Raw genomic sequence first — 113,852 nt, 5'->3', positions numbered from 1 at the left:
GACGAAGCGCTGCTCCTTTTCTTCGATCTGCTTTTGCAGCGCTTCCAGGGACGCCAGCTTCTCCTTGAGAATGACGTCCTGCGCCTTGCGCTCCACGATCTCCTGCCGCAAGCGCTTGGCGTCCTGCGCCATCTGCACGTCCTCCGGTGTGCGCCCCTCTGTCTGCTGGGTCTGCGACACGCAGAGCACCACGATGATGAGGATCAGCACCCCGATCAGCGAGCACAGAATGTCCAGAAACGGGACCAGCAGGATCTCGTCTTTGGCGGCATGTCGGCGCTTTGCCATGATCTAGATGAGTGAGAGGAGGTTGAAGAGGCTACTTGCTGCTGAACCAGCCCTTTTTCTTCACCTGATGAATCATGATCTGCTTGCCGCCCAGTTCGGACAGCAGGGTGTTCAAGGACTGGATGCCGCTGGCCAGAGCGCGCGTGTAGTCCGTGGTGGTCTTGACGCTGTCCTTCACCGCATTGGTCATGTCTTCACGCATGCGGTTCAGCGTCATGGCAAACTCGGCGTCCACCCGCTGCTGATGCGCTGCGGCGCGTTTGTCGAGGTTGTCAGCCTGCTCCTTGATCTGCTTGGAGAGGGCGTTGAGATCCACGAGGAAATCCTTCTGCGCATTGGCCACCGCCTTCACCAGCGTGTCCATCACCCCTGCGGTGTCTCCGCCGGCGATGCTGCCGCCGTCGTTAAGGCGGGGAAGCAGCACTTCATTGCAGAAGGCGTCGATGTCATTGAGGCAGTCGTCCTCCGCTTTCATCATGCCGTTGAGCGGGAAGTTCAATGTCATGGCCAGCACGAGGCCGAGCAGCGTGGCATCGAATGCGGTGCCGAGACCGCCGGTCACGGCGCCCAGTGTCGCGGTCACCTGCTTGAGATCCGTCATGTTGCCGAAGTTCATGCCGCCGATGGCGTGTGAAAGACCGATGACGGTGCCGATGAACCCCAGAATCGGGATGGCCCAAAGGAACGCCTTCAGCAGCGAGTAACTGCCGCCAATGCGCATGCTGTCGATGTCGGACTGGCTGGAGAGCATGTTCGTCACATCTCCCACATTTTGCTTCACCTCAAAGAGCTCCAGGGCCTTGCGGATGCGGTTCACCATCATGCTGTCACGCAGGCGATGCGGCAGCTTGTAAACGTGATCGATGAACTGGCCCACGTTGTCGCGGTTGATTTCAGCCCCCAGCTCCCAGGGCAGCACATCCAGCAGCAGCGCCTTGCGCTGATGGCTGAGCTTCTGCATCTTTAAGTACAGGATCGACATGGACCACGTGAAAAACAGCGTGTTCATGAAGCTCACCAGCATGTGCTTGAAGAACAGCGACGCGATGAACTGCATGGTCGTGTACGTCGCCGGCGAGACGCTGTCAGGCGCCTTGAACGGGAACAGAATGCCGACCCATGCGAGGAAGAGGACGAAGCCGATGCCGAAACTCAGAAACCCATTGGGGTTCGTGGGATCAATTTCCTCCCAGCCGCCGCGCTCTCCACGCTCCGGCGTGCCGGTGGCGGGCGGCTGATCAGGAGCGGTGGCCCCATGCTCATACTCAGCACCGAAAGCGTCGTTTTCAGCAGGTGCCAGATCTGGTGATGGGGCCGGTGCCGTCACGCTGCTCGGAGCAGGCAGCCCTGAAGGAGCTGGCAGCGAAGATGGGGCCATGGCCGGAATGCTCAGCTTGGTATTGCAGCCAGGACAGCGGACAATTTTGCCTGCCATTTCCGGCTCGGCTTTGAGTTGCATGTCGCATGAGGGGCATTTGAACGTCACAGGTGATTTTCCTCCAAGGTGTGATTTAAAAAGTGGGCGCTGCTACTTAGCGAAAGAGATACCCATTCGACAATAGATTTCTTGGGATGAAAATTCACTTCAGCCACAAAGATACCAAAGTATCGGCCAAAGGTATCATTTTTGTCCACTCGACACTGCTCAGAGCAGCTCTTCCACGAAGCGCTTCGAATCAAACGCCTGGAAATCTTCGACGCTTTCGCCCAGTCCGATGAAACGGGTGGGCACGCCAAGTTCCTGCTGAATCGCCACAAGCACACCGCCTTTGCCGCTACCATCCAGCTTGGTGACGATGACACCGGTCAAAGGAATCACCTTATTGAATTCACGCGCCTGCTGCAAAGCATTGGAACCGGTGGTCGCATCACAAACGAGCAGCACCTCATGCGGAGACTCGGCATCCTTGCGCCCGAGGATGCGGTGAATCTTCTTCAGCTCCTCCATCAGGTTGTGCTTTGTGTGCAGCCGTCCGGCGGTGTCACAGATGAGGTAGTCAGCCTCTGTCTTGAGCGCCTTTTCATAACCTTCAAAACAGACGGATGCCGGATCGCCATTCGGCGGACCTTTGACGAGAGGGATCTTCAAACGCTCAGCCCAGACCGTGAGCTGCTCCACGGCAGCGGCGCGGAAGGTGTCTGCGGCAGCCAGCACCACCTTGTGCCCGCCCTTGTGAAGAAGGTGCGCCAGCTTGGCTGTGCTCGTGGTCTTGCCGGTGCCGTTGACACCGACAATGAGGAGGACCTTGGGCTTGCCGGGGATCGGCTCGATCGCAGGCACGGACTCGGGCAAGATTTTGCGCACATGCTCGCGCGCCACCTGGACGATGTCCGCCCCGTGCAGCGTGCGCTGGCGGGACTTCAGGTCTGCCACGATCTGCAGCGCCAGACGCGGCCCCAGATCTCCACCGATGAGGGAGGCCTCCAGGTCATCCCAGTCAATGTCGGGCTTGGTGAAGCGCTGGATGAGTGATTTGAAAAAACCGGCCATGGCGAAAAAAGGACGAAATCAGAAGGACGAATGTGGAATGCGCCCGGATGACGACGCATTCGTGTTGAAGATTTGAAGCCGCGCCCGCCTAGGCGCCAGAGGTGTCGGTGGTGGAACCAAGGGGATGCTCCACCTTTTTGGGCTCAGGTTTGCGCAGGGATTTGGCCAGCTTGTCGAGCACTCCATTGACGAAGGAGCCGGACTCACCGGCGCTGAGGGCTTTGGCGATGTCGATGGCCTCGTTCAAAATAACGGGCGTGGGCACCTCCGGGCAGTAGAGCAGCTCGTAGGAGGCCACGCGCAGCACGTTGCGGTCCACGGCGGCGAGTCGTTCGAAACTGAAATTTTCCAGCAGCCCGGTAATCCCTGAATCGATCTGGTCCTGATGGCCGATGACCCCCTTGATCAAGTTTTCAGCAAACGCACGGGTGGAAGCCCTCGCGCTATGAAGACTCCAGAAGTCCTCCGGTTCCCCGGGCTTTTCCGTCCCCTGGAGATCACGGGCAAAGAGAAATTGAATGGCGGCCTCGCGGCCTTCGCGGCGTCTTCCCATGATGTTAGGCGTGGTCAAGGGGTTCGCCGGCAAAGCTGGCCTTCATCTTGCCGAACAGATTGATCATTTTGACGCAGGTCTGCGCGGCTTCGGTGCCACGGTTGATGGTGGCCCCCAGGCAGCGCTCCTCCGCCTGCTCCTCCGTGCTGACCAGCAGCACCTCATGAATGACGGGGATGCAGTGCCTCACCGCCATCTGCTGCAGGGCATCGGTCACCGAAGCACCGACGAGATCGGCATGCTCCGTGGAGCCACGGATGATGACCCCCAAGGTGATCACGGCATCCGGCGAGCTGCCACGCAGCACGTGCTCCACGCAGACGGGAATCTCAAAGGCGCCGGGCACGCGATAGACATCGACGGTGGCATTGGGCGCGATGACTTCGATCTCTTCCTTGGCGGCATTGAGCAGGCCCTGGACGAACTGGTTGTTGTACAAAGAGGCGACGATCGCGATGTTGACCGGATCCTGGGTGGGGCGTGGACGACTGGAGGCGTAATTGGACATGTGACTAAAGCTTGTGGCCCATCTTCTTCTTCTTCGTTTCGAGATAGCGGGCGTTCTCGGGTTTGGGCGTGGATTTAACGGGGACTTGTTCGACGATTTCGAGCTTGTGGCCTTCAAGGCCCACGACTTTGCGCGGGTTGTTGGTCATGAGCAGAAGCTTGCGCACCCCCAGGTCGGAGATGATCTGGGCACCGATGCCGTAGTCGCGCAGGTCCATGGGGAAGCCGAGTTTCAGATTGGCCTCCACGGTGTCAAAGCCCTGCTCCTGGAGCTTGTAGGCCATGATCTTGCCATGCAGACCGATGCCGCGTCCTTCGTGGCCGCGCATGTAAACGATGATCCCCTTCCCTGCGGTGGCGATGTGCTTCATCGCGGCATGCAGCTGGCTGCCGCAGTCGCAGCGGCGGGAGGAAAACACATCCCCGGTGAGGCATTCGCTGTGCACGCGCACGAGCACCGGCTCATCTGGCGTGACGTCTCCCATGACCAGAGCCACGTGGTGCACGCCATCCAGGCTGCTTTTGTAAAGGTGCAGCTTGAACGTGCCAAAGTCGGTGGGCATGTCCACGACCTCGATCTTTTCCACCAGCTTCTCACTGAGGCGGCGGTGCGCGATCAAGTCGGCAATGCTGCACATCTTGAGGGCGTGCTTCTTGGCAAATTTCTTCAGGTGCGGCAGACGTGCCATCGTGCCGTCTGGGTTCATGATCTCGATGAGCACCCCGGCCTCACGCAGTCCGGCGAGGCGGGCCAGATCCACGGCGGCCTCAGTATGCCCGGCGCGGCGCAGGACGCCACCCGGCTTGGCCACCAGCGGATTGATATGGCCGGGCTGCACCAGATCCTCCGGCTTGCTTTGGGCATCTGCCAGCAGGCGGATGGTGCGGCAGCGGTCAGCAGCGCTGATTCCTGTGCTGATGCCCTTGGCCGCATCCACGGTCACGGTAAAGTCGGTGCGGAAGGCTTCGCGGTTCTCCGGCACCATGCTGGGGAGGTTCAGCTTCTCGGCGATTTCAAGGGAGACCGGCACGCAGAGCATGCCACCGCCCTGCCTCACCATGAAGTTCACCATGTCAGCGGTGATCTTTTCGGCGGCACAGATCAGGTCCCCCTCATTTTCACGGTCTTCGTCATCGGTGACTATGACCATGCGGCCAGCGCGAATGTCTGCGAGGACAGACTCCACGGAGTCGAAAGCGGATTCCTTTTTGCGGGGCATGAGAGAGGTGTAAAAGAGCCAGTGCCGCGGGTTGCGGCGTCAGGGTCGGATGATTTAAACGGTTGGAGACTGTTTTCCAGTGCGAGTTGCTTTTTCGTTGCTGTGTTTGAGGAGCTTCGCGTAATGTCAAGTCATGCCTCCTCCAACCAAAGTCAAACGCCCGTCCTCGGTGACGGTGGGGGAGTTTTTCAGCCTGAATGAAAAATCGCTCAAGCTGAAGCTGATCGGCAGCGATGCGGGCTACACACGCAAAATCAGCGAGCCCTCGGTGAACCGCCCCGGTCTGGCGCTGTCCGGCTTCTTCACCTACTTTGCCTACAAGCGCGTGCAGGTCATCGGCAACTCGGAGTGCTCCTTCCTCGAAGGCCTGGATCCCAAGCTGCGTGCGGCGCGCTTCAGCCAGCTCTGCTCTTGGGACATCCCCTGCGTCGTCATCGCACGCGGGCACCGCATTGACGATGAATTGATCCAGATCGCCAATGAGGCGGGCATCTCCGTCTTCCAGACCAGCATGATGACCATGAAGTTCCTCAATGCGGCCACCATCAAGCTGGAGTGGGCCTTTGCCCCCACCCTGCTGGTGCATGGCTGCCTGGTGGACGTGCAGGGGCTCGGCGTGCTGATTCAGGGAGACAGCGGCTGCGGCAAGAGCGAAAGCGTCATCGGCCTGCTCCAGCGGGGTGCCAGCCTCGTGGCGGATGACGCCGTGCGGCTGCGCCTGATCGAAGACCGGGAGGTGATCGGCTCCGCCCCGGACATCACCCGGGGGATGATCGAAATCCGCGGTCTGGGCATTCTGAACGTGGCCGCACTCTTCGGCGTCAGCGCCGTTCGTCTCAGCAAACGGCTGGATTTGATCGTGGAACTCGTGCGCGGCGCCAAAACCGAAGACCTGGAGCGCGTGGGGGTGAACAACGACACCCGCGAGATCATGGGCCTCAAGATCGGCCGCGTGGCGCTGCCGGTGGAGCCGGGCCGCGACGTGGCCGGACTCATCGAACTGGCCGCCATCAATTTTAAATTACGCACCTTTGGCTACAACAGCGCCGTAGAGTTTGACCAAAGGTTGTTGAAAAAGATGACGGATGATCAATTAGGTTAACAGCAGCACCTTCCCTCACCACCATGAGCATTCAAAAAGAACTGACGATCCGCAATAAAATGGGCATGCACGCACGCCCGGCGGCGCAGTTCGTCAAGCGTGCCAGCAAGTATCAGTGTGACGTCTGGGTGGAGAAAGACGACGAACCCGTGAACGGCAAAAGCATCATGGGCCTCATGATGCTGGCTGCAGGCCGCGGCGAGACGATCAAAATCATCGCCGACGGCAACGACGCCGAGGCTGCCGTGGCCGATCTCGAAGAGCTGGTCACCTCCGGCTTTGGCGACGCGGAGTGACCCAATGCCCGCGGAGCGGTTGGGCAAGATGAAGGCGATTATGATTTCGCGGACGGCCCAGCCGCCTGTCGAACTCCGGTCTCCCAAATCATCAATCATCAATCGTAAATCATATAGCGATTCGCAAAACTTATTTCCGGGATGGCGAGCCTGGGGATGTTCGGTTTGCCGCAGAGGGGCAAAGGAGCAGAGGTGGCAGAGATTGAATCCCTTCTTTGCTCCCTCTGCCTCTCCGCCCCTCTGCGGCAGAGTCGAACGTTCCTCCGGCTTTCAAATGACAAAGTGGGGTGCTCATGCGCTTTCTGGAAATCAGTTCCGGAAAACGCTATTAATAGGCCTCTCCGTTACTTCTTCTTGTCACTCTCTGGCGGACGTGAATGCACCCGAATCTCGGTCTCATCATCCACCACGGGCGGTGGCGGCTCTTTCAGCATCTGCAGCATCATCACCCCGATGAGGTAAATCAGGCCGCCGCCGATGCCGGCACCGATGGCGATGAAACGCCGCTGCCAGGTATGCTCCCGATCAATGGCATACCAGAAGCGCATGCAGAACAAGATCCAGATGACGCTGGCGCCGAGAACGAGAAGATGACCTGAGGACATAAGGAGGATGATTCTGGCGCGAAATCCCGCCGCCAGCGACAGAAAAAACAAAACCCCGCACAGGGCGGGGTTTTGCACACATCGAGCTGAAAAAAGAGTCGATTAACGCTTGGAGAACTGGAAGCGTTTGCGGGCGCCTGGGCGACCTGGCTTCTTACGTTCCTTGGCGCGGGAGTCACGGGTCAGCAGACCGTTCTGCTTGAGGACGCCGCGAAGCTCAGGATTCACGCCGATCAAAGCGCGAGCAATGCCGAGACGAACGGCACCCACCTGGCCGGTGCAACCACCGCCGCTGGCGTTCACCTTGAAGTCATACGTCTGGCGGGAATTCGTGAGGGCCAGCGGGAACAGAATCTGGTTCTGCAGGGCGACCGTCGGGAAGTACTCTTCGAAGTCACGTCCGTTGACGGTGATGCTTCCGGCTCCTTCAGTGATGAAGACGCGGGCGATGGCGGTCTTGCGGCGGCCGGTGGTGGTTTTGAGAGGCTTGCTCATGCGATAGGTAACAGGGAAAAAATTAGGCGATGACGACAGGCTTTGGATTCTGCGCCTCATGCGGATGCGCGGCACCCTCATAGATCTTCAGCTTGCCCATGACAGCGCGGCCAAGACGATTGTGGGGGACCATGCCCTTCACAGCGCGCTCGACGAGAAGCTCTGGACGGCGGGCACGGACGCGCTCGACGTTTTCGATCTTCTGATTACCGACGTAGCCAGCTTTCGAGGTGTAGATCTTTTGGATCTCCTTTTTGCCGGTCAGGCGGACTTCGGCGGCGTTCAGGACGACCACGAAATCACCCGTATCAACGTGTGGGGTGAAAATAGGCTTGTTTTTACCGCGCAGGAGGTTGGCTGCGGTAACTGCGACGTCTCCAAGAATTTGGTTCTTGGCGTCGATGACCCACCATGTGGGGTTCTGCTCCTGGGCTTTTGCTGAAAACGTCTTCATTAGTGCTGTGTACGAAATATCTTCCGACTGGGAAAGAAGGGGCCGCGATGGTAAGAGGATTGGAGAATGTGTCAAGGTGGAAACCAAGTTATTCACAATGAAAATTGGCCTTGGCACGCATTTTGGGCCGATTGCCCGGTCCAAGCAGGCTGCTAACCCATGATTTTCACTTCCGCCACAGCCATTTCATCGCCTCCGGGAAGATGCTCGCGCCGTGTTTGCTGTTATGCGCGCCGTCCCCAAAGGTGAAGGTGTAATCGTACTGCTGGTAAGCCAGCGCCTTGGCCATCTGCTGGTTTGCCAGCGGCCAGTTGCCATAGGGATTGTCCAGATCGCTGCTGCCATCCTGCAGATAGACGCGCAGCGGTTTGCGCTCCGTCAGGCGGATGATGGAAGGATAGACATGCCCGCCCGCGAGATCGACATAGCTGCCGATGGTGGAGAAGACCTTGCGAAACTTGTCCGGACGCTCCCAAGCCACCGTGAAGGCGCAGATGGCCCCGCTGCTGGCTCCAGCGATGGCCCAGCCCTCGGGATTCTCCGTGAGCTTGTAATCCTTCTGCACCTGCGGGATGATTTCTTCCAGCAGGAAGCGCGCATACACATCTCCCAGCGTGTTGTACTCCTTGCCCCGGTTGTTGTTCTTCCACGCGCTCTGCGGCTTCGTTTCACCACTGTGCCCTGGATTGATGAAGATGGCGATGGTGGGCTGCATGTCCCCGCTGGCGATGAGGTTGTCGAACACGACAGGAACACGCCATGCGCCTTTCAGGCCCACATAGTCGTGGCCGTCTTGGAAAACCATGAGGTTCGCCGGTTGCTCAGGTTTGTACTGCGCCGGCACGTAGATCCACCAGTCACGGCTGGTGCCAGGGTAGATCTTGGATGCATGCGCCGGCATCGGGATCACCTTCCCTTTTGGCACGTCCGGGTTTTCTTGGGAGAGCGGACCGAGTTTGTAGTCATCCACCGCGAGGGCGGAGAGGGAGAGTGAGAGGAGGAGCGGGAGGAGAAGGCGCGAGGTCATGGCTGGTAGCCATGATGAGGATGAGCAGCGCGGGCGTCAAGAAAGACCGCCCTTATGTCTTTGCCTTCAAAGCAGCCAGCACAGCAGCAAAGTCGTCTTTCTCGATGTCCTTGATGCCACGTGGCATCAGCACATGCCAGCCACGACTCCAGGCAAAAAGAACGCGACAGCAGGCGGGGCTGCTGTCGCGTTGGGGAGATCTGGGATTAAGGCGGCGCTGAGGGAACGAACATGGATGTTCGTTCTACAGACTCCAGTTGCGGCGCAACTGGGCTACTTTAGGCCATTCGTCCGCAGCACTGCTTGTACTTCTTCCCGCTGCCGCAGGGGCATGGGTCGTTGCGGCCAACGGCGCTGGCGGCGGACTTGGGTCGGGCGACGTTGCTGCTCGGAAGAATGAGGCGGGGGCCGTCGCGGCCCGGATTGGGGGCGGCTTGGGGCTTCTCTTCTTCCTCTTCCTCACGGCGCTGCGGCGCTTCGTTTTCACCGCCCTGCAGGGCCATCTGGGCCAGGAACTGCTCAAACGCGGCGAGCTGCTGCGTGCTGCGGAAGAGGTTGCCGAGGACTTCGCCGTTGATGTTGTTCATCAGTTCCGCGAAGATCGTGAAGGCTTCCTGCTTGAACTCGATGAGCGGATCTTTCTGGCCGTAGGTGCGCAGACCAACGCCTTCCTTCAGCGCATCCAGTGCATACAGATGCTCCTGCCACAGGCGGTCGATGGCGTTGAGGAGGATCATCTTCTCGATCTCCTGCAAGGCGGTCGGATTGGCGGTGCCTACCTTCACTTCATAGGCGCCGAGGATCTTGTCCTTCAAGAAGGCGGACTTGGCTTCGAAATCGAGCTTCTTGAAGTCATCATCCAGCGTACGCAGTCCCACCGGGAAGGTCATGTTCACCCAGGCGAGCAGGCCCTCATAGTCGGCCACGTCATCGCCCTTGATGTCCTTCGGCACGAAGGCGCCGAGGCGTTCGGTGACGCCCTTTTCCACGGCCTCGTTGATGAGGATGCGGGTGTCGTTGCTGTTGAGCACATCGTTGCGCCATTCATAGACGACTTCGCGCTGCTGGTTCATCACGTCATCGTATTCGAGGACGCGCTTGCGCCAGACATAGTTGCGCTGTTCCACGCGCTTCTGCGCGGTTTCCACGCTGCGATTGAGCCAGGGGTGCTGGAGTTCTTCCCCCTCCTTCATGCCAAAGCGCTCCATCATCTTCGTCATGCGCTCGGCGGCACCGAAGTTGCGCATGAGGTCGTCTTCAAAGCTGAGGAAGAATTTGCTCTCGCCGGGGTCACCCTGACGGGCGGAACGTCCGCGCAGCTGGCGGTCCACACGACGGCTTTCATGGCGCTCCGTGGCCAGCACGAAGAGGCCGCCGAGTTCGGCGACGCCTTCACCCAGCTTGATGTCCGTACCACGACCAGCCATGTTGGTGGAGATGGTCACCGCGCCACGATGTCCGGCACGGGCGACGATTTCAGCCTCCTGGCGGTGATACTTCGCATTGAGCACGTTGTGCGTGATCTTCTTCAGCTTGAGCATGCGGGAGACCATTTCCGAGGCTTCGACGCTGGCGGTGCCGACGAGGATCGGCTGGCCCTTGGCGTTGAGTTCCTGGATCAGCTCGATCACGGCGGCGAATTTCTCGCGGCGTGTCTTGTAGATGCTGTCGTTGTGATCCTTGCGCTTCACCGGACGGTTCGTCGGGATGGTGAGCACATCGAGTGCGTAGATGTCATGGAACTCGGCGGCGTCGGTTTCAGCCGTGCCGGTCATGCCGCCCAGCTTTTGATAGAGGCGGAAGTAGTTCTGAATGGTGATGGTGGCGAGCGTCTGGGTCTCGGCGTCGATCTGCACGCCTTCCTTGGCTTCCACGGCCTGGTGCAGGCCATCGCTCCAGCGGCGTCCGGCCATCTTACGGCCCGTCTGCGCATCGACGATGACGACCTTGTTCTCCTCGACCACGTATTCGACGTCCTTCTCATAGAGACAGAAGGCACGCAGAAGCTGGCTGATCTGGTGAATGCGCTGACCCTGGTGGGAAAGGCGGTCCTGCATCTCCGTCTTCTTGCGGGTGCGGGCTTCTTCGGAGAGCGTCATGTCGCCGTCGATCTCGGAATACACCGTGGCGATGTCCGGCAGCACGAAGGCGTCGGGCTCATCAGGGCTGAGGAAGTTGCGCCCCATCTCGGTGAGATCGGCGTCGTGGGATTTCTCCTCGATGAAGTAGTACAGCTCTTCCTTGAGACGGAAGAATTCCACCTTCTGCGTGTCGGCGTAGAGCGAGAGCTCGGCCTTTTCCATGGCACGGCGGAGTTCGGGATCCTCCATGCAGCGTGTCAGCGCACGGTTCTTCGGCTGGCCCATCTGCACCTGGAAGAGCTTCAGTCCGGCCTGCTCCAAATGACCTGCGGCGGCGGCTTCCTTGGCCTCCGTGATCAGGCGGTTGCAAAGCGTGTTCTGACGGCGCACGAGCTGATCCACCAGGGGCTTGTAACGCTCATACTGGTGATTGCTCTCCGCAGCCATGACAGGACCGCTGATGATCAAAGGCGTGCGTGCTTCATCGATGAGGACGGAGTCCACTTCATCCACGATGGCGAAGTAGTGGCCGCGCTGCACCTGCTGCTCCTTGCTGGAGGCCATGCCGTTGTCGCGCAGATAATCGAAGCCGAACTCGCTGTTCGTTCCATACGTGATGTCCGCCTGATACTGCTCGCGGCGCAGGTGGCTTGGCTGGTCGTTTTGAATACAACCGACCGTGAGACCGAGGTACTTATAAAGGCTGCCCATCCACTCGCTGTCACGACGTGCGAGGTAATCATTCACCGTGATGACGTGCACGCCACGTCCGGTGAGCGCGTTCAAGTACACCGGCAGCGTACCGACCAGCGTCTTCCCTTCCCCGGTCGCCATTTCAGCGATCATCCCGCGGTGCAAGGCCACACCCCCGACAAGCTGCACATCAAAGTGCACCATGTTCCAGCCCAGCGGCTGGTCGCAGACGATGATCTCGCGTCCGCACATGCGGCGGGCCGCGTTTTTCACCACGGCATAGGCTTCCGGGAGAATGTCATTGAGCATCTTCGCCTCGATGGCGGCGAAGTCCGGCTGGATGGCGTTCCAGGCTTCACGTGCGCGGTCGATGCGCGCCTTCTTGTCATCCAGGGCGGCGCCGTTCCAGGCAGAGCTGGCGAGGTAATCATTTTCCAGCGCCGGGAAATGCGGCTTCAGCGCGGTGAAATATTTCTCCACCGCCTCCAGGCAGGCATCCACCTCAGCTTCGTTCGCGATGCGCAGGCTCACCCCGCCGAGGAATGGCGGCGTATGAAAGGCGCGGAACTGGGCCTGCCATTTCTGGGTGCGTTCCCGCAGCGCTTCCTCCGGCTCGTTTTGAAGCAGGGCTTCGATGCGGTTGATCTCGGCCACCGTAGGTTGAAGCTTGCGCACAGTGCGCTGGTTCTTGGTGCCGATGATTTTTTTGATGATCCAGTTGAACATGGGAAATGAGAATACGCCGCCCGGCTCACATTGGCCGGGTCGGGGGGGAGGCCGAATGTGGCGGATGTCAGCCAACGCGCAAGGACTCAAAAAGGCCTCTTACCGAAGCACCACATCCTTCACCCGGCGCGGAATCATGGCATTTCGCACCACTTCAGGCTGCACACTGCGCAGGAAATCGAGCAAAATCACCGGGGATTCCACGATCATACGCTCGATCTGGTCACGCCGGTGCGTCCAGCGCGAATTGCGGTGCAGATAGTCGAGGTCGGCGAGGATTTCATCGACATCGCCCTCGCTGAAGCCAGCGAGCTGAAACGCATAGGGATCGTATAAAGGCATGGCGGCTGCGGTCTTGGAACGGTCGCAGACCAAATCGAGAATGCATGATCCGACAAGTCCTTCCATGCTCATTTTTTTGGCAACGAGTGCCATTGACAGCGGTTGTGATGTAGCTTTTCGCCGCACTTCACGTTTAACTGGCACCTCATGCCCCGCATCCTTTGGCAAAACACGGACATCACCTGGCTCTCTGCCCTGGTGGTTCTTCTTGTCATCGGGCTGCTCTGGCTGGGCTACGGACGCTCTCCGCTGCGCGGCTGGCGAAAATTAGCGGCGATGTCCTGCAAGCTGGCCGCCCTCGCCCTGCTGGCGCTCTGCCTTCTCGATCCCCTCTGGACCCAGCAGCAGCCGAAGAAGGGTGAAAACGAAGTCATTGTGCTGGTGGACACCAGCGCCTCTTTAGAAACAGCGGAAAAACCGGGCGAGGCCACCCGCGCGGCCCAGGTCACCGCCGCGCTGAACTCCGGCACGGAGGATGCCGCGTGGATCAAGTCATTGAGCGAGGACTTCCGCCTGCGCCTCATGACCGTCGGATCACAGACCCAAAGCGTGCCGCACTTCCGCGCTTTGAAGTTTGACGGCTCCCGCTCGGATCTCTGCCGCACGCTGATGACTCTGCGCAGTGGCGGCTCGAATCTGGCTGCTGTGGTATTAATAAGCGATGGCAACGCGACTGATGCTTCCACTTGGAAGGCCGAAGCCAAGGGCGCTCCCATTTTCACCGTGGTGGCAGGCAAGAACGCCCCCACCCCGGATCTGGCGATCCTCGATGCCACCGTGGCGACGAGTCCCTTTGAAGACGCCCCCATCACCATCACCTCCCGTGTGTCTGCCCAGGGGCTGAATGGCAAACAGGCCACGCTTTCCGCGCTCGATGAACAGGGCAAAGCCATCGTCACCGAAAAAGTCACCTTCAATGGCAGTTCCCCCCAGACCGTGCGTCTGCGCATTCCGGTGGCCAAGCCCGGCGTGTCTTTTCACAAGCTCGAACTCAAGGGCGAAGGCGTCAGCGAAGCCACCCTGGCGAACAACACACGCTTATTAGAGGCGGATCGCGGCTCCGGCCCCTACCGCGTGCTCTACATCGCCGGCAGGCCGAACTGGGAGTACAAATTCCTGCGCCGCGCCATCGCAGCGGATGACGACATCCAGATGCCCAGCCTCGTGCGCATTGCCAAACGCGAGCCCAAGTTTGAATGGCGCGGCCATGCCGGTGAGAGCGCGAATCCGCTGTTTCGCGGCTTTGGTGCCAAAGAAGGCGAAGAAGCGCAGCGCTATGACCAGCCCGTGCTCATCCGCCTCGGCACGCGCGATGCCAAGGAACTCAGCGACGGCTTCCCCAAGGCGGCGGAAGATTTGTTCAGCGAATACCGCGCCATCATCATCGATGACCTTGAAGCCGGATTCTTCACGCAGGAGCAGATGCACCTGATCCAGCGCTTCGTCAGCGAGCGCGGCGGCGCGCTGCTCATGCTTGGCGGTCAGGAATGCTATCAGGCGGGCGGCTATGATCACACGCCCATCGGCAGCATGCTGCCCGTGTATCTCGACCGCACCACCACGGCAGGCCCGATGCTGGATGCGCGCTTCAATTTGACGCGTGAAGGCTGGCTGGAGTCCTGGATGCGGCTGCGCACAGATCGTGAGGAAGATGAGAAGCGGCTCTCAGCCATGCCTTCCTTTTATGCCATCAATCAAACGTTCGCCATCAAACCCGGTGCCAGCATTCTGGCCACGGTTTCCGATTCAGCGCAGACCACCATGCCCGCCATCGTCTCCCAGCGTTTCGGTGAAGGCCGCGTGGGCAGCGTGCTGGTGGCCGACTTGTGGCGCTGGGGTATGAACGATGCGGATTCGCGCAAGGACATGGATCGCGCCTGGCGGCAGCTCATGCGCTGGCTCGTGGTGGATGTGGCAGACAGCATCTCCTTCTCAGCCGAGACAGATCCCGCTGACCGCGAGCGCGTGAAGCTCTCCGTACGTGTGCGGGACCGCGCCTTCAAGCCGCATGGCGATGCGCTGGTGAAGATCGAAGTCACGCAGCCCGATGGCAAAAAATCCCAGCTCTTCGCCGAGCCCAGCCTTAAAGAAGCCGGGCTCTTTGAAACCGAGTTCTTCTCCTCCAGTTCCGGCAACTACCGCGCCACTGCGACCGTGGAGGACATGGAAAAACACACGCAGCTCGGCATCAAAACCACCGGCTGGACCTACGGCCCGCAGGCCGAGGAATTCAGCCGCCTCGCCCCGGACCGCGCCTTTCTCCAACGCATCGCCACCGAGACCAGCGGCCAGATGCTCGCGCTCGATGAAATCGCCAAGCTGCCGGAAATGCTGAAGAACATCCGCGTCCCGATTGAGGTCACGCTATCGACGCCGCTCTGGCATACGCCCTGGGTCTTCCTGGCCCTGCTGTTTTTCATCGGCACGGAGTGGTTTTTGCGCAGAAAGGGAGGCATGGCATGATGAAAGAGTTCAAGCTTCTGATCACATTGTTATTCGCCTTGTTCACCTCGCTGCTGCACGCCGCGCCGCGTGAACTCGACGTCCTCATCGTTCTCGGTGCATCCGGCACGGAGGAGTATGGCAAGAAATTCAAAACGCAGGTGGATGCCTGGACGAATGCCTGCACCAAGGCGGGAATCACCCCGTCAGTCGTACGTGGTGAGAAGACCACCGAAGAACTCGAAAAACGCCTCACCGCCTCCGATCCCACACGCTCCTTGTGGCTCGTCCTCATCGGCCACGGCACTTTTGACGGACGCGAAGCCAAGTTCAGCGCGGAAGGACCCGACTTTGACGCCAAGCAGCTCGCGGGCTGGCTCAAGCCACTCAAGCAGGAGGTCGCCGTGATTAACACCGCCTCCGCCAGCGGCGGCTTTTTGAAAGCGCTCTCCGGCAAGAACCGCGTCATCATCACTTCCACCAAAAGTCCGGATGAAGTCTTCTATGCGCGCTTCGGGGAATACTTTGCCGATGCCATCGGCGGACTGCCCGAGGCGGATCTCGATCAGGACAAGCAGGTTTCCCTGCTGGAGGCCTTCCGCCACGCCAGCAAAGCCACCACCACCTTCTATGAGAATGACGGACGCCTCGCCACCGAGCACGCAATTCTCGAAGACAACGGCGACGGCGTCGGCACCCGCAGTGAAGTTTTCGGCTCAGACGCACCTATCCCCGCAGGCATGGCCGTCGATGGCGCACGCGCCGCGCAGATGGTGCTCGTGTTAAGCGCGGAGGAGCAGCAACTCACCGATGCCCAGCGCAGCACACGGGATGCGCTGGAGCGCGAATTGAAGACCTTGAAGGAGCAGCGAGCGAAGCTCAAGGAAGAGGACTACTACACCAAGCTCGAATCGCTGCTGCGCAAGCTGGGTGAGGTTTATGGGACGAAGTCATGACCTGCAAAGTTCATCTTTCTCCATCAAATCCAGAGGAACACGAACCAGGGCACATGGCTCTGTCCTGGCATGATGACACCGATTCAACTTTTCGCGGTTTCGTTTTCCGAGTGGAAGACTTGCCGCCTGAGTTTCAAGATCCCGGCAAATGGAGGGACTATCTGTTTTCAAACACGGTTCCGGGACATGTGATCGAGGACATCACCATGCGGGACAAAGCCGAGCGAGACACTGCCGAACTGCTGGAGCAAAGCTGGCCTGCAAATGACTCGCAGGCGGCAGTGCTCCAGCGCATTTGCAAAGAAGGCCCGCACGGAATTTACAGCTTCAACCCGGACGACCATCCGGGAGCACACAATTGTGTGACCTGGGTGACCAGCAGAGCCAATGAAGCCTTGGGAGAGGTCTTGCCAAAAGTGCGGCAAGGACGTATTAAGTTGATGGCGGAAGTACTCCGCAGCCGTCAGAACAAGCGTATCACATCATGAGCAAAACAATCCAAGGCTTTCGCGAGAAGGACTACGGCATGTTCATCGACCTGACGGATGCCATGAGCAGCGTGAGTGTTGACCGGAAAACTGGCAGTCTGGTCTTGCAGGAAGGAGCAGGTGAGGACCGGTTTAACGGTGCTTTGATCACGTCTGATTTTTGTCATGGTTTCACGCTGAGCGCGACCCCTGAGGGAACCTGGGCGGTTGGCCTGAGATTTGGTGACCATAAATCTCATGTACTGGGAACCACTGATGATGAAGCCGGAGCGCTGCAATGGCTGAAAAAGGCATGGGACGTGATCCGGTCGAACCAAACCACCGAACAGTCCACTGAGATCATATTTGCTTCCTCGCCTGCGAGCACGGTTGGGGACCATCTTTTGCAGCCCCATTGAAAGACTCGTCTTCCGACAAGAAATTCACGGATCATCCCGCCCCGCCACAAAGTCCCGAAATGCCTGCGCCACGCGCTGGGTGACGGCACCCTCAACACCGGGCATCGCACGCTGATCAACGCGCGCCAGAGGATGCACATCACGCGTGCTTGAAGTAAGGAAGGCTTCCTCGCAGGTATGCAGTGCCTCGATGGGCAGCGTGACTTCTTCCACGGCAATGCCTGCTGCGGCGCAGGCCTCCAGCACCAGACCGCGCGTGATGCCTGCCAGACAGCCGGAGCTCAGGGGCGGTGTTTTCACCACGCCTGCGCTGACGATGAAGATGTTCGTACCGGTGCCTTCGCAGAGTTCATCGCGGGTGTTGGCAAAGAGCGCCTCCCCCGCCCCTTCCCCGTGCGCAAGCGCCAGGGCGCGCACGTTGTCGCCATAGGAGGTGGACTTGATGCCTGCCAGTGCGCTGCGCTCGTTGCGCGTCCACGGCACCGTCATCACGGTGTCGGTGGGCGGCCAGGGCTTGAGAGGTGTCGTCGCCACGATCATGGTGGCAGGCGCCTCTCCGCGGTCTGATCCCAACGGGCCGTCACCACTGGTGAGCGTGACACGGATGCGCGCATCGGTGAGTTCATTCGCCTGCATCGTTGCCAGAATCGCATTCAGATATGTTTCAAACTCGGGCGGCACGATGTTCATCGCCTGGCATGAAGCCACCAGCCGACGCCAGTGCCGCGTGGGTGTGAAGGGCTTGCCATGGCGTGCCACGAGTGTCTCGAACACACCATCACCTACCAGAAAGCCATGATCGAAGGGCGAGATGCGCGCTTCAGAAGTGCTGACGATGCGGCCGTTGATCCAAGTATGCGTGGGAAGATTCACATCCGCAGCATGGCTTTAAAAAAAACATTCTCAACATATGCACTTTGCACTTGCAGGATCTTTTTCATGCGCCAGAATCTCGCCCTCAAACTTTCCGGATCGAACCGAAAACGAACCGAAAAATTTGCGGGTGTAGCTCAGTGGTAGAGCACTTCCTTGCCAAGGAAGATGTCGCGCGTTCGAATCGCGTCACCCGCTCCATCAATCTCCGAAAGATTGATGGCATCAAGTAACCTTGGCCTTTTAAGGCTTTGATTGGTGCCCCAGAACCTCCCTCCTCACGATTGTACATTCATGTTTGTCTGGTCCAAACTTACTGCTTCACGTTCGGCTGATACCTGGGAGGAACGTTTCGCGCAGAGCACGGACGCCACTCTCGTCATCACCAGTTTCCCTGGTCGTAAAATGATCCGCCTGGAGGTTTATTGTGAGGCTCAGTCTCGCGCGAAGGCCATCCAGAAAGAATTCGGCGGCGAGGTGTCCAAGTTAAAATCGCAGAACTGGGCCGCACATTCATCCCAGACTCCGCCGCCGGTAAAGGTGCGAGACACCTTCGTCATCTGCGCCGCCAAAACAGAAGCGGAAATCAAGCAGGCCCGCGCCAAATTTCCCAACCGCGAAATCATCGCCGTGCCGGCCGACATGGCTTTCGGCACCGGCCACCATGCCACCACCGCCACCGTGCTGCGCCTGCTCGTGGATGAGGCTGAAAAGCGCCAGGCCGCCGGCAAGAAATGGACCATGGCAGATCTCGGCTGCGGCAGTGGCATCCTTGCCATCGCCGCTGATAAACTCGGCGCCTCCCGCGTCTGGGGCTGCGACTACGATCCCGCCGCTGTGAAAATTTCGCAGGAAAATGCGGTGCGCAACAACACCCCCAAAGTGCGTTTCACCAAAGTCGATGTGCTCAAGTGGGAGCCCAAGCAGACCTGGGACATCGTGGCCGCCAACATCTTCTTCGACATTCTGGAGTCGGCTTTTCCGCAGATGGTGCGCTCCGTGGCTCCGGGTGGCATCTTGATGCTCTCCGGCATTCTAAAGTCTCAGGCCAAGGCCTGCCTTGCCACCGGAAAGCGCGCGGGCTTTGTGGTGGAGAAGGTCGTCACCAAAGGCAAGTGGGTGACCGCGCTGGGCACGGTGAAAAACCGCTGATCTGGCGCAGGTCTTGCGAGGATTAGCCCGGATAGAGGCGTCATCCCTGCCGCTACAACATCCTGCACTTAATTCTTGTCTTTGAGGACCCGGACGATTTATTATCAATAGATTCAAGCAGCCAATCATGCTTTTCGATCCCGCTTCCTCACCCGACGGGGCTGGATCCTCCTCCAGCCCTCTCAAAAAGCGCGGCCTGCTCAAGAAAGCTCACACTCAGGGAAATCGCATCGGCCTGCTCCCCACGGAAGGCTGGCGCAAGCGCAACATCCAGTTCCTCAATGAGGTGCTCATCCCCACCCTGTTTGCCCCGCGTCGGCCGGGCGAGGATTTCGGCCTCCTGCCAGTGGCCACGAGCAATGAGATCGCCGTGACGTGGCTCGGGCATGCCGGCTTCTTTTGTCAGGTCGGCGGCGTGAACATCGCCATCGATCCCAACTGGGCGCTTTGGCACGGCCCGGTGAAGCGCGTCCGCCACCCCAGCGTCTGGGCGCATGACCTGCCGCACATCGATCTCGTGCTGGTCACGCACGCGCATTACGACCACCTGCACCTGCCCAGCCTGCGCAAGCTCGCCGCCGCCCAGCCCATCATCGTCCCGGAAGGTGTCGGCAAAGTGGTGCGGAACTGCGGCTTCGGGCGCATTGTGGAACTGAAGACCTGGCAGAGCGCCACCTTTCAGGATCTGCGCATCACCCTCACCCCCGCGCGCCACTGGGGTGCGCGGATGATTCATGACACGCACCGCCAATTTGGCGGCTACCTCATCAAGTCTCCCGACCGCTGCCTCTTTCACTGCGGCGACAGCGCCATGTTTGACGGCTTTCAGGAGATCGGCAAACGCGCCAGCATCGACCTCGCGCTCATGCCCATCGGCGCCTACGATGCCCCCAGCGGCCGTCAGGTGCACATGAATCCCGAGGAAGCCCTGGACGCCTTTCAAATGATGGGCGCACAGTCCATGATCCCCATGCATCATGACACCTTCCCCCTCGGTGGCGAGCCTCTGCATGAGCCTGCCGAGCGCCTCGTCAAAGCCGCCATCGAACGGCAGTTGGAAAACCGCGTGCGCCTCCTGCGCGAAGGCGAGTCCGCCATTTACTGAGTGAGCCCACGCCCGGCACTGACCCTCATCGCCGCCGTTTCAGCGGACGGCTTCATTTCCACCGGCACCGGTGTGCCCTGGCATCTGCCACGGGATAAAGAGCACTTCCGCCGCATCACCCGCGGCCAGTGGCTGCTCATTGGCCGCCGCACCTATGAGGAAATGAATGGCTGGTTTGAAGACCACCACCCCCTGGTGCTCACGCGCAGCCCTGTTTACGTCCCGACTGCGGGCGAGGTCGTGGCCAGCGTGGCCGAGGCCCTGCAAGTCGCCGCCGCAGGGGGGGCCACAGAACTGTTTGTCTGCGGAGGCGGAGAGGCCTATGCCGCCGCCATGCCCTGCGCTGATCGCCTGATCCTGACTCACGTGGACTCCCCCCTCGGCAGCGGTGTCCCCTTCCCTGCGGTGAATCCTGCCGAATGGCAGGAGACGGACCGGCAGGATTTTCTCGCCGACGCCACCCATGCCCACTCCCTCAGGTTTTCCACCTACGAGCGCCTCAGGCCGCCCGCTCAGGCTTCGGGCGGCACATTATAATAATTTCAAGATGAGCAAAATCACCTTTGGGTGTATCTAAGCCTTGCAGATGAACCTTTCCTCCTTGTTCAACCCCGGCTCCGCAGTCGCCCTGCTGGCGACCGCTGTGCTCTGCGTCGGCTGCTCCAGCCTCAACACCGCAGCCACTTCTGACAAGTCCGCGACGGCTGACAAAACCGGCAGCAAAGACATCTCGCTGGTGAAGTCTCCCACTGATTTGAGCTTCCTTCTCAGCATGAGTTTCGTGGAGGCCAAGAGCATCTCCACGCAGCAGCTGGAGTTCCCGCCTTACATCAAGATCGCCGCAGACTCGATCCAGGTCTTCAAGTACTCGCCCGATGGCAAGCCGCTCAAAGCACGCGCCCGTGGCAAGGTGTTCATTGAAATGAATTTCAACGAACCCGCCAAGGCGCTCTGCCAGGAAGCCTTCATCACCGGAGATGAAATCATCCTGCGCGGCAGCCCCATCCTGCAGCGCGGCGGCAGCATGGTCGAAGGTCTGGATGAAAGCACCATCTTCTACCTCTTTGGCACATCGCTGCGCGTCATCGGCCTGCACAAGGTGAACAACCAGAACGAAATCGCCTCGGTGATGCCCACGCTCGGCACCTGGGCCGCCGGCCCCAATCCGCTGCTGCCACCGCTCACCGAGAGCGCCGTGCCCTCCACCATCCGCGATTCCATGCAGCGCGCCGCCGAGGCTGAAATGCTGCACCAGAAAACACGCGAACTCTACGGCCCCGCCGACGCACCGCCAGCTACTCCAGCACCCGCGCAGCCCGAGAAAGCAACGGACAAACCCAAGTCTGCACCGCCCCCTGCGGTCACCAAAAAACCCACCGTGGAAATCCGCCGCGCCGTGCCCAGCAAGCCCTCCTTCTGGCACCGCTTCAAGACGGACAAGAGCCGGGCGTGAGTCAGCGACTGATGCTGGTGCCTGCAAGTGCGCGCCAGCGTCTTGGACTGCGGTGACAGAGATGCAAGGCGCAAGCCTGCATCGGCGCCACCGCTTTCGTGGGGTGATAAATTTTCTTTGGACCTAGCGCGCCGTCCGGCCTGCAAAAAGCGGCGTCGCGCCCAGGCTTGCCGCACGCATTGATATCATGAGCCATTGAAACCGGGTCTGCATGCGCGGCGCGTGCAGCAGGCTGGTAGGGCTCCGCTGTGTCGGGGCCGAAGTTTCGGGGCTGCGGCGTCGCAGGCGCTGAAAAAGGTACGCCGTCCTTGGAATGTCGAAAGGAGGGGCGGGCCTCGATGGATTTCAGGCGCATTTCTCCACAGCGCTCCCAGACTCCTTTTCAACGGTTGATGGTATGATTAGCTGCGCTCACCCTTCGGGCAGCCTGCGGCTGTCTTACCTCCGCTGCGCTCCGGTTCCAAGACGCTGCCGCGCCCGCGTGAGAACTGGTGCCTTCAGCGCGACCCAGCATCCAGCCCTCTCACCCCACGATCGCCTGCGGCACACGCCCATGCACATCCGTCAGGCGGTAATCACGTCCTGCGTAGCGATACGTCAGCTTCTCGTGGTCCATGCCCAGCAGGTGCAGGATCGTCGCATGCACGTCATGCACGTGCATCTTGTCCACCGCCGCTTTGAAGCCAAACTCATCGCTCTCGCCATAGGCCGTGCCGCCGCGAACCCCGCCACCGGCTAAGAACATGGAGAAGCCATGCGGATTGTGATCCCGCCCGTTGCCATTTTCACTCACCGGCGTGCGGCCAAACTCACCGCCCCAGATGATGAGCGTGTCCTCCAGCATGCCGCGCTGTTTGAGGTCACCGATCAGCGCCGCGATGGGCCGGTCGATGTCCGCGCCCAGCTTGCGTGTCTGCTCATCGTGCTTGGAGTGCGTGTCCCATGGCTGGCCATTGCCATAGTAGAGCTGCACGTAGCGCACACCACGTTCTACCAGTCTTCGCGCCATCAGGCAGCCGTTGGAGAAATGGCTCTTGCCATACATCTCGCGCACCTTCGGCGGCTCCAGATTCACATCAAAGGCATCCGTCGCGGCGGACTGCATGCGGTAGGCCGTTTCCATCGCCTGGATGCGACCGTTCAGCGCCACATCCGAACCGCCGCGTGCCGCCAGATGCTCCGCGTTCAGCGACTGCATCAGGTCGATCTGCCTGCGTTGATCGAGTTTGCCCAGCTTCTCATTCGTCAGCCATGGGATCATCTTCTGCGGCTCCAGGTTGGAGTGATTGATGTACACCCCCTGATGCTGCGCCGGCAGAAACGCGCTGGTCCACAGCACGGAAAACCGCACCGGCTTGCCGGGGCACAGGACCACGAAGGAAGGCAGGTTCGCATTCTCATTGCCCAGGCCGTAGCTGAGCCATGAGCCCATGCTCGGCACGCGCTCCGTCATGGTGCCGTTGTTCATCAGCAGCAACGCGGGGCCGTGATTTGGATTGTCCGTGTGGCAGGAGCGCAGCACGCACAGCTCATCCGCATGCTGCGCCAGATTCGGCAGCAGTTCGCTGATCTCCAGCCCGCTCTGCCCATGCTTGGAATACGCATACGGAGACGCCAGCAGCCCGCCCGTGGGCCGCTCCGTGCGCAGGTCCGCGCCTGCCGGCTTCTGCCCTGCATACTTCGTCAGGCCCGGCTTCGGATCAAAGAAGTCCGGCCCAAACGGCCCGCCGTTCATAAACAGCTGGATCACCCGCTTCGCCTTCGGCACAAAGTTCGTGCGCGGTGCGGCATTCAGCGTGGAAGCCAGCCCCAGCGCGCCCAGCCCGCCGCCCATGCGGGAGAGCAGTTCGCGGCGCGAGAGTGCGGAGAGATCAGACATAAAATCAGTACGCAGGCAAACTGCACCCGCTTACGCCCAAGTGGCACATTCAGAACATCCTCCCTTAGTTTTTCATGCAGCGAGCAATCTGAATGTTGACCACGGAATACACAGAATACACGGAACCCGGAATTAAGATCTGATTCCGTGTATTCAGTGTATTCCGTGGTTAATAAAAATCTGACGAATGGCGGCCTCCACTCAACCCACCATCTCAATCTGAAACGGCGACAGCATCTTCAGCGCCTCGCCCTGCGCGCTTTCAAAGGGATAAACCATGACATTCGGCACCACGCAGTTCAGATGAAACTCAAAGAACTCGCGCATGTAGTCCGCGGTGAAGTCCGCGTCCGGGTGCATCTGCCGCCACAGGATCGCCTTGATCACATAGGCATGGCAAAACACCGCGATGCGCTTCTCCTCGCGCTCTTGCAGCGCTTTGAGTGAGGCATCCACACGCTCGCAAAAATGGCGAAAGGTCTCCGCGCCCTCGCCATCGCAGTAGTCGGGATCGCAGCGCTCCCAGTACTGCCGCGCCGGCTCACGGCGCGTGGTCTCCGTCGTGCCGATGTAGCGGCCCGGCGCCAGGAAGGTGAGCTCATGCACGGGAAGCTCCACCACCTGCACCTGCGGGTGCAGCCGGCAGAGCGGCACCGCCGTGTAGGCCGTGCGCGAGTAGCGCGACACCACGATGAGATCCGGGTCCGTGCGCCACTGTGCGGCCACCGCCTCCGCCTGCGCCAGCCCCTTCTCGCTCAGCCCGATGGCGTGCGGCGTGTCCGTGGGAAACCCCGCGTTGCTCAGACTTTCGGCATGACGAATGAACCAGATCTTTTTCATATTTCACCTCCGCCATAGGCGCTCTCAGAGGCAGTAGCAAATGCAGGTGATACCAGACCGGCTTTCCTCACTCTTTTTTCTTCTTCAGCGGCCAACGGGATGCGAAATGAAACAGCGGGAATGTGGCGACGGCCATCATCGCGAAGACCAGGAAGGCACCTTCATCCACGCCAAGCCCAAAGGCCACCAGCCCCACCACGGCCCCGAAAGCGCTGAACCCCAGCAGCAGCTTCCATAGCCAGGTGTTTCGTTGGGAGTTCATCACAAATAATGAGGCGTTCAGCGCTCTGGTGCCACATCTCTTGGGGCTTTGATTCCAGGCTTCGTGCCTGCCTTCGCCTGCTCCTCCATCTTCCCGCGCTCCTGCAGCGCAAAACCCACCGGCAGGTACACGGCCAGCGCGTAGCCACACAGCCAGAAGCAGGTGCGCGCCCAGTACTTCACCGGCTGCCGGCTGCGATACGTCGGCCCCGCATTGTCATCGAGACACCCCGTTTTCAGCGCCTGGATCAAATGGCTCGACATCAGGAAGATCCACAGCGGCGGAAACACCGTCATGAAGCTGAACTCATGGATCACCGCCCCGCAAACCGCCGACACCACCGACACGCCGAACAGCACCCAAAACCACGGCGACCGAAACTGAAACCGAAACTTCCCCACCGGCACCTTAGGCCTCGGCCCGCAGGCCTCCTCCTTGTCCCGCACGATCTTCCACCCCAGCCACCCACCGCCACGGACCTCCCCGCACTTCGGGCACTCCATCTTCAGCCCTTCGGAGCGCTCCAAAGACGCCAGCCCGGGCCGGGAGCAAAACGGGCACAGCAGCGCCAGTTGCCGCCGCATGACCTTCACCCCCAGCACCAGTCCCACCAGCGTATAAAACACAAACAGCCCCATAAAAACCCACTCCACCGGCGACGTGTACCCACACGGCTTCCCCGAATAAATCAGCATGTTCAACAACCCGCCGCCCACCAGCACCCACGGCGCCGTGTGAATCGCATAAAAACAAAACCGGTAGCTCAGCATGCCCCCGAGTGAAACGGATGCGCCGAGTTTTGGCAATGACAGTCTGGGGCGGGGATTGGAACCATCGCCCGGCCTTTACCGTTCCTGTTCAGCGCTGCATTTCCATTCGAGGCCCCACATCGTCCTGCGCTTTAATCAGCTCCCAAAAGCGGCAGCGCAGCCCCCCAGCCTCCGCACCACAGCAGTTCCAATGAGCCACCTTCCTCACCCCCAGCCCACACTTAAACGGAGTGCCTCCATGCACGACCGAGCGGCATCCCAAACATAAATCCTTTCTGAACTCGCCGAAGTGCGCAAAAAAGCCGCCTAAACGCATGACAGCCAGGGCCATGACCTTTTGCTCAGTATACTCCATTCCAGCAGCTGAAACCATCACTCCCCGAGAGCCTGCGGCATCCATCAGCGCTTGGGCGGCTGGAAGCTTCTCCGTGATCCGGAGCTCTGCGGCCACCAGCGCAGCAGGCCTGGCGGCTTCCCCGGGTCCCTTCTTCGCCTCCGCCTCGTCAAACAAATGGAGAGGCCACGACTGCGAAGTCGGCGACCGGTGCGTGTACCACAGCACTGCCCTCGCATATCGGTCACCCTTTTCGAAATCCGGATGCGCCGTAAAACCCACCGCGCCCGGCACCTTGGCAGCAAACTTCGCCACATCATCGATCGTTCGCACCTCTTCGAATCCCTCAATCTCGCTCAGGTCCACCTCCTCATCGAGGCCGCGACCGTATCCGTGATTAGCCAGAAAGTATCTGGGAGGTTTCTCCTGCTTCGCTTCTTCTCCCTCAGATCGTGCCAGCCCCATCACACACACGATCATGAAAAGTAAGCCGAGTCGGTTCATTGGAATTGAGGTTGTTGGATGATTCGCCGCACGATCTGATGAAACACCATTCAGCCACGTCCGGCCATCGGTTGTCATCCTCTCAACTCACCAGCTCCGTCCAGCCTTAGAGTTGTGTTTTAAAATCGACGATTCGATCTTTGCCTCAAGTATCGCACCAGGACATTCAACCCGGCAAAAGCCAGCAGGGCTGTCGCGCCCATCCACGCAGAGCCCGGCATGGCTTTCATGAGGTTCGAAAGCATGGGATCATCCAGCCGCACATCCGGTGCCACCCAGCGCATCAGGGCATAAACCACACCTGCAAGGATGGTGCTCACCCACCACGGAATGCTATAAACCAGCATGTAAGGAATGGATTCTTTGTGGCGTGACATGCGGAAGTTTCCACATTGTCTTTGGTGCTGTCACGCGACATTCCATCACATATAGCGATTCGCAAAAACTCACTCCGTTTAGCGGGCCTTTTTTTGCCAGGTGATCGTGGGCTTCGACGGCGGCTGGCTGAGGACAGCCAGCCCCACCTGCGCTGGGCATGCGCGTGCCCAAAGCGAGGTAGGGCGCTTGGTCCTCCAAGCGCCCCCTAGCTCGCTTGCCTGAAATCCGTCATCAAACTGAAGCAGCCTTCTGCTTCTCGGCCTGCAGCGCGGCTTTATCCGCCGCTAACTGCGCGAGGGCGGCTGCTTGACGGGCTTTCTGTTTGGCTTCGTATTCGGCGAGGGATTTGGCACGGGCTTCGGCGCGGCGGGCTTTGGCTTCTTCTTCGGCGGCGGAGAGTTTTTGGCGCTCGGCGTCCTGGGCGGCTTTGGCGGCGGCGGCTTCGGCGGCGCGTTTTTCTTTTTCGAGGCGGATGGCTTCCTTCTCGGCGAGCTGCTTCGCTTTCAACTCAGCGGCGGCGGCGCGGAGGGCTTCTTTTTCGGCCTCGGCCTGGGCTTTGATGGCGGCTTTCTCGGCTTCGGCCTGCTCCTTGGCGAGGCGTGCGGCTTCCTTGGCGGCTTCTTTCTCGGCGAGTTCACGGGCTTTGGCAGCGGCCTTCTCGGCTTCGGCTTGCTCCTTGGCCAGACGGGCGGCTTCTTTGGCGGCGGCTTTTTCAGCTTCGGCCTGCTCCTTGGCTAAACGTGCGGCTTCTCTGGCCTCTGCAGCGGCGAGCATGGCGGCCAGTTTCTCGGCCTCGGCCTTTTCCTTGGCAGCGGCTTTCTCGGCGGCTTCCTGCTCTTTGGCCAGACGGGCGGCCTCCTTGGCGGCGGCTTTTTCAGCTTCGGCCTGCTCCTTGGCAAGACGTGCGGCTTCCTTCGCGGCCTCGCGCTCGGCCTGCTCTCGGGCCTTGGCCTCGGCCTTCTCAATGGCGGCCTGTTCTTTGGCCAGACGCTCGGCTTCCTTGGCCTCGGCAGCGGCCACGCGTGCGGCCTCCTTTTCAGCCAGTTCCTTCGCCTTGGCTTCCGCAGCGGCGAGCATGGCGGCCAGCTTCTCGGCCTGGGCGCGCTCCTTGGCGGCGATCTTTTCTGCGGCCTCGCGTTCCTTGGCGAGACGCGCCTCCTCCTTCTCGGCCAGCGCACGGGCTTTGGCGGCTTCCTTCTCGGCGAGTTCCTTGGCCTTCACGGCGGCGGCGGCGGCGCGCATGGCTTCGAGCTCCAGGAGGGCCTGCGCCTTGGCGGCAGCGGCGGCTTCTTCCTTGGCGATGCGTGCGGCTTCCTTGGCCTCGATGGCGGCCAGGCGTGCGGCTTCCTTCTCGGCCAGCGCCTGCGCCTTGGCGGCCTCCCGGGCCGCGATATCGGCGGCGACCTTCGACTCCATGGCGGCGGTGAGTGCGGTGGTGAAATCGATCATCTGCTGGCTGAGCTCCGCCGCAGTGGCGGTGAGCGCCGGGGCGGCGTCTTCGAGCACGCGAGGCTGGATTTCGAGCGCCTGAAGTTTCTGCGCGGTGTCAGCAAGAAGGGCGAGGAATTTGGGATCGAGCTTGGTGGTCAGAGTCATTGCGATAGGTCGGAAAAAGGGGCGTGAATCATGGTCAGAGATGGCCGGGTGTAAAGCACAGATGCGGAGCAGTGGGAGTAGGCTGGGGAGGGAGTTTGGAGGCGGTGGGTGGTGCCATGGCCTGGAGCACTCTCGGCAGCAGGACATTTCGAAGTTGAAGGGACGTTCGATTTTTGCCGCAAAGGGGCAGAGAGGCAGAGGGAGCAGAGGAAGGGCGTGCTCAGCCGGAAATGAGGTTTACGAACAACCAAGGCAGACGGGCGGGCTTTCGCCACACGCATCTTACGGGGCTGTTAAATGGGGGCGGAACTGCGTGTCATGGGTGCATGGCTTCTTGACCTCGGCGCTGGCTGCGCAAGCCTGCGGGCATGCGAAAACACCCCCAGCCCCTGCGCATCTCTTTTCTGGCCCTGCTTGCCTCCACCGTCACTGGCTTCGCGGCGGAATATGCCCCGCTTTTCCTGAGTGCGAATCAGCTGTCCATCGCCACGGGCAAGCCTTCGCTGGTGATGATGTCCAGCGGCTCCACGCACATCCCGGTGTGGTCGTTGTCGGGGGGGACGGACGGGCAGTCGGTCAGCGGCGTCGTCACGGGCCTGCCCCAGGACTGCGGCGGCGTGCGGGTGGAGATCACGGTGACGACCACGGACGCGGCCACGAGCCCCGCCTTGGAGGATGTTTACCGTGTGCACCTTTCCCAGATGGTGGAGGGGGCGCCCTTCACGGAGCGGCATCTGCAGGGCGACCCCATTCGCACGGCGCTGCCTGCCGGGCCGCTGCATTCCCGCACGATTGTTTTGGAGTCCTACTACCAGGTGGTACCGGAGGCTCCGCTGTGCATTCGCATTCAGCGCGAACCTGCGGACCCCGCCGACACCTTCACCAGCCCCACCGGTCTGGCGGTGGTCAAGGTGACGCCGCTGAGTGCGCCCCCGGAGGCCCACCTGGTGCAGGAAGCGAAGGGCTACAATTCCTGGCCGATGCTGCAGGCGCTCGGCGACAAGCTGGTCTGCGTGTACAGCCGGGGCTCCGGGCACACCATTGGCGAGGACTCGCGCGCCACCTACGCACGCACCTCCACGGATGGCGGCAAAACGTGGACCGCTGAGACCGTGGTGGCGAACTCCCCCGGCTATGGCGATGTGCCCGTGGGCAAAGGCTTGGATTCCACCGGGGCGATGCTCCTCTGGGTGCGCCGCGTCGGGGCGCAATGGCACCAGGATCTGTACCGCACCACGGATGGGGTGAAGTTTACGCTCGTCACCACGCCGGAGCTGGCGGTGCGCCCGGTGCAGATCACAGATGTGTTTGCAGTGCCCACGGTCGGCCTCATGGCGCTGTGGTTCGCGGGTGATTACGGCGATGCAGGCCCGACGCACTCCTGGGGCATGCTGACGAGCCAGGACGATGGCAAGACCTGGACGCAAACACCCATCGAGTCCGGCCTCACCAAAGATCAGTGGCCCACCGAGCCGTCCGCCGTTTACCTCGGCGATGGCAAGATCTTCGCCATCGGCCGCACCGAATCCAACGACTCCACCTCGGCGCGCTCCCAGTTCCAGATGCTTTCCACGGATCACGGCAAAACGTGGACGCGTGCGCAGACCAACATCACCGATGTGCTCATCTCCACGCCGAGCCTGATCCTGGATGCCAAAACCGGCCTGCTGAGCAACTACCACTTTCAGCGTGGCCGCGCCGGCATCCTGTGGCGTCGTGTGGTGGATCCGAAAAGCGTGATCGCCAATCCGCTCCGCTGGCCCGTGGGCGAAGCGGTGGCCGTGGGCAGCGGCAGCACCATCGACGCCGGCAATGTGAACGCCACCGTGATCGGGGACACGCATTACCTCTCGTTTTACTCCGGGAAGAAACCGGACACAGCGGTGCTGGTGTCAGAGCTGAAGGCGCCGGTGGGCGTGGAGAGGAAGTAGGGAATAGCGCAACCAGAACGGCCCGAGGTGCACCTTTTTGACTCAGGGGCGCTCCCGGAGGGAGAACGGAAATTAGCCGGTGGTGAAGCGAAACCGCGAAGCGGTGCAGCGAGAACCACCGGATCAACCATCCACCTACCCTCGTTCAGGGCCGCATGCCGGAGGTATGCGAGAAGCCTTCATCAACCCAGCGGTCACGAAGAGCCTATGCACAGTTCTCGCATACCTTCGGCATGCATCCATGATGGTGAACATGGGGTTCACAAGATCCGGTGGTTCTCGCTCGCCGAGCCTCGCTTCACCACCGGCTAATATCCATGATCCCTCCGGGATCAGAGGAGATGAACATCGAACTTTGATCGTGATATAGCGTTTTCCGAAACCCGCTTCCTGAAGGCTGACCATGCCGGAAATGAGTGTTGCTGATCTCTACACAATCCCACCGCTTAATCCACAAACAGCATCTCATTCCCTGCCAGCAGGGCTTGCGCGTACTGCGCCCACACGGCGGCATCGTTCTCGCGCCCACTCACAAACGCCTGGGCCACTGACGCCTCATGCGCACTCGGCTTGCGGCCGAAGAGGCGGGCATAGACGTCGTCCACGCGGTGCTCCATCGCCCATTTCCCCAGCACTTCGGACTGCTGCTGCATGAAGGGGGAATTGAGTGCGAAGAGGCCTTGCAGGGGCGTGATCGTCTCGGTGCGCCACGGGTTGTGCGCACCGGGATCGGGCACGTCGTGGATGCGCAGCATGGGGTCCATGTCCTGCCTATCTGACGCACCGTACAGGGAGCGGCGGTGATTACCCGCGTCGCTGATGGATGAGGCGGGGCCGCCGATCTTGAGATCGATCTGCCCGGTGGCGCTGAGGATGGCATCGCGCCAGGATTCCCAGTCGAGGCGACGGCGCAGCATGCGGGCGTAGAGTTTGTTTTCGGGATCGCGCTGCTCGGAGGCGGGGGCGATGCTGCTCTGCTGCCAGGTGGCGGAGTTCAAAATCTCACGGTGCAGCCACTTGAGCGACCAGCCGTGCTCCATGAAGCGACCGGCGAGATCATCGAGCAATTCGGGGTGCGTGGGGGCTTCGCCGAGATTGCCGAACTCGCTGGGGGTATCCACCAAGCCACGACCGAAATGGTGCTTCCACACGCGATTGACAATGACGCGGGCGGTCAGCGGTGCGGCGTCTTCCACGATGGCCTGCGCGAGTTCCAGGCGGCCGCTGCCGGTGGTGAACTTGCGCGGCAGGCCGGTCTTGGAGGGAAACATGGAGAGGAAGCGGCGCGGCACCGCAGCGCCGAGGTCATTCGGATTCCCGCGTTTCATGAGCTCCAGATCACGCGCCATGCCCATCTTGTAGTCGAGCTTGGTGCCGTGCTCCTTTTCCTTGTTCACCACGTAGAGCGCCGCGTCCTCCACGGCATTGGCCATGGGCATGTTGTAGTGCGGGGTGGCGGTCTTGATGGAGGCGATGACGGCTTCGATTTTCTTGGCCTGCTCCGCCATGTCCTTCGGCTTCTTTTTCTTGAGGTCGGCCATCTGCTTTTCCATGGCCGCCACCTCCGCCCGCGCCTTGGCCACGGGCTTCCAGAATTCATCCTTCATGGTGGGCAGTTCGGAGAGCTTCACGGAGGCGAAGACGCCGGCCAGTGCATAATAATCCTGCGCGGAGATGGGGTCGGACTTGTGATCATGGCAGCGGGCGCAGGCCAGCGTGAGGCCGAGGAAGGTGCGGCCGATGGCATCCACATGCTCCTCCCATTCATCCGCGACGGTGGTCTTGATGATCTCCGGCGGGAGCTGCAGCTCCTTGAAATACGTGGGGCTCAGGCCGATGAAGCCCAGCGCCACGCGATCCTGCGGGCCGCACTCGGGCAGGAAATCCGTGGCAAGCTGACGCAGCACGAAGCGGTCATAGGGCATGTCCTCGTTCAGCGCCTGCACCACCCAGTCGCGGTAGAGGTAGGAGTATTTGGTGGAGTCCAGCCAGTCGGGGGTTTGATCCGTGTAGCGCGCCAGATCCAGCCAGTGGCGTGCCCAGCGCTCGCCGTAGTGGGGGCTGCGCAGGGTTTCATCCACGGTGCGGCTCCAGTCGGCGGAGGCCTGCTCGGCGGGTGGCAAACCGGTGAGATCAAAGGCCAGCCTGCGCTGCAGCACGCGCTCGTCCGCCCGTGGGGCTGGCTTCATGCCTGCGGCCTCCATTTTGGCGAGAATGAAGTAATCGATGCGCGTCCGGGGCCATGCGGCGTCTTTCACCTGCGGCAGCGGGCCGCGCTTCAGCGGCGCAAAGGACCACGGCACCGGCTTGGGCCCCTCATCCTTTTTGGCGATGGCCATGCCCGCCGCTCCGAGGAGCAGGAGGGTCAGACAGAGGGAACTGGGGGTGGAAAGGCGCACCTGCAAAGTACAACGTGGGAGACGGGAAGCTTTCCAGAAAATAGGTCTTATGGGCCCTATACGACCTATTTGGAAGTACCCGCAGGCTGGGGCATTCGTCATTCGGATTTCGTCATTCGTCATTCCCCCTCCCCCGTCCGCTTGTGAAATTTTTCACAAATCCCAGTTGCCCACCTTATTCACACTCGGATACTGCGAACCATGGCCTCCCCCGTCCAGTATCTTCCCGGAAAAGAACCCCATGCGCGTGAAAAGCGCCTGATCTTCAAGAACATCGACCGCGCCGGTTACAATCCGTCCATCGAGTGTTACCTGGAGAATGGCGGGTATGAGCAGCTCAAAAAGGCGTTCAAGATGGAGCGCAGCGCCATCACCAACGAGGTCAAAGCCAGCGGTCTGCGCGGCCGTGGGGGGGCAGGCTTCCCGACCGGCGTGAAGTGGGGCTTCATCCCGCCGACGAACACGAAGCCGGTCTACCTCATCTGCAACGCGGACGAATCCGAACCCGGCACCTTCAAGGACCGCTACATCATGCACCAGGATCCGCATCAGCTGATCGAAGGCATGACGATCGCCTGTTTCGCCGTGGGCGCCAAGCTCTCCTACATCTACGTGCGCGAAGAATTCCCCTACGCGGCGAAGATCCTCGAAAAGGCCATCGCAGAGGCGCACGAAAAAGGCTTCCTCGGCAAGAACATCCTCGGCACCGGATTCGACTGCGAGATCTACGTGCATCGCGGTGCAGGCGCGTACATCTGCGGTGAAGAGACCGGCCTCATCGAATCCCTCGAAGGCAAGCGCCCCTACCCGCGCATCAAGCCCCCGTATTTCCCTGCGGCGCTCGGCCTCTACATGAGCCCGACCATCGTGAACAACGTGGAATCCCTCTGCCACGTGAAGCACATCATCGAGATGGGCGGCGCGGAGTACGCCAAGCTCGGCACGCCGAACAACACCGGCACCCGCATCCTCTGCGTGAGCGGCGATGTGCAGAAGCCCGGCTACTACGAAGTCGAAGTCGGCAAGGTCACCATGGGCGAAGTCATCGACGTGCTCTGCGGTGGTCTCAAACCCGGTCGCAAACTGAAGGCCATCATCCCTGGCGGCAGCTCCTCCAAAGTGCTGCGCGCCGATGAAAAATTCAAGCTCAAGGACGGCCGCGAACTCGGCATCATGGACATCCCCATGGACTTCGACACCATGGCCCAGTGCGGCACCATGGCCGGCTCCGGCGGCGTCATCATCATGGACGACAGCCGCAGCATGACCTGGGTCATCAACAATCTGAACGCCTTCTACGCGCACGAGTCCTGCGGCCAGTGCACCCCCTGCCGCGAAGGCAGCCTGTGGATGAAGAAGATCAGCGACCGCATCGTGGCCGGCGACGCCAGCCCCGATGACGTGGACACCCTCGAAACCGTGGCGAATCAGATCGAAGGCAAGACCATCTGCGCCTTCGGCGAAGCCGCCTCCTGGCCCACCCAGAGCTTCATCAAGAAATTCCGCGACGAACTCAAAGCCGACTGCAAACCTGATTTGACGGGCAAGATCGTCAATGAAGAGACGCTGGTGGCCGCTGCGGGCTTGGTGGGGTGAGTTCGTTCAGCGAGAAGCTGTGGAGCTTCTGACGGCGGATGGTGAATATTCAGGTCTTTGGGAAGTGGGCGGCGGCTCATTAATGGTCGGCTATGCCCCTCACCCAGCCTCTCCCCGAAGAATGCTAGGAGCTGCGAGGCCATGGGCGGGGAGAGGGGATTCGCGCTGGGACGCTTTCACGCTCAATCGGAGTCGCAACGCGTCCCCCTCTCCCCGTCGAGGGCGTGATTGGTGTTATGTTACTTCGGGGAGAGGCTGGGTGAGGGGCGTTGCAAAGCTTCGTTGCACTTCTGCTTGGTTCCCTTCGCACGGACTGGAAATTCGATGACGCCATGGTGCAAAAGATCGACATGCCTTGGAGCATCGCCACACCGAACAAAGACGGCTGGGGCTCCCTCTACTACATCCTCTGCGACTTCAACAACGACGGCAAAGTCCCCAATCCCGAACTCATGACTGTGCCGCCGAAGCCCGGCGCAACGCAGAAGGAACTCTCCACCCGCATCGCCATCTTCTCCGCCGGGCCTGATGGAGATCCTGCGACGTGGGAGGATAATATGCCTCCTGGGTTTACGAGGTAGCACGTGCCCCTAAAACAACGGGACGCCAGCTTTGATTCAATGCTCGACAGCGCAGGTTATGGTGAAATATAACTGCGCCATGCGCAAATCTACCACACCCTGCCATGAAGCGCGCGATTCGAAAAAGAACGACTGCCGCAGGTGCGTGGTCATGCTCGGCCTCATGCTGGTGGCTTTGCCGGGGCTGACCTCGTGCATGAAATTCATCTACGGAACGACGGCATCGTCCACGGCAGTGGCCATCAAACACCTGCAGATCGGCATCACCGCGTTTGAAATGGATTCCGCGCACTTTCCCATCCCGAAATCCGCCTGGCATGGTCCCGATGTTTCGCTCCGCACGCGCGGCCTCATTGTGCCGGCGCTTCTGGGGCAGAACGCCACGCTCAATCCCAAAGACATCAAATTCATCGAATTCCCCAACGCCGTGGCTCACAAAAACGGTCTCTGGCAAGACGGCGCGGAGTGGGTGATCAGCGATCTTTGGGGCGAGCCCTACTACATCGTCCTCGACACGAACGGCGACGGCAGCCTCGCCAACCCCGAGTTTGGCGCGGATCAGTCGGACGCCGAATACGCGAAGCGATGCCGGATTCTTCCGCCGCCTGCGACGCTGCCTGTTAAGGTGCTCATCTACTCCTCCGGCCCAGATCGCGATCCCAAGACGTGGAAGGACAATGAGTGCTCGTGGCAAGCACACTGAGCATTCCGTCACTCCACTTTAGAGTCCCCCGCATTGAGTCGATCCTCGCATTAAGTGCAGTGGAGATGTCGGCCATCCATTCAGAACTCGACAGAGGACTGCCCCCTCAGGTAAAAACAAAGCCATGAGCCAATCCACCACGCGCCACCATGATCCGCTCAATCTCAAGAAAAACGGCTGCGTTAGAAACCTCGTCATCCTGGGAGTCACCGCCGGGGGCCTCATGCTCTGGGGCATCCATTACGTCACCCAAAACGCGCACAAACTGCCCCTGCCACAAATCGTCATCAAAGACATCCGAATGGCGCTTTCGTCCTATGAATTGGACTACGGGCACTATCCCATCCCGGAAGCTGACTGGCACGGTCCCGATGTCTCCATTCGCACCCGGGGGCCGATGCTGACGGCGCTCAACGGAAGCAATGCCACCCTCAATCCCACAACGATCAAATTCATCGACTTCCCCGCCGCCAAGGACCGCAAATTCGGCCTCTGGCAGGACGGCGGTGAATGGGTGCTCAGCGATCCTTGGGGCGAGCCTTACTACATCACTCTCGACACCAACAAGGACGGCAAGGTCGCCAATCCCGAGCCAAGGGGGGAGAACATACCGGCCATGTTTGCCACAGAGATCATCCTCTACTCCTCCGGCCCGGACCGAGATCCCAAGACGTGGGAGGACAATGTGTGCTCGTGGCGGACGCGCTGAGCATTCTCACTCCATCCGCCTTATCACCCGCACCGAATCGTTTTTCGCGGTCGACGCCGCCGTGCCGTGGGCTTGATGCTGCCACGCATCGCGAGGCCCATGTGTGGTGCCTTTCACCGCCTTGTGGACGGCGCACCTTTGTTGATCGCCCGCGACGCCATAGACCCGAAATCACGGACGCGACAGCAGCGCGTCCCTACCCTCCGCGCAGGACACCCAGGGCTGGTAAGGACGCGTTTGTGCGCGTCCGTGGAATCCTTCTTCCCAGCCGCCGGTGAGCCCTGCCGCTCACACCCTTTCCAAAAACGCTCGTCTGGCAACGCTTGCGCAAACTTGTCCGTTTCGGATTCAGTTTGAAAGGGCCGTAGGATTCGGAACTCGACACATGAGGAGCAACCCGCAAGAATGTCGAAAATAGAAAACGCGCTGAGCCCATGGCTCACGCCGCGTTTCCCAGAGCACTCGTTCAACACGCCCTCCCGCCTATGAACCGCTTCACCGCCCTCCGATCCGCCAAAATTTTGGCTGCCATCGCGACTCCGATGCTGATCATGTCCGTCTTTCTGACGCTCGCTTTGCAGGCGACCACCGACTATTTGCTGATCCTCATCGTCCTGCTCGCCTTCGTCTCAATGCTTCCAGCGCTGTGCGCTGACCCGATCGCTGAGGACGAAGAAGCCGGACGTCGTCCGGACAAGAGGCTCATCATCCGCCCTGTCTGCGCCATCTTCCTGCTGCAGTGGGTTTTTGAGCAGCCGGAGATCCAGATCTTTCTCTCGGCCGTCCAGGACAGGCTCTGGGATTGGCGGCCTGTGACGGTCATGAGCGTGTTTTGCGCCCATCTGCTTTACCAAGGCCTGCGCAAAGCTCTCGCCTTCAAAGCCGCCGATCTTTATCCCCACTTGAAGCGAGTGGAACAGCCTGCGGTTCCCTAAGTAACTGCACAATCGCCGCCGCCCCGCTCATCTGGAGTGCGGTCGCGCAGCGAGGAACGAGCGAAGCTACCGCTTTCCGCAGGCCGGCTGGCGTACGCTTACCCCAAGGCACACGAAGCCGCACACTGCCCGGCGCTCGCAAGCCGCTCCTCTCGCGCATGCCACGAGACGTTCGAAAGCGGCAGCTTCGCGTGCCGCACTCCAAAAAATCCGCTGCGCCCACGGGCCGTTCCATTCCCGGCAAGCCGGGGGCTTGCACTACGGTGGAGAGCACCCCTCGATGGTCAGACTTCAACGATTTCAACGATTTCAACGGGGGGTGGTGTGTCTGCCAGCACACGGCGGCGGGTCATGCCTTGGGGAGCTTTGAGGAGGTGATGGAATGGCCTTGGGTTCAGGGGGCAGGCGTCGCGGCATCGAGCGCCAAGGAGGCTTCCTAGGAGCGCGGAACTTCAGTCCGCAGCAGGTCGGACACGCAGAAAAACAAGTGATTCACGCTGTGTGTGTGGCAAGCGGGATGGCACGTTGGATCCTGAGAAACTGAGGAGAAGTGCGGAGACATGGGCTCACGCGGCGTGCTGCGGACTGGAAGTCCGCGCTCCAAGAGTCTTTGACCTGCGGCGCTCCATTCCAAAAGGTCCCCGTTAACCAACGCCATTCAGGACAGCAGGACAGACAGCCTGAGGAGCACCGGCCTGTCTCATCCAGCCTCTCTGAGGAGTGGGTCAAAGGTGAAAGTTTTTCCCCTGTCCTACCTGCAGGCCTGCAAGCGGGCCTCCAGCTTGAGATACGGCAGCATTCGAGAGTCTCATTGAGGCTGGATATGTCCGCCCCCTCGCCAAAGCAGCGGCACAGAGCCCCCGCATGAAAGCCGCTCTCAGGCGATCCCGCAGCGCTCGCTCAGACTCAGCGAGTGGAGTCGAGTCAGCCCGCGAGGATGGAATCCTGCAGGAGCGGGCGCTCGCGTGTTTTCTCACCACCCCCCGTTGAAATAGTTGAAATCGTTGAAGTCTGCTCCTTCAGCGTGGCCGGAGAGAGACTCACCCCCGTTGAAGTCTGCCCTCTTGCCATTAGCTGAAGCGCGCCCTTCAGATCACCCTTCTCCCCATCTCCAAACCTCACTCCGCCCGCCGGATCACGCGGACGGCGTAGACTTTGGCGGTCAGTTCGGAGAGTTTCACGGGTTCCTTGTCATCCCGCAGGGGATCGCGGGCGAGGTATTCGAGGCCGTCTTTGCCGACGATGACGCACCAGTGCTGGATGCCGCCGAGGAGGAAGTATTTGACCACGGGGTAGGCGCCGGCTTCCAGGGCCGCGTCCATCACCTTGTGACTGGCGGCGGGGTGGTATTCGGCGGCGAGTTTTTTGTCGGTTACGCGGGGGATGGCGTTCCACACCACCCAGCCCTGGGGGAGGAAGCCGTCGGCTTTTTTCAGGCGCTCGTTGAGTTCCTTGGGCGTGAGCTCCACGCCGAGGTCTGAGCAGGCCATGGCCACGCTGGAGACGAGGCAGCCGTGGCTGCCCAGCGTGCCGGTGGAGGTGCCGAGCTGATCCGCCGCCCAGCGTTTGTCCTTTTGCAGGTGCGTCTTCCCGGCATCCGGCAGCCGGATGTTCAGGGATTTGCCACCGGTGGAGGCGATGGCAGGAGCGATGCGTGCCCAGCAGGTGCGAAGCATCACACAACTGGTCGCCACGATCACCAGTGCAAGCAGCCCGATGAAGGCGTAGCGTCGCATGCGGGAGTCTTAGTGCGCCTTCTTTTCGCCGTGCTCGGCTTCCTTGGCGTGGGATTCGCCATGGCCTTCGTCGTGCGCCTTGTGCATGTTCTCATGCAGCACCTGGGTTTCCTTCCAGGAGTGCTTTCCACAGGAAGTGGAGGCGAGGACGAGGGCGGCGGCGCAGAGGATGAACGAGGCGGTTTTCATGTGATACGGGGTGCGGCATCCTATCGGAAGAGGCCCGTCGTGCAAATGACAATTCGCGTTCCGGTGGGCATCCTTCAGCGGCTTCAAGCGGAGCCTATGGGCGGTCTTGGCGGCTAAGAATCGGCCACCCGGAGCGTTTCCTCTTCAGCGCGCCCTCCCAGTTCGTTCATGCGACCTGTAAATTCATCTTGTCGGAAGCGCTGGCCACCGTGTATATACATGTGCATCAACAGTTTTTATTGAAATGAATCCGTCGCAGCCTGGTAACCCGCAGAATCCTCAGAATCCGCAGCAGCCGCCACCACCTCCGGGTGTCACACAGCCGCTGCCGCAGGGTTATCCCCAGGGCTATCCGCCGCCGCAGGGTTATCCTCAGGGCTACCCACCGCCGCAGGGTTATCCCCCTGGCTACCCGATGCCGCAGGGTTATCCGCCGCAGATGCCCGGCTATCCTCAGGGTTATCCAGCGCCGCAGGGTTACCCGCCGCAGATGCCGGGTTATCCCCCAGGCTACCCCATGCCGCAGGGCTACCCGCCTCAGATGCCTGGCTATCCGCCCGGCTACATGCCGCAGATGCCCATGCCGGCCATGATGCCGCCGCCTGCACCTTCCACCGGTGCCGTTCCCACCGCTGCTCCAGCGCCTGCCCCGGCTGCAGCCCCCAAGCCCGCCAGCGCCGCCGTCCCCGTGGCCATGCCCGTGCCTGCCGCCGTGGCTCCTTCCATGCCTTCCCCCTCCGGTGCTCCCGTGATGCCCGCACCGAGCGTGGCCGTGCCCGTGGCAGCCGCTGCTCCGACCGACGATGCCGGTGAAGCCGCCGTGGTGGCCGAGCATGTCGAAGGCCAGATCTATCACCCACCAGCACTCACCCACATTGAAGTGGGCAAGCCGCCAAACAAGTTTGTGCAGCTCTGGCTCAAGGCCGGTGCCAGCTCCCTTCTTCTCAGTATCTTGATCCATGCCGGTCTCGGCGTGCTCGCCCTGTTCATCGTTTTCCAGAGCGGTGTCATGGACAAGCAGGTGGACTTCCTCCCCGGTGGCGGCACCGCGCAGGGCGCCAAGGCCAGTGCCGATCTGCAGCACAAAGTGCAGCAGAAGAAGCGCTCCTCCATCAACAAGACCATGCCGATGAAGAAGCTGGTCAGCGCCAGCACCAATTCGGCCATCACCCTGCCTGAAGCTCCCCCAGACTCTCTGGACATGCCCGACGTCAGCGCGATGATGGGCGGCGGCGCCCTTGGCGGTGCCGGTGGTTTCGGCATGGGCGGAGCCGGAGGCGGCTTTGGCAAAGGCCAGGGCCTCGGAGCCGCAGGCGGCTTCGTCACCCTGCCACCCTCCATGCGCAGCCGCTGCTCCACGCAGGAACGACTTGAGAAGCTCCGTCAAAACGGCGGCTCCCCTGAGTGTGAGGCTGCTGTGAGCGCCTCCCTCGAATGGCTCAAGACCAAGCAGAATGCCGACGGCTCCTGGGGCAAAAGCAACAGGTGCGCCTACACCGGCCTGGCATTGCTCTGCTTCCTCGGCCGCTGCGAAACACCGGAGTCCCCCTTCTACGGCGAAAACGTCATGAAGGGCATCATGTTCCTCATCGAAGCCGGCAAAAAGAACCCCTACGGCATCTTCTCTGAAACAGGCTGGAAGGGCGAAGCCGCCGGCGGCAAAGGCGGCGCAGGCACCTACGAGCACGGCATCGCCACCTACGCTCTGGGCGAAATGTACACCCTCGCCCGTCTCGGCAGCAAGAGCCTCCCCGGCATGCGCGAAGCCTTCGAAAAAGGCGTCAAAGTCATCATCGAAAACCAGACCCCGAAAGGTGCCTGGGCCTACGGCGGCAAGGAGCAGATCGTCTACAACAAGGCCGGCGGCGCTGACCTTTCCGTGGTGGGCTGGCAGTTCCAGGCGCTCAAAGCCGCCAAGAACACCGGTCTGAAGATCGACGGCCTGCACAGCTGCATCGGCAAGATGACCGACTACCTCGAAACCATGCAGACCAAGGACGGCGGCTTCGGCGGCCCGAATCGTGACGCCCACTACAATCAGTGGAGCCTTTCCGGCGTCGGCATCCTCGGCCTCCAGACCATGGCCAAGGGCAAGACCACCGCGATCAAGAAGGGCATCAAATTCCTGCGCGACTTCCTCACCGCCGAGCCTCTCGACTGGAACAAAAACTGCAATCTCTACTGCTGGTACTACTACACCCAGACCTTCTTCCAGCAGGGCGGTGACGACTGGAAGTTCTACAACCAGCAGTTCCTCCCGCAGATCCTCGGAGCCCAGCAGTCTGACGGTGCCTTCAAGGCCGGCCGTCCGAACTGGCCCGCCGGTGATGCCGCAGACCCCATCTACCGCCAGTGCCTCTGCACCCTTCAGCTTGAAGTGTATTACCGTTACCTGAAAGTGGGCGACCGCGAAGAGTCGTCGTTCTTCGACAACAAGTAAGTAACACTCGGCATTCGACAGGAGAGGGATCAGCCAGATTCCTCCACCGCTCGCAATCGCTGCACATTATCAAACCAAGGGGGGATCAAGATGATCCCCCCTTTTTTTGTGCGCACGTTCTGGAGGAGAGGCTGCGATGCTGGGTGGTTTTGCACCGAGTGTGGTATTTCACCACACCCGCAAAGCATCGTGGCAACAGCCCACATCGCCTGCCTTTCCAACGTTTAAAGGACGGCGAACCTTTTTGAGCGCCTGCGACGCCATAGACCCGAAGCTTCGGACCCGGCGCAGCGGTTCCCTACCAGCCCTGCGGCAACGCGCTGCTCTGGATGGTAGGGATGGGCTGCGCGCGTCCGTGGAGTCCTTCGTTCCATCGTGAGCTGCTGCCTTATCACTTTCCGCCTTTTCTATAGCCTCCGTCCTAAGCCCCCACCTGGCGCAGCCACTCTTTCAGGTTGTAGTAGTTGGTCACGCGGCGGACTTTGCCGTCTTGGAGATCAAAGAAGGCGCCCACGCGCAGGCGGTAGCGCTGGCCTGTGGCAGGGGGCAGGCCTTCATCGGTGGAGAGGTATTCGCCTTCGATGTCAAACTCCGCCGCACCGCGGGTGCCGTCTTCATTGGCAAATACCACGAGATCACACACCTGCTCACGGTAGCAGCGGTCCATGCGCTCAAGGAAGGTGCGGAACGCTGCGCGACCGGTCTCTGCGCCACCTTGGTTGATGTCGTGCACCACGTCATCAGTCAGCAGGGCCAGGAATGCCTCACGGTCGCCGGAATTGAAGGTGGTGTAATAGGTCTGGATGAGAGCGAGAGCCTGCTGCTGGGGTGTTGCCATGGGAGGGGCGGAGCATGAATTTCACCTGCGCCAGCGTCAAATTAGAAAATGATCGGGGGAAATCCACGGTTGCGATAATGGTTCATACAGCTAAACATCACACGTCTATGTTTTCCCCCAGCATGGCGTGGTTAAGCTCCCGCGCATTGATCCTTGGCATCTGTCTCTCGTTCGTCACCGGTGGTGCTGCCCTGCAGGCGCAGTCAGCCGTGTTGGTCGTCGATGCCTTCAACAAAAAAGTTCACGTCGCCGCAGACGCGCAGTCAAAGCGGCCCGTCGGCGGACTCGCCAAGATCGCCACGGCCATGGTCACGCTTGACTGGGCGGAGGCCTCCAAGGTCGGCGTCGGCGTGCTGGCCACCGTCCCTGCCTACGCCTTCCAGATGACGGGTGCCAGCAGCATCGGCCTGCAGGCCGGAGACCAGGTGACACTGCGTGACCTCATCTACGCCACCATGATGAGCAGCGACGACGTCGCCGCCATCACCCTCGGCGACTTCGTCGGGAAGGACCACCTCGCACGCCTCGTCCGCGCCGGACATCCCATGGAGGAGTTCGTCAAGCAGATGAACCAGCTGGCCAAGCGCGAAGGCGCACGCGCCACCCGCTTCACCAATCCCCACGGCCTGGAAAACTCCCGCCCCCTGCCCTATTCCTGCGCAGCGGACATCGCACGCCTGGCCATCTACGCCGTCTCACGGCCGGCCATGCGTTTTTACACCAATCAGACCAGCCGCAGCATCACCATCTATCGCGGCGGGCAGCAGCTCACCATGGCGCTGAACAACACCAATGTGCTGCTCGGCGTGGATCGCATCGACGGCGTCAAAACCGGCAACACCCCGCGTTCCGGCGGCTGCGTGGTCATCTCCGCTGAGAAGTCCCCGACGGTGCAGGTGCAGGCGGACAACTCCAGCCTCATCTACCGTCACCGCATGGTCGTCGTCGTGCTCGGTTCTGCCAGCCCCTTTGATGAGGCACGCACGCTGCTGCACCAGGGCTGGGCCGCCTATGACCGCTGGCTGGCCGCAGGCCGTCCCATCACGGACAAGCGCCAGATGCTGGATCAATTCTGAATTTTTGCGGACGCCTTTCCGTCCCGTCTTTACAACTCATCCCCTTTCACCCTTTTCATTTTATGCGCATCGGTATTCTCAACAGCGGCGGCGACTGCCCCGGACTCAATGCAGTGATCCATGGCGTCGTCGGCGCCGCCACCACCCTCGGCTGGGAAGTCGTGGGCTTCCGTGATGGCTTTGAAGGCCTCCTCCCTCCGGGCGACTACATGATGCTCAATCCGGAAAAAACCATCGGCATCATGAAGCTCGGTGGCACGATTCTCGGCACCACCAACAAAGGCCACTTCGTCGCCAAAGTCGGCGAGGGCAATGTGTCCCAGGTGCCCGTGGAAATCGTCGAGAAAGCCAAGAACACCCTGCGCCACCTCGAAGTCGGCGCGCTGATCGTCGTCGGCGGAGACGGCAGCCTCACCACCGGCCTGCAGTTGTACCAGATGGGCATTCCGATCATCGGCGTGCCGAAGACCATCGACAACGACATCCAGGCCACCGCCACCTCCTTCGGCTTTGATTCCGCCGTGGCCACCGTGGTGGATGCGCTGGACCGCCTGCACACCACCGCAGAAAGCCACAAGCGCGTGATCGTGCTGGAAGTCATGGGACGCCACGCAGGCTGGATCGCCCTGTACGGCGGCATGGCCGGCGGCGCGGATGTGATCCTGCTGCCAGAAATTCCCTTCCACCTCGAGCACGTGGCCAAGGCCATTCGCAAACGCGATGCCGCAGGCCGCCACAGCACCCTCGTCGTCGTCGCTGAAGGCGCACGCATGGAAACCGGCGAGCTCCTTACCAAGGAAAAAGTCGGCGCCAAAGGCGAAGACCGCCTGGGTGGCATCGGCGAATACGTGGCGCGGCAGATCGAAAAAGACACCGGCAAGGAGACGCGCTCCTGCACGCTCGGCCATCTTCAGCGTGGTGGCGCCCCCACGGCGCTGGATCGCATCCTCGGCGTCCGCTTCGGTGCCAAGGCCGTCGATCTCATCGCTCAGGGCAGCTTTGGCCGCATGGTCAGCTACCAGCAGTATCAGGTGGGCGATGTGCCCATCGAGGAAGCCGTGCATCAGCTCCGCCTCGTCAGCAAAGACAGCGAAATCGTCCGTGCTTCACGTGCCATCGGCATCTCGTTTGGCGACGAGTAGTCCTGGGCTGCGCGGTCTGTCTGAGTTCCATTCACACGAAAGCCGCCCTGGAGTACGGGGCGGCTTTTTGTGGGTGCGGTTCGGCCCGATGGAAGCGGAGCGGGGAGAGCTTTGGGAAGCTAGGCGGTGTCTTTGCCATTCAAGGAGTGCCATGCCGTCGGGGGGAAAGACGTGCTGCTCACAGCTTCAAGGACGGCGGACCATTTTGAGCGCCTGCGACGCGACAGACCCGAAGCTTCGGACCCGGCGCAGCGGTTCCCTACCTTCCCTTGCGGTGGCGAAAGGCTGGTAGGGACGCGTTGGGCGCGTCCCTGGAATCTTTCGTCCCAGTGCGGACACAAAAAAACAGCCGCCGGAGTCAATCCAGCGGCTGCTTCAAAAGGATTCAGTCAACCATCACTCACGCCAGCGCGGCAAGGCGCTTGGTCAGTGCGTCTTTGGACTGCACGCCCACGACGGTTTCCACGGCCTTGCCGTCCTTAAAGAAGACCATCATCGGGATGGAGCGCACGCTGAACTGGGTGGCCAGGTTCGGGGACTCGTCCACGTTCACCTTGCCGATCTTCACCTTGTCGCCCTGCTCCTTGGCCAGATCGTCCAGGATCGGTCCCAGCATGCGGCATGGGCCGCACCATTCAGCCCAGAAATCCACGAGCACCGGCACGGTGGAGGAGGTGACTTCAGATTCAAAATTTGCTTCGGTGAGGGTGAGGACTGCTTCGCTGGCCATGGTGGGGAGTATTGGGGTTAGGAAAAAGGTTACGGATGCACGCTGGCATCAGAGGCACACGAATCAACGAAAGTTTTCACCATCTCCTCCTCCCCGGGCCGGAAAAATGCCCAATGTGACGACAATCCCACTGGTTCGAGTTCTTGGAGTCGCTCAGACAATCCCCGCGATTGGGTGAAGTTGTTGCCAGTGCTGGCTGACGAATGTGAAAAACTCTTTCTTGCTGTCCGCCCTGATTCTCGGCTGAATACCCGCTCATGAGACTACGCCATGACTCCGAGGGCCTTTCGGGCCGGAAGTTGAAGCGTTTGCTGCATCAGCTCTGCGAGCGCGCGCAGGAGGATGTGCTCAGAATGTCCCTCCATGAAGAGAGCGCCACGCACCAGCTGCGCCTGCGCGTGAAGAAGATGATGGCCCTGCTCCGTCTGGCAAACCCGGGCATCGAAAAACACACGCTGCAGGCCATGCGACAGCACCTGCGCGCCGTGAAAAACGCCTGCGCCGGCAATCGCGAATACGTGGTGCAGAGCAAGCTCATCGACAAGCTCACGCGCCGTTTCCATCTCGCGCCCAAGCACCGCCCGCAGCTCCACGGCCAGCCGCTCAAAGCCCCGCCTGCCTCGGATCTTCATCATCAGCTTTACGCCGTGGGCCAGCTCATCGACAGCACCTGCATCCAGTCGCTTTCCGAAGAGCAGATCCTCGAAGAGCACGCACGCTGCTACCGCAAAGGCCGCCAGCTCATGAAACAGGCCTGCGAGACCAAGGACAAACGCACCCTGCACCGCTGGCGGCACCGCGTGAAGGATCTGTATTTTCAAACGCTGGTGCTCTCGCACCTGCGCGGTGCGGAGCGCCGCATCCGCCGCGCCCGACGCCTCGGCCACATTTTGGGCCGGGATCAGGATCTGTGCAATCTCGCCTCAGAGCCCGCCTTCACCGTGCGGCGCAGTCCCTGGCTGCACGTGATCAACGAGCACCGCGACCACCTGCGCGAAAGCTACCTCGCCCTCGGTCACAAGCTCTACGCCCCGCCCGGCACCCGCTTCAGTGGGAAGCTGCTGCAGAGCGCGTGAGCGACCACGCCGAAGGCAGGAGCGGAAGCCCCGCCACGCTTGCTCCCAAGCGCCACCGAATCAGCCCGGCCAGCTCGCGCATGCCCGCCCTCCCATATGGACTGCGGTCGCGAAGTGAGGAACGAACGCAGCCACCGCTTTCGCCGTGCCGGGCGGCTCACGCATACCATCAAATACCCGAATGCGGCAGCCGGTGATTCTTCGCAGGCCGCAGCACCCCACGCCCGCCACGAGACGCTCGAAAGCGGCAGCTGCACCCTTTCAGGGTTGCGCAGCCGCAGTCCAAATAGATCCCTACAGCCCGGCCGCCTGCTTGGCGTCCTGCACGAGGCGGATAAACCGCCCGCGCTCGCCGTTGCTGTCTGCGCCTTTGGACTGATTGGCCAGATTGAGCACCAGCTCATGATTCAGCGCGCCCAGCTGCTCCGCGCCACGCAGCAGCAGGCCAAAGCCCACCACGGAGGTTTCGAAGACAAAATCCTCACGCGCATTCTGCAGGGAGTAGCCACGGTCCATGACCAGCAGCTTGCTGCTGTCAAAGGGGCCCACGGCCTGGGAGGTGAAGTGTGCGTTGGGCAGCATCACGGTGGCCACCTGTCGGCTGCTGTCGCGCGGGATCTCACCGCTGCCATTCGGCTGAAACTCATACCACAGCACATGGGTGCCTGCGGTGCGCAGCTCGGTGGCCGCGAGATGCCGCTCACACAGCATGCGGAACTGCTTCACATTGGCCTTATCAAAGGTCACCTGCAGGGGGAAGCTGGCGTCCGCACCCAGCACCGCAGCCTGATCTGCCGGCAGCTGGATCACGAGGCGCAGGAGCCGGTTCGCCGGATTCCACGGGCAGGAGGCCACTTCAGCCTTCCATGAGTGAATGAACAGACTGGACGCGCGCTCCGGCTTGGGCTCGGGCTTGTTCGGCGTGAGCTGCGGGGAGGCAAAAGCCTGCCCCTTGAGCTTGGGCGGCAGCGGCTTGATCTGCCCGGGGTGCAGGCTGAACTGATCCACCGCCTGCTTCGTCGTGCTCACAAACGTGCCGTGTCCGGCGGGGAGAGTGAATCCCAGATTGGGAGTCACCACCGGGGCGGCAGGCTTCTCCTTCACTGGCGAGACAGCAGCCACCACCACTTCCTTCACCACAGGTGCGGGTGCAGGGGCAGGCACAGGCTTGACCTCGGCCACCAGCTTTTTCGCCACCGGGGCGGGTGCAGCGGGCGTGGTTGCCTTGGGTTCAGACTTGGTCGCCACCATCGGCGCGGGTGCGGCTTTCTCAGGCAGGGCCACTGGCTTGAGCTCTTTCTTGGCAGGCGCATCGCCCTTGGGCGTGCCGGCCATCTGCGCGGCGGATTTCACCTCAGGGCCATACATCCAGCCCGCCAGGAAGGCCGCGCCGCTGAGCGTGACGACAGCCGCCACCTTGAGCACCGCGCCCATCATTGGCCAGAAGACCTGACGTGAGGTGCGCTTGGCAGGCTGGCGTGGCAGCATCGGCTGGATGCGCCGTGGCATGTTGGCCGGATGCAGCACGGCGTGGCGCTGCTCATGCGTGAGACGCGCGAGAGAAAGGGGCGCGCCCTGGCGCAAGGCATCGGTCACGGCCTCGATCTGCTCAAGCTCGTGAGCGGCAGAGGGCGTGGTGGCCAGCAGTTCGTGAAGTTCACGCGCCTCCTCGGCGCTGAGTTCTCCGAGGGCGTAGGCGGTGAAGAGGGGATTGTCCTGGGGATTCATGAATGGGTGGGGGTGTATTCCTCGCTGATGTCCGTGCTCATCAGTTCGCGGAGTTTCTTGATCGCATGGTGCATGATGAAGCCGACATTCCCGACGCTGAGTCCGGTGATGCCAGCGATTTCCTGATAGGAGCAGTCGTGTTGAAATTTGAGCCGTACGACCTCGCGCTGGTTGGGCCGCAGGCGGTCCACGCAGCTCCAGATGTGCGCATAGAGTTCGTGCATGCCCGCGGTCTGGGATGGGTCCGGCTCGTGATCCGCCGCGGCGTCGATGACCTCGTCGTTGCCAAGGTCCAGCCGCTGCTCCTTGCGCAGGATGTCGAAGGCACGGTTTCGGCACACGGTGAAGAGCCAGGACTTGAGATTGTCGCGCACACGGTCGGGCTCGGAGAGGTAGAGCCGGAGCATGGCGTCCTGCACGACATCACGCGCACGCTCGATGTCTCCACCGAGGATGCTGGCTGTGTAGGCGATAAGCGTGCTTTCATGCTGGTCCAACGCCCGCCTGACCAGCACGGCGGCTTCATCCTGTACGTGTGGGTCGGGCATGCGAGAGTTCATGAAGGGAACGAGCAGACACAGAAGGAAATTAGGCCAGAGAGGAACTTACGCCATTTTTCGCCTTGGAAACCGCAATCTTTACGCAGGCCCCGCCGTTCAGACAACCCTTGTGAGCGATTCCTCCTCCACCCGCACCTCGTTTTTCCTCATCCTCATCGCCCTGGGTGGCGGCGTGTGGCTCATCAAAGAGACCTTCGATCCCGCCCCCAAGCCCGCACCTGCACAAGCAGCGCCGGAGGAAGAAGCCACCTCCCTCCCCAACCGCGCCCTGGATGCCTCCCAGACCAGCGGCGACTCGCTGAACAACTCCATGAACGACCAGCTCAAGTCCGTGCAAGGCATGGTGGGCGGCAGCTACGACGGCAAAACCTATGTCCCGCCCCAGGGCAAGAAATAGCCGGACCGCCTAGCACGTCACGGCAGCACCAGCAGCGTGCCCTCCGACGCCTGTTTCTTGAGGCGCTGCCCGTTGTACATGTATTCCACCGTCAGCAGGTTCGGCTGCGGGCCCTGCACCACCACTTGCGCCACGCCGATGGTCACACCGTTGTTCGTGGTGGTCGCCACCGCTGCTGCGCCGCGGGTCAGATTGCCCTCATCCAGCGCGGCATCGCTCAGCGCATCCGTCACCTGGATCGTCACCGGCGCGGTGATCGTGCCCTTGGGGATCAGCTTTGCGAGGCGGTTCTTCACATTGCGAGGCTGGTCGTTTTGAAGTGTGTAGCGCGCGCTGATCAGCTCGATCACCCCCGGTGTGAACCCCGGAATGGCCGAAACTGGAGGCACGGCAGCGCCCGCAGGCGGAACCGTGGCCGGTGGTACGCCGTCCGCAGGCGGCATCGCCGTAGGGGGCGGCGTTTGGGCCGCTTCCGCCGGGCGCGTGTTCAAGATCTTCATCGCCTGGGCCAGCTGATCATTGCGGCCTGCTGCGTCCAGCATCACCCCCTGCAAAGAACCTCCCACCGGATTGGCCAGGCACCAGTCCCGCACCACCACCGCCTGACGGCACAGCGCCAGCGGCTGGTGCGTCAGCTCTGCAAATTGCTGCGCCTCCTTCTCCTGCCGCGCCAGCGCCGCAGCCGCCTGATTTCCCAGCTTCTTCTGCTCTGCAGCCATGGCCTCCGCATTCACATCTGCGGTGCCGTAGTTCACCCGGATCTCCGGCGGCAGCGCCGAGAGCGGAATCGTGGCAAAACCGTCCGCATGCATGATGCGGATCTCCACCGGCAGCACCTTCACCACCTTCACCTGCTTGTAGGTCTTCCCGTCCAGGGTAGTCAATTCAGCCATCACACCTGCGGCATTCAGAAACACCGCCAAAGAAAAAACCGCAACCACAGTAATAAACGTCCTCATTCCCCATTTCTGCCTGCACTTTCCCAGCCGTCAAGCTGACAATTGCTCAGTCATCGGCCCTCCTTCCATGGCACAGAATGGCCGTGTCACGCATGTTCCTGTTCAGAACCGCGACACCCGTCACCATCCCCAAAAGGGGCAGTGTGCAAATTCCTGACAGATGATTCGCCGACGGTTCTTCAGCAAGCCCAGGCATTCCCCGCGCTCAGGCCCCCGGCCCTGCCGCGGTCACTTCTTCTCCGGCAGATCCTCATCGCTCGGCACCACCAGCACCGGGCAGTGTGCGTGTTTCAGGACATCGGCGGCCACGCTGCCCACCAGCATGTGATAGATCGTGCTATGATGGTGGGACCCGAGGATGATCAGATCCGCGTTCAGGCGCTTCGCCTCCGCCAGCACCGCCGACACTTTGGCATCGGCCAGCTGCTCCACGCGGGCGCGCACGCCGAACTTGATCAGCGAGTCGCGTATTTCCAGAAGCTGTTCGGCCTGCTCCTTGACCACCGTCGGCAAAGGATCCTCCATGACCACGGGTGAGACGATGCCCACATCCATGACCACGGGCGTCTTGCCCAGCACATGGAGGATGATCACCTCACTGTTGAAGGCGGTGGCAAGCGCGTGCGCCTGCTTGAGTACTTTGAAGGTGAGGTCGGAGAGATCGACCAAGGCAACGATGGTTTTCATAAAGTTAGATTTTTTCCACGGGAAGTTTCACCACAAGAAGGGAGCATGGCAGCAGCGTCAGCAGACGCTCCGCCGTGGAACCCAGGAGCACGTAGCGCAGATTGGTGCGCCCCTTGCCACCCATGATGATCAGGTCCGCCTGCGCCTCCTTGGCATGCGTGGCGATGCCGTTGCCATGGCTGGATGACTCCTGCAGCACCTCGGTGGATTCAATGCCCTGCGACGCAACGCCCACAAACTCATGCAGATCAGTGCGCAGCCGCTGGATGCAGGCATCACGCTCCTCCGGCGTGTACACCATCGCCGGGCCGCCCGGATCTGCAAAGGGCGTGGGGTAGGCCATGGCCACCCACGGCTCCTGCCACACATGCACGAAGTCCACTGAGGCACCGTCCATGCGCGCCAGGCTGTGCGCCTGCTCCACCACGGCGCGCGAATTCTCCGAGAAATCAATGCAGGCCACGATCTTGCGAAACGCCTGCGGATGATTCGTGCGCACCAGCAGCACCGGCGTCTGCACCTTGCGCGCCAGCTTGCTGGAGATGGATCCCGCGCCTGCCGGCATGTCCCCTGCCCCGGCGATGCCCGCCACCAAGAGGTCCGCCTTCAGCGTGCGCGCATGCTCCAAGATCTCATGCAGCGGCGTGCCCAGCGCGATGGTGACTTCATAATTGGCCGCTGCGGGAGATTGCGCCAGCCAGTGGGTCAGCGCAGCACCCGCCCCTTCCGTGGCCACCCGGGCGTGAGTTTCAAAGGGTTCCTCCCGGCTTTCCGCCAGTGCTGCCACCGCAGCGGAGTCCACCACATGCAGCACATGAACCTTCGCCCCATGCAGCGCCGCGATGCGTACCGCCTGCTCATAGGCCGTGCGTGATCCCGTGGAGAAGTCCACGGCGACAAGGATGGTGGTCAGCTTGTTCATGGCTTGAGCTAAACGCAGGACTTTGCGCTGCGAAATGGGCTGTTTACCCCATCTCCTATCGTCTCCTGCCCGGATTTTGGCCGCACGAAAGCCGCCCAGCGTCACCGCAACTGGAGCCCTTTCAATCTCAATCACCCACTTCACACCACGCTTCCCCTGCAGGGACTCATCGCCGCAAACAGGGCGGCAAAGCGATTCTGGCCGCCCAAGGATCCCGTTCAAAACAAGTCCCCGCTATCCCAGCCAACCCTCCCCCACTTATTGCGTTGACAAAATAAGTGGTTTTACATACTTATTATAATAACCATATGAGACCAACTCTTCCTTCGCTTCTGTTATTGGCTTCGCTGGCAGTTTGTACGCCAGGATTTTCCGCCGAAAATCGAAAGGACTTTCATCAAGTGGACCAGGACGAAGGACCGCGGGAACGCGTCAGCAGCTCGGCTCCCGAGATTGAGCGCATCCATGCGCGTGCCCCCCTCTGGGCCCGGGGAGCCTCCAGCGCCACCCCCATGGCGACCACCAGCCCCACGGGCTACACACCCGCACAGATCCGCCATGCCTACGGCTTTGATAAAATCAGCGGCAATGGTGCCGGACAGACCATCGCCATCGTGGATGCCTACGGCAGCCCTTCACTGGCCAATGACCTGAAGGTCTTCAGCACCACCTTTGGCCTTCAGCAGGCGACGCTCGCGGTGTATTATCCCCAGGGCAAACCAGCCGCCAACAGCGGCTGGGCGCTGGAGACCACGCTGGATGTACAATGGGCGCATGCCATTGCTCCCGGGGCGCGCATCGTCGTCGTCGTGGCCAAGAGCGCCAGCATCAGCAATCTGCTCAATGCGGTCGATTACGCCGTGAAAACCCTCGGAGCCAAACAGGTCTCCATGAGCTGGGGCGCCGCTGAGTTCTCCTCGGAGGCCAGCTACGATTCCCACTTCAACAAAGCCGGAGTCTCCTTCTTTGCCTCCTCCGGAGACAGCGGCGCAGGCGTGATCTGGCCTGCGGCATCCCCCTACGTCGTCGCTGTGGGCGGCACCACCCTGCAGCTGGACAGCACCGGCACAGCCCTCGCTGAAACCGGCTGGTCCGGCAGCGGCGGCGGCACCAGTGCGTATTGCAAGAAGCCCGCGTGGCAGACCAGCTTCTCCGCCGGCACCGGACGGACCGTGCCCGATGTGAGCTACGATGCAGATCCATACACCGGCTTCCCCGTTTACATCTCCAACTACAACAACACCACCGGCTGGATCCAGGTGGGCGGCACCAGCGCCGGTGCTCCGCAGTGGGCCGCTCAGCAGGCCCTCATCAATGCCTCACGCACCACCACCATGACCGGTGGAGGCAGCCAGCTCTACTCCACCGCCACCAGCGCCTACACCGACTTCTTCGACATCATCTCCGGCTCCAACGGCGCCTACTTCTGCAACCCCAGCTACGACCTCGTGACCGGCCTCGGCTCGCCGAACGCCCCGGCGCTCGTCCCCGCCATGACCGCCACGAAATGATGCGCCGCAGGTGCGGCCGAGGGCAGCGTGGCGCATGGCACTCAACTCAGCCCCTGATCCAGCGAAAACAGGTCTGCCGACGGAGGGGAATCATCCTGCCCCCCATCTGAAGCGTGTTCAAGACTGCTCGCAAGCGCCGGACATGGCGCAGGCGTGAGGGATCGGGACAATCCCTCTCCGCCAGAATCTGCTAACGTGTTCGAGCACGGCGCTGAATACCACATCATGCCATCCATGATGCAGGGCCGTCGATCCGCCAGACGACTCCGCCCACCGGCAGAGGAAATCATCCGCTCCGCCGTGCGGTGCCGCGCATGCCAAGGCACTCGTTTTAAAGCAGGCCGGCATGGGGTATACACCTCATTTCATCTTCCCGGCTTCTGTCCCAAGCTTCGTATATGAAACCCGCCCACCTCAAGAAAGCACTGCTTCTCCCCACCGCCCTCCTCACCTTCTCGCTGGTCTCCTGCGTGGATCCGCAGTTCACCGGCGGCTACAACGGCAATGGCGGCGGGCCCGGCTACGTCAGCAGCGGTTACAACACCTACACCACGCTGCCCCAGAACTACTCGGGCAACGCCTATCTCGTCAATGGACGCTACTACTCGGGCGGCCAGTATCAAACCGGCAGCTACAACTACCAGGGCCGCCCCTACAGCAACCGTTACTATTACAACGGCCAGTACTACTACGGCGGCAACCACCGCTCCTACGGCAGCACCATTCCCGTGCAAAACAACGCCTACATCCAGCAGAACAACGGCTTCCAGACCTACAGCGCCCTGCCTCGGAACTACTCTGGCAACGCCTATCAGGTCGGCAATCGCTACTACTCCGGCGGCCAGTATCAAACCGGCAACTACAACTACCAGGGCCGCACCTACCCCAACCGTTACTATCACAACGGCCAGTACTACTACGGCGGCGACCACCGCGCCTACGGCAGCTCCGTTCCCATGCAGGGCGGCGGCTACATCCGGTAGTCTCTCAAACTCATAGCAGCGGCCCATGCAACGTGGCTGAGCCCGCCTGCCCTCGAATGGCACTCCGTGAAAGCGGGGTGCCGTTTGTTTGATTGCCTCTCTCCGTCCGGAGCCTTCATGAACCGGGGGGCCGGAGCCCGAGGAAAGCGATGACATCGGTGCTCCACTTTTTTTAAGCATTGCTTCGAAGCGCATTATTTCATACGCTCATTCGCCAGCAACCCAGTTTCCCCGCACCTCATGAACAAATTTCACCTCACCCTCGCAGCTTTGGCAGTTTCGGCCTGCTGCCTCGTCGCCCAGACCGGCGCTGTCAGCGCATCTGTATCCAAAGCCTCGCCCGGCCGCGGAGAAGTCGCCGTGAGCGGAGACGTTTACACGCGCTGGACCATCGTGGGCGAATGGCGCGTCACGCACCCGCATTGGACGGACATCCTCACCCTCCATGCCGACGGCACCGCCACCACCGCGCAGCAGGGCACCACCGCCAGGTGGACGCTCACCGCCGAAGGCGGCACCCCCTTGCTCGTGCTGCGCTGGGATCAGTACGGCACCGAATCCCTCGCCATGGCAGGCCCCCATCATTTTCGCGGCCAGATCGGCGGCCACTTCAACATCGACATGCGCCGTGGCAAAGAAGGCCCGCAGGCAGGGCCCAAGTCTGAATGATCCTGACGCGTGACTCCTTCTGCAGTTCAGATTGAACACTCGATTCGTGCAGCCACCGGCATCGCCAGGCTCACGATGACTGAGATGCCGGTCGACGTGGCATCCGTGCCGACACCCTGCCGTTGCTTCGTCGTCAACATCGGGCCGCTGCCCATGGACCTTGCCGATGCGCCCACGGCCTTGGAGGGTTGCCTGGCCATCATCGACACCGTGCTGGAATCCTGCGTGCATGAGCCAGCGCTGCTGCACAGCAGGCTGGGCGTCTCCCTGTTTGTCGAGCCAGGAGGTCAGGCGTTTCGGGCGGTCAGCGGAAGTTATGACATTACCCAGCACAGCATGCGCCCGCACCGTTTGAGCGGCGTCTACTCAAACATCCGTTCCTTCCGCCCTCTGCTGGAATCTTGCTCCTAGCCACCGGTCAGTGCCGTTACTTCTCCCTCTCCACCACGCAGCGGAAGCCCTGGTTGCCGTTGCTGTATCTTGCAGAAGGAGCATGGTGCCCGCGTGCGGAGGGCTGCAGGTCTCTCGGCTCGCGGTTGCTGTAGCCGCCACCGCGATAGGTGCGGTCCTTCTGCTCGGCATTCCACCAGTCCTGCACCCACTCGGTGACGTTCCCGCTCATGTCATAGAGCCCCTGGCGGTTGGGTGGAAAAGTCATCACCGGGGCCGTGGTGGGAAAGCCATCCGTGTAGCCTTCGATGAACTTGGGCTCCTTCGGAAAGGCCGCCTTCCACGCGGTGTCCCCGTAGTTGCCAAAACCTGGCGGCGGCGGCCACTGAGTGCTGCCCCAGGGAAACTCTTGAATGGGCCTGCGGGTCAGCGTTTCCGGTGTGTCGCCAGCCGCACGCTTTTCCGCCGGGCCGATGCCCATGGCCAGGCTCCACTCTTCATCGGTTGGCAGACGGTACTTCCGCCCCTCCTTGTTGCTCAGCCACTCGCAGAAGCCGACGGCATCCAGGTACCTCACATTGCGAATCGGGTGGTCCTCGGCCTGATCCACCGCTGATTTGTCCGAGTAGATCGGCGAAGGGTTCACCCCTTTCACTGCCGCTGCATAGGCCTTGTAATCCTGATTGCGCGTCTCGTGGATGCACATCAGCACCTGCGTGCCCGTCACGGGTATGAACTGCATGCCCAGGCTGTTGGTAAAGACGGGTTTCGGCACCTCGGTCTCGGTGCCTGCCGCAGCCTTTCCTGCCGCAGCTTCCACCGTTGGTTTGCCCTTTGCTTTGCTTTGCTCAGACCAGAAGACAAAGCCCGCCAGCGCCGCCACCACGCCCAGCACCGGCAGCCAGAAGCCCAGATTGAGATTCCTGACTGGCGGCGGAGCCTGCCAGTTTGGCGGGCGATACGGCTGCCCCTCGGGCCGTTGAGGGCGCTCCATCGTGTTCAGCGCAGCGGGGGCTTTGCGGGCATTCGCCTCCACCGTTGCCACCGGCTGAGCGATAATCGCGTCCAGATCCCGCCGCAGTTCCACCACGGTCTGGTAGCGCAGCTCACGGTCGTTGCGCAAAGCGCGGCTGATGATGCCGTCATAGCGTGGGTCCAGCCCCGGCACCTGCTGGGACGGCAGCTCAAACATCCCCTGCGGCAGCGCGCCGGTGAGCATGTGGTACAGCATCACCCCGATGGCATAGATGTCCGCACGATGATCCACAGCCACGCCCAGCGTCAGCGACTCCGGGGCGATGTAGTGCATCGTTCCCATCGTCATCCCGCTCTGCGTCATGCCCGTGCTGTCCCCGCCCTTGCTCATCTTCGCCAGGCCAAAGTCCGCCACCTTCACCACACCATCATAGCCCACCATGATGTTTGCCGGCTTGATGTCCCGGTGCACAATGCCACGCTCATGCGCGTACTTCAGCGCATCACACACATGCGCGGTGATCGCCATGGCATGCGCCGCAGGCAGCCGCCCCTGATTCGCCATCATCTGCGCCACATCCGTGCCATCCACAAATTCCAGCACAATGTACAGCATGCCATTGCTGGTGCTGCCAAAGTCATACACCGCCACGATGCCCGGGTGGTTCAGCCTGGCCATGGCCAGCGCCTCATTGCGAAAGCGCTCGCTGTAGGTCGCGTCCGTCTCATCCAGCCCCGGCGGCAAAATCTTGATGGCCACAGCCCGGTCCAAAGTCAACTGCCTGCCCCGGTACACCGCCCCCATCCCGCCCCGCCCGATCAAGCCGGTGATCTCATACTGCGGCAGCATGTCCTGCAGTTCCTCCGGCGCTGGTGGCTCCCAGCCCAGCGGTGCTCCAGCAGAGCTGGATCTCGGTGTCTCGGCGGAAGAAGAGGAAAGGGACATGCGGCGCAGTCAGCTACGGGTGAATTCTTCTTCATGGTATGCCAGCATGCCCGCGCCATTGCACGAAAAAAAACTCCCCCTCAATACTGTGCCCGCATCCCCCTCATCCCCCCCCAAATGAGGAGGGTGTAGGAAAACAGGGGCTGCACCAAAGTTCCTCGTAGTTCATTGTCCCTTCCCCTCCATCTCCCTCACTTTCATTCATGTACGGACTCGTCAACAAAGCCATCGAAGACCTCGTCATCTCCAATTACGGGGAGGATCGCTGGCAGCTCATCAAGCAGAAGGCAGGCGTTGATATTGAGGTGTTTATCAGCCATGAGGGCTATTCGGATGACATCACCTACCAGCTCGTGAGCGCTGCCTCCGCAGTGCTGGGCGTCTCCACTCGTGACGTCTTGATCGCCTTTGGTGAGCACTGGATTTTGAAAACGGCCACCCACGGCTACGGCGTCATGATGCGCTCTGGCGGCGCCACTTTGAAGGAGTTCCTCATCAACCTGCCCAATCTCCACACGCGTGTACAGATGATCTACCCCAATCTGGAGCCCCCGCGCTTTGAGTGCCAGGACATGCAGGACAACTCCATGAGCCTGCACTACTTCACTCACCGCCCGGGGCTCACGGACTTTGTCGTCGGCATCGTGCAGGGCCTTGGCAAGCTTTACAAAACACCCGTAACGATCAAGATTATCGCCATGAAAACGGCGGGTGCAGACCATGACATCTTTGCAGTGAACTGGACTCTCCTCGACGCATGAGCCACAGCGGGACCGGCATCATTGGCAGCATTCCCAGCAAGGAATTTCTCCGCGCCTTTCCATTCTACTTCGCCTGGGATGAAAATGACCGCATCCTCGAAGCCGGCCCATCCTTGGTCAAAGTATGCCCGAAGGCAGCTCCAGGGGTGCGCTTGCAGGATCTTTTCCTGGCCATCCGCCCGGCGGGCGAGTTCAGTGATGCCGTTGCCAGGTCCATGCCGGACAATTTGCTGCTGCTGCGCAGCCGCCAAAATCAATGCCTGCTGCGTGGTCAGGTGATCATCCTTAATGAGCCGCACCTGGGCATCATGCTCGCCACACCATGGCTCACGGAGCCTGATCAAGTGGAAAGACTCGGCCTGAGCATGGGTGATTTCGCCGTGCATGATCAGACGCTCGATCTCCTCCAAGTCCTGCAGGCACAGCGCATGACCTCGGCGGATTTGATCAATCTTAACAACCGCCTCAAAAAGCAGCAAACCCTGCTGCGGGAGCAGGAGGCCAACTCGCGCAAGCTCGCCCTCGTCGCCTCACGCACCGACAACGCCGTCATCGTCACCGATGCCCAGGGCCGCATTGAGTGGGCCAATGAAGGCTTCACCCGCATGACGGGCTGGGAGGGGGCGGAGGTCATCGGGCGCAAGCCCGGCTCCTTTCTCCAAGGGCCCGGCACCGACCCCGCCACCGTGCGTTTGCTCAGCAGCTCGGTCAGGGAGCACAAAAGCGTCAGGACCGAGATCCTCAACTATCACCGCTCCGGCCGCAGCTACTGGACTTCGCTGGAGATTCAGCCCATCCGCAACGAAGCCGGTGAAGTGGTCAATTTCATGGCCATCGAGAGCGATGTGACTCAGCGCAAGCGGGATGAAAAACGCCGCAAGCTGGGGTACTCCGCCAGCCGCATCCTCGCAGAGCCAGGCACGGTGCGTCAGGTCTCTGCCAAAGTGATTCAAATGATCTGCCAGCAGCTCGGCTGGACCGCCGGACTGCTCTGGATGCTTGAGGTGGATGTCAAAGCTCTGCGCCTCGCCGAACTCTGGCATGATCCATTGAGGGACATCGCCCCCTTCATCGCGCTGAGCAGCAGGCTGCGCTTTGGCACAGGCCTGCACACACCCGGCCACGTCCTGGAAACGGCGCAAAGCCAGTGGTGTGGTGATTTCCAGCAAAGTCCGGACCATCCGCGGGTGGCCTGCGCCCTGAGCTGTCAGCTGCGCGCATCCATCGCCTTTCCCATCATCGCTGACGGGGAAATTCTGGGGGTCGTGGAGCTGTTTGCCAGTGAAGCCGTCGATCCTGACGAACAGCTGCTGCAGGCCCTCGCAGGCATCGGCAACCAGATGGGCCAGTTCATGGTGCGCAAAAGCTCCGAAGACCAGCTCTGGCGTTCCAACGCCTTGCAGAAGGCTGTTCTCGATGGCGCCGCCCACATCATCATTTCTACCACGCCTGATGGCACCATCGTCACCTTCAATCATGCCGCCGAGCAGCATCTGGGCTACACCGCCGCAGAGGTCATCGGTTTGCAGACACCGGCTTCCTTTCATCTGCCTGAAGAAATCGCGGCACGCGCTGCGGCCCTCACCATCGAACTCGGCCGTCCCATCGAAGCCGGCTTCGAGACCTTCGTCGCCAAATCTCGGCTCGGCAAACCGGATGTGTGTGAGTGGACCTACGTCCGCAAAGATGGCTCCCACTTTCCCGTGCTCCTCTGCGTCACGACGCTCTTTGACATGCAGGGCCAGGTCACCGGCTATCTCGGCATCGGCTCAGACATCACCGAGCAGAAGCGCGCGGCTCAGGAGCTGCTGAAGGCCAAGGAGATCGCCGAAGCCGCCAGCCAGGCCAAGAGTGACTTCCTCGCCACCATGAGCCATGAAATCCGCACGCCCATGAACGGCATCATCGGCATGACTTCCCTGCTGCTGGACACCAAGCTTGCAGACAAGCAGCGCGAGATGGTGGATGCCGTGCGCCACAGCGGCGAGGCCCTCATGACCATCATCGAGGACATCCTCGACTTCTCCAAGATCGAGGCCCGCAAGCTCGAACTCGTCGAAGAAGCCTTCCGCCTGGATTCCGTCATCAGCGGCGTCGTGGATCTGCTTCAGCACAAGGCGGCCTCGCGCTCCATCGAATTGATTGTCAGAATCGCCCCCAACGTGCCGGCCTCCTTCATGGGAGATCCTGGTAGATTACGGCAGATCCTCATGAACCTCGTGGGCAATGGCATCAAGTTCACCGATGAAGGCAGCATCCGCATCCAGGTGAGAACACTGAACTGCATAGCTCCCGGCACGACCAACCTCGAAATCAGCGTCACGGACACCGGCATCGGCATGACGGAGGAGCAGCAAAGCCAGCTCTTCCAGGCCTTCACGCAGGTGGACAGCTCCAGCAAACGGCGCTTCGGAGGCACGGGCCTCGGCCTCACCATCAGCAAGCGTCTGGTGGAGCTCATGGGCGGCACCATCGGCGTGGAAAGCAGGCACCTGGAAGGATCGCGCTTTTGGGTGCGGCTTCCCCTGCGTGTCGTTGAAAGCCAGAGGATGATTCCAAGGGACGACGTGGGCGCGAGCAGTGAGATCATCCCTCACTCAACCGCCAGCGGCATCAAGCCGCGCCTTCTCCTTGTCGAGGACAATGAGGTCAATGCGCGCATGGCCATGATGATGCTCGAAAAGAACGGCTACCCTGGCGAAGTCGCCCGCGATGGCGAGGAGGCCGTGGAGCGCTTTGCAAGCGGTGTCTATGACGGCATCCTCATGGACTGCCACATGCCCAACATGGATGGCTACGAGGCCACGCGCGCCATTCGTGAGATCGAATCCAACCCGCTCTGGAAACGCCCGCGCTGCCGCATCATCGCCATGACCGCCAATGTGCAGACCGGTGAGCGCGAGCGCTGCCTGGCCGCCGGCATGGACGACTACGTCTCCAAGCCGCTGCGCGCCAAGGCGCTCATCGAAGCCCTGAACCGCGTGCAAGCACTCGCGGAAGCCGAGGAAATCATTGAGCCTCCCAAGTGGTCTGCTGAAGACACGACCGCAGCACGTGACGCCCTCCAGCAACTGTCGGAGGAGCTCAGCACCGAAGACGCCATCGAGCTCATCGAAAACTGGTTCACCGACACCCCTCTGCGCATTCTCGAACTCGAAAAACTCGCCGGCAGCGACGACCAGCCCACGCTGCGCCGCACCGCGCATTCCTTGAAGGGCAGCAGCTCGCTCTTCGGCCTCAGCTCCATCCACACGCTCTGCCGTGAGATCGAGCAAACCGCCGACAACAACCAGCGCGCCGGGCAGTCCGCCCTCATCGCCAAGCTGAAGCAGCTCTTTGCCTGCGCCGTCCCGGAGATCAAGAAGCTCATCGCTGGTTTGCAGTAGTCCGGGCTCCCCCGAAGGGTGCCGAAAGATTAGCCGGTGGTGGAGCGAAACCGCGCAGCGTTGCAGCGGGAACCACCGGACCCCGCGATGACCCCATCTCCATTCAGAGACGCATGCCGGAGGTATGCGAGAAGTGTTTTCGCCGCCCAGCGTCCACGAGGAGTCTGCGCACGGCTCTCGCATACCTTCGGCATGCATCCTTGAGCTTGGGTGCCAGGCTCACGTGATCCGGTGGTTCTCACTCGCCAAGCCTCGTTTCACCACCGGCTACCTTCTCTGCTCCCTCCGGGAGCTTGATGGGGCAGAGGCCCGCTGCTCATTGGCCTTGGCAAGACTGCGCCTGGCTAGACAGGACTGCTCATAGACGAAAGTTGTCTCACTGGAATGCGAAGCTCAATAGCAAAGGAGAAAGCGCAGCCAGCCCTTCAAAGCTTTCGCGAAGGCTGGTTCCAGCGACTCTCGCCACCACCCACACTCCCCCTCAACTGCGGATGATGCTTCGGCGTGGCTGGCGGCGAACAATGAAGGCGCTTCACAAAGCCCCCTGATCCAACAACAACCAACACTCCAACATTCCATCCGTATGCTCGACCTTGAATCCACCGCACTCATTCTTGTGGGTTATCAAAACGATTACTTCGCCGCCAATGGCATTCTTCGCGGCGTGGTGGAGGAGGCGGACCGCGTGGATCGCACGCTCGATCACACGCTTGATCTCTTGAATCATTTCGCGCTTTCAAAGCTCACCATCATCTCCACGCCGATCATCCTGAAACCTGATTACCGCGCGCTGGCAAACTCCGTGGGCATTCTGGACACCATCAAGCAGGTGGGCGCTTTCAAAGAAGGCTCCTTCGGTGCGGAAACGATCCCCGAACTCCTGGCCTATGGCGACCGCATCACCTACGTCTCCGGCAAGGTGGGCTTCAACGCCTTCTCCTCGACGAACCTCGAAGACGTCCTCAAAGAGCGCAAGATCAAGAACATCCTCGTGGCCGGCATGGTCACCTCCCTCTGCATTGACTCCACCGGACGCGCAGGCTACGAGCGGGGCTACAAGGTGACGATCCTCTCCGACTGCACTTCAGCGCGCACGCCGGTGGAGCAGGACTTCTTCTGCAGTTATGTCTTCCCCCTTTATGGCGAAGTGGCGACCAATGAAAAATTGAAAGCAGAGATGCCGCTCTCCGGTCTGATGGCCACAGCCTTGGCTGCCTAGAAAACAGAAGGTCCAAGTCTGCTGCGCAAGCGACTCGTCCATGAACGAACATTCCACATTGCTGACAGACATCCACGTGGAGGCGACCTACCGCCTCACCGAGGCTCTGATCGAGTCTGAGCAACGCATGCGACGGCGCGTGGAATGCCTCACTGAAATCGTGTTCGAAACAGATGGCGATGGCAGGCTGGTGTTCATGAACAAAGCCTGGACGACCACGCTGGGCTACTCAGTCGCGGCGTCCACCGGAACGCTCCTGCGTGACTACGTGGTGGTGGATGACCAGCCCTTGCTGGCCAAGATCATCGAGGGCGGCGTGGCCTCCGGCCCCGCCCGGCCTGTGATCCACATGCGGCGTTTTGACAGCGAGGTGGTGTGCATGGAGATCGCCATCTCGGCCTTGAACGGCTCCGGGATCATTGGCTCCATGCATGACGTGACCAAGCAGAGGCGGAATCAGCAGGAACTGGAGAAGCTTTCTCTCGTGGCCAGCTTCACCGACAACCTCGTCGTCATCACGGATGCTTCCGGCCGCTTTGAATGGGTCAACGACGCCTTTGTCAAACGCACGGGCTACACCCTCGGCGAGGTGTTCGGGCGCAAGCCCGGCGATGTCTTGCAGGGGCCTGAGACGGACCGTGAAACGGTGGCCTTGATTGGGAAGAAGTTGCGCCAAGGGGAGTCCTTTCAGGCGCAGCTGCTGAACTACACCAAGTCGGGCGCGCCTTACTGGGTGGAGTTTCATGTCACCCCGATCAAAGACAAGGAAGGCACCATCGTGCGCTTCATTGCCGTGCAGTCAGACATCACGGAACTCAAACGCACCCAGAGCGAGCTCAAGATCGCCAAAGAAAAAGCCGAGGCCGCCAGCCAGGCGAAGAGCGACTTCCTGGCCACCATGAGCCATGAGATCCGCACACCCATGAACGGCATCATCGGCATGTCCTCCCTGCTGCTCGACACGGAGCTCGCCGCGCAGCAGCGCGAGATGATTGATGCCGTGCGCCACAGCGGTGATGCCCTGATGACCATCATCGAAGACATCCTCGATTTCTCCAAGATCGAAGCCCGCAAGCTGGATCTCGTGGAGGAAGCCTTCGGCCTGGATTCCGTGATCAGCGGCGTCGTGGATCTTCTCCAGCACAAGGCGGCCTCACGTTCCATCGAACTGATTGTACGCATCGGCTCAGACGTGCCAGACTGCTTCATGGGAGATCCTGGTAGATTGCGGCAGATCCTCATGAACCTCGTGGGCAACGGCATCAAGTTCACCGATGAAGGCAGCATCCGCATTCAGGTGAGCCGGTTAAACGCCACCGCCGCCGACGCCGCGAATTTGGAAATCAGCGTCACGGACACTGGCATCGGCATGACAGAGGAGCAGCAGAGCCAGCTCTTCCAGCCCTTCACGCAGGTGGACAGCTCCACCACGCGGCGCTTCGGCGGCACCGGCCTCGGACTCGCCATCAGCAAGCGTCTGGTGGAACTCATGGGCGGCAGCATCGGTGTGGAAAGCAAACGCCACCGAGGCTCGCGTTTCTGGATCCGGCTGCCTTTGCGCGTCGTCGAAAGCCAGAAGATGCCCGTGCAGGAAGAGCCGGAAGTGCGTGCAGAAACCGCCCCTCAGGCAACCAGCGGCGGCATCAAGCCGCGCCTGCTCCTCGTCGAGGACAACGAGGTCAATGCGCGCATGGCCATGATGATGCTGGAAAAGAACGGCTACCCTGCCGAAGTGGCCCCCGATGGTGAAGTGGCCGTGGAGCGCTTTGCCAGCGGTGTTTATGACGGCATCCTCATGGACTGCCACATGCCTAACATGGATGGCTACGAAGCCACGCGCGCCATCCGGCAGCTCGAAGCCAGCCCGCACTGGAAGCGCCCGCGCTGCCGCATCATCGCCATGACCGCGAATGTGCAGGCAGGCGAACGCGAGCGCTGCCTTGCCGTCGGCATGGATGACTACGTCTCCAAACCCCTGCGCACCCGGCCGCTTCTTGAAGCCCTGCAGCAGGTCCAGGTTTTCGCCAAAACTCCGGCAGCTTCGCAGTGGTCCGCCGAAGACACCTCCGCTGCACGGGAGGCCATCCAGCAGCTGGTGGAGGATCTGAGCACCGAGAACGCCCTCGAACTCATCGAAAACTGGTTCAAAGACACGCCGGAGCGCATCCATGAGCTCGAAAAACTCTCGGGCACCGACGATCAGGCCGCGCTGCGCCGCACCGCCCACTCCCTGAAAGGCACCAGTTCCCTCTTTGGCCTCTCATCCATCCACACGCTCAGCCGCGAGCTGGAGCAAACTGCGGAGAACAACCTGCGCACCAGCCAGCCTGTCCTCACTGCGCAGTTGAAGCAATCCGTCGCATCCGCCGCGCCGGAGCTCAGGAAGCTCATGCTGTGCCTGAGCTAGTCAGCCTCAGGTCACCGCAAAAGCATTTGTCTCCCGGCACAAGCAACAATTCCTAAGGATCGGCCAGCAATGGCGGCACACCAATTCGCCTTGCTCAACCCGGCATTACTGTCGTTATTAATGAAATGTCCGACTCCCCCGCCTTGAAGCCCCTCCGTGTCGCTGTCGTGGAAGATGACCCCACATTGCGGCTTTTCATGAAAAAGCTCATCCAGAAGGCGGCGCATGGTTTTGAGTTCGCCGGAGCCTGGGCCACGGCGGAGGAAGCCGTGAAGCCCATCATCGACAGCCGGCCGCACGTGGTCATCGTCGATCTCGAACTGCCCAAAATCTCCGGCATCGAACTCATCCGCCAGCTTTCACCGCGCCTGATCGAGACGGCCTTCGTCGTGCTCACCATCCATGACGATCCGGCCAAAGTCTTCGAAGCGCTCCGCGCCGGTGCGAACGGCTACCTGCTCAAATCCTCCAAGCCCAACGAAATCGCCGCCGGCATCCGCCAGGCCAGCGAAGGCGGCGCGCCGCTCAGCCAGGACATCGCACGCCTGCTGATCAAATCCTTCCAGACTCCGGCCACGCCGCAGAAGAAGGACATCCCCTGCCTCACCCCGCGCGAAAGCCAGGTCCTGGAACGCCTGGCCCAGGGCATGGTCCCCAAAGAACTCGCACATGACCTCGGCATCAGCTACGAGACCGTGCGCGAGTACATCAAGGCCGTTTACTCCAAGCTCCACGTGCGCTCCCGCACCGAGGCCGTGATCAAGTACCTGGAGCATCAGGCGTAATCCCCGCCATACCACGTGCTGGCATTTCCCACCGGACCATCCGGCAGGATGCCCACGCCTCATTCTCCAGGCACCTCTGCGGCCGGAGCCTTGGCCTTGCTCTTGCGCGGCTTCTTCACGGCCACGGGCTCCTCCACCACAGGCGCGGCGGCGGCGGCCTCTGGCTGCGGGGCGATCTCCGGCAGAATGAAGATGCTGCAGTAGCCGCAGACTTGCAGTGATGCATCCTCACGGCGCAGATCCGAAAGCTGGCCGCTGGGCAGCGAGAGATGGCAGCCGCCGCAGGTGTTGTTCCGCATGCGGGCCGCTCCGCGCTTGCCTTTGGAAATCCGCAGATCGTAGTGGTGCAGGATCGCCGTGGGCAGGCGCTCGCGCACGCTTTCGGCCTCCAGTTTCAGCTCTTTGCAGCGCGGGCTGTTGGGCTCCAGGCGGCGTCTGGCGGCATCCAGCTCGCTGAGCTGGCAGAGGTCTTCGATGAGCGTGGCGGTGGTTTTCATGGGCTGGTCGGGGTGGGTGGGGTTGTCAAAATGGAGGGCATACGTGGAGGAGGATTCGTCGAGAGGACGGCGCAGGACCTCCAGCCACGCGAGGGCGGAATTCATGCGCAGGCGTGCTCCTCCACTCCGACCGGGATGCTGCGATCATCCGCAGAAAACGCGGCGGCATGCGCGTAGTCCGGAGACGGGTGCTTCTTCACCCACAGCTTCAGCTTGTCGGTGAAGGCCGTTTTCACGCAGGCGTAGCAGTCGGGGATCTCAAGGCCGTCGCTGCAATAAGTCACCACCCGCGTCGCCATGGGCATCCGCAGGAGCTGCTGCTGCACATGCGCGGAGTACTCCGTGTAAAGCTCCGGCTTCAGCTCCACATCATAGTCGATCCGCAGCGCGGGCATGATGTTCTCCTCAAACGGATTGAAGAGATAGAACGCCTCAAAGTCGCGGAAGTTCACGTCCTGGATGTTCCCATGCACGATCTCCACCCGCGGCACATGGTGCTTTTTCACCACGTCCTGCGCGGTTCGCGCCAGCTTCCCCCGCTGCTCCACCCCCGTGAAGTGGCCCTGCGTCGTCATGGCGCCGATCACACAGAATTTCCCCGGACCGCAGCCGATGTCCAGCACCCGCGTGCCGGGCTGCACGACGAGCAACTGCGCCGCCGTGCGGCACACATGCACCGGGCTCCAGTGGCAGGCGGACAGCCTGCCGATGGCCTCTGGAAAGATCAGGTCGAAGTCCTGGTCCTTCTTCGATTGCAGAAGCTCGCTGTCAGACGGGGTGCGGGATGAGGAGGGGCGTGGGAGGGAGGATTTGAGCATGACATCCCCTGAGATTGCATTTCCGGGGCCAAGTGGCCTTGCAGACGCTCCAGCCCTTGTACCTCAAGGCCTCCAGCGCCATGCCAGTTTGCGGTTGATTTCCACCAGCCGCACTCGTGTGCAAATTCTGCACTTGCACCGCCCTTCCAGTGCAACGTTGTTCCGGCTCCATGGAACCCGCCAACATCCACATCCTGGTCCTTGACCGTGATGCCACCTCCGCCCGCGTCATCCGGGATGTGCTGGCCAAAGTCGGCTACAGGGTCTCCGTCTCCTCGCATGAGAGCGATGCGCTGAATCTCGCCGCCGGAGAGCTCTTCAATGTCGTCGTCAAATCCTTCGACGCGCAGCGCATCGACGCCGTCGCCCTCATGGAAAAAGTACGCGGCATCACGCCGGACACGCAGTTCATTTTTCTCAGCGACAAAGGCACCATCCACACCGCCGTGGAGGCCATGCGCAAAGGCGCGTTTGATTACCTCTCCAAGCCCGTCAACGCCGCGCAGCTCGCCGAGTCCGTCCGCAAGGCCCTCGATCATCAGTCCCTCGTGGCCGAGGACCAGCAGATCAAGCAGCGCCTGCGCCGCCGCTCAGACCCCGACATCTTCGCCGGCAGCAGCGCCGCCATGAAGGACATCAGCCGCCTTATCCAGCAGATCGCACCCACGGACGTCACCGTGCTCATCGGCGGCGAAAGCGGCACCGGCAAGGAAGTCGTCGCCCGCGCCATCCATGAAAAGAGCCGCCGCAAAGCCCAGCCCTTCATCGCCGTGAACTGCGCCGCGCTGCCGGAGAACTTGATCGAGGCGGAGCTCTTCGGCCATGTGCGCGGCGCCTTCACCGGAGCCGTCAGCGACCGCAAAGGCCGCTTTCAACTCGCTCAGGGCGGCACCTTGTTTCTCGATGAGATCGGGGATCTCTCCCGCAAAGGCCAGGGCGACCTCCTCCGCGTGCTCGAAGACGGCACCTACCGCCCGGTGGGCAGTCATAAAATCGAGCGTGCCAACGCCCGCATCATCGCCGCCACCAACAAAGATCTGGAAGCCGAGGCGGTGACCGGCGGAGCCTTTCGGGAAGACCTTTTTTACCGGCTCAACATCGTCTCCGTGACGATGCCCCCGCTGCGCGAACGTGCGGAGGACATCGCCCCGCTCGTGAAATCCTTCACCGACCACTTCTGCACCAAGCACCGTCGGCGGCCCAAGAAGTTCAAACCCGAGGTGCTCAGCCTTTTTCAAACCCTGCGCTGGCCCGGCAACGTCCGCCAGCTGCGCAATCTGGTGGAGCGCCTCGTCGTCACCGTACCGCACGCCGCCATTGGCCTGGATGATCTGCCACCGGCCATGCACCAGGGGAGGCGCGAGCCGCACACCATCGCCATCCAGCCCGGCATGACCCTCGCCCAGGTCGAGGCCGAGCTTATTCGCCAGACGCTGCTCAAAGTCACCTCCAACCGCGAGGAAGCCGCGCAGGCCCTCGGCATCAGCCGCCGCGCCCTGCAGTACAAAATCCAGCGCTACCGCCTCACCAAGCTGCCCAAACAAATCGCCCCGCCCACCTCCTGAGCCAGCGTCATGCCGAATTGACAGACGCACCGCCCCCCAGAGCCGCGATACATGGGTGAATCCTATGAGAGCTATCTGGAAAGGCACCATCAGCTTTGGTCTCGTCACCATCCCTGTTTCACTGTATCCCGCCGTGCGGCGTGAGGACCTGCAGTTCCGCCTGCTGCGCGGTTCGGACCTCAGCCCCGTGAACTACAAACGCGTGGCTGAAAAAGACGGCAAGGAGGTTCCCTGGAACAAGATCGTGAAGGGCTACGAATATGAGAAGGGCAAGTTTGTGGTGCTCAAGGAGGAGGACTTCAAGCGCGTGGACGTGGAGGCCACGCAAACCGTGGAGATCATGAACTTCGTGGCCCTTGAGGATGTGGACCCGCTGCTCTTCTACAAGCCGTACCATCTGGAGGTGGGCAAAGGCGGCGGCAAGGCCTACATCCTCCTGCGGGATGCGCTGAACAAGACCGGCAAGATCGCCATCGCGCACGTGGTCATCAAAACACGGCAGCATCTGGCCGCCATCAAGCCGCAGGACAAAAACCTCATGCTGGAGCTCATGCATTTCCCCGATGAACTGCGGGACCGATCCGAGCTCAAGGCGCCCGAGGGCAAAGCGCCCGCCAAGGCGGAGATCAGCATGGCGGAAAAGCTCATCGAAAGCATGACCACCCCGTGGAAGCCCGAGCAGTACAAAGATGAATACCGCGAAGCCTTGGAGGACATGATCGAGGACAAAGTCGCCCATGGGGACAGCAAGCCGGTCAAAGCGGCGAAGAAGAAGCAGCCCGCGAATGTGATCGATCTCGTGTCCGTGCTGCAGGAGAGCCTGGCGGCCTCCAAGTCCAAACGCACCCCGGCACACGCCGCCAAGACCACCGCCAAGAAGGCGGCGGCAAAGCACCCCAAAGGCCGGAAAAAGGCGGCATGATCCCACGCCATGTCTCTCCGCGATTACAAGAAGAAGCGCGACTTCAAGAAGACCGCCGAGCCCAAAGGCAAAAAGGAAAAGAGCAGCGGTGCGCGGCGCTTCGTGGTGCAAAAGCACGCTGCTTCCCACCTGCACTATGACTTCCGTCTTGAGCTGGATGGCACGCTGAAATCCTGGGCCGTGCCCAAGGGCATGCCGTTTGCCAAAGGCGAAAAACGCCTCGCGGTGGAGGTGGAGGACCACCCGGTTTCCTACATCGATTTTGAAGGCCCCATCCCCAAGGGGCAGTATGGCGGCGGCACCGTGATGGTGTGGGACACCGGCACCTATGAGCCTGCCTCCAAGGCCCCGCTGAAGGAACTCGCGGGTGGCAAGCTGCACTTCACCCTCAACGGCGCCAAGCTGCAGGGTGAATGGTATCTCGTGCGCCTGCGGGATGAAAAGCAGTGGCTGCTCATTCGTGGTGGCGATGACATGAAACCCGTGAGCAAGCGCATGGATGACACCTCCGCCCTCTCCGGCCGTCACATGAAGCAACTGGCCGATGCCGAGCCCTGGACCAGCTCACGCCCAAAGAAGACCTCTGAACCCAAGGTGGTGGCGAAGCCCAAACCCACGCCCGAGAATGTCACCAAGCCCAAGAAGAACAGTCCGCCTTCCGCGGCGACTTCCGCCTTGTTCATCGAGCCCATGAAGGCCAAGCCGATGTCTGCGCCGCCTACGGATGACAACTGGATCTACGAAGTGAAGTTCGACGGCTTCCGCGCGCTCACCATCAAGCATGGCAAAGAAACTGCCCTCATCTCACGCACCGAGAAGGACATGACGGAGAAGTTTCCCGAAGTCACTGAGGCGCTGCAAAAGCTGGCGCTGCCGGACTGCATACTCGATGGCGAGATCACCGCGCTGGATGAGAAAGGCCGTTCCTCTTTTCAACTGCTGCAGGCCTACGATCTCGGCCAGGAGCAGCCGCCGCTGTGCTACTACGTGTTTGACCTGCTGCGGCTGAAAAAGCGTGATCTCACCGGCCTGCCCCTGCTGGAACGCAAAGCCCTCCTGCGCAAACTCTTCAAAGACTCCCAGGTCATCCACTATTCCTCCTCCATTGATGGAAAGGCGGCGGAGCTCTTGAAGCATGTGAAAAAGCTCGGGCTGGAGGGCCTCATCGGCAAACGGCCCGACTCCGTGTATGAGGCCGGACGCCGCAGCGGGCAGTGGATCAAGCTCAAGATCAATCAGGAGCAGGAGGTCGTCATCGGCGGCTACACGCAGCCCGCAGGCAGCCGCAAGCACATCGGCGCTCTCATCGTGGGTGTGCATATCGATGGCAAGCTGCAGAGCGTCGGCAAGGTCGGCACCGGTTTCGATGCCCACATGCTGCGCGAGTTGCATGAGCAGTTTCAGCCGCTCATTCAAACGAAATGCCCCTTTGCCAATCTGCCTGCCGACAGCAGCGGCCGCTGGGGACAGGGCATCACGCAGTCAGAAATGAAGCACTGCACCTGGCTCAAGCCCCGGCTAGTCTGCCAGGTGAAGTTTGCTGAATGGACGCGCGACCAGCGCCTGCGCCAGCCCGTTTTCCTCGGCCTGCGTGAAGACAAGCCCGCACGTGAAGTCATCCGCGAACGCACCACCGCCCCATGAGCACGCAGCACACCCAGCTCGAAGTCGATGGCGTCAAGGTGCCCGTGAGCAATCTGGACAAGGTGATGTATCCCGAAACCGGCTTCACCAAGGGCGATGTCATTCACTACTACATCCGCATCGCCGAGCACATGCTGCCCCACCTGAACTCGCGTGCGCTCACGCTGAAGCGCTACCCGGATGGCGTGAACGGATTCTTCTTCTACGAGAAGCAGTGCCCCGCTCACCGCCCAGCCTGGGTGAAGACCACGCGGGTGGCGAAGTCCGACGGTAAAATCGACTACTGCATGGTCAATGACCTGCCCACGCTGGTGTGGACGGCCAATCTGGCGAATCTCGAATTTCACACCTTCCTGCACCGCAAGACCGCCGTCACCCGCCCCACCGTGCTGGCCTTTGATCTCGATCCCAGCCCGCCTGCCGACATCCTCACCTGCTGCCGCGTGGGACTGCTGCTGAAAGACTGCTTTGATTCACTGGGCCTGCAGTCCTTCCCGAAAACCTCCGGCTCCAAAGGCCTGCAGGTGTATGTGCCGCTGAACACCCCCGTCACCTATGCGAAGACCAAAGCCTTCGCCTCCGCCGTCGCGCTGGCGCTGGAAAGCGAATGCCCGGATCTGGTAGTTCATAAAATGTTCAAGAAGCTCAGGGAGGGCAAGGTGCTGCTGGACTGGAGCCAGAATGACGACCACAAAACCACCGTGAGCGTGTACTCCCTGCGCGCCAAGGAATCCCCCACCGTCTCCACCCCGGTGACCTGGGCCGAAGTGGCCTCTGCATGGAATCGCAAGAAGAAGCTCTCCTTTGAAGTCCCCGAGGTGCTCAAGCGCGTGAAGAAGCACGGCGACCTCTTTGCCCCGGTGCTCACCTTGAAACAAAAGCTGCCCGCCTTCAAATCGATCGCGTGATGAAACCCGCCATCCATATCGGCATTTCAGGCTGGACTTATCCGCCGTGGCGCGGCGGGCCCTTTTATCCGAAGAAGTGGGTTCACAAACGCGAGTTGGAATATGCCTCCCGGCACGTGTCCACCATCGAGATCAACGGCTCCTTTTACGCGCTGCAAAAGCCCGCGAGCTACCGCCACTGGCATGACGTCACCCCGGAGGGCTTTGTCTTCACAGTGAAAGGCAGCCGCTACATCACGCACATCAGACGCCTGCGGGATGTCGCAAAACCGCTGGCCAATTTCTTTGCCTCCGGCCCGCTGCTGCTGCGTGAAAAACTCGGCCCCTTCCTCTGGCAGCTCCCGCCCAGCCTGAAGTATGACCGCGCGCTGCTGGAGACCTTCTTCAAACTGCTACCGCGTGACACTCGCGCCGCCGCCGCCCTGGCACGCAGGCATGACTCCTTTCTCAAAGGCCGCGCCTCCACGCCCGCGACGCCCAATCGTCCGCTGCGTCACGCCCTCGAAGTACGCCATGATTCATTTAAGCAGCGCGAGTTCGTCGAGCTACTCCGACGTCACAAAATCGCCCTCGTCGTGACGGACACCGCCGGCAAGTGGCCGCTGATGGAGGATGTGACAAGCGACTTCGTTTACGTGCGCCTGCATGGAGACGCCGAATTGTACGTCAGCGGCTACACTCCGCAGGCCCTCGCCAGGTGGTCACGCAAAATCCGCGCCTGGCATCGCGGCACCACCCCGGCAGGCAGCAGCCTGCATGCGCCCAAACCTCCTTGCCCGCAAGAGCGGGCGCGATGTGTTTGTTTACTTCGACAACGACGTCAAAGTCCACGCCCCGCACGATGCCATGAAGCTCGCCCACAGCCTGGGTGTGGCACCAGCAACTTCAACATCTGTCGATTAAACGTCGCCCTCCGCCACACCGCGCACTCACTGGCCGAGTTAGCGCATTTTATACAGCCTTCTTCGCTCAAACCTTCGCGAGGGGACATCAAGGGAATCCCCTCTCCCCACCGATGGCAGGGCAATGTCCAAGCCGTCCTTTGGGGAGAGGTAAGGGTGAGGGGCAGCCCTTGGTGGCGAAAGGCGCCCGCCCCCTCACGTCTCCACACTGTAGACCTGCACCCGTCCCATCGCTTCCCACTTCCCCGGCTTCACTTTTCCGGGGCCGGTGATCACGGTGGCGATCATGCTCTTGCCATCGGCCGTGAAGCGCGCACGCGTCATGCGTGATTTGGTGTCCATGGATGAAACCAGGCTGCCGTCCGCCGCGCTGAAGAGCGCCGCATTCCAGGTCCCCTGCGCCTGACGTCCTGCCATGAAAAAGTGCTGGCCATCGGGATGAAACGCCAGGGTCTCCATGAGCCCGGAGCCGTGCTGGCCGTCCTTGATCTGATCCATCTTCTTGCCCGCGCGCCAGTCCCAGCGCTGCCAGGTCATCTTGCCGTTGCCCGCCATGGGATCACCCATCGGTCCCATACCACAACCTAGCAGGGCATTCCCATCCGGCGAAAAGACGAGGCTGTAGATGCCGCCGGAGTAATGGTGGGATTTGGTGGTGCCCCAGGAGGTGAAATCCGGAGACGTCCACTGCGACACCGGCTTGCCATCCTTCGACTGCACATCCCACACCCGCACCTCGCCCATCATGTTTGCCGCAGCGAGGTGTTTGCTGTCTGGACTGAAGGCGCAGCTCAGCACCGGTGGCGTGTGGCTGTAGCTGGCCACCAGCGCGCCACTGGCGGTGTCATACACGCGCACGGACGGCTCGCTCTCCGCCGCAGGCTCATACTTCCAGCCCCCCGCGATGTACTGCCCCGTCACACTGGCCACCCGCGTGCCATCCGGCGACAGCGCGAGCTGCCAGCTCCAAAACGAATGCGCCTTCACCTCGCGGATGCATTTGCGCGTGGTCACGTCATGCCACAGCAGCATGCCGTCATAACCGGCGGAGATGAGCGTCTTGCCATCCGGCAGCAGCACGCAGCCGCTGGCGTAGGAGCTGTGCTTCTTTTCAAAGACCTCCTTCTTGCCGGTCGCGGTTTCCACGGCATGCACGCTGCCGTCCATGCAGGCGGCGTAGGCCAGAGCGCCATCCGGCGTGGTCGCCAGTCCCAGGACGGCAAAGGGCATCTCGTATTGTTTGGTACGGGTGAGTTTCATGGGCGGTCTCAGGCGAGGATGTCGCGGATCGGCTCCGCCTTGTTTTCCACGCGGTGGAAGGTGGGCATGCCGGGCAGGTCATACTCCGCATACGGATCAATGCCCAGCGCCGTGAAGATGGTGGCGAAGAGATTCTGCTCGCTGTACGGTTTTTCGATCACTTCCACGCCGTCCACATCGGTCGCGCCCGTGACCACGCCACGTTTCAGGCCACAGCCGGTCATCATCATGCTCCAGGCGTTGGGGTAGTGCTCGCGACCGCGCGCCGCATTCATCCACGGACTGCGGCCAAACTCACCCATCGCAATCACCAGCGTGGAGTCCAGCAGTCCGCGCTCTTCGAGGTCGTTCACCAGATTGAAAACCACGTGGTCCAGCTCCGGCACGAGCATCTGATGGATCTCGTGGTTGAACACATGGTTGTCCCAGTTCATACCATTGGCCACCATCACAAAAGGCGCACCGTTTTCCACCAGGTGCCGCGACATCAGCGCATGCTGCGCAAAACTTCCGGGGCCGTAGCGCTCGCGGTCCTTGGCGGGGAGTTTGTTCACGTCAAAGAGGTCCGCGCTCGCGCTCAGGCCCTTCATGCGCTCAAAGGCCGCATTCTGGCTGCGCGCCACCGCGCTGCCGCGATCACGCTCATACTTCGAGGTGAGGAATTTGCGCAGCGTCTCGCGCGACTCCTTGTCATGCTGCGGGATGCTCGCACCCTCGCTGTTCAGAAACTGCGTGTAGTCCCCGCCCAGCCGCACCGGTGCGTGCTCCGCGCCGAGCCAGCCAGACCAGTTGCCCGCCTTGAAGGCCTCGAATTCATTGCCCCCGGGCACGGGATCCAGAAAGATGAAATTCGGCAGCTTCGAATCCAGCTGCCCCATCGCCTGCGCCAGACTGCTGCCCAGCGTCGGCCGCGTGAAACCCGCACGCTCCGGGCTGCCGCGCTGCAGCAGATTGATCGCCTGCAGGTGCTCCGGCTGGTTCGTCTTCATGCTGCGCACCAGATTCAGCTTGTCCGCGATGCCCGCACACTTCGGCATGAGCGATGAAAAATGGATGCCCGGAATCTTCGTGGGCATGCTGCCAAAGGGCCCGTTCCCCGGACTGCCGGGTTTTGGATACCACGTCTCAAACTGACTCGGCGCCCCGCACAGCCACAGCAGGATGCAGTGCTTCTGCGCCTTCTTCGTCTCCTCCGCAAACACCGGATTCTGAAACAGCCCCGTAAAGCTCGCCGTGCTGGCCAGCGCCCCGCCCGTCAGCCCCTTCAAAAAGAGACGCCGATGCAGCGTATGCTCTTGCGTCGGGCAGCGGGGGTGGGGATCGCGGAGATTCATCAGGAAAGGACTCTAGAAGGTTACACAGTATACAGTTTTGTCAGCCTCACGGCATCGCCAGAAACTCCGCGCTCGTGAGCAGTGCCCAGAGGAGATCCCGCGTTGCATCGGCTGGATGCGCGGCATTCGCATTTACAAAGGCCGACGACTGGGTGGCTTCATCCGCATCCGGTGCGCGGCCATACACGGACTGAAAGGCTTCGCGTATGCGAGTGGCAGCATCTGGTAGTGCGGTCAGTTTTGTGATGACGCCGCCCTGCGCGGCCTGCAGCAGCGCGTTCATGGTGGGAGAGCCGGAGAGAAACTGCGCCTGCTGAAAGGTGGCGTTGTATTCCTTGGGCAGCACGTCCGGCATGGCGGAGACGACCTGGCGGCGGAACTCATCGTCATTCGGCGGCAGATCCAGCGCCACACGCCAGGAGCGCGCGAGCTGCTCCGCCGTCAGCGGGCGTTCCACCATCCCTGCAAAGAGTTCCGGTGCAGCGTTGGACGCCCCCAGTGCATACACGCGGCTGCGCACGATCTCCCGCACCACGCGCCGGGTGTCATACTTGTGCGCGGCAAAATCCTGCGCCAGCCAGTCGAGCAGTTCGGGGTGGCTCGGCGTGTTGCGCTCGTTGATTTCATCCGGCGGATTCACGATGCCGCGACCGATGAGCGCCGCCCACATGCGGTTTACAAACGCGCGAGCCAGCAGCGGATTGTCCTGCGTGGCGGCTTCGGCAAAGGCCTCGCGCCGCGAGTACTTCGGCACGCGCACGGGAGCCTTGGGGTCTTCGTAGAGTTCTGGTCCATCCTTCTCCTTGGTCTCGCCGCCGGGCCATACTTCCGGCAGTGTGCGCCCGGTCAGCAGCGTCACCACCGCCGGCTGCGATTCCTTTTTCAGATTGGTGAAATTCATGAACCCGCCCACCGCGCTCTCCGCCACCGCCGTGCTGGCGTCCACGTTCTTGCTGCGGTTAAACGCGGCCACCAGGCCCCAGTAGTGCGCCTGCTTGATCTCACGCGCCAGCGGGTGGTCGTGGCACTGCGCGCAGTCGATCTTCGTCCCATACACCACCGGCGCCACCGCCTCGGCGATCTTCTGGTGGTCGTTCTTCCGCTCAAACAAAAACCATGAGGCACCCTTGCGGTCCGGTGCTTTGTCAGGCTTCGCGCACAGCACGTCATACACCACCTCGTTCCATGGGCGGTTGTCCTTGAAAGCCTTCTCAAGAAAAGTCCACCAGCCCGAGCCTTTGCGCCGTCCATCCGGATTCCCGCGCGTGAGGCGGCCCATCAAAAAGTTGTCCCACAGCTCGCGCATGCGCACCGCGTACTCCGGTGCCGCCAGCAGCTTGTCGATGAGCCCATCCCGCTGCGGGGCCGCGACAAACACCGCCAGCTCCGCCTGCGTGGGAATGCGCCCCGCCAGATCCAGGTAAACACGCCGGCACCACACCGCATCCGGCACCGCCGCCGCAGGCTTCACGCCCGCACGCGCCCAGCCTTCCTCCACCAGCTTCGCGATCGCTTCCTCACCCGAGGCAAACTGCCGCGCCACCTTGGGCTGCGCCTTCTCCACTGCCACCACCGGCGTGGCAGGCAGCGCAGAGATCCATTCCTTCACCGCCGCACGCTCCGCATCGCTGAGCTGCTTCTTCGGCGGCATGTGCGGGTCCGCGCCCTTTTCCAGGCTCGTAAACAGTGCGCTTTCCTCCGGCTTCCCGGGCGTCACCACGGCACCGTCTTCACCGCCTTTGATCACCATCTCCGGCGTGTCCAGCTCCAGCCCGCCCTTCTGCTCCAGCACGCCGTGGCACTTCACACAGTTCTCATCCAGAATCCGCCGCACTTTACCGGACCAGAGAGATGCAGCATCTGCTCCACGCGAGACTGAGGCAGCCGTGAGTGAGAGACAAAAAAAGGGGACGATCAGGACGTAGCGCGGCATGCAGAGTTCAGGCACAGATGAGAGGGGAAAACTACAGCGTTCCCGGGCATTTCTTGCGGATAAAAGGCGGGCATTCGAAGCGCACGGATTTTACACCGCAGAGTTCGGATTTCTGAAGTACGACAGACACTCTTGTCTGTCGGCCCGCGGCACCGCCATTCCCCGTGCAGGCCCGAGTTTGAAAGGGCGCATCGAAAGCGTCGGGGACCTGCGGCGACGGGTGAGGGTGGCTTGCAGGCCATGGGTTTTGGCGAGAGCGCTGACCGACAGGCATGAGTGCCAGTCGTACTGACTGTCACCCATCCACCATTCCTACCGCGTTTCCTTCAGCCCGCGTGCCTTGTCGATGAGCTGCAGAAACTCGCCGCGATAGCCCTGCTTGTCTGCGCCTTTGCCATCCAGTGCGAGGCGGCGCACGGTTTCCCAGCTCAGCGAGCCTTTGTAGCTGGAGTCGCGCAGCAGCAGGCCAAAGCCCGCCACGGCGGCGCTGAATTTGTACTCGTCGCTGCTCGCGGTCAGGGTTTTGCCTTCATCCTTGGTCGGCACTTCGATGAGCTTGCTCAGATCGCTCTCAGGCTCCTTGTAGCGCAGCTTCACGGTCATCATCTCGCCGGTCTTCGCGGCTTCGGCGAGCTGGGCAGGTGAGATGGCGGGAGCCTGATACTTCAAGCTGTCCACGGCCGGGCGACCCTCCGCACCAGCGGGCAGATTGGCTGGGACGATCTCATACAAGGCCATCACGCTGTGACCTGCGCCGATCTCTCCCGCATCCTTCGTGTCATCGTTGAAGTCTTCCTTGGCCAGCAGGCGGTTTTCATAACCGATGAGGCGGTAGCTGCGCACGGCGGCGGGATTGAACTCCACCTGGATTTTCACGTCTTTGGCGATGGTCACCAGCGTGCCGCTCATCTGCTCCACCAGCACCTTGCGTGCCTCGCTGAGGCTGTCGATGTAGGCGTAGTTGCCGTTGCCTTTGTCGGCCAGGGTTTCCATGGTGCGGTCCTTCAGATTGCCGCTGCCAAAGCCCAGCACGCTGAGAAACACGCCGCTCTTCGCCTTGTGCTTGATGAGTTTTTCCAGCTCCTCCGGCGAGCTCACGCCCACATTGAAGTCGCCATCCGTGCAGAGGATCACGCGGTTCACGCCGCCTTTGATGAAGCCCGCCACCGCCTGCTCATACGCCAGCTTGATGCCCGCGCTGCCGTGCGTGCTGCCGCCCGCGCTCAGACGATTGATCGCGCCGAGGATCTCCTCCTTCTTCTCCCCGCTCGTTGGTGGCAAAACGACGCCGCTGCTGCCCGCATAGACCACCATCGTCACGCGGTCCCCTTCTCCGAGTTGCTCCGTGAGCATGCGCAGAGACTGCTGCACCAGCGGCAGCTTCGCAGGCTCATTCATCGAGCCTGACACATCCACCAGGAAGACCAGGTTGCTGGCCTTGCGGTCCTTGTCCATCTCACGCCCCTTGATGGCGATGCGTGCCAGCCTGTGCACCGGCTGCCAGGGGCAGGGTGCCAGCTCCACGCGCACGCCGAAGGGTTCCTTCGCATCATGCGCAGGGCCTTCTTCCGCCGTGGGGAAATAATTCACCAACTCCTCAATGCGCACCGCATCCGGCGGCGGGATCATGTTCTGGTTCAGGAAACGCCGCACGTTCGCATAGGACGCCGTGTCCACATCGATGGAGAGCGTGGACAGCGGCTCACGCGCCACGTCCTTGAGTTCGTTCTCGATGATGCGGGTGTAGGACTCGCCGGTGCCCGGCTGGATCTGTGGCTCGGGTTTGCGCTCCTCAGGCATCGCATTCGTTCCGAGATAGAAGTCATCATTCTTCGCATCCTTGCCCAGCACGACCTGACCCGACTGCACCAGCAGCGGCACCTTCTCTTCCCATGTCTCTGTTATCTGGGCCAGCATCTTGGACCGCTGGCTGTCATACGCCGTCTTGAAATATTCCTGCCGCTTTTTATCAGCAGCTTCCATCCCGCGACGAGCCGCCGCATTGTTAGGGTCCGTGCGCAGCACATCCTGGTATTGCGCAATGGCTGCATCGTAGTTGCCAGTCTCGGCGGCACCATTGGCCTGTACCAGCCCCGATTGCACTTTGGCCACGTCACCCGCCTGCGGCGTGGCCGTGGTGGAGCTCGCATTGGCACCCGCAGCCCCAGCCTGGGGTTTCGCCTCCACCGCTGCGCTTGCGGTGAAGGGCGCGAAGTCCTGGCGATTCGTCGTCGCCCATCCGCCGACGATTCCCGCAGGTGGCGAAGCCGGTGCAGCAGCAGGCGCTGGGCCTGCCACAGTACCGCCGTTATTATTGAATACCACGCCCGCAGTGCGGCCCACCGGGGCAGGCTCATTCAGCGAGACAAACCCATCGCGACTTGGCATCGCAGCACCATTGGACACACTCAACGTGCCGCCATTGATCGTCGTCGCGCCGCTGTAGGTGTTGGCGCCTGCCAGGACCAGCGTACCCGCGCCAGTTTTGGTCATGGCTCCTGATTCGGAAACCGTAGCGCCAAACGTCGCGTCCTCCCTAGGCGCCGCAGAAGCACTGCTTGCAAGGGTCAGCGCGCCCCCTTGAGCAGGCGGTGCCGGTGCCGGACTCACAACTCCGCCGTAGGTCGTGCCACTGCCAGAGTTGACCGTGACACCGCCAGTGATCGTCGTGTAGCCGCTGTAGCCCGCTGCACCGGCCAGATCCAGCGTGCCCGCGACGCTCTTGGTCAGAGAAGGTCCTGCAACCGTATTCCCCGGCGTGGCAGCCGTGACGTTCGCAAAGGTGGTCCCAGCAGAAGGCGTGGATTCAGCAGCACCGGCGTATATTGCGCCGGTTGTGGTCCCCACAGGCAATCCAGTCCCTGAGACGGCCTGCCCCACCGTCAGCGAATTCGTCCCCGCCGCAGTCGTATCACCAACCACAAATCTATTGGATGCCATGTATTCCCGTATTCCCGTAACTTTACGAACGGCCCCCATAGGTTCAGCCCGGTTTGAAACCGTAGTGCCACCCGTGAGCGTGAGCACCTGCGGCTTCGCCGGGGCCACCACATTTCCATTGGCGATCAAAGCCCCCGCATCCGCAGGCATGCCAGCCTGCGCGGCAGGCGCATCCGCCCAGCCTGCAGCAGCAGCAGACCCGTCAAATGTGAAGTTAGACGTGTTCGGCACAACGATCGCACCCGCAGAGTAAAACTTACCCGTCACCTCCGTCGCAGCACGCGTCCCGGACTTCGTCGTGACCACCGGCGCGCCCATCAGATCCAGAGGCTTCTGCGTGCCGGAGGAGCTGAGCACACCACCATTCACCACCACAGCCCCGGAGCCAAGCACCGTGCTCGCGTCGCTGGAGGACTTGCTCAATGCAGTCAGATTGAAAACCGCCGCCTGCAAGTCACTCATCTGGGAGGCATCCGCGAGTGTCGCAGGAATGCCGGAGAGGCGCTGATCTCTTGGAAGCAGACCGCCGAGCAGCAGTTGATCCTCTGCCGAAATAGAACTGCTGTCTCGGGAGGCGATGACATTCGAGTTGGCCGCCGTGGCGAAAGAAATCACCCCCGGTGACACATTCAGATCCGCTTGCAAAAGAATCCCTCCATACATAGGCAAGCCGAAGCCAATGCCTTTGAAATATTTGTACCCGTTAGGGGTAAGGCCGAACGACGAAAGAAAAGGCGTGCTGCGCTGTTGCAGGAATGCATTGATCGTGAGAGGAGCGCCTGACTGAACCATGATGCTGCCAGTGCTTTCGCTCGCAGCTCTCAACACCAACGAGGCACTGCCACGGTTGTGCAACCCGACGTCTCCAAAGGCCAGGCTCGCTTGATAATCCGTCAGCGATCCCGCCCTATCAAGGTCTCCAGACGAGGCAATCACCCCCGCTTGTGCAAGAGGCATCGGAGGCCAGCCATTCGCACCCAGCACCTGAGGTCTGACTTGGACCGTCCCACCGTAAATGTTTTCGTAGTCATTCGACCCCAGCATCCCCATACCTGGAAGCAAACAACCGACAAGACCTGTCTTTTGAGGTGTCACGAGAACCCGGCGACCGAACCCCACCGCCATCAGTCCGTTCATTTCCCGCGATGTCGGGACGTACAAATTGATGAAGCCATCAATCTCCATGGGTTCGGAGGCCAGAGCAAAGACTGCCCTCTGCGGAGGATAGAACCCAGCTTTCAAGCTCAAGCTCGCAGCGTTCCGCACCTGAGTCTGCCTCAGCAGATCCTTTGCGTCCGGAATCATCTTCAAAACGCTGCCCGTTGCGTCAGAAACCGCGCCCCCCACGGTGAAAGCGGTGCCGCCATTCACGGTCAGACGGCCCGCATCCACCGGCATGCGGGCATCGCCACCGGCAAGCTGAAGACTGCCATTCGTGTCCCCCAGCGCAGCGCCCGCCAGGGCAGGCTCCACCTTCTGCGTGATCATGCCCGTCCCCGCCACGACGAGGCCGACCGCATCGGGAGTCTTGAGGCCGCCACCGAAGCTCAGGCCGTAGGCGTTCTCATCCTGCACCCGCTTCAGACGCTCCACATCGGCTGGGCTCATCACGCGCTGCTCCTTCTTCAAAGCCAGCGCAGGGGTCTGCGGCTTGACGTCGGACCTTTCCTGCATCTCAGGTTCCAGAGCACGCACAGCCTTCGTCTTCTCATTGAGTTCAGCCGTGTACTTGCTCCGCAGATCTGCGGAGATGCTCGGATCTTGGGCAAGTTTTTGCAGCTTCTGGGCTTCGATGACCAACCGCTTGTACTGCATAGCGTCCTCCTGCTGCACCTGACGCGACTCCGCATCAGTCGGATTGGTCGGCTTGAGAGTCATGGCCCCGGCATCCCGCGCCGCTGGTGGCAGCGCCTTGGCCGCAGGCTGCTCCGCCACGATCACAGGCTTCACCGGTGAGGCCGCCAACAGCCGTGCTTCTGGCTTCTTCTTCGCTTCTGGCTTCGGCGCCATCTGAACCTTGATCCCCGGCTTCTCCGCCACGACGGCGACGGCACGCGCTTCGCTCTTTCTGGAGGAATAAGCCTGCCACGTCCAAAACCCTCCCAGCACCGCGCATGCGGCCAGGGAGAGGCGAACGATGATGCCGATGTTCCACCGAGTGGTCTTGCCCGGCTTCCCGCTTGCGGCAGGAGTTTGTGCAGGCGTTCCGCTTGCACTCGGCACTTGGGACGATGGCTCCACAGACTGAGGCTTGGCGGCCTGCGCCACGAGGCGTTCGCGCTGTTTGTCGGTCAGCGCCAGGGAGTCATCCCGCAGTTCGCTCAGCAGGAAGTCGCAGAAGGCTTTCGTTTCATCCGCCTTCACTTTGTCCTGCGGATTCTCCAGCAGCGCCGCCTCCAGCTGCTGGCGTTCTTCGGCGCTGGCTTCATCCAGCGCCCAGGCGGTGATTTGTTCCGGTTTCATGATCTAAAAAATAAGTAAGGGGTTTTAAGCGATGGCGTGTTTCAGTTTCGCCGGCGGCGGCGCATCATGCGCCTGCCACTTCGTCTTCAGCGCGGCCACGCCGTGGTGGATCAGGTAGCCGACGTTGCCGATGCTGGTCTGCATGGCGGCGCTGATCTGCTGGTAGTCCAGTCCGGCGATGAACTTCAGCCGCACCGCCTCGCGCTGTCGCACGGGCAGCGTTTCGATGAGTTCACGCAGCGCCGTGGCCGTCTCCCGCTGCTCCATGGCGTCATTCGGCGCGGGATCAGCGGAGGTTTCGAGATCGAGTGTTTCTGTTTCCATAACAACGAGGCGTTGATGTTTGCGGTGATGGTCCAGGGCACGGTTGCGGCAGACCGTGAAGAGCCAGGGCGCCAGCCGCTCGTGATCAAGAGTGGCCAGGTGCTGGCTCAGCTTTAAAAACACGTCCTGCACGATGTCCCGCGCGTCCTCCAGATCCCCCGTGTAACCATGCGCATAGCGGATGAGGGGCCGCTCGTAGCGCTGCAGGGTTTCAAGAAAGAGGTCGTGCGGTTCGCTCATGAGGGTGTGTTCGGCGGGCATCACGGCTGACATTCCTCCATCTTGGGAGAAATTTTCGCGGAAGGCGAGATTGATCGTAAGCCCGCGACTCAAGCACTCTTTTTCCAATCAGCTCAAACCACGGAATACACGGAATACACGGAATCAGATCCAGCCTCTGATTTCCGTGTATTCCGTGTATTCCGTGGTCCATTTCAGACCACAAAGCCCCGCCCTGTTGCCTCAGCTCCAGGGCAATCTCCCGCCATTCGCGCACGTGCCAGCAGTAGCACGGGCAATCCTGCCCGTGTCGAGCGCTCTCTCTGCGGGCATGATTGCCCGCGCTACTTCAGCTTCGCCGCAATCTCCCGGAACGCCTTCGAAGATGCCGACTTCTCCGCATCCTCCAGCGCAATCGGGTGCCCCTCGTCGCCGCACTCACGCACGTGCATCTCGATGGGGATCTGCCCCAGCAGCGGCACGCCCAGGCGCTTTGCCTCATGCTCACCGCCGCCCTTGCCAAAGATGTGGTACACCTGCCCGTCGCTCGGGCAGAGGAAGTAGCTCATGTTTTCGATGATGCCCAGGATCGGCACATTCACCTTCTGAAACATGCCCACCGCCTTGCGCGCATCGATCAGCGCCACCTCCTGCGGCGTCGTCACAATCACCGCACCGTCCAGCGACACTGTCTGCACGATCGTCAGCTGGATGTCCCCCGTGCCCGGCGGCAGATCCAGTACCAGCACATCCAGATCATCCCACGCCACCTGCCGCAGAAACTGCTGCGTATAACGTGTGGCGATCGGTCCGCGCACGATCACCGGCGAGCCATCATCCAGCAAAAAACCCATCGAGATGAGCTGGACGCCGTACTTCTCAATCGGCACGATCTGCTGCTCATCATTCTGATACGGCCTCTCGTCCGTGCCAAACATGTGCGGAATGCTCGGCCCGTACAAATCGCAGTCACACAGGCCCACGCGCAGCCCGCTCTTGCTCATCGCGATCGCCAGGTTCGAGGCCACCGTGCTCTTGCCCACACCGCCTTTGCCGGACGCCACGGCGATCACTTTCTTGACCCCGGGGATGCTCGACTTGCCCAGCTTTTCAGACGCCGTCACGCCCGCTCCCGGCGGGTCCTTGATGTCAAAATTCAGCTTCACCTCGCCGATCCCCGCCACCTTGTTCAGCACATCCATCGCCTGCTCATGGATCAGCCGCGGGATGTTCGGGTCACGCGTCGCCACCGAGATGTCGATGGTCACATTCTTCCCTTCAATCTGGATGCCTTTCACGAGGCCAAACGAAATGATGTCACGGCTGAATCCAGGGTAGCGGACGTTGCCAAGGGCGGTGCGGATGTCTTGTTCGGTGGGCATGGGGGTTGGGGATACGCCTCAACTAGCGCGAGAAGTCAAAAGTGAAACGATTTTTATCCTCCTCTTCCTCTTACTTCCTTCGCAGGGACGTTCAGACCTTCGCCAGCGCAGCGTCAATTCGGGCAGGGCTCTTATACACAGAGGCAAAGGTGTCCACCGGGTAGAAATCCGCAGCCTCATCGGGCCCGCGGTTGAGGTGCCAGCCGATGAGCTTCTCCGCCTCCGGCGACGACGCATCGTAGTACCCCTCCGGCGTGAAAAGAATCCACTCGCGGGGACCGTCCGCGCCTTCAGGCAGGTGAATGAAGAGAGCCAGCAGCTCAGCGCCGTCCTCGGCGCGATGCCAACGGATCGTGCCATCAGCATAGGCCGCTAGGATGAGTCGCCCCTCGCGGGCGAGGTTCACACCCCAGACAACGCCCGGAACGGGCTTCTGCCATAGCAAAGCGCCTTGAGTGTCGAAGCGACGCAGCCACCACTCCGTTCCGAGGACGAAGCTCCCGGCGTCCGGCGCAATAGCGAGGCTGCGAGCCGTTTCGTAGGGCTTCATCGGGAGCGGCTTACCGGCGAGCATGGGCGAATTAGTGTTTTCCCAGCCCTCGAGGCGGAGGCTGTCGGTGTTAGCCGGGGCGAGTTCAGCCCCCCCCTGTGGCGCATCGGTCAGACGCCGGGCAGTGAGATCGAAGAGGACGGGTGCATCGCTCCACTCCTTCAATCCGAAGCGCAAGCTGCGGCCGTCGGCACTGACGGTGAAATGCTCGAAGCGTTTGCCACGCTGGTCGACTGTCTCCCGGCCATGGAACAGCGTACGCCGTCCGGCCTCGTCGATCAGACCGAAGGCAGGATCGGCCGCACTGAAGGCGAGAGCGCCATCTGGCAAGGAGGCGAGGTTCAGCATAGTGTTCTCCGGTCCGGGCCACGCGGTCCGAGTGCCACGGCCCGCATCGGACCAGACTAAGATTTGGGTTTCATTTAGACCATGAGAACCTCCTGCCGCGAGTCGCGGGTCTGCGCCCGGACTGGCCGGATTCAGGAAGGCAACCGAAGCGATGCATCCGCCTGAGAGGCCCGCAACATCCGCAGAGCCGACGGCTCGCAGCGTCCCGGCGTCGAGCAGATCGACCCGCAGGGCGTTGCCATAGCCAACAGCCAGAACGCGTCCGTCAGGCGAAAAGGCGATCCCGTATGGCTCGCCACCCGGCACCTTGGCATTGACAAGGCGCTGGCCGTCGGGTGAATAGAGCCGGATATGGCCGTCCTCGCATGTTGCAGCAAGGCGGCCCGCACTTGGCGTGCCCGCTGGACCGAAGGCGAGGCCGTAAACCGAGCTGCCGAATTCGCGGTCCTCTAAGGCCGGTCGGGTATCCCCACCGAGCGCGCGGGCCATATCCCACACTTGCACTCCGTTCTTACCGCCCATCCCAGCAGCCAGACGCGTGCCATCCGGCGACACGGCGAGATCATTGACCACGTTCGGCAACGGCCCAAGCCGCGCCAGTACCGCGCCGGTGGTGTTGTCGAACAGCGTGACGAAGTGCCCCTTCCCTCCAGTTTTCATCCATCCCCCCGCCGCGACCCAGCGACCTGCGGGATCGAGCGCCACGGCAAAGACCTTGCCTTCGTCGCCGGGGCCGATTGGCGGACGCAGGGTGCGGAGCAGCTTGCCCTCGGGCAGTTCCCAGAGCTTCACGGTCTTGTCGTCGCTCGCCGTCGCCAACAGGCGTCCATCCGCTGACACTCCGATGCGTTTGATCGCTGCCGTGTGCATGCCGGGGTCGAGACGAAGGATTACGTCCTCCGGCTTGACCAGTGGCGGTTCGGGCAGCGGGGGCGGGCGCAGGCTGGGCACGCCGGGGGCGGTCAGGGCATCCAGCCGACGTTGCGCCATGCGCCGATACATTGCGAACTGGCCGTATTCCTCAATGAAAGCCTCGAGTGCCTCCGCATCTCTGTCGGGCATCGCCCGCCAGTCCCGTTGTGCTGCCTGCATCAAAACTTCCAGATCAGTGGCCGTTCCGTCAATGCCACCCGGACGCACCCCCATGGCGATGAGCGCCTGCACCACCGCACTGAACTCCGTCCAAACAGGGGTGTGCATGTTGTGAAACGGCGTGGGGAGCTTCCCTGGTTCCAAGTCCACGGTGCGAATGCAGATGAGCTTGTTTTGCCTGAGGGCACGGGCGCTCTCCGCTGGCACCCAGATGGAAGAGAGCGCGGGCGGCGACCAGATGGTGACCACGGCCTTGGCGCGGTCAATGGCATCGTCGATCACCTTGCCGAAGAATTGGCCCGGCAGAAGGTTCACATCATACCAGGGCCGAAAGCCGCGCTTGGTCAGTTCGTCCGCCAGCGCCACGGTAGGCTCCGGGACTCGCTGGGCATAGGAGATGAAGATGTCATGATCCATGGGAGGCAGGACTAAGAGCCAAGAATGGCGGAAGTACGAATATACACCGCAGAGTGGGCGAGGACGCAAGAGCGAAGGCCTTGAATTCCCTTCTCCTTCGTCACCACTGCCTCCCACATCCCCCCACAAAAAAACGCCGCCTGTTTCCAGGCGGCGTTCGTGGAGAAATGTCTCGGCAGCCAATTAAGGCTTCGGCACTTCGGAGATTGTCTTGAGAATGCGGCTGGCGATCGCGTATGGATTGCCCTGGCTGTTCGGACGGCGGTCTTCCAGATAGCCCTTCCAGCCGTTTTTCTTGAAGCTGTGAGGAACGCGGATGGACGCGCCACGGTCAGCGATGCCCCAGGAGAACTGGTCGATGGACTGCGTCTCATGCAGACCGGTCAGGCGCATGTGATTGTCAGGGCCATACACGGCGATGTGCTCGGCGCAGTTCTTCTCGAACTGAGCCATGAGGGCGAGGAAGTAAGGCTCGCCGCCGGTTTCACGCATGTACTTCGTGGAGAAGTTGGCGTGCATGCCGGAACCGTTCCAGTCGGTGGCGCCGAGGGGTTTGCAGTGGTACTCGACGTCCACGCAATACTTTTCACACAGACGCTGCAGGATGTAGCGGGCCACCCAGACTTGGTCGGCGCAGGTCTTGGAGCCTTTGCCGAAGATCTGGAATTCCCACTGGCCCTTCGCCACTTCGGCGTTGATGCCTTCGTGGTTGATGCCGGCGTCAAGGCAGAGGTCAAGGTGCTCCTCGACGATCTGACGTGCGATGTCGCCCACATTGGTGTAGCCGACGCCCGTGTAGTAAGGGCCCTGCGGGGCAGGATAGCCGTTCTCAGGGAAGCCCAGAGGGCGGCCGTCCTGATAGAGGAAGTATTCCTGCTCAAAGCCGAACCAGGCGTCCGGATCGTCAAGAATCGTGGCGCGCTCGTTGGAGGCGTGGGGGGTGCCGTCGGCATTGTAAACTTCGCACATGACGAGCACGCCGTTCTTGCGGCTGCTGTCCGGGAACACGGCCACAGGCTTCAGCACGCAGTCAGAGCTGCCGCCAGGGGCCTGTTGGGTGGAGGAGCCGTCAAAGCCCCAGTCTGGCAGTTCTTCCAGCTTCGGGAAGCTGGCGAACTCCTTGATCTGAGTTTTGCCACGAAGGTTGCGGACAGGCTGATAACCGTCCAGCCAGAGATATTCGAGTTTGTATTTGGCCATGGTTGAATGTGTGGATTGAGTCTTGCCTAAGGCCTTCGGAAACTTTTCCTCCAGCAGCAGCGCCGTCGAAAGGAGCATGTTTCATGCCACGCGCGAGATGTTTTTTCAACTTTTTGCACTCACTCCGCTTCCTCAGGACCTCCGAAAGATCAGCAATCCCCTACCATTTCCCCACCGCTCATTTCTTGATCTCCGGCTCTCCACCGTCACCCCCACCCATAGCCGCCCTCCGGCCCCTCCCGCCTCTGTTTTTTCCGCCTTTTTTGCGCCCCTTTGCGGCCAGCCCTCCGTTCCCCTTTTACCATTGCACATCCCGCCCACAGGCAGGAAGGTGCAGCGCAAACACCCCATGAAAGAAGCCAAAAACACCGCCCGCGCCATTGTGCACATCGGCTATGACGGCAAGGTGTACAAGCAGTTCAAAGGGCACAACGCCCAGGGCCGCTTCGAAAACGAAGTCCGCGTCCTCAAACTCCTCGAAGCACGCGGCTGCGACTACGTCCCCCGCCTCCTGGAATCCGACCCCGCAGAGCTGAAAATCGTCACCACCAACTGCGGCTCCATCGTCACCCACATCAGCGAAAAGCGCATCAAGGAGCTCTTCGGCGCTCTGGAGCGCGACTACGGCGTCCGCCATGACGACGCCTTTGCCCGCAACATCACCTACCGCAACTCCGACGGCAGGTTTTGCCTCATCGATTTCGAGCTCGCAACCATCATCGACGAGCCGCCGAAGCCTGCAGCATGAGCGATCCCAACCCCACCCAACCCCCCCCCGCCCGCCTCCGCTGGTCCGGCATGACCCACCCCGGGCGTGTCCGCACCAACAACGAAGACACCTTCCTGTGCCTCAATTTTGACGCCCGCGAAGTCCGTTACCTAGGCAAAGTCGGCGAATCCACCCTCGACAGCGGCGACTTCGTCTTTGCCGTGAGCGATGGCATGGGCGGCGCCAAGTCCGGCGAATTCGCCAGCAAGATCGCCGCCGAAAAAATCACCCAGCTTCTGCCGAAGAGCTTCAAGCAGTCCGCCCAGCACTTCTCCATCGGCCATGGCGATGTGTTGCAGGAGCTCATCAGCCGCATCCACGCCGAGCTCAGCAAACTCGGCCGCTACTACGAAGAATGCCGCGGCATGGGCGCGACCCTCAGCCTCGGCTGGTTCACCCCCGGCTGGCTGCACTTCGCCCACGTGGGCGACAGCCGCATCTACTACCTGCCCAAAGGCGGCCCCATGAAGCAGCTCACGCATGATCACAGCTACGTCGGCTGGCTCCAGCGCAAAGGCGAGCTCAATGAGCGCCAGGCCCGCACCCACCCGCGCAAGAGCGTCCTCATGCAGGTCCTCGGTGCCGGCCGCCAGAACATTGATCCCCACATCGGCTCCGTCGGCTGCGAGCCCGGCGACCGTTTCCTCTTCTGCACCGACGGCGTCATCGACGGCATCTGGGACCACCGCCTGGCCGACATGCTCGCCAAAGACGACGCCAAAACCATCGTCGAATACGCCGTGGCCGAATCCGGCAGAGACAACGCGAGCGCCGTCGTCGTGGAGATGGTCTGAGTGGCTCACAGCACCGCTGCAGCCGAAGCCACCCCACAGGCCCTAGCGGACTTATCCGTCCTGTTCTGGAGCCACGCTGCACCATGCCCTCATGATGACCTCCACCAAAGCTCACCGCCACGTCCCCATATGGACTGCGGTCGCGGAGTGAGGAACGAAAGCAGCTACCGCTTTAGCCGGACTCGGTGACTCACGCCCACCAGTCGATACCCGAAAGCGGGAGCCGATGCTTCTCCGCAGGCCCCGTCACCCCACGCGCGCCACCAGTCCCTCAATCGCAGCCCAATCCATCTGCGCCCAGCATCCAGCCCCCCCCCCCGCACAACATTCATCCACCCATCCCCAAGCCGAGAGGAGCAGCCCCCGCCCACCACCGCCATGTTTCATGACCAACCAACCATGAAACGCAACGACCCGATCTCCCACCTCATGTCCCGCAATGTGATCACCGCCCACCACGGCGATCCCATCTCCAAAGTTCGCGCCCTCGTCCGCCAGCACGGCGTCCATCACATCCCCGTCGTCAATGCCGACCAGCTCGTCGGCATCATCTCCTGGACCGACATCCTTCGCGTCAGCTTTGGCGACGCCTTCCACACCGACGAACGTGCCGTGGACGCCACGCTGGATCACACCCTCTCCCTGGAGCAGGTCATGGAAAAAAGCCCTGTCACCCTCGCCGAAACCGGCACCGTCCGTGAAGCCGCCGAACTCCTAGCCGGCGGCACCTTCCACGCCCTCCCCATCGTCTCCGGCACCAAGCTCGTCGGCATCGTCACCACCACGGATCTCATCAAGTATCTGCTTGATCAGTTCTAGGCGGTCTTAGAAAACTTGGCTGCAACCTGCGCTTTGCGTTTTGGAGTGCGCCGGTCCTCCGGCGCTTTCGAGTGTCTCTTGGCCTGCGCAAAGCTCCAGAGGACTGGAGCACTCCAAAACGCTGGCGCGGTCTCCACCCTTCTGCGGCCTAACTGCCCAGCACATCCGCCGCGCAAGCCCACGCGCCACCCCGCATTCCTCTTTGCCCCGCGCCGAATGCTGAGATAGGCTGCTGTAGCATGCCCAAAACCCGGAGCCTCCTTTTCGCCGCAGCCCTTCTCGCCGTTCCCACCGCCCACTTCGCGGCCGGGTTGAATGAGGCTGCGGAATACGTCTCCGCGCAGCAGGCTCTCGCAGACGGACTCCCCGGAGTCGCCGCCGTCAAGGCTGAGCGCCTCCTCAAGCTCAAAGGCTGGACCCGCGTGGAGACGCGCCAGCTCGCCACCTTCGCCGCCGAGGCCTGGACCCGCGCCAGCGAAGGCGCCCGCGTCCTCGCCATCACAGACACTTACGATCTCGATGACGAACCCTTCTGGCGCGGCCAGGGCCTCGTCCTCACCGGAGACCTCAGCGCCGCACGTCAGGTCCTCACTGAGCAAACCAGCCCCCAGCCGCACCCGCGCACGCCCCTGCTCCTCGCGCAGATCCTCGCCACCCTCGGTGAAAACGCCGCCGCGCGTGACGCCCTCGCCCCCCTGCTCAGCTCCACCGATGCCGCTCTGCAAAACCAGGCACGCCTCCTCCAAAGCGAGATCGACATCAGCGAAGGCAAGCCCGCCAGCGGACTCCCCGCGACGGAGGAGAAAGACGATGCCGCCACCCGCTTCCTGCGCGCACGCGCCCTCCTCCAAAGCGGAAAGATCACCCCCGCCAAGGAAATGCTTCAGTCCGTGCTCAGCGCCCCGCAGGGCGGAGAGCGCATCCACCAGGCCGCCCAGCTCCTCCAGGTAGAGGCACTCCTCCAGCAGCACCGGGCCACCGAAGCCCAGAAGCAGCTCACCCAGTTCCTCGATGCGAACGCAGACAGCCCCCTCTGGGTCGAGGCCTTTGATCTCCTCAACCGCGCCCATCAGGAAATCCCCACCACCGGCACCATCCCCGAAGGCGTCCTCCGCTGGATCTCCGCCGGAAACACCGCCCAGCAGCAGCCAGATCCGTCCCCCTTCCTCGCCGCCGCCACCGCCGAATTCCGCGGCCACGCCATCTACCTCACCGCGCAGTGGCTGGCCGCCCAGCAGCGCGATGACGCAGCCGTCAGCATGCTCGAAGCCCTCATCCAGCTTCACCCCAATCACCCCCGCCTCAGCGATGCCATGCAGCAGGCCATGGAGATCTATGCCCGGCGCAACATCGACCAGCGCGTCAAAGCCCTGGCCGAAGCCTGGCACCAGAAATTCCACACCTCCTCCGTCCCCGTGGACTTCGCCCTTGGCAGCCTCCACTTCCGCCGGGGCGAGACCCGCGAAGCCCTCCAGATGTTTCAAGACGCCGCCAACGTCGCCACCACACTGACCGAGCGCCGCCGCGCCCTTTTCAATGCCGCCGTCGCCGCCATCACCGCCAGCGACTTCCCCCTCTACCGCAGCCTCCTCAGCCAGCTCGAGCTCATCTCCAATGCCGCCGCCACCGGCCCCGAAAGCGCCGACTCCGCCGCCATGCTCGAGCTCGAAAAAGCCCTCTTCCTCGCCTCCACCCGCAAGCCCGAAGCCGAGGCCGCCCTGCGCAACTTCATCCGCGCCTATCCCAAGCACCCACGCTTCTCAGACGCGTGCATCGCCCTCGCCGAATGGTGCCTGCTCGCCACCCCGCCCCGCATTGACGATGCCCTCAAAGCACTCGACAACGCCACCACCGCCCCCGGCCAGCTCCCGCCCCAGCAGCAGCAGCAGCGCATCCAATACACCCGCCTCTGGCTCAGCGATGCCGCAGGCGATTTGAAAACCCTCATCACCCAGGGCGCCGACTTCCTCAAGCTCTGGCCCAAAAGCCCCCTCCTCCCCGAAGTCCGCATGAAGATCGCCGGCGCCTACTATCGCCTCGAAGACTTCGCCAATGCCCGCACCGAATTCGAAATCATCGCCCACGACTACCCGGACACCGAGCAGGCAGACACCGCCCTCTACTTCGCCGCCATGTCCGCCACCTCCGTCATGAGCGAAGACGGCCGCAAACGCGCCCTCGAAATCTGGGAGGAGCTCGCCCAGAAAAACGGCCCCCTCGCCGTCGCCTCCCGCAGGCAGCAGGCCCTCTTAGAGCGCCTCCAGGGAAACCACGCCGCCGCCCTCCTCGTCCTCGACAAAGTCCTCGCCATGAAAGCGCTCGATCCCGCCCAGCGCCTCATGATCATCTGTGAAAAAGCCGAGCTCCTCCTCCTCCTCGGCAAGACCGATCCCGCCCAGCTCGACGCCGCCGCCGACCTCCTCGACGCCTTCCTCACCGACACCGCCCTCCCCTTCGTCTGGAAAGCCCGCGCCGGCTTCACCCTCGCCACCGTCCACCACGACGCCAAGCACGACACCGAAGCCCTCGAAGCCTGCTACAACGTCCTCCGCGCCGCAGACATGACCCCGCCCGCCAGCCCCGCCGACTACGTCTGGTTTTCCAAAGCCGGCTTCTTCGGCGTCGATCTCCTCGAAGCCTCCCGCCAGTGGGAAGCCGCCGCCCGTCTTGCCGAACAGATCGCCCAGCGCCCCGGAGACCGCGCCACCGAAGCGCGCGACCGCGCCACCAAGATCCGCCTCGAACACTACCTCTGGGACGGCCCCGCCCCCAAGCTGCCCACCGTCCTCAAATTCAAAGACACCCCCGCCGAGCCCCCCGCCCCCGAAAAAGCCCCGGCCAAAGGCACCAAGAAGAAGGCCAAATAAGCCCCCCTTCACAAATCCCGCCCCCGCGCGCCCCTCAAAATGGGGTCAGTGTGCAAATTCTTGACAAAATATACCATCCGCGAATTCACATTGAACCCGCGCCAGACTTCGCCCCCCGTCAACGAAAGCCCCAGGGCGCAGGTGCTCGACGCAGAAAAATGACCTTGTTTGAGCCCCCTCTGGAATGAACCCGCAAACCATCCGCGTTGGTTCCAAAGCCAGCCCTGGCCACGCAGTCGACCTGCGTGTTTGCCGGCCGCATCACTCACACCTGATTCCCACCAAGCCCGCCCCATGACCCCTCGTTTCCTCTGCCTGCTCGTTGCCCTCTTCATCACCACCTTCGCCCAGGCCCAAACCGCCGATCCAAAGCCCCTCGTCGAAAAAGCCCTCACCGCCGTCGGCGGCAAAGACCGGCTGCTCAAGATTTTCCGCATCAAAGAAATCTTCCACTTCGGCAACACCCCCGAGCCCGCCGAAGGAAAAAAGCGCTCCACCCGCGAGTCCATCCTCTCCCAGCCCGACAAATGGTGGGTCAACAAAAAGGAACGCGGCGCCGAACCCGCCAAGGACGACGTCCGCGCCTGGTCCCTGGACCTCCTCGTCGATGAAAAGTCCAAGATCGAAGTCATCCCCGACCTCACCGACGAAAGCAAAAGCTGCTTCGGCCTCCGTGTCAGCGGCAGCGTCACCCCCGCCATGGATTTCTACTTCGACAAAGAAACCTCCCTCCTCCACCGCCTCGACTGGCGCGGCGACTTCTACCGCTTCACCGACTGGAAGGAGCACGACGGCCTCAAGTACGCCAGCAAGACCATCATCTTCAAAGTGAAGGACAGCAAACCCTGGTTCTTCCACGAAGTCACCGAGCTCGAGCGCCTCCCCCAGCTCCCCGAAGGCCTCGCCAAGCCCTGAAGCCGCACACCGCAAACCGCGCCCACCACCCCGCCCCAAAATGGGGTCAGTGTGCAAATTCTTGACAAAATATCCGCACCACCCGGCCCTCCTCAAAATGGGGTCAGGATGCAAATTCTTGACAAAATCACCCTCTTCCCACTAGACTCCCGCCATGCCACGCAGCATCCGCATCCAGTCCGCCGGCGCCTACTACCACGTCATGGCCCGGGGAAATCGTCGCGAAGCCATCTTCCATGACGACGCCGACCGGCGCTTCTTCCTCCACACCCTCAGCCAGGCCTGCGAGATGACCGGCTGGCGTGTCCACGCCTGGGTCCTCATGGGCAATCACTACCACCTCTTCCTCCAGACCCCGGAGCCCAACCTCGTCGCGGGCATGTCCTGGCTGCAAAACACCCTCACCCGCCGCTACAACGTCCGGCACAGCAAATGGGGCCGCCTCTTCGGAGACCGCTACAAAGCCGTCATCGTCGAAGGCACCGACCCCTACCACTACCAGACCCTCCTCGACTACATCCACCTCAACCCCGTCCGCGCCAAACTCATCCGCCCCAAGGCCGGCAAAAGCATCCTCGACTACCGCTGGAGCAGCCTCGCCGGCGGCTACGCCCTCCCGCCCAAAGAACGCCCCAAATGGCTCGCTGCCGCCAGCGGCCTCCGCGCCTTCAATCTCGAAGACAACGCCGCCGGCCGCCGCCAGATGATCAAGCGCCTCGACCGCCGCGCCCTCACCGAAGAACTCGCCAGCTGCGGCGTCCCCCCGCTCCCCGAGGAAGCAGACGCCCGCAGCAGCCACCTCCGCCGCGGCTGGTACTGGGGCACCCAGGCCTTCGGCGACGCCATGCGCAAGCTCGCCGACGCCGCCGTCACCAAGCACACCCCCAAATCCCGCAGCTATCGCGCCGATCCCCACGTCGCCTCTCACGGCCAGCAGCAGGCCGAAGCCTGGCTCAAGCAAGGCCTCAAAGCCGCCGGAATGAAGCCCGCCGAAGTCGCCCAACTCAAAGGCTCCGATCCCCGCAAGCTCCTCCTCGCCGACCTCCTCTGGCGCCACACCACCGTCACCCAGGAATGGCTCGCCGAAAAGCTCGCCATGAAATCCGCCGCCAACGTCAGCCAGCAGCTCCGCCGCTTTGACCGCAAAAAAGTCCGCACGCAGGCCCCCAAGGAACTCATCGCATTTCTCGAGCAGGCAGAGTCACCCGAATGATGGACACTGACGCAATAGCGGAGGTTGGCATTGATGGCGAGAAGCGCCTTTTTATTCGCCCTACAAAGGCAACATTCCCCCTCATTTACCGCGAGGCCGTCGAGGTCCACTGGGATCCGGTTGGGCGGTTTCTCTACTCACCTTGCCCGCGCGAATGGACCTACCTGCATTGGTTTCAGCACATGATCGACACTGCTGGGATCCTGCAACTGACCCCGGCCACCCTATGGACGAATGTCCCCGAAGATATGCGTATCGCAATGCAGCACTGGTTCTCCATTCGTTCATCTCGCTCTGCGTAGCGGTCTGCCGCTCTAACCAGGCAATGAACAAATGGGGGCAGGATGCAAATTTTTGACAAATTTCACCTCTCGCACCTGCGCATTCCCCAGCACTAATTCTCAAAATGAAGAGTGAGCCATGAACTCCAGCTGGATCAATCGCCGCATGCAGATCGAGGACAATGAACTGCTTCAAGGCGGCATTGAAGGCACCATGATTGGCGCAAAAGAATCCACCGTTTCACTGAAACTTCGCGCACCAGTTCACTTGCTCAACGGGACAGAATGCGGCCACCTAGTGGCTTCCGCGAGACATGAGAACACTTCGCTGGATGACATCTTGAGTGGCAAACCCGTACCATGCGCGTTGACCTTGGTTCCACTCGATAAGTTTGATCCACTCAACCCTTGTGATGTAAGTTGGTGGCGCGGAGATGGTGCTGTCATTGGCGACATCCGAGCCGTGCAATAACAAAGAGGCTGAGGGGCAATCTGCAAATGATTGCTCCCACATCTGTGCAATCCGCTGGATTTCGATGCCATTCCTGTTCAAGACGCCCCCACTCAGACGGCCATCCCCACCACTACTCAATTGCCCCCGGCACATTCAAATCAAACACCACCTCATTGACGCGGATCCGCGCCTTCTCCTCAGCCATCTCCAGATCCCCCAGGTTCGCATTGATCCACGGCCTGAGTTCACCGGGTTTCATCGACGCAATGAAGGACTGCCCCAACCGCAGCAGGCAGGCCTCGCGCTTTTTCAGACGCAGTTCAGACATCTGCAGATGATCAATCGTGATCGACTGATTCGCCGCATGATACACGGCAAACGCCAGCGCCGCCATGAGCGCCACCACCACTGAAGCCAGAAATTTCATCGCCAAAAAAAAGCACCCGCCCGCCCTCAAGTCCAAAAGGAAAGCCCCGCCGCACCTGTCATAAACGGCGCATCCCCTGCGCTCGCGCAGCGGTTCGGACCGGGCACATGGGTGACAAGTTGGAGCATTCCATGCTTTCCATCCACGACGGAGCAGCGACAGAAATCTGTCACCTCGGCCAGCAACAGCGGTTCGCGACCAGCCTCAAAATGGGGTCAGGGTGCAAATTATTGACAAAATATTCCACCCTGGAATCAAGGGTGCCGCACATCCTTCCGGGCATAGTCACCACCCTCGCAGCAGCCGTCGTCAGCGAAATTGACACCCTCATCTGTTTCTTCATCCCCTCTCTCTACGCCCACGGACCCCGGCAGCAGCGGCAGGCCACACCCCAGCAACACTCAAGCATCAGCGCCACCCAAATCATCAATCCCAAACACCCACTCAGCCTTTTTCTTTTTTTGCGCCTTTTTGCGGCCATCCCTCCGTATCCCCACTTTTCCCGCCCCGTGCCGAAAAACATCTTGCATCCTGCCCCTACATCCCACACACTTCACGCCGTTCCAAGTTCTCTCAACTTGGTGAACACTTGGTGTTGTTCCCGGCAGGATTGCCGAAGTTTCCCCGGCCTTGGCGCTGATGAAACGCGACTCCGCACTCGCTGCGTAGCCGTCATTCCTGCAGAGACTCACCGCGGCAAGGCCGCTATCCCCCTACATTCCCCAAACCACACCGCACGGAAGGCCGCCGTCATCGTCATGGCCGCACCCGTTCGCTGCATTCCCACAGACATCGTTCTTCATCATGGCAGGCCACAATAAATGGTCCAAAATCAAGCGTGGCAAAGCCATCACGGATGCCAAGCGCGGCAATGCCTTCAGCAAGCTGTCGAAGGAAATCACCCTCGCCGCCAAGCACGGCGGTGGCAACATTGACATGAATGCCCGCCTGCGCAGCGCCGTCCTGGCGGCACGCGCGGCCAACATGCCCAATGACAACATCGACCGTGCCGTCAAAAAAGGCACCGGCGAACTCGGCGGGGCGCAGATCGAAGAAATCCTCTACGAAGCCTACGCCCCCGGCGGCGTGGCGATGATGATCGAAATCGTCACCGACAACCGTAACCGCAGCGCCAACGACATTCGCGTCCTCCTCGGCAAGAACCAGGGCACCTTCGCAGACTCCGGCAGTGTGGCCTACATGTTCTCACGCCGTGGCGAAATCCGGCTGGACAAAGCCGCCGCCACCGAAGACCAGATCATGGAGACCGCCCTCGATGCGGGCGCCGAAGACATCCAGGAAGACGGCGACGAATGGATCGTCTACACCGCCACCGATCAGCTCTTCCAGGTCAACAACGCGCTGCGCGAAAAGGGGCTGAACTCCACTTCGCAAAAGCTCATCTATCAGCCGCAGACCACCGTCACCATCAGTGATGTGGACACCGCGAAAGCCCTGATCCGTCTCTACGACATCCTCGACGACTACGACGACGCGCAGCACATCCACGCCAATTTTGAAATCGACGACGCCATTGCCGATCAGCTCGATTAATCCCCTCCCCTTTCCTGTTTATGTCTGACGAAACCACCGCCGAGCTCGAAGCTCCCAAAACCAAGCGCAAAGCCCCGGCCAAAAAAGCAGCGGTCAAAAAAGTCGCCACCAAAGCCAAAGCCGAGCCCGTCGTGGCAGTCGCTGTGGAAGAAGCCGCGCCACCTCCTGCTGTGAAAAAAGCGTCCAAAGCAAAAGCCAAAGCCGCACCTGCCGCCGAACCCGCAGTGGAAGTCGTCATCGAAGAAGCAGCAGCGCCTGCCGCCGCCAAGCCGAAGGCCAAAGCCCCTGCACGCAAGACCGCCAAGAAAAAAGCCGACGCCGCCGAAGCTCCTGAGCTCAATCTTGAAATCAGCGAAGCACCCGCCGCCGCACCTGCGCCCGCACCCGCCGAAGCCGCAGCCCCTGCCGCCATCGTCCAGGAAACAGCTCCTGCACCCGTTACCGAAGCCCCCGCACCCGTGGCAGCTTCCGCTCCTGCTGCTGCACCTCAAGCCGCTGCCCCAGCCCCCGGCGCACCCGCTGCGAATTCCGAAGGCGCAGAAGACTCTGACGGTGACGACGAGGCCGAAGGCAGCAATGCCGGCACCGAGCCGAATGGCCTGCCACGCTACACCGTCATCGGTGAAAACGGCCAGCCACGCCCCATGACCGCCAAGGAGCGCCGCAAAGCCAAGTTCGAACGCTGGAAGCAGCGCCGTGCCGAGCGCGACGCCCAACGCCGCGCCGGCGTCCCCTACACGCCCAACCCCAATGCCAACCGCGATGGCGGTGGCAATCGCGACCGCGACGGTGGTGGCAACCGTGAACGCGAGCGCGACAACGGCAACCCCCAGCAGGGCCCCCAAGGCGGCCGCAATTACGAGCCCGAGCCGGAAAAACCCCTCGGCCCGCCAGAGCCCGCCAATGGCATTCTCGAAATGTCCCCCAAAGGCTACGGCTTCCTCCGCCGCCGCGAGATGTCCTTCGCCCAGCATCCGCAGGATGCCTTCATCGCCCCCGAGTTCGTCCGCAAATACGGCCTCCGCGAAGGCATGCAGATCGTCGGCGTGCAGTGCAAAGGCGCACGCGGCCCGCAGATCACCGAAGTCACCGAGGTCAATGGCCGCAATCCTTTGGCCATGCGGGATCTCCCCCTCTTCGAAGAACTCAAGGCCATCAATCCCAACAAGCGCTACCAGCTTGAGACCACCAAGGACCGCCTCACCACCCGCGTCATCGACATGATGACCCCCGTCGGCCGTGGCCAGCGCGGACTCATCGTCGCCGCACCCCGTGCCGGCAAGACCACCATCCTTCAGCACATCGCCGAGGCCATGGTCACCAATCATCCCGGCGTGCACTTGATGATCCTCCTCGTCGATGAGCGCCCCGAAGAAGTCACCGAGTTCAAGCGCATCCTCCCGCAGGCCGAAATCTACGCCAGCAACAACGACCAGGACGTCAAGAACCACACCCGCATCTGCACCTTCGCCATCGAGCGCGCCAAGCGCCTCGTCGAGTGCGGCGAGCACGTCTTCATGCTCATGGACTCCCTCACCCGCATGGCCCGCGCGTTTAACAACACCGCCAAATCCGGCGCTGTCATGAGCGGCGGCGTCGGCGTCGGTGCCTTGGAAATCCCACGTCGTCTCTTCGCTGCTGCGCGCAATACCCGCACCGCAGGCTCCCTCACCATCCTCGGCACCGCCCTGGTGGAAACCGGCACCCGCATGGACGACCTCATCTTCCAGGAGTTCAAAGGCACCGGCAACATGGAGCTCGTCCTCGATCGCAAGATCGCCGAGCAGTTCGTCTACCCCGCCGTGAACATCTTCAAATCCGGCACCCGCCGTGAAGAGCTCCTGCTGCAGACCTTCCAGCTCGACAAGATCCACATGCTGCGCCGCGGCCTCGCCGGCCACAAGCCCGTCGAAGCCATCCAGCGCGTCATCTCGCTGCTGGAGCGCTACCCCAGCAACGCCCAGATGCTCGTCGATCTGCCAAGCAAATCGTAGCACCTCGGCTCGGCAGCCCTCATTCCCAGCACGGGCTTTCCCATCCTTCGCCACCCAGGCAAGGAGGAAAGCCCGTTCTGCTTTTTCGCCAGTCGTTCTCCCTCTTCACCCAGCGCACGTAATGCAGTCCCGGCTTTCGTGTCCTCGTAGCTCGAAGAGTAAAGGAGGAAGCTGGTTCAGCTCGTCGCCTGCGCCCTGATGCAGTCTGGCGCTGCTCCATCTCGCAGGGATTGACACATGCTCGCCGGTTGAGGATACTCATCCACCATGAACACCCTGGAGACCGACATCGAGATCAGCGCCGACGGGAGCGTACGGCTGCTCTCTCCTTTGCCGGCTTGGCTGCGCCCCGGGCGGAGTCATGTGCTGCTGGTCATGGCCGATGGCGGAGCAGGGCCTCGTGCACCCGGCGTGCATGAGGCGGGACCCGGAATTGAAAAAACACACCACGTTTGTGGGGGTGATGCATGCATCGCCAGCACTCGCATTCCGGTCTGGACGCTGGAGCAGTCACGCCGGCTGGGGATGACCGAGGCTCAACTGCTGGAGGCCTATCCGAGCCTCAAGCGAAACGATCTGACCTGCGCCTGGGACTACGTGACTGCGAACAAGGTGGAAATCGAGAACGCCATCCGCGAAAACGAGGAAGCCTGATCCGCCGTGCCTGCACGACTCTACTCCAACGAGAACTTTGACCACCGCGTCGTCATATGCCTGCGCGCGTTAGGCCATGATGTGCTGACCTCCCTGGACGCTGGACGCGCCAACCAGCGCATTCCTGACGAGGAAGTGCTGGAGTTCGCCAGATGCGAAGGCCGTGCGGTGCTGACCTTCAATCGCCTGCATTTCATGCGCCTGCACCGTTCCACGAATGCAGAGCACGCAGGCATTATCGTTTGCACCACAGATCCCGCCCCCAGGAGCTCGCGCAAAGAATCGATCAGTCCATTCGCGAGGCAGTCACTCTCCCAGGGCAGCTTGTGCGAGTGAACCGCCCCATGCGCTGAATGCGGTGGGAGCCGAGTGCCCATCTCATAGATCCCCGATCCCTGCCAAACAGGCCTTCCGTGCGGAATTCCGGTGCCACCTGTGGTGCAGAGCATGCTTTCAAGGCCCGCTCCCCTTCCCGTTCCGGGCGGAGTTCCCCATTCCTCATTCCCCCGTTGCCCCACCGTCCCCTTCAGCGTATCCCCTCTCATGCCTGCTCCCGCTCGTGACATCCAAGTGGACTCCGTCCTCCCGCCCACGCCGCCGGAGATCAATCCCATCGCCGCCAAGCTCGCCAGCAGCAAAGACCCCGTCAACAACGCCGCTGCACGCATCCTCTCCAAGTACCTCGACGAGCTCATGCGCGTCCCCGGCACCAACGTCCGCTTCGGTCTCGATCCCATCCTCGCCCTCATCCCCGCCGTCGGCGACACCGTCGCCTCCGGCGCCGGATTCATCATCCTGCTCGATGCCCTCCGCAGCGGCATCCCCATTCCCGTCTTCCTGCGCATGGCGCTCAACATGGGCATCAATTTCGCCATCGGCCTCATCCCCGGCGCCGGGGCGTTCGCCTCCGTCTTCTTCAAATCCAACACGCGTAATTTGAAGCTCCTCCTCGCCTGGCAGGCCGGACACCAAGACAAAGTCAAGCGCAGCACCTTCCACTTCTACGCCGGCATCTTCATGCTCATCGCCATGATCATCGGCTTCATCGCCATCGCCTGGGCCTTCTACGCCTGGCTCTTCTACTCCGCCGCCCAGGCCATCATGCACGCCCTCGGCTTCAGCTGACTTCCTCTGCAATATCCGGCACGCAGTCTCTATGAATGACCGAATGTCTCCCACAACTGCGGCGCTCATCTTGACCGCCCTTGTCGCCTTTATTTCCTATGACCGGTTCATCGAGCAGCCACGCAGGGATGAAGAGACGAGACTGTTCCAAAGCCTGAAGCCGGCCGACATCACCCGCATCGACATTCAGAATGTTTACGCCGACAGCAGCGACCTCGTCAAAGCTCGCTTCAGCATTCAAGACGCTGGGCAAATCCAGTCACTCTGCGAGGCCATGCGGGAAGCTCGCGAATATACTCCATCACACCCAGTCTCAGAGTGGAACTGCGAGCTGCATTTTGTGACGGCGGCTCGCACATGGAGCACTCAGATTTCCTCAACCTCCAACGGCAACGGTGTCTTGATTTATCTGGATGGCGGAAACACCCTCCGCAACGACAGCCTCGGCCCCATGCTGGAAAAGATCGCCAAAGACCATGCCCAAACCCGCCCTCCACACCCTCGCCCCTGACTTCACCGCCCCCGTCATCGGCGGCACTTACAAGTCTGAAACCACCCTCACCCTCAGCCAGCTTCGAGGCCAAAAAGTCGTCCTCTACTTCTATCCCAAAGACGACACCCCCGGCTGCACCAAGCAAGCCTGCGCCCTGCGCGACGCCTGGTCTCAGATCACCCAGAAAGCCCTCCTCTTTGGCATCAGCACGGATCCCATCAAGCGCCACGCCAGGTTCATCGAAAAGTACAGCCTCCCCATCCCCCTCATCGCCGATCCCGACCACACCATCGTCAACGCCTACGGCGTCTGGGTCGAAAAAACCCTCTACGGCAAAAAATACATGGGCACCGAGCGCAGCACCTTCATCATCAGCGAGACCGGCCACATCACCGCCATCCTCGAAAAGGTAAAACCCGACGAACATCTCGACCAAGTCCTCGCCGCTCTCGCTTCCTGATCCTCCTCATCCCCCCTTGGCAGTGTTTCAGCACCCAAGCCCCTGAAGCAAACCGGGCATAGGCAAGCGTTCTCACACCATCCCGGGCTCATACGCGCTTAAGCGCATGCCATGCGTTGTCTTGCCGCGCCCGGCGTTTGTCACACCTCACGTATGTCCTCAGCCATCAGCGTCCCGCCCAGGATGAACCCATCACAAACCACGGTTTTCCCTTCCAGCGCCGCCACGACCTCGTCTCCATAGGTCGGGCCCGTCTTGCGGCGCAGAAGGTACTTATGGTCGCCAGCCTGGGTCACCAAAAAAACCGCCGTCCGTTCGCTCTTGCTCCCGAGACCGTAGGGCCCCTGCACCACCCGCCCTTTCAAGCCAGTCACATGTTCAGGAGTCATACGCAGATTCAGTGCCCCATCATCGTTGGTAATAAATTCGGTAGTCCACAATCCTGCCGTTCAGCTCTTTTGCAACCACTCCCACGCCAAGATGCAGCCCATCACGCGTCTTCTTCGGCTTCCACACATTGATGAAGTAACGCGACGGGACCGACTCCGACTTCCCGCCCCTCTTCTGCTTCGGCGCCTTGTTGCGCACCGCAAACGCGGAAAACGGCTTCGCATCCCCGATCCCCGCCTTCTTCGCGATGTTGGCCAGCGCGGCCTTGGTCGTAGGCGTCACCCTGCCCGTTCGCACCTTCTTCGAAGCGGTCGGTTTCGTCTGTGAAAGGAATTCCCCCATTTGTTTGAGTTTCACACGTCGCTCAGCACGGGCAAAGCGTTCTGCGCTCGCGTCCGTTGTACCTTTCGCCACCTTGGTGTCCCCCGCTGCAGCCACCGGCTGGACACTCGGGTCCCCCAGCAGGCAAAACTGGGCCAGGGTCTTTAAATCAAAGGGATCCATCTGGCTGTTGCGCTCCACAAAATGCTGTCGTGCGATCAGCGCCGCCCTTCCCAGCGAGGCACCTCCCAGCACTTGGATCAAAAAGTCCTGGCAGATGTAATCCGCCGATCCGTTGCTGTCTGCCGGCCCATAAGCAATCGTCGTGCTGCCAAAAAAGCCATAGGCCCCCTGGCGCAGGTAGCTCTGGCAGATCGGCATGTCGATTCCCAGCGTCTCCGAGTCGTAAAGCTCCCCGCCATAGCAACACTCCGCCGCAGCCACCGTGCCCTCCTTGATCTGGCCCGCCGCGTCCTTCGTGGTGACGGAGGGCGGATAACTGCTGCCCTTCTGACCATAGAACTGCGGATCAGCCTCGCCTCCATGGCAGTTGATGAAGTGCGTCAAAGCCTTCATTTCACCCTGCGGGTAGCTCGGCCCGGCGGTGGGTGATGTCAGCAGGGAGGTGGCATTCCCGAAGACGTTTTCCAGACTCAGTGTCGTGGAGCCCTTCCAAACATGCGCGGAAAGTCCAAAGTATTTGGCATAGTTTTGGGCGGGGCGGCTTTGGTAGCCGGCGGCCACCGCCAGCAAGGAGATCAGGTGCGCAGGATCACTCGCCCCTGCCAGATCCGGCAGCCGTCCCACCACACGCGTAGGCCCCACAAATTTCGCCGGATCACGTGAGTACGGCACATCACACGCATAGGGAAGATCCCCTTCCGCGTTGGCATCATCATCGTTCCCCGGGTCAAAGGCCGGGTTGGTGAGATCCTGATGCGGCACCACATCCGGTGCTCCCAAGATCATCAGATAGTCCGGGCTGGCCGCCTTGGCTATCGCATCGATGGCATCCTTGTTCTGCTTCGGGCTGGATGCCGTCGTCACCGCCACCCCGCCCAGCTTTTTCATCGCAGCCTCGTCATCCAGGTAAATCACGGAAGTCTTGATCCCACGGTTCGCGTCCGCCTTCAGGACGTCCTTCAAAGCCTTGTTGATCTTGGTGAGCCCCGCCTTGCCATACTTTTGACTCAGGGCCGTTTTGTTGGTGATGATGATTTTGTCGTTCATAGCTTTGGAATATGGAAGTGGATGAAGCGGGCGGTCCGTGCGGCACGCCCCGGGATCAAGGAGGCGGAAGCAGCGGATTGATGCCCTGGTCGAAAATCACCTTCGCGATCTCGGCAAATCCCTCCGGACTTGGATGGATCTCGTTCACCCACCAGTTGCGGTCCCGCGCAGGCAGCGTGCCCTGCGTGTTCACCAGCACAAAACGCCCCCCGCTCTTCTGCGCGATCTGCCCGATGCGCGCCGCAAACTGGCTCAGCAGATGCTTCACGATGGCATACTGCTCATCCGGGTCTGTGATCGACTTCGCCACCATGTAGGGATGCATCCACGAGCGCCCTGAATCCACCTTGATCAGGCCGTTCCAAAAGCTGGCCCCCTCCGGGCTGGGAATCGCCCAGTCGTAGGTATGGCTCACGATCTTGATCTTGCGGTTCCGCGAGTATTCCCCCACCAGATCCACCAGATCCGCATAGGAGCCCGCCACCCGCTCGATGCGCCTGTCCAGGCGCTCAGTGATCAGGCAGTCCAGTGGATTGGTCACCGCCTTCCGGTCGCGCAGAAAAAAGTTGAAGTCGTACTGGCCCACCAGGTCGTTGCCACCGCCGGAAAACAGCAGCAGGTCATACTCAGTGCGGGCGATCCGTGTCAGAAAATCAAGCTTGGCATCCCCGGACACCATCGCCACGGCCTCGTCACCATTGGAGGCAATGTCGTCGATCTCCAGATCCTTGTGCGCTTTGCGCAGGCAGGAGATCACATTCCCCGCTGCGCCGAAGACCAGCTGCCGGCGCGGATACGCAAACCACGAATCCCCCTCCGCCAGCAAACGCGCCCGCGGCGGCAGCGCATGAGTTTTCACAGGCTGCGCAAGGCCTTCGTTGATGTCTATCTGACGCTTAAGCTCGTTCAGTTCTCGTAGTGTGATGTCCATGGGGTGTCTGTGTTAAGGTTGAAATTCAAAGGGAGTGAGCCTCAGCAGAAGAGCGGCCGTACGCATTCAGCCCTCACGCCGGCGGATGAACGGGCAGGCGCCTGTGCGCAGGGCTCGCGGCAGGCCTGCGCCCTCCATCTCTTCGCGCCTTTCGCCGAAACAAAATTGCGAGGCAGAAACATCTTTCTTCATCATTCCAGGTTTCATATTCATGGATAACGGATGATTACCAATGCATGAGATGGCTTACAAAATAATCGTTCTATTTCATCGCGTACCCGGCATCTAATGCAACTTTTATATTGTTTAAATAAACATTCACCCTAGGCTCATGTCCGCAATCAATTGACTTTTAGCCTCTTGGAAGCTGCGAATTAATTTTCCGCCTGCCCCCTCCACCCTGACACCCAAATTCCCGATGCCACCGCCTTGAACTGCACAATCGCCTCCCGCCTCAAACTCCCATCCCTAAACTCCAACTGCAGCGCATCAAAATACCCCTGCTGATTCGTCATCGCCCAGGCCCAAAAAAGACAAAGCCCATGCGCCTCCGCAAACAACAAAACCAGCTCCCGTCCTGACGGACCAGCGCCAGTCCCGCCGAGCAGGCTGGGGTGAGGCGAGCGAGCGGGTGTTTTGGATCGTGCCGTCGGTGGCGGTGACGCAGACGGTGCGGTGAGTCACCCGTGGCGCATGTGGGCATAGAGGGTGTAGCCTGCGGCGGCCATGCCTGTGAGCGCGGCGGGGATGTAGAGGGTGTTGTAGGAGTAAACGTCGAAGAGCAGCGTGCCGAGCACGCCGCCGAGCATGAAGGAGCCGACGAGGGTGGCGTAGAGCCGGACGCGTTTGGCATCCACGCTGAGGCCGCGCAGCCAGTGGCCGAAGGCGGCGCCGAGATCGGTGAACATGCCGGAGACGTGGGTGGTGCGCAGGACGGCGCCGCTGTAAGTGCTGGCCATGGCGTTTTGCAGGCCGCAGGCGGCGGAGGCAAAGTAGCTGGCGAGGCCGTTGTTTGAGCGCATGAGGAACGCGGCGACCATGAGCAGCAGGCTTTCGATCAAGAGCGCCACGCCGTAACGCCGACCGAGTTTGAGCGCATCCTTCTGCACGATGAAGCCGCAGAGCGCAGCACCGGCCACAAAGGAGAGCAGCACCATGCCGAGGTCCGACACGGCCGCGAGGTCATGGTGCGCTACGGCGAGGGTGAAAAGGGTGGTGCTGCCGGTGACGTGGGTGACGGCCTGATGGGCGTAGCTTTTCAGGCCCACGGCATTGACCATGCCGGCGTTTGCCGCCAGCAGAGCGCCGCCTGCCCAAGCCCATCGTTCAAGTTTGTGAATCATGCCATTGCTGCTTCCCCCGCCAGCGCGAAACCGAATGACCGCGTGCAGGCAGCGGCACTTTACACCCCATGCGGCTGGCGTCCGGTGAAAAATCCACCTCTCCATAATGAAAGCGATGCTCAGCCCTGCACCTAGCCATGGCAAGCAGGATGCCGATTGACTCAGGCGTGGCGATTCGACTAGGATTTTCTTAAATCCAGACTTTCGATTGAAGATAAATCCAAGCCATGCGTTCAACCCCCAGCCGCCTGTCCGCATGAAATCGTACACTGCTCTCATTCTTTGTCTGCTGCTGCCGGTGTTTATCTATGGCGCGGATGCGTCCAAGGTGGGGGCACTGGGCAGCGCGAGTCGCATGTTGTTTGAGGGCAACAAGACCTTCAGCGCCGAGGATCTGCACCGTGGCCTGCGCACGCACGGGGACTGGCTGCTGGCGGCGCATCCGGAGGCTCCGCTGGCGGAGTATGTGCAGGCCACGCGGGCGGCTCTGCTGCGCGGCTACCAGCGTGCGGGGTTTCCGCAGGTGCAGATCACCGAGACGCGGTGGCTGGCGGATCCGCAGCGGCTGCTGTGCGTGATCGCCGAAGGGCAGCGCTACATGGCGGGGCCGGTCATTGTGACGGGGGCGGAGTCGGTGCCGGCGGCGCAGATCATCGCCAAACTGACCACGAAGGAGAAGAAGGCGGCGAATGATTCCACCAAGAAGGACAAGCCCGAGGAACGGACGACGCCGACCACTCTGGTGGATGTGTCAGAGACGAAGGTACCGGGCCTCTCCATCAAGACGAAGGGGAGCGAGGTCGTGGACGCCGACTCAAAGGACATCGCGTGGGAGATCGGCAAGCCCGCTGCGCTGGATGCCCGCCGCCCCATTGATCTGCAGGACATGGTGGTGAAGCAACTTGCGAAGGCGGGGCGGATGCAGGCCAAGGTGGAGGTCAAAACCGTGCTGGATGACAGCGCGCATACGGCGGCCCTGCAGGTGAACATTCTCTCGGAGGGACCGGCGGCCGTGCTGGCGGGGATCACCTGCACGGGCCTGAAGCGCGACTCCGAGGCGGCGCTGCTGAAGTACCTGGGGCTGGAGAAAGGCCGGCCGTTTTTGTCCGGGCAGGTGAAGCAGATCGAGGACCGGCTGCTGAGCAGCGCGCGGTACACCTCCTTCAAGGTGACGACCACTCCGCGACAGACGGACCACCCGGAGATGGACCTGAAGCTGGAGCTGGTGGAAATGCCGGAGGCCCCCAAGCTGGGTGAGCCGCTGAACGCGACGTGTGAGACCCTGCTGAAGACGCGGGACTGGGTCAATGCGCTGATGCGCACTGGCAGCGAGGATCTGGTGATCACGCTGAACTTCCAATCCAAGAATGAACACAGCGGTGAGATGGTGATGATCTACAATTCGCAGCACGGACTGCAGGTGACGCTGACGGTGTTTGACGATGGGGAGGGCCGGAAAAATCCGCGCCGCTGCACGGTGCGATACACTCCCGGGGAAGTGTCCGCCTTCTTTTCGGCGCATGACGGTGCTGTGCGTCAGTGGCTGCGGCAGCCGCTGGGAAGGACTTTGAAGACAAGTCTGTTTGTGAGGTTCGACACGGATGAACCGAAGGACAACCGCACGGCCGGCAACGTCAACTTTGGCGGATCATGGAAGAAGCAGGAAGGGAACGGGCTGATGGACTTCGAACTGACGATGAAGCCGGCGGCGGCGCTGCTGGACAGCCTGAAGTACGCGGACAAGTGGGAGCACAAGGACGGCCTGCTGGTGATGAAAACGGAAACGGCGGACGGACAGGGAACGTACGGCACCGTGATCGAGAAGGCCACGGGGCGGCTGCGCGAGCTCGGGAACGGCAAAGGAATGTGGAACAAGGCGCACACGGAGTTTTCCCGGTTCAAACTGACCACGGCCCAAGGGGCGTGGGACAAGGCCACGCAGGAGCTGGAGGCGCAGACCGCAGGCGTGGCGAACAGCTATGAGCCCGGAGAGGGCTTTGCTTCCTGGGCGGGCTGGCTGACGGCGGGCTTTCTGAACGCGGGCTTTGGCAAGACGGCTGCGCTGAAGCCAGAGGAGGTGGCGCGGCGCACGGCCGCAGCGCGGGATCTCGGGCGCGGGCTGGACATTTCGATGGCGCAGTTCTTCAGCGCCTTCACCGGCCCGGACGATGACCGATTTTACGTACCGGACAGGCCGGACAAGCCGCGCACGACAAAGGCCAGCACGACGATGATTGCGCAGATCGGCCTGGCCATGGTGGACAGTGTGGTGAACGAGGGGAGCTGGCCGTGGCTGCTGGCGCGGGAGGTGTACTACAGCACGGCGGGGCGGAACGAGTACACCGGCCGCATTTTGCAGCAGGTGCGGCAGGACCCGGAGCTGGGGCCCGTGGGCTGCTACTTCGCGGCATCACTGCTGGACTGGACGCTGCCTGCCTCTGCGGGCGAGTTCCGCGAACTGGCGCTGAGCAAGATGACGGCGGCAGATTTCCGCAAGGACTGGGGACTGCTGGTGCAGAACTGCTCTGCACGCAAGCGCACGGCCATGGCGGACGTGCTGGAGAAGATGCGCGCGCGCGGACAGAGCCCGGAGACTGATCTGCTGCGCGAGGTGTTTGGCGGTGCGGAGGCTGGCACGAAGATCGGCTTCACCTCGATGATGGAGTCGTTTTTGCAGGAGCTGCGCCGCGAGCCGGACCGCACGCTGGCCACTGCCACGACGGCAGCGATGGACAGGATGTGGGATGAAACGCTCTCCGGCATGCTGCGCGAGAAGCTGATGCCGAAGGGCGGTGATGGCAAGGCGGTGGATGCAGCGCGGGTGGCCGCGATGGTGGATGGCACGGAGGTGACCCGCAGGGAGGTGACGATAGCGCTGGAGGTGTTCCGCAAAAATGCCGCCGCAGCCAAGTCTGGGGCCACGGAGGCGGAGCTGGAGGAGGCGGCGCTGAAGGCCCAGATCGAGGTGGCGCTGCTGCATGCGGCTTTCAAGGCCATGGGCAACAACATCACCACCGCGCAGATGGACGAGGACGTGCGCCAGTTTGTGGCCCGCAGTTTCAAAGGCAGCCAGCCGCGCTTTTTGATGCAACTGGCCAAGGACGGCTACACGCTGGAGGAATACCGCGCGATACGCGAAAAGAACCTCGTCGCGCCACTCATGAGGCAGAAGATCCGGGGCATGGCCCCTGCGCCCACGGAGGTGGAGATCGCCCGGCAGATGGAGAAGAACAACGCGCCACCGGAGCGGCAGGTGAAGCTGCACACGCTCTCCATCCTGAAACAATCCGGCGGCCAGAGCGAAGAGCAGCAGCGCAAGCTGGCGGATGACGTGCATGCGAAGCTCAAGGAGGGGCAGGACTTTGAAGCCCTGGCCAAGAAACATTCCGCCGACAGCCGCGCGGCAGATGGCGGCGCCATGGACTGGATGAACGCCACCGCGCTCAGCCCGGCGATCAGCGGGCCGCTCGCCGGCATGGAGCCCGGGGGTATCAGCGGGGTGGTGGACATCGGCAGTGCGTGGATCATCGTCAAACTGGATGCCGAGCGCATGCTGAGCAAAACGGCGGGGGAACGGCGGCAGGTAGCCTCGGCGGAGCTGAAGCAGAAGAAGGCGACGGAGTTTTACGATGCCTGGCTGAACAATGTGCGGGGGAAGATCAAGGTGCAGATCCTGCCGCTGCCTGAGGCCAAGGGTGGGAAGTGAGGAGGGCATCCCCTTCCCGCCGGGAGAGGCGGAGGAAATTTCCGCACTGATGCCGCAGAGGGTTTTGGAATCGGCTTGGGGAGCTGGGCTTTCAGCAGTCCTGTGATTCGCGAGAGCTGCACAGTAGACGAAAAAATATCAGCTCCCGCTTTCGCGACATCCGTTGACGCTCGCGAGCCAGAGTACCCGTCGAAAGCGGTAGCTTCGCTTCCTACTTCGCTAAAGCTACGAAGGACAGGCTGTTCCTCGCTGCGCGACCGCAGTCCATATGGGATCATCATCGTTTCGGAGATGCTTTGGCAGAAAGAGGTTGCGGGGTGGCGACTATTTGGTTATTTAGCCAAATAACCAATTTGTATCATGCCTGCAAGCAAGACAGTTTCCAGCAAACGAGCCGCCGTGATCAAGGCGCTGGCGCATCCTTCGCGGCTGCTGATCGCCGAGGCGCTGATGGATGGCGAGATGTGCGTGTGCGACCTGAAAGACTTGGTGGGCGCGGACATGTCCACGGTGTCCAAGCACCTGAGCATGATGCGCCAGGCCGGGGTGCTGGTGTCTGACAAGCGCGGGCTGAACATTTATTATCGACTGGCCTGCGACTGCCTGGGGGATTTCCTGCGCTGCCTGGACCAGCTGGCGCCGAAGAAGGCCACCACCAAACCCTGCTGCTAACTGCTTTTTCCTACCATGAACATCACCGAATTTCTCTCCCTCCTCAACGCGCATGCGGACAAGCCGCTGCTGTTTGTGCTGCCGGACGGCGGCATGATCCCCGCGCACTATCACGTCACGGAAGTGGGCCATGTGATGAAGAACTTCATCGACTGCGGCGGCATGCGGCGCACGCTGGAGACCTGCCTGCTGCAAACGTGGGTGCATGACGATGTGGACCATCGGCTGCTCTCGGGCAAGCTGGCGGCAATCTTTGAGCGTGCGGACGATGTGCTGCCGCACCACAACCTGCCGGTGGAGATTGAATACGAGGACGGCGTGGTGGCGCAGTTTCCGGTGGAGAGCGCGGAGGTCATCGATGGAGCGCTGGCGTTTCATCTGGGGCTGAAGCACACGGACTGCCTGGCGCGCGGGATCTGCCTGCCGGGTGAGTGTGCGCCTGCGCCGAAAGTCGAGGCGGCGGCTTCCTGCTGCACGCCGGGCTCCAAATGCTGCTGAGACTTCCCCATGAAGAAACAACGCCTTGCTGAATTCCTCGGCACCTTCACGCTCGTCTTTGCGGGCACGGGGGCCATCGTCATCAATGCCGCGAGCCATGGGGCCATCGGCCATGCGGGCATCGCGCTCACCTTCGGGCTGGTGGTCATGGCGATGATTCACACCTTTGGTGATGTGAGCGGCGCGCATTTCAACCCCGCCGTGACGCTGGCCTTTGCGGTGGCACGGCGCTTTGCGTGGCGGGATGTGCCGGGGTATCTCGGTGCGCAGATCGGCGGGGCGCTGGCTGCCAGCCTGCTGCTGCGGGTGCTGTATCCGCAGGATGCCACGCTGGGGGCGACGCTGCCTGCGGGATCTGAGACACAGAGCTTTGTGCTGGAGCTGGTGCTGACTGCGATTTTGATGCTGACGATTTTGAGCGTGTCCACGGGTGCGAAGGAAAAAGGCATCACGGCCGGCATCACCATCGGTGGAGTTGTAGCTCTGGAGGCCATGTTTGCGGGACCTGCCTGCGGCGCCTCGATGAATCCTGCGCGTTCACTCGCGCCCGCACTGATCTCCGGACATACGGAGCATCTGTGGATTTACCTCGTCGCGCCAGTGCTCGGCGCACTGCTTGCCGTGCCGCTGTGCAAGCACCTGCAAGCCAACGGCTGCTGTGATGGCCAGTGCGGGACCGATGCCCAATGACTTTGTCCGCTTTTTAAAACCCATTTTTACTCCCATGAAACAACCCACCATTCTCATTCTCTGCACCGGCAACTCCTGCCGCTCCCACCTTGCTGAAGGCATCCTGCGCCGCGCGCTGGGCGAAAGCTACACCGTGGCGAGCGCGGGGTCCAAGCCTGCGGGCTATGTGCACCCTCTTGGCATCAAGGCGATGGCGGAGATCGGCATCGACATTTCGGGGCATCATTCGAAGCATCTCAATGAGTTCCTCAATCAGGACATCGAAACGGTGATCACGGTGTGCGGCAATGCGGACCAGGCCTGCCCGATGTTTCCAGGTCAGGTGAACCGCCACCACTGGGGCTTTGATGATCCTGCGCATGCCACGGGCACGGAGGAGGAGCAGATGGAGGTCTTCCGCCGGGTGCGCGATGAGATCCGCGCGGTGTTTGAATCCTATGCATCGGGCCGGCAGAATCAGGCGGCGCTGGCGAAGACGGTGCCTGCGCTGGCCGCCCAGGCGTACAGCGACGGGCATCAGGATGAGAACAAGAAGAAGTGAACAGGGGCTGCAACCATGAATGCTTTGAGACTTTGCGGAACTGAAGGATCGAGGGGGCACGAGGCACGTGCCGCCTCGGTGCGTGCTTTTGGATACCACATTATGGTATTTGTAACGTTTGCCGCTGGCACGGTTTTGGGGACGCCGACGGGGTTGAACAACATTCCGACGGCGGACACGGTGCCGCACCGGACGGTGGCGGTGCAGTACTTCAGCAGCTTTGGCGGGGCGAATCAGTTCGCAACGAGCGGGCCGGGCAAGACCTCGGAGTGGGCGGGCTTCAAGACGGGCTGGGATTTCAAGCCGCTGCATCTGGA

102 protein-coding genes, 1 tRNA gene and 1 pseudogene (2 of these 104 cut by a window edge) are annotated in these 113,852 nt (G+C 61.6%); 57 read left to right on the top strand and 47 right to left on the bottom strand.

Annotated features, from left to right (window positions below; all coding sequences use genetic code 11):
- From AC3RLQ_RS05040 to AC3RLQ_RS05015, 6 genes are all read right to left on the bottom strand, one after another.
- Positions 1-288, bottom strand: partial view of a hypothetical protein gene (locus tag AC3RLQ_RS05040; RefSeq protein ID WP_493034923.1) — the start only. 642 nt of this gene lie to the left of the window's left edge; only the first 288 of its 930 coding nucleotides appear in the window; the start codon lies at positions 286-288; its stop codon lies beyond the left edge, outside the window.
- Between the two features lie 31 nt (positions 289-319).
- Positions 320-1,747, bottom strand: a complete 1,428-nt coding sequence (locus tag AC3RLQ_RS05035; protein WP_493034922.1) for a MotA/TolQ/ExbB proton channel family protein — start codon at positions 1,745-1,747, stop codon at positions 320-322.
- Between the two features lie 186 nt (positions 1,748-1,933).
- Positions 1,934-2,779: a signal recognition particle-docking protein FtsY gene (gene ftsY, locus AC3RLQ_RS05030; protein WP_493034921.1), complete on the bottom strand. Its 846-nt coding sequence runs from the start codon at positions 2,777-2,779 to the stop codon at positions 1,934-1,936.
- An 88-nt stretch (positions 2,780-2,867) separates the two neighbouring features.
- Positions 2,868-3,332, bottom strand: coding sequence for a transcription antitermination factor NusB (gene nusB / locus AC3RLQ_RS05025; protein WP_493034920.1), 465 nt, complete (start codon positions 3,330-3,332; stop codon positions 2,868-2,870).
- Positions 3,333-3,336: 4 nt separating this feature from the next.
- Complete coding sequence (gene ribH / locus AC3RLQ_RS05020; protein WP_493034919.1) at positions 3,337-3,840, bottom strand: 6,7-dimethyl-8-ribityllumazine synthase; 504 nt, start codon at positions 3,838-3,840, stop codon at positions 3,337-3,339.
- A 4-nt stretch (positions 3,841-3,844) separates the two neighbouring features.
- A complete protein-coding gene (locus tag AC3RLQ_RS05015) occupies positions 3,845-5,059 on the bottom strand; it encodes a bifunctional 3,4-dihydroxy-2-butanone-4-phosphate synthase/GTP cyclohydrolase II (protein WP_493034918.1) in 1,215 nt (404 codons plus the stop codon).
- A 133-nt stretch (positions 5,060-5,192) separates the two neighbouring features.
- On the opposite strand from AC3RLQ_RS05015, the gene hprK reads away from it, so the two are divergent.
- Together hprK and AC3RLQ_RS05005 are read left to right on the top strand one after the other, a co-directional pair.
- On the top strand, positions 5,193-6,161 hold the full coding sequence (gene hprK / locus AC3RLQ_RS05010; protein WP_422320128.1) for an HPr(Ser) kinase/phosphatase: 969 nt from the start codon (positions 5,193-5,195) through the stop codon (positions 6,159-6,161).
- Positions 6,162-6,184: 23 nt separating this feature from the next.
- Positions 6,185-6,457: an HPr family phosphocarrier protein gene (locus AC3RLQ_RS05005; RefSeq protein ID WP_395734000.1), complete on the top strand. Its 273-nt coding sequence runs from the start codon at positions 6,185-6,187 to the stop codon at positions 6,455-6,457.
- Between the two features lie 344 nt (positions 6,458-6,801).
- Here AC3RLQ_RS05005 and AC3RLQ_RS05000 read toward each other — a convergent pair whose 3' ends face one another.
- The 6 genes from AC3RLQ_RS05000 to AC3RLQ_RS04975 all read right to left on the bottom strand — a co-directional run bounded on the left by AC3RLQ_RS05000 (position 6,802) and on the right by AC3RLQ_RS04975 (position 12,880).
- On the bottom strand, positions 6,802-7,062 hold the full coding sequence (locus tag AC3RLQ_RS05000) for a hypothetical protein (protein WP_493034916.1): 261 nt from the start codon (positions 7,060-7,062) through the stop codon (positions 6,802-6,804).
- A gap of 102 nt (positions 7,063-7,164) precedes the next feature.
- The gene (rpsI, locus tag AC3RLQ_RS04995) at positions 7,165-7,557 is read right to left on the bottom strand and encodes a 30S ribosomal protein S9 (RefSeq protein WP_300932163.1); all 393 of its coding nucleotides are present in this window, start codon (positions 7,555-7,557) and stop codon (positions 7,165-7,167) included.
- A 22-nt stretch (positions 7,558-7,579) separates the two neighbouring features.
- Entirely contained in the window at positions 7,580-8,011 is a 432-nt protein-coding gene (rplM, locus tag AC3RLQ_RS04990) for a 50S ribosomal protein L13 (RefSeq protein WP_422320131.1), read from the bottom strand.
- Positions 8,012-8,177: 166 nt separating this feature from the next.
- A complete protein-coding gene (locus AC3RLQ_RS04985) occupies positions 8,178-9,038 on the bottom strand; it encodes an alpha/beta hydrolase (protein ID WP_493034913.1) in 861 nt (286 codons plus the stop codon).
- Positions 9,039-9,316: 278 nt separating this feature from the next.
- On the bottom strand, positions 9,317-12,538 hold the full coding sequence (gene secA / locus AC3RLQ_RS04980; RefSeq protein ID WP_493034911.1) for a preprotein translocase subunit SecA: 3,222 nt from the start codon (positions 12,536-12,538) through the stop codon (positions 9,317-9,319).
- Between the two features lie 99 nt (positions 12,539-12,637).
- Complete coding sequence (locus tag AC3RLQ_RS04975) at positions 12,638-12,880, bottom strand: hypothetical protein (RefSeq protein ID WP_300932169.1); 243 nt, start codon at positions 12,878-12,880, stop codon at positions 12,638-12,640.
- Positions 12,881-13,027: 147 nt separating this feature from the next.
- On the opposite strand from AC3RLQ_RS04975, the gene AC3RLQ_RS04970 reads away from it, so the two are divergent.
- The 4 genes from AC3RLQ_RS04970 to AC3RLQ_RS04955 are packed head-to-tail and all read left to right on the top strand — an operon-like array spanning position 13,028 to position 17,164.
- Positions 13,028-15,343 (top strand): hypothetical protein, encoded by a 2,316-nt coding sequence (locus AC3RLQ_RS04970; RefSeq protein ID WP_493034909.1) that lies wholly within the window; start codon positions 13,028-13,030, stop codon positions 15,341-15,343.
- A complete protein-coding gene (locus AC3RLQ_RS04965; RefSeq protein ID WP_493034907.1) occupies positions 15,340-16,278 on the top strand; it encodes a C13 family peptidase in 939 nt (312 codons plus the stop codon). Before AC3RLQ_RS04970 ends, AC3RLQ_RS04965 begins: the two co-directional genes overlap by 4 nt.
- A gap of 53 nt (positions 16,279-16,331) precedes the next feature.
- On the top strand, positions 16,332-16,766 hold the full coding sequence (locus tag AC3RLQ_RS04960) for a hypothetical protein (RefSeq protein WP_493034905.1): 435 nt from the start codon (positions 16,332-16,334) through the stop codon (positions 16,764-16,766).
- Positions 16,763-17,164, top strand: coding sequence for a hypothetical protein (locus AC3RLQ_RS04955; RefSeq protein ID WP_493034904.1), 402 nt, complete (start codon positions 16,763-16,765; stop codon positions 17,162-17,164). Before AC3RLQ_RS04960 ends, AC3RLQ_RS04955 begins: the two co-directional genes overlap by 4 nt.
- Positions 17,165-17,188: 24 nt before the next feature.
- On the opposite strand, the gene AC3RLQ_RS04950 is transcribed toward AC3RLQ_RS04955, so the two are convergent.
- Positions 17,189-18,037, bottom strand: coding sequence for an aminotransferase class IV (locus AC3RLQ_RS04950; RefSeq protein WP_493034902.1), 849 nt, complete (start codon positions 18,035-18,037; stop codon positions 17,189-17,191).
- 126 nt (positions 18,038-18,163) lie between these two features.
- Between AC3RLQ_RS04950 and AC3RLQ_RS04945 the strand changes: the two genes are divergently transcribed.
- From AC3RLQ_RS04945 to AC3RLQ_RS04925, 5 genes are all read left to right on the top strand, one after another.
- Positions 18,164-18,238 (top strand) — tRNA-Gly (locus AC3RLQ_RS04945).
- Positions 18,239-18,331: 93 nt separating this feature from the next.
- Positions 18,332-19,189 carry a 50S ribosomal protein L11 methyltransferase gene (locus AC3RLQ_RS04940; RefSeq protein WP_493034900.1) on the top strand — a complete coding sequence of 286 codons (858 nt, stop codon included), beginning with the start codon at positions 18,332-18,334 and terminating at the stop codon, positions 19,187-19,189.
- A gap of 127 nt (positions 19,190-19,316) precedes the next feature.
- Entirely contained in the window at positions 19,317-20,294 is a 978-nt protein-coding gene (locus AC3RLQ_RS04935; RefSeq protein ID WP_493034898.1) for an MBL fold metallo-hydrolase, read from the top strand.
- Positions 20,295-20,831 (top strand): dihydrofolate reductase, encoded by a 537-nt coding sequence (locus tag AC3RLQ_RS04930; protein WP_493034896.1) that lies wholly within the window; start codon positions 20,295-20,297, stop codon positions 20,829-20,831.
- A 49-nt stretch (positions 20,832-20,880) separates the two neighbouring features.
- Positions 20,881-21,747, top strand: a complete 867-nt coding sequence (locus AC3RLQ_RS04925; RefSeq protein WP_493034894.1) for a hypothetical protein — start codon at positions 20,881-20,883, stop codon at positions 21,745-21,747.
- 523 nt (positions 21,748-22,270) lie between these two features.
- Here the strand turns inward: AC3RLQ_RS04925 and AC3RLQ_RS04920 are convergent.
- From AC3RLQ_RS04920 to AC3RLQ_RS04890, 7 genes are all read right to left on the bottom strand, one after another.
- Positions 22,271-23,626: a DUF1501 domain-containing protein gene (locus AC3RLQ_RS04920; RefSeq protein ID WP_493034892.1), complete on the bottom strand. Its 1,356-nt coding sequence runs from the start codon at positions 23,624-23,626 to the stop codon at positions 22,271-22,273.
- A 201-nt stretch (positions 23,627-23,827) separates the two neighbouring features.
- Positions 23,828-24,466, bottom strand: a complete 639-nt coding sequence (locus AC3RLQ_RS04915; protein WP_493034891.1) for a histidine phosphatase family protein — start codon at positions 24,464-24,466, stop codon at positions 23,828-23,830.
- 67 nt (positions 24,467-24,533) lie between these two features.
- A complete protein-coding gene (locus AC3RLQ_RS04910; protein ID WP_493034889.1) occupies positions 24,534-24,728 on the bottom strand; it encodes a hypothetical protein in 195 nt (64 codons plus the stop codon).
- Positions 24,729-24,745: 17 nt separating this feature from the next.
- The gene (locus AC3RLQ_RS04905; protein WP_493034887.1) at positions 24,746-25,498 is read right to left on the bottom strand and encodes a hypothetical protein; all 753 of its coding nucleotides are present in this window, start codon (positions 25,496-25,498) and stop codon (positions 24,746-24,748) included.
- Positions 25,499-25,586: 88 nt separating this feature from the next.
- The gene (locus tag AC3RLQ_RS04900; protein WP_493034885.1) at positions 25,587-26,336 is read right to left on the bottom strand and encodes a hypothetical protein; all 750 of its coding nucleotides are present in this window, start codon (positions 26,334-26,336) and stop codon (positions 25,587-25,589) included.
- A 119-nt stretch (positions 26,337-26,455) separates the two neighbouring features.
- A complete protein-coding gene (locus AC3RLQ_RS04895; protein ID WP_493034883.1) occupies positions 26,456-26,713 on the bottom strand; it encodes a hypothetical protein in 258 nt (85 codons plus the stop codon).
- 232 nt (positions 26,714-26,945) lie between these two features.
- Positions 26,946-28,310, bottom strand: coding sequence for a hypothetical protein (locus AC3RLQ_RS04890; protein WP_493034881.1), 1,365 nt, complete (start codon positions 28,308-28,310; stop codon positions 26,946-26,948).
- 368 nt (positions 28,311-28,678) lie between these two features.
- On the opposite strand from AC3RLQ_RS04890, the gene AC3RLQ_RS04885 reads away from it, so the two are divergent.
- Positions 28,679-30,241: a sialidase family protein gene (locus tag AC3RLQ_RS04885; protein ID WP_493034879.1), complete on the top strand. Its 1,563-nt coding sequence runs from the start codon at positions 28,679-28,681 to the stop codon at positions 30,239-30,241.
- Between the two features lie 446 nt (positions 30,242-30,687).
- Here the strand turns inward: AC3RLQ_RS04885 and AC3RLQ_RS04880 are convergent, their stop codons facing one another.
- Complete coding sequence (locus AC3RLQ_RS04880) at positions 30,688-32,640, bottom strand: DUF1549 and DUF1553 domain-containing protein (protein ID WP_493034877.1); 1,953 nt, start codon at positions 32,638-32,640, stop codon at positions 30,688-30,690.
- A gap of 201 nt (positions 32,641-32,841) precedes the next feature.
- On the opposite strand from AC3RLQ_RS04880, the gene nuoF reads away from it, so the two are divergent.
- The 5 genes from nuoF (at position 32,842) to AC3RLQ_RS04855 (ending at position 37,164) form a co-directional block, all read left to right on the top strand.
- Positions 32,842-34,236 (top strand): NADH-quinone oxidoreductase subunit NuoF, encoded by a 1,395-nt coding sequence (gene nuoF, locus AC3RLQ_RS04875; protein ID WP_493034875.1) that lies wholly within the window; start codon positions 32,842-32,844, stop codon positions 34,234-34,236.
- A gap of 332 nt (positions 34,237-34,568) precedes the next feature.
- Positions 34,569-34,817, top strand: a complete 249-nt coding sequence (locus AC3RLQ_RS04870) for a hypothetical protein (protein ID WP_493034873.1) — start codon at positions 34,569-34,571, stop codon at positions 34,815-34,817.
- Positions 34,818-34,896: 79 nt separating this feature from the next.
- Positions 34,897-35,520, top strand: a complete 624-nt coding sequence (locus AC3RLQ_RS04865; protein ID WP_493034871.1) for a hypothetical protein — start codon at positions 34,897-34,899, stop codon at positions 35,518-35,520.
- A 124-nt stretch (positions 35,521-35,644) separates the two neighbouring features.
- Positions 35,645-36,229 (top strand): hypothetical protein, encoded by a 585-nt coding sequence (locus tag AC3RLQ_RS04860; RefSeq protein WP_493034869.1) that lies wholly within the window; start codon positions 35,645-35,647, stop codon positions 36,227-36,229.
- A 485-nt stretch (positions 36,230-36,714) separates the two neighbouring features.
- The gene (locus tag AC3RLQ_RS04855) at positions 36,715-37,164 is read left to right on the top strand and encodes a hypothetical protein (RefSeq protein WP_493034867.1); all 450 of its coding nucleotides are present in this window, start codon (positions 36,715-36,717) and stop codon (positions 37,162-37,164) included.
- Between the two features lie 1,118 nt (positions 37,165-38,282).
- Here the strand turns inward: AC3RLQ_RS04855 and AC3RLQ_RS04850 are convergent.
- Complete coding sequence (locus AC3RLQ_RS04850; protein WP_493034866.1) at positions 38,283-38,900, bottom strand: cysteine peptidase family C39 domain-containing protein; 618 nt, start codon at positions 38,898-38,900, stop codon at positions 38,283-38,285.
- 9 nt (positions 38,901-38,909) lie between these two features.
- Positions 38,910-39,089, bottom strand: coding sequence for a hypothetical protein (locus tag AC3RLQ_RS04845; protein ID WP_493034864.1), 180 nt, complete (start codon positions 39,087-39,089; stop codon positions 38,910-38,912).
- 244 nt (positions 39,090-39,333) lie between these two features.
- Between AC3RLQ_RS04845 and AC3RLQ_RS04840 the strand changes: the two genes are divergently transcribed.
- Positions 39,334-41,529, top strand: coding sequence for a prenyltransferase/squalene oxidase repeat-containing protein (locus AC3RLQ_RS04840; RefSeq protein ID WP_493034862.1), 2,196 nt, complete (start codon positions 39,334-39,336; stop codon positions 41,527-41,529).
- Positions 41,530-41,950: 421 nt separating this feature from the next.
- On the opposite strand, the gene AC3RLQ_RS04835 is transcribed toward AC3RLQ_RS04840, so the two are convergent.
- The gene (locus AC3RLQ_RS04835; RefSeq protein WP_493034860.1) at positions 41,951-42,367 is read right to left on the bottom strand and encodes a ketosteroid isomerase-related protein; all 417 of its coding nucleotides are present in this window, start codon (positions 42,365-42,367) and stop codon (positions 41,951-41,953) included.
- 107 nt (positions 42,368-42,474) lie between these two features.
- Here AC3RLQ_RS04835 and AC3RLQ_RS04830 point away from each other — a divergent pair, with 107 nt between their 5' ends.
- Together AC3RLQ_RS04830 and AC3RLQ_RS04825 are read left to right on the top strand one after the other, a co-directional pair.
- Positions 42,475-43,443: a D-alanyl-D-alanine carboxypeptidase family protein gene (locus AC3RLQ_RS04830; RefSeq protein WP_493034858.1), complete on the top strand. Its 969-nt coding sequence runs from the start codon at positions 42,475-42,477 to the stop codon at positions 43,441-43,443.
- A gap of 62 nt (positions 43,444-43,505) precedes the next feature.
- Positions 43,506-44,585: a 6-phosphofructokinase gene (locus AC3RLQ_RS04825; RefSeq protein ID WP_493034855.1), complete on the top strand. Its 1,080-nt coding sequence runs from the start codon at positions 43,506-43,508 to the stop codon at positions 44,583-44,585.
- Between the two features lie 400 nt (positions 44,586-44,985).
- Here AC3RLQ_RS04825 and trxA read toward each other — a convergent pair whose 3' ends face one another.
- Positions 44,986-45,315 (bottom strand): thioredoxin, encoded by a 330-nt coding sequence (trxA, locus tag AC3RLQ_RS04820; protein WP_397383109.1) that lies wholly within the window; start codon positions 45,313-45,315, stop codon positions 44,986-44,988.
- A 257-nt stretch (positions 45,316-45,572) separates the two neighbouring features.
- Between trxA and AC3RLQ_RS04815 the strand changes: the two genes are divergently transcribed.
- A complete protein-coding gene (locus AC3RLQ_RS04815) occupies positions 45,573-46,391 on the top strand; it encodes a CHAD domain-containing protein (protein ID WP_493034851.1) in 819 nt (272 codons plus the stop codon).
- A 294-nt stretch (positions 46,392-46,685) separates the two neighbouring features.
- On the opposite strand, the gene AC3RLQ_RS04810 is transcribed toward AC3RLQ_RS04815, so the two are convergent.
- Positions 46,686-48,119 carry a YfbK domain-containing protein gene (locus AC3RLQ_RS04810; protein WP_493034850.1) on the bottom strand — a complete coding sequence of 478 codons (1,434 nt, stop codon included), beginning with the start codon at positions 48,117-48,119 and terminating at the stop codon, positions 46,686-46,688.
- Entirely contained in the window at positions 48,116-48,667 is a 552-nt protein-coding gene (locus AC3RLQ_RS04805; protein ID WP_461524772.1) for an RNA polymerase sigma factor, read from the bottom strand. Before AC3RLQ_RS04805 ends, AC3RLQ_RS04810 begins: the two co-directional genes overlap by 4 nt.
- A 121-nt stretch (positions 48,668-48,788) precedes the next feature.
- Here AC3RLQ_RS04805 and AC3RLQ_RS04800 point away from each other — a divergent pair, with 121 nt between their 5' ends.
- Positions 48,789-49,076 carry a hypothetical protein gene (locus tag AC3RLQ_RS04800; RefSeq protein WP_493034847.1) on the top strand — a complete coding sequence of 96 codons (288 nt, stop codon included), beginning with the start codon at positions 48,789-48,791 and terminating at the stop codon, positions 49,074-49,076.
- A gap of 17 nt (positions 49,077-49,093) precedes the next feature.
- On the opposite strand, the gene AC3RLQ_RS04795 is transcribed toward AC3RLQ_RS04800, so the two are convergent.
- The 3 genes from AC3RLQ_RS04795 to AC3RLQ_RS04785 all read right to left on the bottom strand — a co-directional run bounded on the left by AC3RLQ_RS04795 (position 49,094) and on the right by AC3RLQ_RS04785 (position 51,644).
- The gene (locus tag AC3RLQ_RS04795) at positions 49,094-49,969 is read right to left on the bottom strand and encodes a hypothetical protein (protein ID WP_493034844.1); all 876 of its coding nucleotides are present in this window, start codon (positions 49,967-49,969) and stop codon (positions 49,094-49,096) included.
- A gap of 294 nt (positions 49,970-50,263) precedes the next feature.
- Positions 50,264-50,722 (bottom strand): universal stress protein, encoded by a 459-nt coding sequence (locus AC3RLQ_RS04790; protein ID WP_493034842.1) that lies wholly within the window; start codon positions 50,720-50,722, stop codon positions 50,264-50,266.
- 4 nt (positions 50,723-50,726) lie between these two features.
- Entirely contained in the window at positions 50,727-51,644 is a 918-nt protein-coding gene (locus AC3RLQ_RS04785) for a universal stress protein (RefSeq protein WP_493034840.1), read from the bottom strand.
- Between the two features lie 401 nt (positions 51,645-52,045).
- On the opposite strand from AC3RLQ_RS04785, the gene AC3RLQ_RS04780 reads away from it, so the two are divergent.
- From AC3RLQ_RS04780 to AC3RLQ_RS04765, 4 genes are all read left to right on the top strand, one after another.
- Positions 52,046-53,155 (top strand): S53 family peptidase, encoded by a 1,110-nt coding sequence (locus AC3RLQ_RS04780; RefSeq protein ID WP_493034838.1) that lies wholly within the window; start codon positions 52,046-52,048, stop codon positions 53,153-53,155.
- Between the two features lie 398 nt (positions 53,156-53,553).
- Positions 53,554-54,138, top strand: a complete 585-nt coding sequence (locus AC3RLQ_RS04775; RefSeq protein WP_493034836.1) for a hypothetical protein — start codon at positions 53,554-53,556, stop codon at positions 54,136-54,138.
- Positions 54,139-54,378: 240 nt separating this feature from the next.
- Positions 54,379-54,807, top strand: coding sequence for a hypothetical protein (locus AC3RLQ_RS04770; protein WP_493034834.1), 429 nt, complete (start codon positions 54,379-54,381; stop codon positions 54,805-54,807).
- Between the two features lie 9 nt (positions 54,808-54,816).
- Positions 54,817-55,218 (top strand): hypothetical protein, encoded by a 402-nt coding sequence (locus AC3RLQ_RS04765; RefSeq protein ID WP_493034832.1) that lies wholly within the window; start codon positions 54,817-54,819, stop codon positions 55,216-55,218.
- 16 nt (positions 55,219-55,234) lie between these two features.
- Here the strand turns inward: AC3RLQ_RS04765 and AC3RLQ_RS04760 are convergent, their stop codons facing one another.
- Positions 55,235-57,118, bottom strand: coding sequence for a bifunctional serine/threonine-protein kinase/formylglycine-generating enzyme family protein (locus tag AC3RLQ_RS04760; RefSeq protein WP_493034830.1), 1,884 nt, complete (start codon positions 57,116-57,118; stop codon positions 55,235-55,237).
- A 203-nt stretch (positions 57,119-57,321) separates the two neighbouring features.
- On the opposite strand from AC3RLQ_RS04760, the gene AC3RLQ_RS04755 reads away from it, so the two are divergent.
- The 5 genes from AC3RLQ_RS04755 (at position 57,322) to AC3RLQ_RS04735 (ending at position 65,676) form a co-directional block, all read left to right on the top strand.
- Positions 57,322-57,879 carry a heme NO-binding domain-containing protein gene (locus AC3RLQ_RS04755; protein WP_493034828.1) on the top strand — a complete coding sequence of 186 codons (558 nt, stop codon included), beginning with the start codon at positions 57,322-57,324 and terminating at the stop codon, positions 57,877-57,879.
- Positions 57,876-61,265, top strand: a complete 3,390-nt coding sequence (locus AC3RLQ_RS04750; protein ID WP_493034826.1) for a PAS domain S-box protein — start codon at positions 57,876-57,878, stop codon at positions 61,263-61,265. Before AC3RLQ_RS04755 ends, AC3RLQ_RS04750 begins: the two co-directional genes overlap by 4 nt.
- A gap of 583 nt (positions 61,266-61,848) precedes the next feature.
- Positions 61,849-62,484 carry a cysteine hydrolase family protein gene (locus tag AC3RLQ_RS04745; protein WP_493034824.1) on the top strand — a complete coding sequence of 212 codons (636 nt, stop codon included), beginning with the start codon at positions 61,849-61,851 and terminating at the stop codon, positions 62,482-62,484.
- Positions 62,485-62,524: 40 nt separating this feature from the next.
- Positions 62,525-64,891 (top strand): PAS domain-containing hybrid sensor histidine kinase/response regulator, encoded by a 2,367-nt coding sequence (locus AC3RLQ_RS04740; RefSeq protein WP_493034821.1) that lies wholly within the window; start codon positions 62,525-62,527, stop codon positions 64,889-64,891.
- 125 nt (positions 64,892-65,016) lie between these two features.
- Entirely contained in the window at positions 65,017-65,676 is a 660-nt protein-coding gene (locus tag AC3RLQ_RS04735; protein ID WP_493034819.1) for a response regulator, read from the top strand.
- Positions 65,677-65,735: 59 nt separating this feature from the next.
- Here AC3RLQ_RS04735 and AC3RLQ_RS04730 read toward each other — a convergent pair whose 3' ends face one another.
- Positions 65,736-66,278 (bottom strand): hypothetical protein, encoded by a 543-nt coding sequence (locus AC3RLQ_RS04730; protein ID WP_493034817.1) that lies wholly within the window; start codon positions 66,276-66,278, stop codon positions 65,736-65,738.
- Complete coding sequence (locus AC3RLQ_RS04725; protein WP_493034815.1) at positions 66,275-66,991, bottom strand: class I SAM-dependent methyltransferase; 717 nt, start codon at positions 66,989-66,991, stop codon at positions 66,275-66,277. The genes AC3RLQ_RS04730 and AC3RLQ_RS04725 overlap by 4 nt, the downstream gene beginning before the upstream one ends.
- 170 nt (positions 66,992-67,161) lie before the next feature.
- On the opposite strand from AC3RLQ_RS04725, the gene AC3RLQ_RS04720 reads away from it, so the two are divergent.
- The 5 genes and pseudogenes from AC3RLQ_RS04720 (at position 67,162) to AC3RLQ_RS04700 (ending at position 72,933) form a co-directional block, all read left to right on the top strand.
- Positions 67,162-68,556, top strand: a complete 1,395-nt coding sequence (locus AC3RLQ_RS04720; protein ID WP_493034813.1) for a sigma-54-dependent transcriptional regulator — start codon at positions 67,162-67,164, stop codon at positions 68,554-68,556.
- Positions 68,557-68,620: 64 nt separating this feature from the next.
- Positions 68,621-69,478 (top strand): non-homologous end joining protein Ku, encoded by an 858-nt coding sequence (gene ku / locus AC3RLQ_RS04715; RefSeq protein WP_493034811.1) that lies wholly within the window; start codon positions 68,621-68,623, stop codon positions 69,476-69,478.
- A 9-nt stretch (positions 69,479-69,487) separates the two neighbouring features.
- A complete protein-coding gene (ligD, locus tag AC3RLQ_RS04710; protein ID WP_493034809.1) occupies positions 69,488-71,122 on the top strand; it encodes a non-homologous end-joining DNA ligase in 1,635 nt (544 codons plus the stop codon).
- Positions 71,119-72,030: a non-homologous end-joining DNA ligase gene (gene ligD, locus AC3RLQ_RS04705; protein WP_493034807.1), complete on the top strand. Its 912-nt coding sequence runs from the start codon at positions 71,119-71,121 to the stop codon at positions 72,028-72,030. Before ligD (AC3RLQ_RS04710) ends, ligD (AC3RLQ_RS04705) begins: the two co-directional genes overlap by 4 nt.
- Positions 72,030-72,933: pseudogene (locus tag AC3RLQ_RS04700) on the top strand (DUF72 domain-containing protein). Before ligD (AC3RLQ_RS04705) ends, AC3RLQ_RS04700 begins: the two are co-directional and overlap by 1 nt.
- Positions 72,934-73,127: 194 nt before the next feature.
- On the opposite strand, the gene AC3RLQ_RS04695 reads toward AC3RLQ_RS04700, so the two are convergent.
- The 8 genes from AC3RLQ_RS04695 to AC3RLQ_RS04660 all read right to left on the bottom strand — a co-directional run bounded on the left by AC3RLQ_RS04695 (position 73,128) and on the right by AC3RLQ_RS04660 (position 88,394).
- Positions 73,128-74,192, bottom strand: coding sequence for a WD40 repeat domain-containing protein (locus tag AC3RLQ_RS04695; RefSeq protein WP_493034805.1), 1,065 nt, complete (start codon positions 74,190-74,192; stop codon positions 73,128-73,130).
- 8 nt (positions 74,193-74,200) lie between these two features.
- A complete protein-coding gene (locus AC3RLQ_RS04690; RefSeq protein ID WP_493034802.1) occupies positions 74,201-75,526 on the bottom strand; it encodes a DUF1501 domain-containing protein in 1,326 nt (441 codons plus the stop codon).
- Between the two features lie 46 nt (positions 75,527-75,572).
- Entirely contained in the window at positions 75,573-77,459 is a 1,887-nt protein-coding gene (locus AC3RLQ_RS04685; protein ID WP_493034800.1) for a DUF1549 domain-containing protein, read from the bottom strand.
- A 312-nt stretch (positions 77,460-77,771) separates the two neighbouring features.
- A complete protein-coding gene (locus AC3RLQ_RS04680) occupies positions 77,772-82,862 on the bottom strand; it encodes a vWA domain-containing protein (RefSeq protein WP_493034798.1) in 5,091 nt (1,696 codons plus the stop codon).
- A 24-nt stretch (positions 82,863-82,886) separates the two neighbouring features.
- Complete coding sequence (locus AC3RLQ_RS04675; RefSeq protein ID WP_493034796.1) at positions 82,887-83,447, bottom strand: RNA polymerase sigma factor; 561 nt, start codon at positions 83,445-83,447, stop codon at positions 82,887-82,889.
- Positions 83,448-83,749: 302 nt separating this feature from the next.
- Entirely contained in the window at positions 83,750-84,787 is a 1,038-nt protein-coding gene (locus AC3RLQ_RS04670; RefSeq protein WP_493034794.1) for an Mrp/NBP35 family ATP-binding protein, read from the bottom strand.
- Between the two features lie 91 nt (positions 84,788-84,878).
- The gene (locus AC3RLQ_RS04665; protein WP_493034792.1) at positions 84,879-87,194 is read right to left on the bottom strand and encodes a toll/interleukin-1 receptor domain-containing protein; all 2,316 of its coding nucleotides are present in this window, start codon (positions 87,192-87,194) and stop codon (positions 84,879-84,881) included.
- 183 nt (positions 87,195-87,377) lie between these two features.
- Complete coding sequence (locus AC3RLQ_RS04660; RefSeq protein ID WP_493038822.1) at positions 87,378-88,394, bottom strand: glutamine synthetase beta-grasp domain-containing protein; 1,017 nt, start codon at positions 88,392-88,394, stop codon at positions 87,378-87,380.
- A gap of 349 nt (positions 88,395-88,743) precedes the next feature.
- Between AC3RLQ_RS04660 and AC3RLQ_RS04655 the strand changes: the two genes are divergently transcribed.
- From AC3RLQ_RS04655 to AC3RLQ_RS04620, 8 genes are all read left to right on the top strand, one after another.
- Positions 88,744-89,142 carry a BUD32 family EKC/KEOPS complex subunit gene (locus AC3RLQ_RS04655; RefSeq protein ID WP_493034790.1) on the top strand — a complete coding sequence of 133 codons (399 nt, stop codon included), beginning with the start codon at positions 88,744-88,746 and terminating at the stop codon, positions 89,140-89,142.
- The gene (locus tag AC3RLQ_RS04650; RefSeq protein WP_493034788.1) at positions 89,139-89,957 is read left to right on the top strand and encodes a PP2C family protein-serine/threonine phosphatase; all 819 of its coding nucleotides are present in this window, start codon (positions 89,139-89,141) and stop codon (positions 89,955-89,957) included. The genes AC3RLQ_RS04655 and AC3RLQ_RS04650 overlap by 4 nt, the downstream gene beginning before the upstream one ends.
- Positions 89,958-90,356: 399 nt before the next feature.
- Entirely contained in the window at positions 90,357-90,776 is a 420-nt protein-coding gene (locus AC3RLQ_RS04645; protein ID WP_487684536.1) for a CBS domain-containing protein, read from the top strand.
- A 239-nt stretch (positions 90,777-91,015) separates the two neighbouring features.
- Positions 91,016-93,643, top strand: coding sequence for an outer membrane protein assembly factor BamD (gene bamD / locus AC3RLQ_RS04640; RefSeq protein ID WP_493034785.1), 2,628 nt, complete (start codon positions 91,016-91,018; stop codon positions 93,641-93,643).
- 294 nt (positions 93,644-93,937) lie between these two features.
- Complete coding sequence (locus AC3RLQ_RS04635; RefSeq protein WP_493034783.1) at positions 93,938-94,558, top strand: hypothetical protein; 621 nt, start codon at positions 93,938-93,940, stop codon at positions 94,556-94,558.
- 154 nt (positions 94,559-94,712) lie between these two features.
- Positions 94,713-95,771 carry a transposase gene (locus AC3RLQ_RS04630; RefSeq protein ID WP_493034781.1) on the top strand — a complete coding sequence of 353 codons (1,059 nt, stop codon included), beginning with the start codon at positions 94,713-94,715 and terminating at the stop codon, positions 95,769-95,771.
- Entirely contained in the window at positions 95,768-96,073 is a 306-nt protein-coding gene (locus AC3RLQ_RS04625; protein ID WP_493034779.1) for a hypothetical protein, read from the top strand. The genes AC3RLQ_RS04630 and AC3RLQ_RS04625 overlap by 4 nt, the downstream gene beginning before the upstream one ends.
- 118 nt (positions 96,074-96,191) lie before the next feature.
- Positions 96,192-96,524 carry a hypothetical protein gene (locus AC3RLQ_RS04620; RefSeq protein ID WP_493034777.1) on the top strand — a complete coding sequence of 111 codons (333 nt, stop codon included), beginning with the start codon at positions 96,192-96,194 and terminating at the stop codon, positions 96,522-96,524.
- A gap of 112 nt (positions 96,525-96,636) precedes the next feature.
- Here AC3RLQ_RS04620 and AC3RLQ_RS04615 read toward each other — a convergent pair whose 3' ends face one another.
- Positions 96,637-96,933 carry a hypothetical protein gene (locus AC3RLQ_RS04615; RefSeq protein WP_493034775.1) on the bottom strand — a complete coding sequence of 99 codons (297 nt, stop codon included), beginning with the start codon at positions 96,931-96,933 and terminating at the stop codon, positions 96,637-96,639.
- 804 nt (positions 96,934-97,737) lie between these two features.
- Between AC3RLQ_RS04615 and AC3RLQ_RS04610 the strand changes: the two genes are divergently transcribed.
- From AC3RLQ_RS04610 to AC3RLQ_RS04580, 7 genes are all read left to right on the top strand, one after another.
- Complete coding sequence (locus tag AC3RLQ_RS04610; protein ID WP_493034773.1) at positions 97,738-98,487, top strand: YebC/PmpR family DNA-binding transcriptional regulator; 750 nt, start codon at positions 97,738-97,740, stop codon at positions 98,485-98,487.
- A gap of 20 nt (positions 98,488-98,507) precedes the next feature.
- Positions 98,508-100,481: a transcription termination factor Rho gene (gene rho, locus AC3RLQ_RS04605; protein WP_493034771.1), complete on the top strand. Its 1,974-nt coding sequence runs from the start codon at positions 98,508-98,510 to the stop codon at positions 100,479-100,481.
- Positions 100,482-100,856: 375 nt separating this feature from the next.
- Positions 100,857-101,135, top strand: coding sequence for a DUF433 domain-containing protein (locus AC3RLQ_RS04600; RefSeq protein WP_493038820.1), 279 nt, complete (start codon positions 100,857-100,859; stop codon positions 101,133-101,135).
- Between the two features lie 6 nt (positions 101,136-101,141).
- A complete protein-coding gene (locus AC3RLQ_RS04595) occupies positions 101,142-101,471 on the top strand; it encodes a DUF5615 family PIN-like protein (protein WP_493034769.1) in 330 nt (109 codons plus the stop codon).
- Between the two features lie 207 nt (positions 101,472-101,678).
- Positions 101,679-102,260, top strand: a complete 582-nt coding sequence (locus AC3RLQ_RS04590) for a DUF4112 domain-containing protein (protein WP_493034767.1) — start codon at positions 101,679-101,681, stop codon at positions 102,258-102,260.
- Between the two features lie 43 nt (positions 102,261-102,303).
- Entirely contained in the window at positions 102,304-102,771 is a 468-nt protein-coding gene (locus AC3RLQ_RS04585) for a hypothetical protein (RefSeq protein WP_493034765.1), read from the top strand.
- Positions 102,737-103,213 carry a peroxiredoxin gene (locus tag AC3RLQ_RS04580; protein WP_493034763.1) on the top strand — a complete coding sequence of 159 codons (477 nt, stop codon included), beginning with the start codon at positions 102,737-102,739 and terminating at the stop codon, positions 103,211-103,213. The genes AC3RLQ_RS04585 and AC3RLQ_RS04580 overlap by 35 nt, the downstream gene beginning before the upstream one ends.
- 140 nt (positions 103,214-103,353) lie before the next feature.
- Here the strand turns inward: AC3RLQ_RS04580 and AC3RLQ_RS04575 are convergent, their stop codons facing one another.
- From AC3RLQ_RS04575 to AC3RLQ_RS04555, 5 genes are all read right to left on the bottom strand, one after another.
- Positions 103,354-103,602, bottom strand: coding sequence for a hypothetical protein (locus AC3RLQ_RS04575; protein ID WP_422320673.1), 249 nt, complete (start codon positions 103,600-103,602; stop codon positions 103,354-103,356).
- A gap of 19 nt (positions 103,603-103,621) precedes the next feature.
- Positions 103,622-105,154, bottom strand: a complete 1,533-nt coding sequence (locus AC3RLQ_RS04570) for a hypothetical protein (protein ID WP_493034760.1) — start codon at positions 105,152-105,154, stop codon at positions 103,622-103,624.
- A gap of 55 nt (positions 105,155-105,209) precedes the next feature.
- Positions 105,210-106,085, bottom strand: coding sequence for a peptidase C14 (locus AC3RLQ_RS04565; protein WP_493034758.1), 876 nt, complete (start codon positions 106,083-106,085; stop codon positions 105,210-105,212).
- A 374-nt stretch (positions 106,086-106,459) separates the two neighbouring features.
- Positions 106,460-106,645, bottom strand: a complete 186-nt coding sequence (locus tag AC3RLQ_RS04560) for a DUF6334 family protein (RefSeq protein WP_493038818.1) — start codon at positions 106,643-106,645, stop codon at positions 106,460-106,462.
- A gap of 120 nt (positions 106,646-106,765) precedes the next feature.
- The gene (locus tag AC3RLQ_RS04555) at positions 106,766-107,428 is read right to left on the bottom strand and encodes a YoaK family protein (RefSeq protein WP_493034756.1); all 663 of its coding nucleotides are present in this window, start codon (positions 107,426-107,428) and stop codon (positions 106,766-106,768) included.
- A gap of 256 nt (positions 107,429-107,684) precedes the next feature.
- Here AC3RLQ_RS04555 and AC3RLQ_RS04550 point away from each other — a divergent pair, with 256 nt between their 5' ends.
- From AC3RLQ_RS04550 to AC3RLQ_RS04525, 6 genes are all read left to right on the top strand, one after another.
- On the top strand, positions 107,685-111,134 hold the full coding sequence (locus tag AC3RLQ_RS04550) for a peptidylprolyl isomerase (RefSeq protein ID WP_493034754.1): 3,450 nt from the start codon (positions 107,685-107,687) through the stop codon (positions 111,132-111,134).
- A gap of 360 nt (positions 111,135-111,494) precedes the next feature.
- The gene (locus AC3RLQ_RS04545; RefSeq protein WP_397384972.1) at positions 111,495-111,806 is read left to right on the top strand and encodes an ArsR/SmtB family transcription factor; all 312 of its coding nucleotides are present in this window, start codon (positions 111,495-111,497) and stop codon (positions 111,804-111,806) included.
- Between the two features lie 15 nt (positions 111,807-111,821).
- Positions 111,822-112,304: a DUF6428 family protein gene (locus AC3RLQ_RS04540; RefSeq protein ID WP_493034752.1), complete on the top strand. Its 483-nt coding sequence runs from the start codon at positions 111,822-111,824 to the stop codon at positions 112,302-112,304.
- A gap of 9 nt (positions 112,305-112,313) precedes the next feature.
- Positions 112,314-112,994: an MIP/aquaporin family protein gene (locus tag AC3RLQ_RS04535; RefSeq protein WP_493034750.1), complete on the top strand. Its 681-nt coding sequence runs from the start codon at positions 112,314-112,316 to the stop codon at positions 112,992-112,994.
- Positions 112,995-113,028: 34 nt separating this feature from the next.
- Positions 113,029-113,535 carry an arsenate reductase ArsC gene (locus AC3RLQ_RS04530; RefSeq protein ID WP_493034748.1) on the top strand — a complete coding sequence of 169 codons (507 nt, stop codon included), beginning with the start codon at positions 113,029-113,031 and terminating at the stop codon, positions 113,533-113,535.
- A gap of 102 nt (positions 113,536-113,637) precedes the next feature.
- Positions 113,638-113,852, top strand: the 5' end (the start) of a protein-coding gene (locus tag AC3RLQ_RS04525) for a hypothetical protein (RefSeq protein ID WP_493034746.1). The gene runs 445 nt beyond the window's last position; the window shows 215 of its 660 coding nt (coding positions 1-215); its start codon is at positions 113,638-113,640; its stop codon lies off the right edge, out of view.

It is taken from the genome of Prosthecobacter sp. GW821-HT29F12 (assembly GCF_058803405.1).
The sequence above is the reverse complement of the archived record's forward strand: the minus strand, read 5'-3'. Positions and strand labels throughout refer to the sequence as shown.

Bases quoted from the DNA above. Each gene is read 5' to 3' on its own strand.
- AC3RLQ_RS05035 (WP_493034922.1), bottom strand. From the start codon at position 1,747: ATGCAACTCAAAGCCGAGCCGGAAATGGCAGGCAAAATTGTCCGCTGT.
- ftsY (WP_493034921.1), bottom strand. From the start codon at position 2,779: ATGGCCGGTTTTTTCAAATCACTCATCCAGCGCTTCACCAAGCCCGAC.
- nusB (WP_493034920.1), bottom strand. From the start codon at position 3,332: ATGGGAAGACGCCGCGAAGGCCGCGAGGCCGCCATTCAATTTCTCTTT.
- ribH (WP_493034919.1), bottom strand. From the start codon at position 3,840: ATGTCCAATTACGCCTCCAGTCGTCCACGCCCCACCCAGGATCCGGTC.
- AC3RLQ_RS05015 (WP_493034918.1), bottom strand. From the start codon at position 5,059: ATGCCCCGCAAAAAGGAATCCGCTTTCGACTCCGTGGAGTCTGTCCTC.
- hprK (WP_422320128.1), top strand. From the start codon at position 5,193: ATGCCTCCTCCAACCAAAGTCAAACGCCCGTCCTCGGTGACGGTGGGG.
- AC3RLQ_RS05005 (WP_395734000.1), top strand. From the start codon at position 6,185: ATGAGCATTCAAAAAGAACTGACGATCCGCAATAAAATGGGCATGCAC.
- AC3RLQ_RS05000 (WP_493034916.1), bottom strand. From the start codon at position 7,062: ATGTCCTCAGGTCATCTTCTCGTTCTCGGCGCCAGCGTCATCTGGATC.
- rpsI (WP_300932163.1), bottom strand. From the start codon at position 7,557: ATGAGCAAGCCTCTCAAAACCACCACCGGCCGCCGCAAGACCGCCATC.
- rplM (WP_422320131.1), bottom strand. From the start codon at position 8,011: ATGAAGACGTTTTCAGCAAAAGCCCAGGAGCAGAACCCCACATGGTGG.
- AC3RLQ_RS04985 (WP_493034913.1), bottom strand. From the start codon at position 9,038: ATGACCTCGCGCCTTCTCCTCCCGCTCCTCCTCTCACTCTCCCTCTCC.
- secA (WP_493034911.1), bottom strand. From the start codon at position 12,538: ATGTTCAACTGGATCATCAAAAAAATCATCGGCACCAAGAACCAGCGC.
- AC3RLQ_RS04975 (WP_300932169.1), bottom strand. From the start codon at position 12,880: ATGCCTTTATACGATCCCTATGCGTTTCAGCTCGCTGGCTTCAGCGAG.
- AC3RLQ_RS04970 (WP_493034909.1), top strand. From the start codon at position 13,028: ATGCCCCGCATCCTTTGGCAAAACACGGACATCACCTGGCTCTCTGCC.
- AC3RLQ_RS04965 (WP_493034907.1), top strand. From the start codon at position 15,340: ATGATGAAAGAGTTCAAGCTTCTGATCACATTGTTATTCGCCTTGTTC.
- AC3RLQ_RS04960 (WP_493034905.1), top strand. From the start codon at position 16,332: ATGGCTCTGTCCTGGCATGATGACACCGATTCAACTTTTCGCGGTTTC.
- AC3RLQ_RS04955 (WP_493034904.1), top strand. From the start codon at position 16,763: ATGAGCAAAACAATCCAAGGCTTTCGCGAGAAGGACTACGGCATGTTC.
- AC3RLQ_RS04940 (WP_493034900.1), top strand. From the start codon at position 18,332: ATGTTTGTCTGGTCCAAACTTACTGCTTCACGTTCGGCTGATACCTGG.
- AC3RLQ_RS04935 (WP_493034898.1), top strand. From the start codon at position 19,317: ATGCTTTTCGATCCCGCTTCCTCACCCGACGGGGCTGGATCCTCCTCC.
- AC3RLQ_RS04925 (WP_493034894.1), top strand. From the start codon at position 20,881: ATGAACCTTTCCTCCTTGTTCAACCCCGGCTCCGCAGTCGCCCTGCTG.
- AC3RLQ_RS04920 (WP_493034892.1), bottom strand. From the start codon at position 23,626: ATGTCTGATCTCTCCGCACTCTCGCGCCGCGAACTGCTCTCCCGCATG.
- AC3RLQ_RS04915 (WP_493034891.1), bottom strand. From the start codon at position 24,466: ATGAAAAAGATCTGGTTCATTCGTCATGCCGAAAGTCTGAGCAACGCG.
- AC3RLQ_RS04910 (WP_493034889.1), bottom strand. From the start codon at position 24,728: ATGAACTCCCAACGAAACACCTGGCTATGGAAGCTGCTGCTGGGGTTC.
- AC3RLQ_RS04905 (WP_493034887.1), bottom strand. From the start codon at position 25,498: ATGCTGAGCTACCGGTTTTGTTTTTATGCGATTCACACGGCGCCGTGG.
- AC3RLQ_RS04900 (WP_493034885.1), bottom strand. From the start codon at position 26,336: ATGAACCGACTCGGCTTACTTTTCATGATCGTGTGTGTGATGGGGCTG.
- AC3RLQ_RS04895 (WP_493034883.1), bottom strand. From the start codon at position 26,713: ATGTCACGCCACAAAGAATCCATTCCTTACATGCTGGTTTATAGCATT.
- AC3RLQ_RS04890 (WP_493034881.1), bottom strand. From the start codon at position 28,310: ATGACTCTGACCACCAAGCTCGATCCCAAATTCCTCGCCCTTCTTGCT.
- AC3RLQ_RS04885 (WP_493034879.1), top strand. From the start codon at position 28,679: ATGCGAAAACACCCCCAGCCCCTGCGCATCTCTTTTCTGGCCCTGCTT.
- nuoF (WP_493034875.1), top strand. From the start codon at position 32,842: ATGGCCTCCCCCGTCCAGTATCTTCCCGGAAAAGAACCCCATGCGCGT.
- AC3RLQ_RS04870 (WP_493034873.1), top strand. From the start codon at position 34,569: ATGGTGCAAAAGATCGACATGCCTTGGAGCATCGCCACACCGAACAAA.
- AC3RLQ_RS04865 (WP_493034871.1), top strand. From the start codon at position 34,897: ATGCGCAAATCTACCACACCCTGCCATGAAGCGCGCGATTCGAAAAAG.
- AC3RLQ_RS04860 (WP_493034869.1), top strand. From the start codon at position 35,645: ATGAGCCAATCCACCACGCGCCACCATGATCCGCTCAATCTCAAGAAA.
- AC3RLQ_RS04855 (WP_493034867.1), top strand. From the start codon at position 36,715: ATGAACCGCTTCACCGCCCTCCGATCCGCCAAAATTTTGGCTGCCATC.
- AC3RLQ_RS04850 (WP_493034866.1), bottom strand. From the start codon at position 38,900: ATGCGACGCTACGCCTTCATCGGGCTGCTTGCACTGGTGATCGTGGCG.
- AC3RLQ_RS04845 (WP_493034864.1), bottom strand. From the start codon at position 39,089: ATGAAAACCGCCTCGTTCATCCTCTGCGCCGCCGCCCTCGTCCTCGCC.
- AC3RLQ_RS04840 (WP_493034862.1), top strand. From the start codon at position 39,334: ATGAATCCGTCGCAGCCTGGTAACCCGCAGAATCCTCAGAATCCGCAG.
- AC3RLQ_RS04835 (WP_493034860.1), bottom strand. From the start codon at position 42,367: ATGGCAACACCCCAGCAGCAGGCTCTCGCTCTCATCCAGACCTATTAC.
- AC3RLQ_RS04830 (WP_493034858.1), top strand. From the start codon at position 42,475: ATGTTTTCCCCCAGCATGGCGTGGTTAAGCTCCCGCGCATTGATCCTT.
- AC3RLQ_RS04825 (WP_493034855.1), top strand. From the start codon at position 43,506: ATGCGCATCGGTATTCTCAACAGCGGCGGCGACTGCCCCGGACTCAAT.
- trxA (WP_397383109.1), bottom strand. From the start codon at position 45,315: ATGGCCAGCGAAGCAGTCCTCACCCTCACCGAAGCAAATTTTGAATCT.
- AC3RLQ_RS04815 (WP_493034851.1), top strand. From the start codon at position 45,573: ATGAGACTACGCCATGACTCCGAGGGCCTTTCGGGCCGGAAGTTGAAG.
- AC3RLQ_RS04810 (WP_493034850.1), bottom strand. From the start codon at position 48,119: ATGAATCCCCAGGACAATCCCCTCTTCACCGCCTACGCCCTCGGAGAA.
- AC3RLQ_RS04805 (WP_461524772.1), bottom strand. From the start codon at position 48,667: ATGCCCGACCCACACGTACAGGATGAAGCCGCCGTGCTGGTCAGGCGG.
- AC3RLQ_RS04795 (WP_493034844.1), bottom strand. From the start codon at position 49,969: ATGGCTGAATTGACTACCCTGGACGGGAAGACCTACAAGCAGGTGAAG.
- AC3RLQ_RS04790 (WP_493034842.1), bottom strand. From the start codon at position 50,722: ATGAAAACCATCGTTGCCTTGGTCGATCTCTCCGACCTCACCTTCAAA.
- AC3RLQ_RS04785 (WP_493034840.1), bottom strand. From the start codon at position 51,644: ATGAACAAGCTGACCACCATCCTTGTCGCCGTGGACTTCTCCACGGGA.
- AC3RLQ_RS04775 (WP_493034836.1), top strand. From the start codon at position 53,554: ATGAAACCCGCCCACCTCAAGAAAGCACTGCTTCTCCCCACCGCCCTC.
- AC3RLQ_RS04770 (WP_493034834.1), top strand. From the start codon at position 54,379: ATGAACAAATTTCACCTCACCCTCGCAGCTTTGGCAGTTTCGGCCTGC.
- AC3RLQ_RS04760 (WP_493034830.1), bottom strand. From the start codon at position 57,118: ATGTCCCTTTCCTCTTCTTCCGCCGAGACACCGAGATCCAGCTCTGCT.
- AC3RLQ_RS04755 (WP_493034828.1), top strand. From the start codon at position 57,322: ATGTACGGACTCGTCAACAAAGCCATCGAAGACCTCGTCATCTCCAAT.
- AC3RLQ_RS04750 (WP_493034826.1), top strand. From the start codon at position 57,876: ATGAGCCACAGCGGGACCGGCATCATTGGCAGCATTCCCAGCAAGGAA.
- AC3RLQ_RS04745 (WP_493034824.1), top strand. From the start codon at position 61,849: ATGCTCGACCTTGAATCCACCGCACTCATTCTTGTGGGTTATCAAAAC.
- AC3RLQ_RS04740 (WP_493034821.1), top strand. From the start codon at position 62,525: ATGAACGAACATTCCACATTGCTGACAGACATCCACGTGGAGGCGACC.
- AC3RLQ_RS04735 (WP_493034819.1), top strand. From the start codon at position 65,017: ATGTCCGACTCCCCCGCCTTGAAGCCCCTCCGTGTCGCTGTCGTGGAA.
- AC3RLQ_RS04730 (WP_493034817.1), bottom strand. From the start codon at position 66,278: ATGAATTCCGCCCTCGCGTGGCTGGAGGTCCTGCGCCGTCCTCTCGAC.
- AC3RLQ_RS04725 (WP_493034815.1), bottom strand. From the start codon at position 66,991: ATGCTCAAATCCTCCCTCCCACGCCCCTCCTCATCCCGCACCCCGTCT.
- AC3RLQ_RS04720 (WP_493034813.1), top strand. From the start codon at position 67,162: ATGGAACCCGCCAACATCCACATCCTGGTCCTTGACCGTGATGCCACC.
- ku (WP_493034811.1), top strand. From the start codon at position 68,621: ATGAGAGCTATCTGGAAAGGCACCATCAGCTTTGGTCTCGTCACCATC.
- ligD (WP_493034809.1), top strand. From the start codon at position 69,488: ATGTCTCTCCGCGATTACAAGAAGAAGCGCGACTTCAAGAAGACCGCC.
- ligD (WP_493034807.1), top strand. From the start codon at position 71,119: ATGAGCACGCAGCACACCCAGCTCGAAGTCGATGGCGTCAAGGTGCCC.
- AC3RLQ_RS04695 (WP_493034805.1), bottom strand. From the start codon at position 74,192: ATGAAACTCACCCGTACCAAACAATACGAGATGCCCTTTGCCGTCCTG.
- AC3RLQ_RS04690 (WP_493034802.1), bottom strand. From the start codon at position 75,526: ATGAATCTCCGCGATCCCCACCCCCGCTGCCCGACGCAAGAGCATACG.
- AC3RLQ_RS04685 (WP_493034800.1), bottom strand. From the start codon at position 77,459: ATGCCGCGCTACGTCCTGATCGTCCCCTTTTTTTGTCTCTCACTCACG.
- AC3RLQ_RS04680 (WP_493034798.1), bottom strand. From the start codon at position 82,862: ATGAAACCGGAACAAATCACCGCCTGGGCGCTGGATGAAGCCAGCGCC.
- AC3RLQ_RS04675 (WP_493034796.1), bottom strand. From the start codon at position 83,447: ATGCCCGCCGAACACACCCTCATGAGCGAACCGCACGACCTCTTTCTT.
- AC3RLQ_RS04670 (WP_493034794.1), bottom strand. From the start codon at position 84,787: ATGCCCACCGAACAAGACATCCGCACCGCCCTTGGCAACGTCCGCTAC.
- AC3RLQ_RS04665 (WP_493034792.1), bottom strand. From the start codon at position 87,194: ATGGATCATGACATCTTCATCTCCTATGCCCAGCGAGTCCCGGAGCCT.
- AC3RLQ_RS04660 (WP_493038822.1), bottom strand. From the start codon at position 88,394: ATGGCCAAATACAAACTCGAATATCTCTGGCTGGACGGTTATCAGCCT.
- AC3RLQ_RS04655 (WP_493034790.1), top strand. From the start codon at position 88,744: ATGAAAGAAGCCAAAAACACCGCCCGCGCCATTGTGCACATCGGCTAT.
- AC3RLQ_RS04650 (WP_493034788.1), top strand. From the start codon at position 89,139: ATGAGCGATCCCAACCCCACCCAACCCCCCCCCGCCCGCCTCCGCTGG.
- AC3RLQ_RS04645 (WP_487684536.1), top strand. From the start codon at position 90,357: ATGAAACGCAACGACCCGATCTCCCACCTCATGTCCCGCAATGTGATC.
- bamD (WP_493034785.1), top strand. From the start codon at position 91,016: ATGCCCAAAACCCGGAGCCTCCTTTTCGCCGCAGCCCTTCTCGCCGTT.
- AC3RLQ_RS04635 (WP_493034783.1), top strand. From the start codon at position 93,938: ATGACCCCTCGTTTCCTCTGCCTGCTCGTTGCCCTCTTCATCACCACC.
- AC3RLQ_RS04630 (WP_493034781.1), top strand. From the start codon at position 94,713: ATGCCACGCAGCATCCGCATCCAGTCCGCCGGCGCCTACTACCACGTC.
- AC3RLQ_RS04625 (WP_493034779.1), top strand. From the start codon at position 95,768: ATGATGGACACTGACGCAATAGCGGAGGTTGGCATTGATGGCGAGAAG.
- AC3RLQ_RS04620 (WP_493034777.1), top strand. From the start codon at position 96,192: ATGAACTCCAGCTGGATCAATCGCCGCATGCAGATCGAGGACAATGAA.
- AC3RLQ_RS04615 (WP_493034775.1), bottom strand. From the start codon at position 96,933: ATGAAATTTCTGGCTTCAGTGGTGGTGGCGCTCATGGCGGCGCTGGCG.
- AC3RLQ_RS04610 (WP_493034773.1), top strand. From the start codon at position 97,738: ATGGCAGGCCACAATAAATGGTCCAAAATCAAGCGTGGCAAAGCCATC.
- rho (WP_493034771.1), top strand. From the start codon at position 98,508: ATGTCTGACGAAACCACCGCCGAGCTCGAAGCTCCCAAAACCAAGCGC.
- AC3RLQ_RS04600 (WP_493038820.1), top strand. From the start codon at position 100,857: ATGGCCGATGGCGGAGCAGGGCCTCGTGCACCCGGCGTGCATGAGGCG.
- AC3RLQ_RS04590 (WP_493034767.1), top strand. From the start codon at position 101,679: ATGCCTGCTCCCGCTCGTGACATCCAAGTGGACTCCGTCCTCCCGCCC.
- AC3RLQ_RS04585 (WP_493034765.1), top strand. From the start codon at position 102,304: ATGTCTCCCACAACTGCGGCGCTCATCTTGACCGCCCTTGTCGCCTTT.
- AC3RLQ_RS04580 (WP_493034763.1), top strand. From the start codon at position 102,737: ATGCCCAAACCCGCCCTCCACACCCTCGCCCCTGACTTCACCGCCCCC.
- AC3RLQ_RS04575 (WP_422320673.1), bottom strand. From the start codon at position 103,602: ATGACTCCTGAACATGTGACTGGCTTGAAAGGGCGGGTGGTGCAGGGG.
- AC3RLQ_RS04570 (WP_493034760.1), bottom strand. From the start codon at position 105,154: ATGAACGACAAAATCATCATCACCAACAAAACGGCCCTGAGTCAAAAG.
- AC3RLQ_RS04565 (WP_493034758.1), bottom strand. From the start codon at position 106,085: ATGGACATCACACTACGAGAACTGAACGAGCTTAAGCGTCAGATAGAC.
- AC3RLQ_RS04555 (WP_493034756.1), bottom strand. From the start codon at position 107,428: ATGATTCACAAACTTGAACGATGGGCTTGGGCAGGCGGCGCTCTGCTG.
- AC3RLQ_RS04550 (WP_493034754.1), top strand. From the start codon at position 107,685: ATGAAATCGTACACTGCTCTCATTCTTTGTCTGCTGCTGCCGGTGTTT.
- AC3RLQ_RS04545 (WP_397384972.1), top strand. From the start codon at position 111,495: ATGCCTGCAAGCAAGACAGTTTCCAGCAAACGAGCCGCCGTGATCAAG.
- AC3RLQ_RS04540 (WP_493034752.1), top strand. From the start codon at position 111,822: ATGAACATCACCGAATTTCTCTCCCTCCTCAACGCGCATGCGGACAAG.
- AC3RLQ_RS04535 (WP_493034750.1), top strand. From the start codon at position 112,314: ATGAAGAAACAACGCCTTGCTGAATTCCTCGGCACCTTCACGCTCGTC.
- AC3RLQ_RS04530 (WP_493034748.1), top strand. From the start codon at position 113,029: ATGAAACAACCCACCATTCTCATTCTCTGCACCGGCAACTCCTGCCGC.